General features: G+C 42.3%; 101 protein-coding genes, 1 tRNA gene and 3 pseudogenes (1 of these 105 running past the window's edge). 67 read left to right on the top strand and 38 right to left on the bottom strand.

Annotated features, from left to right (window positions below; all coding sequences use genetic code 11):
• Window positions 1–182: 182 nt before the first annotated feature.
• Genes FTU82_RS01070 through FTU82_RS01050 form a run of 5 tightly spaced genes read left to right on the top strand, consistent with a single transcriptional unit; the run spans window position 183 to window position 3,680 of the window.
• Window positions 183–632 carry a type IV pilin protein gene (locus FTU82_RS01070; RefSeq protein ID WP_180100953.1) on the top strand — a complete coding sequence of 150 codons (450 nt, stop codon included), beginning with the start codon at window positions 183–185 and terminating at the stop codon, window positions 630–632.
• Window positions 626–1,102, top strand: a complete 477-nt coding sequence (locus FTU82_RS01065; protein WP_180100950.1) for a Tfp pilus assembly protein FimT/FimU — start codon at window positions 626–628, stop codon at window positions 1,100–1,102. Before FTU82_RS01070 ends, FTU82_RS01065 begins: the two co-directional genes overlap by 7 nt.
• Entirely contained in the window at window positions 1,077–1,505 is a 429-nt protein-coding gene (locus FTU82_RS01060; RefSeq protein WP_180100949.1) for a type II secretion system protein J, read from the top strand. Before FTU82_RS01065 ends, FTU82_RS01060 begins: the two co-directional genes overlap by 26 nt.
• Window positions 1,506–1,516: 11 nt before the next feature.
• Window positions 1,517–2,230: a PilW family protein gene (locus tag FTU82_RS01055; RefSeq protein ID WP_180100948.1), complete on the top strand. Its 714-nt coding sequence runs from the start codon at window positions 1,517–1,519 to the stop codon at window positions 2,228–2,230.
• A gap of 13 nt (window positions 2,231–2,243) precedes the next feature.
• On the top strand, window positions 2,244–3,680 hold the full coding sequence (locus tag FTU82_RS01050) for a hypothetical protein (RefSeq protein WP_180100947.1): 1,437 nt from the start codon (window positions 2,244–2,246) through the stop codon (window positions 3,678–3,680).
• Between the two features lie 209 nt (window positions 3,681–3,889).
• On the opposite strand, the gene FTU82_RS01045 is transcribed toward FTU82_RS01050, so the two are convergent.
• Window positions 3,890–4,537, bottom strand: coding sequence for an HAD-IB family hydrolase (locus tag FTU82_RS01045; RefSeq protein ID WP_180100946.1), 648 nt, complete (start codon window positions 4,535–4,537; stop codon window positions 3,890–3,892).
• Entirely contained in the window at window positions 4,504–5,712 is a 1,209-nt protein-coding gene (locus FTU82_RS01040; protein ID WP_180100945.1) for a DUF1615 family protein, read from the bottom strand. The genes FTU82_RS01045 and FTU82_RS01040 overlap by 34 nt, the downstream gene beginning before the upstream one ends.
• Before the next feature lie 80 nt (window positions 5,713–5,792).
• Between FTU82_RS01040 and FTU82_RS16360 the strand changes: the two are divergent.
• Window positions 5,793–5,858 (top strand): annotated as a pseudogene (locus FTU82_RS16360) (hypothetical protein); the annotation flags it as partial.
• A gap of 113 nt (window positions 5,859–5,971) precedes the next feature.
• Here FTU82_RS16360 and FTU82_RS01035 read toward each other — a convergent pair.
• The 16 genes from FTU82_RS01035 to FTU82_RS00960 all read right to left on the bottom strand — a co-directional run bounded on the left by FTU82_RS01035 (window position 5,972) and on the right by FTU82_RS00960 (window position 14,610).
• Window positions 5,972–6,244 (bottom strand): pyocin activator PrtN family protein, encoded by a 273-nt coding sequence (locus tag FTU82_RS01035; protein WP_227523934.1) that lies wholly within the window; start codon window positions 6,242–6,244, stop codon window positions 5,972–5,974.
• 11 nt (window positions 6,245–6,255) lie between these two features.
• Window positions 6,256–6,609, bottom strand: a complete 354-nt coding sequence (locus tag FTU82_RS01030; protein ID WP_180072550.1) for a hypothetical protein — start codon at window positions 6,607–6,609, stop codon at window positions 6,256–6,258.
• Window positions 6,602–6,925 carry a hypothetical protein gene (locus tag FTU82_RS01025; protein ID WP_180100861.1) on the bottom strand — a complete coding sequence of 108 codons (324 nt, stop codon included), beginning with the start codon at window positions 6,923–6,925 and terminating at the stop codon, window positions 6,602–6,604. The genes FTU82_RS01030 and FTU82_RS01025 overlap by 8 nt, the downstream gene beginning before the upstream one ends.
• The gene (locus tag FTU82_RS01020; RefSeq protein WP_180100944.1) at window positions 6,925–7,167 is read right to left on the bottom strand and encodes a hypothetical protein; all 243 of its coding nucleotides are present in this window, start codon (window positions 7,165–7,167) and stop codon (window positions 6,925–6,927) included. Before FTU82_RS01020 ends, FTU82_RS01025 begins: the two co-directional genes overlap by 1 nt.
• 130 nt (window positions 7,168–7,297) lie before the next feature.
• Window positions 7,298–8,416, bottom strand: coding sequence for a hypothetical protein (locus tag FTU82_RS01015; RefSeq protein ID WP_180100943.1), 1,119 nt, complete (start codon window positions 8,414–8,416; stop codon window positions 7,298–7,300).
• Window positions 8,413–9,534, bottom strand: a complete 1,122-nt coding sequence (locus FTU82_RS01010; RefSeq protein WP_180100942.1) for an ATP-binding protein — start codon at window positions 9,532–9,534, stop codon at window positions 8,413–8,415. The genes FTU82_RS01015 and FTU82_RS01010 overlap by 4 nt, the downstream gene beginning before the upstream one ends.
• Window position 9,535: 1 nt before the next feature.
• Complete coding sequence (locus FTU82_RS01005) at window positions 9,536–10,090, bottom strand: hypothetical protein (RefSeq protein ID WP_180100941.1); 555 nt, start codon at window positions 10,088–10,090, stop codon at window positions 9,536–9,538.
• Window positions 10,087–10,521, bottom strand: a complete 435-nt coding sequence (locus FTU82_RS01000) for a hypothetical protein (protein ID WP_180100940.1) — start codon at window positions 10,519–10,521, stop codon at window positions 10,087–10,089. Before FTU82_RS01000 ends, FTU82_RS01005 begins: the two co-directional genes overlap by 4 nt.
• Window positions 10,522–10,728: 207 nt before the next feature.
• Window positions 10,729–11,082 (bottom strand): hypothetical protein, encoded by a 354-nt coding sequence (locus tag FTU82_RS00995; protein ID WP_180100939.1) that lies wholly within the window; start codon window positions 11,080–11,082, stop codon window positions 10,729–10,731.
• Between the two features lie 206 nt (window positions 11,083–11,288).
• The gene (locus tag FTU82_RS00990; RefSeq protein ID WP_180100938.1) at window positions 11,289–11,624 is read right to left on the bottom strand and encodes a hypothetical protein; all 336 of its coding nucleotides are present in this window, start codon (window positions 11,622–11,624) and stop codon (window positions 11,289–11,291) included.
• Between the two features lie 88 nt (window positions 11,625–11,712).
• Window positions 11,713–12,009 carry a hypothetical protein gene (locus FTU82_RS00985; protein WP_180100937.1) on the bottom strand — a complete coding sequence of 99 codons (297 nt, stop codon included), beginning with the start codon at window positions 12,007–12,009 and terminating at the stop codon, window positions 11,713–11,715.
• Window positions 11,999–12,595, bottom strand: coding sequence for a type II toxin-antitoxin system MqsA family antitoxin (locus tag FTU82_RS00980; protein WP_180100936.1), 597 nt, complete (start codon window positions 12,593–12,595; stop codon window positions 11,999–12,001). Before FTU82_RS00980 ends, FTU82_RS00985 begins: the two co-directional genes overlap by 11 nt.
• Window positions 12,596–12,605: 10 nt before the next feature.
• A complete protein-coding gene (locus tag FTU82_RS00975) occupies window positions 12,606–13,025 on the bottom strand; it encodes a hypothetical protein (RefSeq protein WP_180100935.1) in 420 nt (139 codons plus the stop codon).
• Window positions 13,026–13,219: 194 nt separating this feature from the next.
• A complete protein-coding gene (locus FTU82_RS00970) occupies window positions 13,220–13,435 on the bottom strand; it encodes a KTSC domain-containing protein (RefSeq protein WP_180100934.1) in 216 nt (71 codons plus the stop codon).
• A gap of 91 nt (window positions 13,436–13,526) precedes the next feature.
• Complete coding sequence (locus tag FTU82_RS00965) at window positions 13,527–13,829, bottom strand: hypothetical protein (protein WP_180100933.1); 303 nt, start codon at window positions 13,827–13,829, stop codon at window positions 13,527–13,529.
• A gap of 79 nt (window positions 13,830–13,908) precedes the next feature.
• Window positions 13,909–14,610: a LexA family transcriptional regulator gene (locus FTU82_RS00960; protein WP_180100932.1), complete on the bottom strand. Its 702-nt coding sequence runs from the start codon at window positions 14,608–14,610 to the stop codon at window positions 13,909–13,911.
• Between the two features lie 111 nt (window positions 14,611–14,721).
• Between FTU82_RS00960 and FTU82_RS00955 the strand changes: the two genes are divergently transcribed.
• The 38 genes and pseudogenes from FTU82_RS00955 (at window position 14,722) to FTU82_RS00770 (ending at window position 44,866) form a co-directional block, all read left to right on the top strand.
• A complete protein-coding gene (locus tag FTU82_RS00955; protein ID WP_180100931.1) occupies window positions 14,722–14,931 on the top strand; it encodes a Cro/CI family transcriptional regulator in 210 nt (69 codons plus the stop codon).
• 51 nt (window positions 14,932–14,982) lie between these two features.
• Window positions 14,983–15,447 (top strand): phage regulatory CII family protein, encoded by a 465-nt coding sequence (locus FTU82_RS00950; protein ID WP_180100930.1) that lies wholly within the window; start codon window positions 14,983–14,985, stop codon window positions 15,445–15,447.
• 47 nt (window positions 15,448–15,494) lie between these two features.
• A complete protein-coding gene (locus FTU82_RS00945; protein WP_180100929.1) occupies window positions 15,495–16,394 on the top strand; it encodes a replication protein in 900 nt (299 codons plus the stop codon).
• On the top strand, window positions 16,391–17,134 hold the full coding sequence (locus FTU82_RS00940) for an ATP-binding protein (protein WP_180100928.1): 744 nt from the start codon (window positions 16,391–16,393) through the stop codon (window positions 17,132–17,134). The genes FTU82_RS00945 and FTU82_RS00940 overlap by 4 nt, the downstream gene beginning before the upstream one ends.
• Window positions 17,131–17,361, top strand: coding sequence for a hypothetical protein (locus FTU82_RS00935; protein WP_180100927.1), 231 nt, complete (start codon window positions 17,131–17,133; stop codon window positions 17,359–17,361). Before FTU82_RS00940 ends, FTU82_RS00935 begins: the two co-directional genes overlap by 4 nt.
• Entirely contained in the window at window positions 17,358–17,675 is a 318-nt protein-coding gene (locus FTU82_RS00930) for a hypothetical protein (RefSeq protein ID WP_180100926.1), read from the top strand. Before FTU82_RS00935 ends, FTU82_RS00930 begins: the two co-directional genes overlap by 4 nt.
• A 70-nt stretch (window positions 17,676–17,745) precedes the next feature.
• Window positions 17,746–18,156 carry a DUF559 domain-containing protein gene (locus tag FTU82_RS00925; protein ID WP_180100925.1) on the top strand — a complete coding sequence of 137 codons (411 nt, stop codon included), beginning with the start codon at window positions 17,746–17,748 and terminating at the stop codon, window positions 18,154–18,156.
• Entirely contained in the window at window positions 18,153–18,593 is a 441-nt protein-coding gene (locus FTU82_RS00920) for a hypothetical protein (RefSeq protein WP_159137893.1), read from the top strand. The genes FTU82_RS00925 and FTU82_RS00920 overlap by 4 nt, the downstream gene beginning before the upstream one ends.
• Before the next feature lie 116 nt (window positions 18,594–18,709).
• Window positions 18,710–19,246 (top strand): hypothetical protein, encoded by a 537-nt coding sequence (locus tag FTU82_RS00915; RefSeq protein ID WP_180100924.1) that lies wholly within the window; start codon window positions 18,710–18,712, stop codon window positions 19,244–19,246.
• 267 nt (window positions 19,247–19,513) lie between these two features.
• Window positions 19,514–20,401, top strand: coding sequence for a hypothetical protein (locus tag FTU82_RS00910; protein ID WP_180100923.1), 888 nt, complete (start codon window positions 19,514–19,516; stop codon window positions 20,399–20,401).
• Window positions 20,402–20,822: 421 nt separating this feature from the next.
• On the top strand, window positions 20,823–21,260 hold the full coding sequence (locus FTU82_RS00905) for a hypothetical protein (protein WP_180100922.1): 438 nt from the start codon (window positions 20,823–20,825) through the stop codon (window positions 21,258–21,260).
• Entirely contained in the window at window positions 21,220–21,861 is a 642-nt protein-coding gene (locus tag FTU82_RS00900; RefSeq protein WP_180100921.1) for a putative metallopeptidase, read from the top strand. Before FTU82_RS00905 ends, FTU82_RS00900 begins: the two co-directional genes overlap by 41 nt.
• A gap of 46 nt (window positions 21,862–21,907) precedes the next feature.
• The gene (locus tag FTU82_RS00895) at window positions 21,908–22,384 is read left to right on the top strand and encodes a DUF2280 domain-containing protein (RefSeq protein WP_180100920.1); all 477 of its coding nucleotides are present in this window, start codon (window positions 21,908–21,910) and stop codon (window positions 22,382–22,384) included.
• Entirely contained in the window at window positions 22,362–23,888 is a 1,527-nt protein-coding gene (gene terL, locus FTU82_RS00890; protein ID WP_180100919.1) for a phage terminase large subunit, read from the top strand. The genes FTU82_RS00895 and terL overlap by 23 nt, the downstream gene beginning before the upstream one ends.
• An 80-nt stretch (window positions 23,889–23,968) precedes the next feature.
• On the top strand, window positions 23,969–25,255 hold the full coding sequence (locus FTU82_RS00885; protein ID WP_180100952.1) for a DUF1073 domain-containing protein: 1,287 nt from the start codon (window positions 23,969–23,971) through the stop codon (window positions 25,253–25,255).
• Window positions 25,230–26,039: a phage minor head protein gene (locus FTU82_RS00880; protein ID WP_180100918.1), complete on the top strand. Its 810-nt coding sequence runs from the start codon at window positions 25,230–25,232 to the stop codon at window positions 26,037–26,039. Before FTU82_RS00885 ends, FTU82_RS00880 begins: the two co-directional genes overlap by 26 nt.
• 41 nt (window positions 26,040–26,080) lie before the next feature.
• Entirely contained in the window at window positions 26,081–26,314 is a 234-nt protein-coding gene (locus FTU82_RS00875) for a hypothetical protein (protein WP_180100917.1), read from the top strand.
• A 212-nt stretch (window positions 26,315–26,526) separates the two neighbouring features.
• Window positions 26,527–27,711 (top strand): DUF2213 domain-containing protein, encoded by a 1,185-nt coding sequence (locus FTU82_RS00870; protein ID WP_180100916.1) that lies wholly within the window; start codon window positions 26,527–26,529, stop codon window positions 27,709–27,711.
• A gap of 14 nt (window positions 27,712–27,725) precedes the next feature.
• Entirely contained in the window at window positions 27,726–28,196 is a 471-nt protein-coding gene (locus FTU82_RS00865; protein WP_180100915.1) for a hypothetical protein, read from the top strand.
• Window positions 28,197–28,202: 6 nt separating this feature from the next.
• Complete coding sequence (locus tag FTU82_RS00860; RefSeq protein ID WP_077670451.1) at window positions 28,203–29,198, top strand: DUF2184 domain-containing protein; 996 nt, start codon at window positions 28,203–28,205, stop codon at window positions 29,196–29,198.
• 13 nt (window positions 29,199–29,211) lie between these two features.
• Complete coding sequence (locus tag FTU82_RS00855; protein ID WP_180100914.1) at window positions 29,212–29,592, top strand: hypothetical protein; 381 nt, start codon at window positions 29,212–29,214, stop codon at window positions 29,590–29,592.
• 8 nt (window positions 29,593–29,600) lie between these two features.
• Window positions 29,601–29,984: a DUF4054 domain-containing protein gene (locus FTU82_RS00850; RefSeq protein WP_180100913.1), complete on the top strand. Its 384-nt coding sequence runs from the start codon at window positions 29,601–29,603 to the stop codon at window positions 29,982–29,984.
• 9 nt (window positions 29,985–29,993) lie between these two features.
• Complete coding sequence (locus tag FTU82_RS00845; RefSeq protein ID WP_180100912.1) at window positions 29,994–30,188, top strand: hypothetical protein; 195 nt, start codon at window positions 29,994–29,996, stop codon at window positions 30,186–30,188.
• Window positions 30,189–30,195: 7 nt separating this feature from the next.
• On the top strand, window positions 30,196–30,681 hold the full coding sequence (locus FTU82_RS00840; RefSeq protein WP_180100911.1) for a hypothetical protein: 486 nt from the start codon (window positions 30,196–30,198) through the stop codon (window positions 30,679–30,681).
• Window positions 30,671–31,111 (top strand): hypothetical protein, encoded by a 441-nt coding sequence (locus tag FTU82_RS00835; RefSeq protein ID WP_180100910.1) that lies wholly within the window; start codon window positions 30,671–30,673, stop codon window positions 31,109–31,111. Before FTU82_RS00840 ends, FTU82_RS00835 begins: the two co-directional genes overlap by 11 nt.
• Before the next feature lie 60 nt (window positions 31,112–31,171).
• Window positions 31,172–31,933, top strand: a complete 762-nt coding sequence (locus FTU82_RS00830; protein ID WP_180100909.1) for a hypothetical protein — start codon at window positions 31,172–31,174, stop codon at window positions 31,931–31,933.
• A gap of 6 nt (window positions 31,934–31,939) precedes the next feature.
• Entirely contained in the window at window positions 31,940–32,260 is a 321-nt protein-coding gene (locus tag FTU82_RS00825) for a hypothetical protein (protein WP_180100908.1), read from the top strand.
• Window positions 32,261–32,286: 26 nt separating this feature from the next.
• Window positions 32,287–32,523, top strand: a complete 237-nt coding sequence (locus FTU82_RS00820; RefSeq protein ID WP_180100951.1) for a hypothetical protein — start codon at window positions 32,287–32,289, stop codon at window positions 32,521–32,523.
• 73 nt (window positions 32,524–32,596) lie between these two features.
• Complete coding sequence (locus FTU82_RS00815) at window positions 32,597–33,295, top strand: hypothetical protein (protein WP_057063841.1); 699 nt, start codon at window positions 32,597–32,599, stop codon at window positions 33,293–33,295.
• Between the two features lie 61 nt (window positions 33,296–33,356).
• The gene (locus FTU82_RS00810; RefSeq protein WP_180100907.1) at window positions 33,357–36,338 is read left to right on the top strand and encodes a phage tail protein; all 2,982 of its coding nucleotides are present in this window, start codon (window positions 33,357–33,359) and stop codon (window positions 36,336–36,338) included.
• 11 nt (window positions 36,339–36,349) lie between these two features.
• Window positions 36,350–36,991 carry a DUF2460 domain-containing protein gene (locus FTU82_RS00805; RefSeq protein WP_180100906.1) on the top strand — a complete coding sequence of 214 codons (642 nt, stop codon included), beginning with the start codon at window positions 36,350–36,352 and terminating at the stop codon, window positions 36,989–36,991.
• Window positions 36,988–37,845, top strand: a pseudogene (locus FTU82_RS00800) (DUF2163 domain-containing protein). The gene FTU82_RS00805 and the pseudogene FTU82_RS00800 overlap by 4 nt, the downstream one beginning before the upstream one ends.
• 59 nt (window positions 37,846–37,904) lie before the next feature.
• Complete coding sequence (locus tag FTU82_RS00795; RefSeq protein WP_180100905.1) at window positions 37,905–40,454, top strand: hypothetical protein; 2,550 nt, start codon at window positions 37,905–37,907, stop codon at window positions 40,452–40,454.
• A gap of 135 nt (window positions 40,455–40,589) precedes the next feature.
• Window positions 40,590–41,006: an NlpC/P60 family protein gene (locus FTU82_RS00790; RefSeq protein WP_180100904.1), complete on the top strand. Its 417-nt coding sequence runs from the start codon at window positions 40,590–40,592 to the stop codon at window positions 41,004–41,006.
• A gap of 1 nt (window position 41,007) precedes the next feature.
• Window positions 41,008–43,497: a phage tail protein gene (locus tag FTU82_RS00785; RefSeq protein ID WP_180100903.1), complete on the top strand. Its 2,490-nt coding sequence runs from the start codon at window positions 41,008–41,010 to the stop codon at window positions 43,495–43,497.
• A gap of 60 nt (window positions 43,498–43,557) precedes the next feature.
• On the top strand, window positions 43,558–43,839 hold the full coding sequence (locus tag FTU82_RS00780) for a phage holin family protein (RefSeq protein ID WP_180100902.1): 282 nt from the start codon (window positions 43,558–43,560) through the stop codon (window positions 43,837–43,839).
• Window positions 43,836–44,591: a TIGR02594 family protein gene (locus tag FTU82_RS00775; RefSeq protein ID WP_180100901.1), complete on the top strand. Its 756-nt coding sequence runs from the start codon at window positions 43,836–43,838 to the stop codon at window positions 44,589–44,591. Before FTU82_RS00780 ends, FTU82_RS00775 begins: the two co-directional genes overlap by 4 nt.
• On the top strand, window positions 44,588–44,866 hold the full coding sequence (locus FTU82_RS00770; RefSeq protein ID WP_180100900.1) for a hypothetical protein: 279 nt from the start codon (window positions 44,588–44,590) through the stop codon (window positions 44,864–44,866). The genes FTU82_RS00775 and FTU82_RS00770 overlap by 4 nt, the downstream gene beginning before the upstream one ends.
• Before the next feature lie 46 nt (window positions 44,867–44,912).
• On the opposite strand, the gene FTU82_RS00765 is transcribed toward FTU82_RS00770, so the two are convergent.
• A complete protein-coding gene (locus tag FTU82_RS00765; protein ID WP_180100899.1) occupies window positions 44,913–45,929 on the bottom strand; it encodes an exodeoxyribonuclease VII large subunit in 1,017 nt (338 codons plus the stop codon).
• A 135-nt stretch (window positions 45,930–46,064) separates the two neighbouring features.
• Window positions 46,065–47,660, bottom strand: coding sequence for a tyrosine-type recombinase/integrase (locus FTU82_RS00760; RefSeq protein WP_180100898.1), 1,596 nt, complete (start codon window positions 47,658–47,660; stop codon window positions 46,065–46,067).
• Window positions 47,661–47,789: 129 nt separating this feature from the next.
• On the opposite strand from FTU82_RS00760, the gene dusB reads away from it, so the two are divergent.
• Complete coding sequence (dusB, locus tag FTU82_RS00755; protein WP_034609040.1) at window positions 47,790–48,809, top strand: tRNA dihydrouridine synthase DusB; 1,020 nt, start codon at window positions 47,790–47,792, stop codon at window positions 48,807–48,809.
• 248 nt (window positions 48,810–49,057) lie between these two features.
• The gene (locus FTU82_RS00750) at window positions 49,058–49,735 is read left to right on the top strand and encodes a hypothetical protein (protein ID WP_180000873.1); all 678 of its coding nucleotides are present in this window, start codon (window positions 49,058–49,060) and stop codon (window positions 49,733–49,735) included.
• A 55-nt stretch (window positions 49,736–49,790) separates the two neighbouring features.
• Here the strand turns inward: FTU82_RS00750 and FTU82_RS00745 are convergent, their stop codons facing one another.
• Window positions 49,791–50,834 (bottom strand): nitronate monooxygenase family protein, encoded by a 1,044-nt coding sequence (locus tag FTU82_RS00745; protein ID WP_159515886.1) that lies wholly within the window; start codon window positions 50,832–50,834, stop codon window positions 49,791–49,793.
• A 206-nt stretch (window positions 50,835–51,040) separates the two neighbouring features.
• On the opposite strand from FTU82_RS00745, the gene FTU82_RS00740 reads away from it, so the two are divergent.
• From FTU82_RS00740 to FTU82_RS00730, 3 genes are all read left to right on the top strand, one after another.
• Entirely contained in the window at window positions 51,041–52,300 is a 1,260-nt protein-coding gene (locus tag FTU82_RS00740; RefSeq protein WP_180100897.1) for a putative DNA modification/repair radical SAM protein, read from the top strand.
• On the top strand, window positions 52,300–53,079 hold the full coding sequence (locus FTU82_RS00735; protein WP_005096637.1) for a TIGR03915 family putative DNA repair protein: 780 nt from the start codon (window positions 52,300–52,302) through the stop codon (window positions 53,077–53,079). Before FTU82_RS00740 ends, FTU82_RS00735 begins: the two co-directional genes overlap by 1 nt.
• A gap of 61 nt (window positions 53,080–53,140) precedes the next feature.
• Entirely contained in the window at window positions 53,141–53,650 is a 510-nt protein-coding gene (locus FTU82_RS00730) for a hypothetical protein (RefSeq protein ID WP_005096639.1), read from the top strand.
• Window positions 53,651–53,702: 52 nt separating this feature from the next.
• Here the strand turns inward: FTU82_RS00730 and FTU82_RS00725 are convergent, their stop codons facing one another.
• The 3 genes from FTU82_RS00725 to metK all read right to left on the bottom strand — a co-directional run bounded on the left by FTU82_RS00725 (window position 53,703) and on the right by metK (window position 57,126).
• Entirely contained in the window at window positions 53,703–54,914 is a 1,212-nt protein-coding gene (locus FTU82_RS00725; protein WP_005171315.1) for a YeeE/YedE family protein, read from the bottom strand.
• Between the two features lie 347 nt (window positions 54,915–55,261).
• A complete protein-coding gene (locus FTU82_RS00720; protein WP_159515885.1) occupies window positions 55,262–55,606 on the bottom strand; it encodes a hypothetical protein in 345 nt (114 codons plus the stop codon).
• A gap of 353 nt (window positions 55,607–55,959) precedes the next feature.
• Window positions 55,960–57,126: a methionine adenosyltransferase gene (metK, locus tag FTU82_RS00715; RefSeq protein WP_005096646.1), complete on the bottom strand. Its 1,167-nt coding sequence runs from the start codon at window positions 57,124–57,126 to the stop codon at window positions 55,960–55,962.
• A gap of 473 nt (window positions 57,127–57,599) precedes the next feature.
• On the opposite strand from metK, the gene FTU82_RS00710 reads away from it, so the two are divergent.
• The 5 genes from FTU82_RS00710 (at window position 57,600) to FTU82_RS00690 (ending at window position 62,124) form a co-directional block, all read left to right on the top strand.
• Window positions 57,600–57,983, top strand: a complete 384-nt coding sequence (locus tag FTU82_RS00710; RefSeq protein ID WP_074382886.1) for a prepilin-type N-terminal cleavage/methylation domain-containing protein — start codon at window positions 57,600–57,602, stop codon at window positions 57,981–57,983.
• Between the two features lie 452 nt (window positions 57,984–58,435).
• Window positions 58,436–60,424 (top strand): transketolase, encoded by a 1,989-nt coding sequence (tkt, locus tag FTU82_RS00705; protein WP_074382885.1) that lies wholly within the window; start codon window positions 58,436–58,438, stop codon window positions 60,422–60,424.
• A gap of 135 nt (window positions 60,425–60,559) precedes the next feature.
• Window positions 60,560–60,775, top strand: coding sequence for a hypothetical protein (locus FTU82_RS00700; RefSeq protein WP_005096650.1), 216 nt, complete (start codon window positions 60,560–60,562; stop codon window positions 60,773–60,775).
• Window positions 60,776–60,949: 174 nt separating this feature from the next.
• A complete protein-coding gene (locus FTU82_RS00695) occupies window positions 60,950–61,405 on the top strand; it encodes a GNAT family N-acetyltransferase (protein WP_005171309.1) in 456 nt (151 codons plus the stop codon).
• A gap of 128 nt (window positions 61,406–61,533) precedes the next feature.
• Window positions 61,534–62,124: a YceI family protein gene (locus tag FTU82_RS00690; RefSeq protein ID WP_005171307.1), complete on the top strand. Its 591-nt coding sequence runs from the start codon at window positions 61,534–61,536 to the stop codon at window positions 62,122–62,124.
• A 71-nt stretch (window positions 62,125–62,195) separates the two neighbouring features.
• On the opposite strand, the gene FTU82_RS00685 is transcribed toward FTU82_RS00690, so the two are convergent.
• From FTU82_RS00685 to FTU82_RS00675, 3 genes are all read right to left on the bottom strand, one after another.
• Window positions 62,196–62,828, bottom strand: coding sequence for a LysE family transporter (locus FTU82_RS00685; RefSeq protein ID WP_100357102.1), 633 nt, complete (start codon window positions 62,826–62,828; stop codon window positions 62,196–62,198).
• A gap of 62 nt (window positions 62,829–62,890) precedes the next feature.
• Window positions 62,891–63,642 (bottom strand): IS5 family transposase gene (locus FTU82_RS00680; RefSeq protein ID WP_373685564.1). Its coding sequence is split into 2 segments (ribosomal slippage): window positions 62,891–63,408 and window positions 63,408–63,642, totalling 753 coding nucleotides; the frame shifts between segments, so codons are not numbered across the junction.
• A gap of 78 nt (window positions 63,643–63,720) precedes the next feature.
• Window positions 63,721–64,440, bottom strand: a complete 720-nt coding sequence (locus FTU82_RS00675; RefSeq protein WP_180100896.1) for a glutamine amidotransferase — start codon at window positions 64,438–64,440, stop codon at window positions 63,721–63,723.
• 239 nt (window positions 64,441–64,679) lie between these two features.
• Here FTU82_RS00675 and yfcF point away from each other — a divergent pair, with 239 nt between their 5' ends.
• Together yfcF and FTU82_RS00665 are read left to right on the top strand one after the other, a co-directional pair.
• Complete coding sequence (gene yfcF, locus FTU82_RS00670; protein WP_180077384.1) at window positions 64,680–65,321, top strand: glutathione transferase; 642 nt, start codon at window positions 64,680–64,682, stop codon at window positions 65,319–65,321.
• A 132-nt stretch (window positions 65,322–65,453) separates the two neighbouring features.
• Complete coding sequence (locus tag FTU82_RS00665) at window positions 65,454–66,371, top strand: cation diffusion facilitator family transporter (protein WP_180100895.1); 918 nt, start codon at window positions 65,454–65,456, stop codon at window positions 66,369–66,371.
• 27 nt (window positions 66,372–66,398) lie between these two features.
• Here FTU82_RS00665 and FTU82_RS00660 read toward each other — a convergent pair whose 3' ends face one another.
• The 4 genes from FTU82_RS00660 to cysS all read right to left on the bottom strand — a co-directional run bounded on the left by FTU82_RS00660 (window position 66,399) and on the right by cysS (window position 70,010).
• Window positions 66,399–67,379 (bottom strand): fatty acid desaturase family protein, encoded by a 981-nt coding sequence (locus FTU82_RS00660; protein ID WP_180085259.1) that lies wholly within the window; start codon window positions 67,377–67,379, stop codon window positions 66,399–66,401.
• Window positions 67,380–67,472: 93 nt separating this feature from the next.
• Window positions 67,473–68,261: a hypothetical protein gene (locus tag FTU82_RS00655; RefSeq protein ID WP_180085261.1), complete on the bottom strand. Its 789-nt coding sequence runs from the start codon at window positions 68,259–68,261 to the stop codon at window positions 67,473–67,475.
• 189 nt (window positions 68,262–68,450) lie between these two features.
• A tRNA-Gly gene (locus FTU82_RS00650) sits at window positions 68,451–68,526 on the bottom strand.
• 62 nt (window positions 68,527–68,588) lie between these two features.
• Window positions 68,589–70,010, bottom strand: coding sequence for a cysteine--tRNA ligase (cysS, locus tag FTU82_RS00645; RefSeq protein ID WP_005096664.1), 1,422 nt, complete (start codon window positions 70,008–70,010; stop codon window positions 68,589–68,591).
• Window positions 70,011–70,494: 484 nt separating this feature from the next.
• Between cysS and FTU82_RS00640 the strand changes: the two genes are divergently transcribed.
• The 11 genes and pseudogenes from FTU82_RS00640 to FTU82_RS00590 all read left to right on the top strand — a co-directional run bounded on the left by FTU82_RS00640 (window position 70,495) and on the right by FTU82_RS00590 (window position 81,254).
• On the top strand, window positions 70,495–71,487 hold the full coding sequence (locus FTU82_RS00640) for a KpsF/GutQ family sugar-phosphate isomerase (protein WP_074382880.1): 993 nt from the start codon (window positions 70,495–70,497) through the stop codon (window positions 71,485–71,487).
• Between the two features lie 3 nt (window positions 71,488–71,490).
• On the top strand, window positions 71,491–72,030 hold the full coding sequence (locus tag FTU82_RS00635) for an HAD family hydrolase (RefSeq protein ID WP_005096667.1): 540 nt from the start codon (window positions 71,491–71,493) through the stop codon (window positions 72,028–72,030).
• A gap of 33 nt (window positions 72,031–72,063) precedes the next feature.
• Window positions 72,064–72,612, top strand: a complete 549-nt coding sequence (lptC, locus tag FTU82_RS00630; protein ID WP_180100894.1) for an LPS export ABC transporter periplasmic protein LptC — start codon at window positions 72,064–72,066, stop codon at window positions 72,610–72,612.
• Window positions 72,596–73,162 (top strand): lipopolysaccharide transport periplasmic protein LptA, encoded by a 567-nt coding sequence (lptA, locus tag FTU82_RS00625; protein WP_005171293.1) that lies wholly within the window; start codon window positions 72,596–72,598, stop codon window positions 73,160–73,162. Before lptC ends, lptA begins: the two co-directional genes overlap by 17 nt.
• Window positions 73,162–73,905 (top strand): LPS export ABC transporter ATP-binding protein, encoded by a 744-nt coding sequence (lptB, locus tag FTU82_RS00620; RefSeq protein WP_005096670.1) that lies wholly within the window; start codon window positions 73,162–73,164, stop codon window positions 73,903–73,905. Before lptA ends, lptB begins: the two co-directional genes overlap by 1 nt.
• Window positions 73,906–74,113: 208 nt before the next feature.
• Window positions 74,114–75,354, top strand: a pseudogene (locus FTU82_RS00615) (TolC family protein).
• Window positions 75,351–77,489: a type I secretion system permease/ATPase gene (locus FTU82_RS00610; RefSeq protein WP_180100893.1), complete on the top strand. Its 2,139-nt coding sequence runs from the start codon at window positions 75,351–75,353 to the stop codon at window positions 77,487–77,489. The pseudogene FTU82_RS00615 and the gene FTU82_RS00610 overlap by 4 nt, the downstream one beginning before the upstream one ends.
• Window positions 77,486–78,673 carry an HlyD family efflux transporter periplasmic adaptor subunit gene (locus tag FTU82_RS00605; RefSeq protein WP_005096673.1) on the top strand — a complete coding sequence of 396 codons (1,188 nt, stop codon included), beginning with the start codon at window positions 77,486–77,488 and terminating at the stop codon, window positions 78,671–78,673. Before FTU82_RS00610 ends, FTU82_RS00605 begins: the two co-directional genes overlap by 4 nt.
• A 118-nt stretch (window positions 78,674–78,791) precedes the next feature.
• On the top strand, window positions 78,792–79,391 hold the full coding sequence (locus FTU82_RS00600) for a YigZ family protein (RefSeq protein ID WP_005171279.1): 600 nt from the start codon (window positions 78,792–78,794) through the stop codon (window positions 79,389–79,391).
• Window positions 79,384–80,001, top strand: a complete 618-nt coding sequence (locus FTU82_RS00595) for an acyltransferase (protein WP_180100892.1) — start codon at window positions 79,384–79,386, stop codon at window positions 79,999–80,001. The genes FTU82_RS00600 and FTU82_RS00595 overlap by 8 nt, the downstream gene beginning before the upstream one ends.
• A gap of 410 nt (window positions 80,002–80,411) precedes the next feature.
• Window positions 80,412–81,254: a universal stress protein gene (locus tag FTU82_RS00590; protein ID WP_180039822.1), complete on the top strand. Its 843-nt coding sequence runs from the start codon at window positions 80,412–80,414 to the stop codon at window positions 81,252–81,254.
• Window positions 81,255–81,424: 170 nt separating this feature from the next.
• On the opposite strand, the gene FTU82_RS00585 is transcribed toward FTU82_RS00590, so the two are convergent.
• The 7 genes from FTU82_RS00585 to cysE all read right to left on the bottom strand — a co-directional run.
• Entirely contained in the window at window positions 81,425–82,090 is a 666-nt protein-coding gene (locus FTU82_RS00585; RefSeq protein WP_005096677.1) for an O-methyltransferase, read from the bottom strand.
• A gap of 133 nt (window positions 82,091–82,223) precedes the next feature.
• A complete protein-coding gene (locus FTU82_RS00580; RefSeq protein ID WP_180000883.1) occupies window positions 82,224–82,940 on the bottom strand; it encodes a D-Ala-D-Ala carboxypeptidase family metallohydrolase in 717 nt (238 codons plus the stop codon).
• 136 nt (window positions 82,941–83,076) lie between these two features.
• Window positions 83,077–83,400: a ferredoxin FdxA gene (fdxA, locus tag FTU82_RS00575; protein WP_004279936.1), complete on the bottom strand. Its 324-nt coding sequence runs from the start codon at window positions 83,398–83,400 to the stop codon at window positions 83,077–83,079.
• A gap of 196 nt (window positions 83,401–83,596) precedes the next feature.
• Window positions 83,597–86,239 carry a DNA mismatch repair protein MutS gene (gene mutS, locus FTU82_RS00570; RefSeq protein ID WP_180100891.1) on the bottom strand — a complete coding sequence of 881 codons (2,643 nt, stop codon included), beginning with the start codon at window positions 86,237–86,239 and terminating at the stop codon, window positions 83,597–83,599.
• Between the two features lie 336 nt (window positions 86,240–86,575).
• Window positions 86,576–88,582 (bottom strand): triacylglycerol lipase, encoded by a 2,007-nt coding sequence (locus tag FTU82_RS00565; RefSeq protein ID WP_100328711.1) that lies wholly within the window; start codon window positions 88,580–88,582, stop codon window positions 86,576–86,578.
• 123 nt (window positions 88,583–88,705) lie between these two features.
• A complete protein-coding gene (locus FTU82_RS00560) occupies window positions 88,706–89,647 on the bottom strand; it encodes an ABUW_2363 family tetratricopeptide repeat lipoprotein (protein ID WP_005171266.1) in 942 nt (313 codons plus the stop codon).
• A gap of 120 nt (window positions 89,648–89,767) precedes the next feature.
• Window positions 89,768–90,033 carry the final stretch of a serine O-acetyltransferase gene (cysE, locus tag FTU82_RS00555; protein WP_005096684.1) on the bottom strand. It continues 544 nt past the right edge of the window, so 266 of the gene's 810 nt are visible here — the last part of the coding sequence; its start codon lies off the right edge, out of view; it ends in the stop codon at window positions 89,768–89,770.

Here is a 90,033-nt window from a genome sequence, read left to right as displayed (position 1 = left end):
AGTCATTTGAATGATTTCTTCTTGGTCTACGTGTCATAAAATACTCCATATATTGATGTTTATAACATCATTTGGGGAGCAAAATATCACTTATAAGTGTTGTTCAAATTTCCTGATCCACCTCTGTAGATGGTGAAGAGAGTAACAAAATGTATAGAAATAGAGATGGTAGTCGTCGATCTATGCAGGCGGGTTTCACTCTAATTGAATTAATGATCACTGTTGCGATTATTGCAATTCTGGCAGCAATTGCTTTGCCGGCTTATGGGAAATATGTCAAAAAAGCAAGAGCTAATAATGCTGGGTCTGATTTAGTCACATTAAGCCTGATGATGGAAAATGCTTATCAGAAAGCATTAAAGTATCCAATGAATCCTGTTACAGCTACGACTACCGCTACGACTACGACTGCTGATACTAAAACTTATATCAGTAATCAGACTGGTATCACCTGGACACCTGCAGAAGCTGCTAATTTTAATTATACAATGAGTATAACACCCACTACTTATACACTTACTGCTACGGGTATAAGTGGTACACAGAGTAACGGCTGTACCTTAACGCTTACTAATACCAATACAAGAGGTATGCCAAGTACGACGGGCTGTGGTGGTTTAACCTCATGGTAAGGGCTTGCAAAGGGGTAACCCTAATTGAACTGGTTGTTGTGATTGCTATTTTGGGAATTTCAGCAGCTTCATTAATTCCCTTGGGAGCGTCATGGGTAGCCAAAACCCAGGTTGAGAAAACCCAAAAATTGCTGGTTGAGGCTTATAATAAAGCCACCACAGAGGCAATAAAAAATCCAAATGGTAAACTGCAAACAGATACTAATCCAATGGTTGCAAAACTTACGGTAACGAATGGTAGTAGTGGTGCAGAAGGTGTCATTAACGTTAAAGCATCCGATGACAGTACTGTTTTATGGAGTACAAAATATCCTGCGGCTGTCTCGATAACGTTAAATGCTCCTTCTGGTTCTTCTTGTACAGCTATTCAGTTAAATAACAATGCTGCACTCATAGATACAACTTGTACTGGTGGCTATACAATATCTCGCTCAGGAATTTCTAATGTTACAGTTACAGCACAGTTCTAAATATCAGCATCAGGCCGGTATTACACTGATCGAAGTGCTGATTTCTTTACTATTAATGGCGATTATTGGTTTAGGTGGTGCTTACATTGCTGCACGTACGGCTGTGGTGCAGAGAGATGGTAATATTCAGGTTCAGGCGATTAACAAAATGCGCCAGATTGCAGTGAAGGCAGATACTTCAAGCTGTGTTAATACGAGTAGCATTACAATTAATGGTACAAGTGTCACAACACCATGCACTTTGATTTCAACTAACTATACAGTAAATGCATCTGTTACTAGTAATCCACCAAGCCCAGGCGCAGGCACAGCCTATTCAGCAAGCGTAACTGTCCAGTCTCCTTCTATACAAGTTGACAGTGCGAATACATTTATCCCTGTTAAATCGGTTATTTCACCCTGAAGGTACTTAAAATGAACGGTACATTAAAAAAACAGCAGGGCATGTCACTGATTGAGATTATGATTGCGCTAACTATCTCTTTGGTTATTATATTAGCAATATTAAGGGCTTATGTATCTTTAGGTTATGTTTCTGCTGAAACGACACGAGGGGCAAGCATTGATGCCAACATTACCACGGGTTTGATTGTTGCTGACCGTATTTTGCAGGGAGTGGGTTATAACATGACTTCACCTACAGATTCTTATGGAAATAGCAGTGATAAGTTAATTCAAGCCTACGCAGGTGCGACAGCAATAACGGCTTCTAATATTGAAACTACTGAAGCTGATGCACTTGTATGGAAATTATCAAGTGGCAATTGCCAAGCATTAAAATCCGCAGGTAAGAGTTTAATTTATTATCTTGGTACAGATGGTGCAGGATATAGCTGTACGACTTTAGCACTTCCTACCTCTCCAACCACCACACCTTCACAAACGTTAATTTCTGCTGCTCCTGATATGCCGAGTACTGTGAATTCAGGTGTGGGAAACATATCGCTGAAAGTGACTAAATTAACAGGTTCTAATATTTGCACGCCTTTTGGTGTGACGAATACGACGGCAACGGCATCTGGCGGTAAGTATTATGTAGAAGTAAAAGCCAATATTTATGCAACCAGTACCAGTACTACGTTACCTACTCTAAGCAATTCAACCTGTTTATTTAATGTGACTACCTAAGGGAGCGTTTAATATGTGTAATCATCAAGTTTTTCGAACTATGCGTTTCCCTGTAAATAGTAGACAAATGCATAAACAGGCTGGGTTTGCTTCTATTTTACTTATTCTATTGATTGGTCTTGCCTTAACCACTTTGGTTATCGGTATGGTCACTTCTGTACGGAGTTTGCAGGATAGTTCACTGACAACTCATGCACAAACGCAGGCGCAGATTAAGTCGGCGATTGGCTATCAAGCTTTAACCGGTTTGTTAAAACCGTTGTCCGCTACGCAGATTGCTCAAATTAATAATGGCGTGATCAAAGATAATGGCTCCCCAGCAGCGACGATCGCAACGTATAAGGTCGTGACTACAACAGAAGGTTGCCCTGCCAGTACAGGTGGTAAGAATTATTTTTGTTATGACATAACCGCAAAAAGCGGCGGTGCTTCTTCCGTGGTTCGGGCAATTTATACAGAGATAACGACAGGAGGAGGGGCTTTTGATGGTTCAATCTTTGCTGGGGGGTTACAAGTAGGCCACGAGATAAATCTACAGGGTAATCAGACGATACAGGTAGGAGATGCTGGAAAAGGTAGCGGTATCGTTAAGGGTAATGGTAATAATTATTATACAGTAGAAGATTTTTTGGATGGAACAGGTTTTACAGTGAAGCCTTACCAGCCAACAACTTTTTTAACCGCTGAGGAGTTGCGTCCATCTTCAAATTATATTTTTTATGCAAATGGCAAGTGCGCTAAAAATAATTTGTATGGCCCTAGTATTTATAATACTGAAACAGCACCAGTAACTTGCAGTAGTATTTCTGGTATTACGGTTAGCGGTAGTGGGGCTAGTAAAAAATGGACAATTGATGCTGCCAGTTCAGCAATTCCAGCAGGCGTACTGTGGTTTGAGGGAGAGGTTGATATTAATCTAAAGTCCTCTCGTGATTTAGTGAACACAATCATTGCAACTGGAGATATGCAAGTTATTACTACTAACCAAGGGGGGGCTGGTAAGGCTTATGCACCTTATCCTTATTATTTGGAATCTAGTACAGATTTGACTACAAAAAAAGCTAGAATATGTGGCTCGAGTGCAACTGGTATACCGACACAATATTGCGATACGACGGGAACACTTAAAACAATAGATACAGAACGAACTAAAATTTCAAATATTTTGTTCTTCAGTGATAAAACCATAACTTTTGAGGTTAAAAATAACAGTCCTATGAGCCTTTATGGGAATATTATGGGTTCAGGTGGCGCTGGTGGTACAGGCGCATCTTCTGGTAAATTTAATGGTACTGGGAACATCGATATTAAAGGTAATTTAACTTTTACAGGAAAGGGTATAACTACAACAAATGGTAGTGTTAACGTAAAACTAAATAATGGGAGCAGTGGTGGGAGTGCTACGCCTGCTCAAAAGGTTATGACATTATCTGGTTTGCGTTATATGTGAGATTTTATTGGTAGAACTTGGCGGATTCAAGCAGCAAGTATAGCAGTATAAAAATCAGCCTAAATTCACTGGGTGCATCCCAGCCCAGTGACTTTCTAGGGCAATTTTTAGAGCGGATTCTATCTGGTAGAGATAATCGCCTTAGCTTTAGAGGTGTTCTTTCAGCTAATCGAGTTACTTTTCCCCCATATTTTTTGTGTGACTTTAATCTAAGCCAATTTTCTACAATCAATAATTTTAGGTAATACCTGATCAGTACCCACCATATAAGAATAAGTTGCCAAACTCAGCATTTCCTCATCTTCATCACTATTACCATAAGCATAAATTTCAGCATAATCCTTCAGATTATATTTTTCTAAAATCCTGATTTTCTTTTGCTCCTTGCTACAGTCCGCAGTCTGATAAAACCCCGTCATTTTTCCGGCTTTGATTTCCACTTCGCTACAGATTAAATCGATATTTAAATAGTTGCAGACCGGTTTTAAATATAAATCCAGAGAGGCTGAAACAAGAACTACATCATGGCCAAGTTGTTGATGCTTTCTGAGCTGATTAAATAAGGCTGGATCAAGTTTATCTACCAGTATTGCAGCATACTCTTGAGCCAATTGCAGAATTTCCTCTGCATTACTATCTTTAAACATGCTGGTATATAGTTTGGGGCGCATGCGATGAGCAGGATAGAGCTTTAAATAATATGCCTGAATCCACGGCAAAATTTGCAGGCCACGTTTCACAATATGCCGTTTTCTCAAGGCATAAAAAATAAACCCGGTAAAACTATCATGTGGATACAGGGTGCCATCAAAATCAAATAAGGCTAGAGTTTTAGGTTCTTGATTTTGCGCATACATGTTTGATATCGCCCATCGACACGGGTGGCAAACCAGTTGGTATTATAATCACGGCTCAATTTTGGCCCGGAAATGACTACTTCAGGCATGATCGCATAAATAGGATCTTTGCCTGTCGTTTCCTGATAAAGCTTACTGACGCCACGATAAGTCATCGTGTCTTCAAAGTCTTTGTCTTTTTCTTTCTTTAAATCCACACGGATTTGACGTTCGGTAATAATAAAATTATTTTTGGCAAAAACACTGATCAGTTCACGCTCGGATTGGCTTTTCTGCGAACGGACTGCGCCATCTTTGGTATATAGCAATAGATCGCCATCCAGATCGAGTTCGGCCTCAGTTAAATCATTCAGCATACTCTGAAAAGCGGCATTTCGGCTGGAATACATGCCCGAGTTATAGTCTGCAAAACGGTAGATCGGTTTGTCATAATCTGCAGGATACATCATCAGACGATGAATCCCGTAATATAGGCCGCCATATTGCGTATAGACATCGGAGCGTAAGGCTGCGATGTTGCCACCTTGACGTTTATATTCCTTGACATAACTAATATGCACTTGCATTGAACCCAAAGTGGTAATCGGATTCATTTTCTCGCCAATGTTCTGGCCGACCAGTTTTGCAGCACCGGTCAGTGCGCTGACATGGTAATGCTTCGACATATAGTCAAATATTTCACGATATAATTCGTCGAGTTCACGTTCCGTTTTGACCCGGCGCATCTGGCTCAGGTAATTGTCTTCAGGACTCGGATGGTTCTTGAGAACTTCCTGGAAATATCCAGCAACTGTGCCACCAATTGCTTGACCAAGCTTATCTTTGAATTTTTCTTCAAGACGATCCTGAACTTCTTTAACCGCTTTTTCTCCCAGACCTGGTACTGTAGGGTCTGCCACAAAATTGGATTCCTGATCGACCACGGCCACAATCGTGCAGACATTTTCCTTGGTTTGAGGAATACCCAACTGTTCGGTGATGTCGTAAATATCTTGTGCCCAGGACTCACGCTGATTTACCCGACTCGGAATTGCTTTACGAATATGTTCAACTTCAAGTGTCGGTTCATCATCTTTTGACCACCATGAGCCATTGCCACAGCCGGCAAGACCCAGAGAAAGTGCAAGTACAGACAATGACTTAACAGAAAAACAATCAGCAAAAGTTTTATTCATGGTGTGGTAAATTAATTGAAAAGATGAGCGAATAAGGCAGATGCAGTATACTATGCCCATCAAAAAAGTGATGAATTTATATGTATATTGGTCCATATCAACTGTCAAACAATTTGATTGTCGCCCCGATGGCAGGTGGGATAGATTAATCATAAATACATTATAAAAATTATTATTTATCAGTATTTTATTAAATAACCGCATGGTGCAAGGTGCAAAATAGGTGCAACCATGCGGCAATTAATCAATAATTTAGCAATCAATGGTTCATTGCTACCCAGTCTTTCTTAGACTCTTTTTGTATTGCTTCAAGCCAAGATGCCACATCACTTAGATGAACATAAAAAGGGGAGTTTCTTCCATCCGATTTAAATGCAGGAAATGGAAGAGTACATTTATTTGCGCGTTTATTTGCCTGTTCAATTGTAAGATGAGGCAAGTAATCCGGCAAGAGCTCTTCAAGTTTGATCACAGGTTTACGATACTTCATGAGTAACATAAAACTGATATCAACTGGATCATCAATTTTCATAGCTGCTCCCATTATGAAATCTCCTTTAAACTTTGCTTTACTGATTCCGACAACCCAAACACATCTTTAAAATCCCGATCAAACTGCCCGCTCTTGATAAGTGTATTGATGCACGGCACTGGCTGCACATACATCTCAACATGGCGCGCAAGCATGTCGTAAATCGCGCTGACATTACCACTGTTTACTTGAACTGCTATTAGGCCGTTCTTGTGAGTGATTGGCAGGCCAATATCACCTTTGTATTCATCCACGAACGCAAAGAATATTTCAGCTTCGGCGTTGTTAAACAGTAAGTCGAAAGGCAGTTCTTTATGCAGCTCACCGATAGCGAAGTTTGCAACGGCTGTTTTTGTTTCAGTCATTAGCTAGCTCCTGTGCTTCGATTACTGCTAAAAGCTCATTTGCAGAACAAACAGCTTCATCATAATCATTGGGATTGAGTGCTTTATTCAGCGTATCCTTTGACACCAAAACAAACCCTTCCGGCACTGCTTGGGCTTCCTTACCATCCAAGTGCAACATTCCAATGCACGCGCACCAAGTCGTCCACTGGCAGTTAATGCTCTCAACACCATCTCCGGTGTATAGCTTTTTATCTTCATCAAAGCCAAACAGTTTTGCTTTTGGGTGCATCCCTTCAAAATCACCGCGTCTTAAATCAATATTCTGAATATCCATCACGCCACCTTCACATCTAAATAATCAGGGTTATCCAGGTGCTCTTCATATTCACCAAATAGCGCCTGACATGCTGCATTACCTGTTAAATCTTTCTTTAAGAGCACATAACTCAACGTCTTGCGTGTGCCTTTGCCTGAAAACGTAGAACTACCATCTGCAAGCTCTTTTTTGATGTAGCCCAATTTTTCCAACCACAACTTGAAACCAACTTCATGCTTCTTTTTAATTCTGAAGATCATCTGTACCCCCAGGTGTTCGCAAAATTTCGAAGGCAATCATCAATACCGAATAGGTTGATATTGCGGTAAGTCCTAACCCGACCCTTGTACTGCACAAGCAGCACTCGGGTCATAGAAGAGTAGGAATAACTCATGAAGCCTCCCCAGTTTCAGCAGCTTGGATCAAGGCATCTTTGCGCTGAGCATAAATACTGAGTAGCTCCTGATGATCAGCTGGAAGTAATTTAGCTGCAGGTATTGCTGGTGCTAATCGTTCCAGAGTTTCCACTGAATCCATGTCATAGATGCGGTTGATCAGAACCTGTTTCTTCTTTTTGTAGAATAGATCGATAGAGGCGCTACCATGTTCAGCACTTTCCACTGCTGCTTGTTTACGTGCAGCATTTTCAATTTGATCAATCAAGCTTGGTTGTATGACTTCAATAACTTCATCTACAACTGGTTCCACCTTGGGTGTGTATTGCTCAGGATCTAGTTCAAGCAATTTGTCTTCAGTAAGCTTGCACAAGTGCTGTTGATCTTTTTGATCCAGGTGTCCATTGGCCAGAAATACGTGACGGAATGAAAGAACGTCATCCTCCTTAGTAAACTGATCAATTTGTGCAGTGAACTTTTCAACAAGCTTTACCCGGTCGGTTTCAACTGAATCCGCTTCAATTTCTGTAACTGGAGTTTCAGTATTAATAGTGGCTTCTTGCTCTATGGCTTCAATAGGCTGAATCACCTCTGGCTCAGGCTGTTTTTCAATATCTGGTACAGCATCACCTGGGCCAGCTGGTATACCAGCCTGTTCAGTCTCATTCTTAGCTTTGGTTGAGCGTCTCTTTTTGGGTTTGCCTGTATTGTCTATAGTTGGGGGATAGACAATAATTCGACCAAATAGCCCACCCATTGCCACTAATTGTAATTCGGCATTTTCTTTATCCGCCTGAGCAAAACCATTGTCGACAGCTTTGAAATACTCCATGCACTGTTTGCTGTATTTAATCTGTGAGATATGCTCAGGATGAATAATAAAGATTTCCTGATCTTCCACGACATCATCAAGAGTCAAAGACTTGGTAAATGTAATACCAGCCAGTTCCATGGTTTCAATCTTGATGCAGAACTCATAGCCTGGCATAGCGAAAATCGTAGCAGGGAACTGAGACAGATCATCAAAATCCATTAACTCGCCAGCAGCGCGGCACATGATATTTCGGCCAGCCATCATTGCTTCAAAAGCTTCTTTGCTATTTAGAATTTTCATGCTGTCATTGCTCCCTTCGCTACTTGTTCTATTTCATTTTTTACAGCTTCAAATTTAGAAGCTTCTATCTGGTTGAGAGCATCAAGCCCTAAGTGTTCACATACTGTTTTTGCATCAAGGCCACAGGTATCGATGAAATCCTGCAGATCGGCCAGCTGCTCATCAGAAATGCCATTGAACTCTGGTGGATCTACCCAGGCATTACGTTGTTTATCAAACGTGCACTTCATTTCTAGAGCACGGCGAACTAATTCAGCACGCATATTCTTGTAATACAGATGAGCGTCTTCAAGAGACTGAGTGAGCTGATTTAGATCACTCGCATACTGGGCCTCACCACAGCTTTGTACCCAGTTTTCTAGATCTTCTTGAGCCTTGATTGCGGCCAATTGATCAGGTGTCAGGGTATTGATATGGTCCTTGGCTTGCTTGATGAGGTCGGCCAGAAATGTAGGACTGGTCTTTAGATCTGGCACCCACACTTCACCAGTATCACCACCTAAACCACCCGCATTTTTAGCGTGATGGGTAGGGCAAGGCTTAAAGCTAATCACCCGGGCATTCTTACCTTCACCAGTAGTGACTGTGGTCAAATAACCCATGATGTCAGCAATTCGATATAGCTCATTACGGTTTTTACCACCCAGATCAGGGCGATAAATTACCTGGTCACCGCTTTGATCTTCAGAAGCGTGGGCGATAAACACCACATCCTTTCCAGATGCGATCAGAGTATTCACGTATTGCTTAAAGATGTTGTTGGCCAAGCCCTGGGCTTTAAGCTTTAACGATCCATCTTTCTGTTTATTGGTCGCATTCAGCATTAAATGAGTTTTGATGCTTTCAAGCATTGCACCAACGGTATCAATCACAATGGTGTTATACGGCTCAAGATCGGCCATTGTTAGGTTTGCAACATCAGACCACTGGTGAGCCTGAACTACAGCACCGCGACGAAGTTCACCAGTACGGTGGGAACCTTTGTCAAAGTCGAATGAAATAGCTTTATCACCCGTAAAGCCGATAGAGGTTTTACCCAAGCCCGGATCGGCATACAGATAAACAATAATTGCCTGAACTAGCAGCGCTTGATTCGCCGGAATAATATTAATCGCCATCTCAACGTACTCCTGCAGGACGGTTTTTACGCTTATAGTCTTGATATGCTTGAGTAGCAAAATGACCGGTGCTTTCTAATACCTGGTTGTATTGAGCCTTGCGTTTAACAGATCGAGCACGCTCTATGCCATTTTTAATCGAAGCATGTAGCGTCGATTTATCTACACTTTGCAAAACACCACTGGTATTGCCAATACGGAAAACATCCAGATTGACAAAGTAGTCACGTGTAGAAGGACGGTTGCCATTAACCCGGACAGCGTAGTAGCTGAATCGATTTTCCTTGCCAACGCGATACACTTCAAAACCATGCAGGTTATGCACGAACTCAACAAAGTATTTCGCTTGAGCTGCATATACAGCAGACTCGATTGGCAGTCTGAATATCGGCAATTCTTCAGTCTTGAATTGCAGGAAGCCGGTATACAAATCAGAAAAGCTAATCTGTGTCTGGCTGTTTAAAGTAGTCCAATCTTGACTGCCTTCCTCACACCACATCACTGGCTGGCCTTTGCTAAGTGCTGCAAAGATTTGTTCAGGGGAATTTAAGATCATGACTGCACCTCCACCAGACGATGTTTCATGATGTGACCAGCGATCATTGAATTGATTTCGCGGTGATCCTGATGATCAGTGAAGTCTTTATACGGATTGCCATTGGCATCGAATATTTTGATTTCACCTAGTTCTACTACTTCTACATTCGTGAACTCAGAACCTGGTACACCGTAATCATCCGAGTATGCTTCAACTTCAAATGAAGTGATTTCCAAACGGAAACCATCCAGATTTACGACTGCTTCACCGCGCATATCGTCGAGCATCTTTAAAGAAACGATTCCATATTCAGATTGAATATTTTGAGCTGGTGCTACTTGGTCAGTGCCAAAGTCAGCAAGATGAGCAAACGCCAAGGCGCTTACAGTTAAGGCAGCAGTAAACAGAGTTACCTTGAAGCTATTGTGTGGAGTTAATTTTGTGTTCATAATTACTTTACTCACAGAGAGAGTGTGGGTCACGCCTCAAGTAGTTACCGCTACGTTGGGGCTTCTTTTTACTTGATGATTAAAGCATACTTTAATAAATAGATCATGTAAAGCACACTTTAATAATATTTATAAACTTTGCTTTAATTTATGGTTTAATAGACAAAAGAAAACCCACACAAGGTGGGTTCTCTTAAAGCGTAAATCTTATTTTTTGTATTCAGTAATACTGATAGGTTTGTCTCTCATAAACTCTACAATACCTTCACCAGCTTTGAAGTGAATTGAAACACCATCATTATTGGCTAAACGCATACCACTTCCTGAAATAGCTCGCTTAAGGTGATAAACCTTGCCAGAATTATCTGTCATTTCTGCAGTTTCAAAATTATCCGAAGATTTCAATTCAACTGTAAGATCCATTGGACCAGTAAAGTTAATTACCTGAGTTTCAGCCGGAGTATTGCTCACAACTTTTTCTTGTACCACTTCATTTTTTGGATTTGAAGTACAGCCAGTAATTGCTAATCCTAACAATGCTGCACCTAACAAATATTTCATTGATACTTACCTTTCTATTTATGAATCATAGGTATCATTATACTAATTGTTATAATGTAACATTTAAAGACAAGGTTACACTTACCTTACATAAAGAAAAACCCGCGGATAGCGGGTTAGTGATGCTTTACTTTGTTATTACAGACCCGGTCATGAGAGGTCTTAAGTCCAATATAAAGATTTAATATTTCAGAAGTAAGAAAGCTTTAGCACTGAATAGCATCTTTCTCTTTGTAGTGATCCAAAACTAAATCCATATCAGCCAGAAGTGCGACTTCAGAGTATTCACCGGGTGATAGCTTCAACAAGTTGGGCATATAGTTCTTTTCATACTCACGTGGGTAGTCTCTGCATAAGATTTTTACCCGCGCATCTTGAGTGGTGAACTCTGAATCCAACTTTTCCAGATATTTGCTAAGAATATTGTCTGAGTTCTCAAAAGCTGTAGCGGTGGCAATTGGATCTACATCTTCATCTGGTTGCTTCTGGCAGCCGGACAAAGTCAAAGATAAGAGTAGGGTAGCTAAGGTTATTGTTCTCATAGTCTAGTTTTATTGTTTTTGGACTTTGAATTATATAGAGAATTTTATAAAAGAAAACCCACACAGGGTGGGTTGGATTAGTTTACATTTATAATTTGGCTTTATATTTTTCAATCTCTTGAATCAGGTTATCTTTAAGATCCTGATTTGCGAGCGATTGAGTGAGCACTTCTATCATTTCAATTAAAGATGTTGTGGGAATAATTATAGTGTATTTCTCATTTACTTTCTTTTTGTGGGGTTCTTCAATACCAAAACCTAAGCGAGACACACTAACCCCCATTGCTAAGCTACTCAACTTATCAACATAAATAGTTTCATGGGTGTCATCTTTATATGTTTGTACTTCATTTACTTTTTCAATTTTTATATTCTTATTGGACATGATCAAATACCTCTAAAAAATTATTTATTACTGGAAAATTTATGATATTTACGGGAATTGTTTTTGGTTCACTTTCATAACTAAAAGCATCTGCACTAAATGAATAATCATCATGGAGAGGAATGATCCATGGTGAAGATACAAGGGTAGGAAGTTTTTTGGGTAAAACAACTCTCCTAACTTTAGCTAAATCTAATATTGAATGTGGATTGCTTTGTGCTAAACGTAGAGCTGAATCCATGGGAAGACTCTGAATTAAGTCATCATTTTCATATTTTGAAAATGCCACAGGGCCACCACCAAAAAGTTCACCAGCTATTTTTACAGTAAGATTCAATGACTTTCGAATGCTCTTAATTTCACTAGAACTTAAAAGCCCATCAACTTCTTTTTGGAATTTAATCATTTCGCGCTTATTGGAGCGAATTTGATAAGATGTTGCTGTTTCTGAACCACAACAATCACATTCAGAGTAGTGAAAATTTAAATTACGCGTAATATTCTTATATACTTGTAGTTCAGTGCCAATTTTAGGAGTGAGGATCCCTTCTTCACAGATTAAGCATGTAACTTTTTTGTGTCTCATATAAACAACCCTAATTACTAAAGTGACAGGAAAAAGTGCAGATTATGTTTCCAGATTTGTGAATGCAAAACTTTAGGAAATAACAAACATCTAAATATTTATTTGCATTTTCAATGTACTCTCTGCGTTTAACTTCATAACTATCACATGCAAACCAAGGACTTTTATCTGAAAATTCACACCATTCAGAGTCACGATAATGACCATAATTGGCTGCATAAATAATTAATTCCCTTAACTCATCTTCATCAAATCGCATGCGCTGTAAATCCGCAATACTTTTACGTGTCATAGTCTTGGGAAGGCTATTATTCAATATACTAAGAACTTCATCCACTGGATTTAGAGGTTCTTTAGTTTGAATTTTTCTAGTTGTTGAACCATCTACAGGAGGTGATTCACCATATTTACTTAAAACTTTTCTTACCATAATGGTAACTCACCAACATGTTATCATCTTTTTTCACTATTTGAATATTCATAATGTATAAATATTTTAATCATTTCAGATTATGTTTCTGATCAAATCATAAAACATCTTTATGAAATAAAATTACCTTGATACATCTAAGCCAGTAACTTACCAACCAGTTTACAACTAATCGGGTTCGTAACTTGTTTCAGTTAAATAAATAGCTGAATACGCTTAAACTTTTTCTTCGCTTCAATTTCGGTTTTAAAGAATTTATCTCTATCAGCGGCTTCAATAAACTGAGTAAACGTACTTGATTCAAGTAGTCGGTAAAGAAACCTTTCACCCGTCTGAAGTACCACAGTCAGCAAGTGGTTCTGATAAAGCACATGGCTAATCTTATGGGAATTGATTTCAATTGTTTGCATATCACATTTCCCGTAATTATTATTTGGACAAATCCCAAGCCGCATATAGCGGCTTTTTTATTTATCCAGCCAACAAAAAATGATTTAAGGTTTATAGCGCAGAATACTTTTCTAAAAACTCATCTATCCATCCTTGTGCCACTTCAAGATTGGTTATGTCAGTCAGCTTTAGATTGGTCTCTTCTGCTTCGTTAAAGCCTTCAATAATAGCTTCAAAGATATTTTCCTCACTAATGACCTCACGTGCTATTTCAGCAGCGTCATAGCTTTGTTTGGCTTTTTTAAGCGAGGCTATTTGTTTATCAATCCCTTCACCGATTTTACCTAATGCCAATTTAAATTCTTGACGATTAATTGTTAGCGCAGTTTTGGATTTATTAAGTGTTGCGATCATTGTGCTTTCCTTCTTTTTTGGGGGCTACCATATTCAACATCTTGATAAAATCTAAGCCGCATATAGCGGCTTTTATTTCTTAAAATTTTCTATGTAGACCAACAACCTTGCCAACCAAGCGACAATCTTCTGTCAGCTTGATAATTTGCTCGGGCCAGTTCGGATTAAGTGGCTGCAAATATTTATCACCACCCTCAATGATTAATTTTTTAAATGTCGCTTCCGTGTCTCCGCTACAAGCAATAATCACCAGATCATCGGTTTTTAAATCAAAAGTCTGTATGTCGGGATTTACATAGATTCGGTCGCCTGGCTTAAACTCAGGCTTCATAGAATTCCCAACAACAATAAGGCCATAACCGTTCTTACCACACTCTTTGAGTGGAGGAAGATGTTCATCAACTTTCGTGTCTTTCAGGATGGTTTCGATTGAATCAAAAGATCCAGCAGCTACCCATGAAATAACAGGAACAGGACGACCCTCAAGGCTTATTTTCTGAGATAAGTCCACATTATTATCAAGTTTCTGATCACCTGATTCCTCCAGCATTCCATACTTGGAATCACCAGCCAACCAATACGGGTTTACCCCCAGATACTGCGCAGCTTTAGCATTCTTTAAGCTATCAAGTGAGCCTGTTTTTCCGTTTATCCACTGACCAACAGCGGCCACAGATGCTCCGCAGTACTTGGCCATAGCCGATCTATCTAACTTCTTAAGTTTATTCCTGGATAGAAAATGAGATATGGCCTGATTGATCCGATTCTCAAGAGTACTCATATTAAAATTCACTTTAAATTTAAAGTCAGCTTACAACAATATTAATAAAGCTTGCTTGCAAAAATATATTAAAGTACACTTTAATAATAAAGCATACTTTTGAGATTAAGCATGAGAGTACTCATCAAAACCAGCGATGCTCTTGATCATTTTAAAAATGCATCACGCTTAGCTGAAGAAATTGGCATTACCCCCCAAGCGATTAATCAATGGGGTGAGTACATTCCAGATCCTTCTGTTGGAAAAATCATGGCTGTTATACCGGGGATTTCCTACAAGATTGTTCGAGAAGTACCCACACCGCCGCTCTTAACTGCTTAAACCAATTATTAAGCATTTGATTTTAAATAAATACGTTCGAAGGAAGGACAAATGAACATAACAGATGCAGCGTACAACACAGTTCGCGATTATCCAGGTGGCTCAGTCTCACTGGCTCCACGTATGGGAATTAAAAGCTCGGCTGTACTCAACAGCAAGATCAATCCAAATACTGAGACTCATCACTTAACACTCGCTGAGGCTTCCAAATTGATGGCTTTGACTGGTGATTTTCGTATTTTGCAAGCCCTAGCTGCTGAGCATGAAAAGGTTGCAATTGACCTTCCTGAAATCCCTGAATGCCGTGATATGGCACTTACCGATAAGGTTTTGTGTGTTGGAATGCGTGGTGGGGATGTGATGAGCACGTTCCGCGAAATTATGGCTGACGGTCGTATTACCGCGGGCGAAGTGCGTGATATGTCAAAAGTAATTCATCAAATGCATATTGTTTTGGCTGAGCTAGATAAACAAGTCCAGGCTTGTATCAATAACCCAGAAACAGAAAAAGCCTGATTTACGAGATCAGGCTTTTTAATTCAAAACTTTGGAATGCATTGAACATGAAATCAAATTTAGCACATGAACCACCAATACCTCAAGGGCAAGTAGTTCATTTTCCAAAAAATGAGCGCAAAGCTATGTCGAATAAAGAAGAGCGCTACACCAAGATGCCAAATGGCTTAATTGACGGTCAGATCATGGCCCAGTTAAACGATAAGGCGTTTAAGTGTTTAATGTTTGTCATGCGTCAAACCATTGGATTTGACCGCGTATCTCACCCAATCGCCATCACTCAATTTCAAAAATATTGCGGTATCAAAAAACGCGATACGGTTATGTCATGTATTCGTGATCTGGAAGAACTCGGCTTGATCAAAGTTGAGAGAACAACAGGTTGTCTAAGTGAATATCAATTTACTCCTGACCAGTACCGCGAAAAGGGACTAGTACCAAATGAAGGTAGTACCCTTAAAGGTGACGGGACTAGTACCACCAAACGGGACGGGACTAGTACCGCGAAAGGTGACGGGACTAGTACCGTTGAACGGGACCCTATTAAAGAAACACTTAAAGAAACATTTAAAGAAAACTTTAAAGAGAAAAACGCGCAGGAAAATTCAGTTGATCAGGTATTGAATCTCTGGACACCAGATTTACATTCTCTGAATTCTTGGTTACAGCGATCAGGTGAAACCCCGATGACCCAAGAACTGGTGAATCAGATTTTACTTGAAGTGAATGCTCACTACGAACCACGTTTGAACGCAGGCTTGATCACAGACACCCAAATGTATTCAAACTTCGTGAAGTGGATCAAGCGTAAATACACTCAAAAAACGTATCAACCTTCTGAAAAACAAAATTCTAATCTGGATGTGAATACAGCTTGGGCAGACCAAGCATCGCAACATCACGCACCAGTAAATTCACCAGTCCATATCCCGGAGGACTTTGTATGAACGCAATGTCGATGCTGACTCAGGGATTAAAACAAACACAAGCGATCTGCTCGAAACACAAAATAGCGATGGTTCAAGCCGGTCCATATCACAAATGCCCACAATGCGCCGTAGAGTTTCTGGAAGAGCAAAAGCGCAATGCACAAGCTGAAATTGATCGTACCGTACGTGAAAAACACTTTGCAGGGGCAATGCTTCCAGAGCGCCATGCAACATCAGGTTTTAAGAATTACAACGTTCAACACGCTGGACACCAGAACGCACTGAATCAGGTTGTTTCCTTTGCCAAGAACATGATCAGCGGCCACAGAAACAATTTTGTGATGGTTGGACCTACTGGTACAGGAAAAACTCATCTCAGCTGCGCTACGGCTCGAACATTGCTCAACAAAGGCAAGTATGCACGGTACATCACCAGCGAAGATCTGGCACAGCGAATCATGAACGCATGGGAGCAGCCGGACGCTACAGAAAAATCTGTGATTTATGATTTCAGCCAGTACGACCTGTTGATCCTGGATGAATATGGATTGCATGACCGTGATAAACGTCGGGAGTTGGTGCACAAAGTTTTATATGCACGCTATGACCGTATGAAGCCAACCATGTTGATTTCGAATCTCACATTGGCTGAGCTTCAAAAAGATTTAGGTGATCGTCTTTGGTCTCGTTTCCAGCAGGGCGGACTAACCTTGGTGGAATGCAACTGGGCCGATCAGCGTGTAGGGGGTGGGGTGTGAGTGATTACCTAGAAATGAATCTTGAGCAGCTTCAAAAAGAACATGCCGAGCTGCTTGCCTTTAATGAAAATTTAGATCGTGAGCGTAATGAATATCGCAAAGATGCTCGCAAGTACGCCAAGAAAGTTCAAATGATTGCAAGCCTATTCGTTGTGCCGAGTGATGACCATGAATTAACACTCAAAGCTATTAAAACGATTGTGGAACAAGTAGGGGGTGGGGTGTGAATACAACAATTGAAGAATTTTTGAAAAATGGTGGCGAGATTAAGCAAATTGATTCTGATGATCATTCAAAAATCCATAGGAAAGTTAGCTTTGAAGATCAGATAAGTTTGATGCTTTTTGCTTGTTATGCCACTACGCCATTTTCAGTGAAGGACGTGCAAGAAGCTGTTTTTGATTTCCATAGAACCACTATTTACAGCCTGCTTCAGGAGCATGTCAAAGGTGGTTATTTGGAGCGTGTATCAGAGAGTCATTACCGTGCAACTGCATATGCCAAAGACATTATGAATGTAAAGGGTGAAATTGCCGTATGAAGGATCTAAACAAAGCGCTGATGTTTATTTTCATGGCTATTGCCGCTGTTGTATTGAGGGTTTGGGGTGAATGACTAGCTACTCAATCGCTGAATACAAAAAGATGGTGAAAGCCACCAAACCTAAAGGGAGATCCATACGCCCCAAAGTTAAAGGCGAAAAAGTACCGAATGAGTTTGAAACAAAGCTGGCCAGAGAACTTAAAGCTCTAAAAATTAACTTTGAGCAGGAATTTGAGTTTCACCCAAAGCGGAAGTGGAGAGCAGATTTTCATTTAGTGGGTAAAAAAATATTGGTTGAGGTTGAAGGTGGGATCTGGAGTGGTGGCAGGCACACAAGGGGCAAAGGGTACTTAGGTGATTTAGAAAAATATAACGCAGCAACAATGATGGGTTTTCAGGTAATACGGTTTAGCACAGAGCAAGTGAAATCAGGTTTAGCGATACAGCAGATAGAGAAGATGGTAGGGGATTTGAGATGAATGCAGCGGCGAAAATTGAAGTGATGGATTGGACGAAATTTACAATTGAAGAGTGGCTGAAGCAATATGGGGCTTATGTTCAGACCTGCCGTATGAAGTCAGGGAATGAACCAGATTCGCTTGGGGTGAATCAGATCTATTGGCTGATCTGTGAAAATAACAAAGGGTTGGCACCGCGTAAGGATCAGTTGGTTTGTAAGATTAATGATTTTGAGGCTGAACAGGTCCGGAAGTTGATTGTATCTGTCAACAAATCAGAAGCGATTTGTTCTTCAGCAAAAGTAGCTGTGAGCATTTTTATTGATAAATGTGTTCGTGGGATGTCATTGCGTCAACTCGCTGATGAGCGCCGTCTTGGGAAATCCTCTATCGACAGTATGGTGTATTGCGGAAAGTTTTATTTAGCAGGACATGATAAACGCTTGCGTATTGATTAATCACTTGCTTGTCCGGACAGGATATGGCATATTTCTGTTATAGTGCGCTTGAGTAGTCAGGTCACTAACTATATTTCAAACCTCGCATTTGCGGGGTTTTTTTGTGGGGAACTAATATGGCTACTAATGATGGTAATGAGTTTGATGTAGATCAGTATAAGGCTGTGTATGAATTTCAGCAGAAGCAATTTGAACAAGCGAAAAATCAATCTGTACGGCTAGATGATAAAGCTTCAAAGTATCTTACATTCACAGCCATAATAATTACTGCGATAAGCATATTTGCTAAAGAGTATTTTTTTGGATCTAGTGATGACGGGCATTCATTACTATTTTATCCAATTCTTTTCACTATAATGCTTAGTGTTATTAGCCTGATAGTCATATCAAGGTTCTTATTCATCTGTTTGAAGGTGAATGAGGTTGAGAAGCTATCAAGTAAAATATCAATGGTTGAATATTGGTTGGATAATCCGAAATCAACTATTTATTATGAGCTTTCAAAGCAACTGAGTGGAATTATTGATAAATATGACTCAGCCAATTCAGCGAAAGTTAAAAATTTAATTAAAGCTTTCAATGAGATAAAATTCTGTGGATTACTTTTGTTGGTGTCGGTATTATTGATCGTAATTGAAGTTATTTTGAAATAAGTGATGTCTAGTCAGAATCAACCACCAAGTCCAAGACCTCCATCATCACCACCGCCTCAAACAGATAAAGAATGGATTGTAGTGATTGATCCATCAAAGGGTGGTGATAAGAAGTGAGTACTCAAAGACCTATTCCTGCACCACCACCACCGACAATTAAGATAGGTGATACGATTCCTAAGAAAAAAGTAAATAAGGTTTTTTGAGGATGATTGTATTTAGTTTTTATAAGTTTTTTGGGGATTAGAAATCAATACTTTTGATGAGTTGCCATTAGTTCTTCAATTACAGCATTTGGCGCAGAGAGCTGATTCAGATATCGAAGAATTATTGAGGAGAAGTATACTTGTAGCGACCAAACTTAATTTAGATGAGTTTGAGCAATGGTGCCGTAACGAACTGTTTGGATATAGTGAGAATTATGAGAGCCTGCCAAGTTACAGGAAAAAAAGAGGGAAACTGTATATTCGCAATCCTTATCATGGTTTACAGCCATTCTATATAACAGATGAAGACACCAATGAATTAATAACAAGAGCTGATTTTTCTCAATCAGTTGGAGAGTTGCTGAATTTAATTCAAATGGAAAGTTCATGGCTTGAAAAGCAACTATCAAGTGTGGTGGTCGATTTTCTTCTTAAGGCGCAAGGGGATTATCCATGTGAGCCTGTATTAACAGTTGATAAGTCTATTGCTCGTAGTGTGCTAACACACGTTAGAAATCGAATATATGATTGGTCTTTGACTTTAGAAAAAAATGGTATTTTGGGTGAGGGGATGCAATTTACTCGCGAAGAAAAAGAAAAGGCTATAACTAGTACAACTTATAATATTGGAAATATGCAGGGTATCGCTGGACAAGTTCAGGATAGTAAAGTTACTCAAACCAATCAGATGATTGTAAATCAGATGGATCTTTCAACACTGTTAACTACACTTAAGAGTGTGGGAGTTAACGAAAATGATCTTCAAGAGTTGCAAGTTGCTTTGGCGGAAGACGGGAAGCCTTCTATAAAGGATAATTTTGGTATAAAAGTTTCTAAATGGTATGGGAAAATGATTTCAAAAGCGGCGGATGGTAGTTGGGAAATTGCAATTGGTACCGCAGCTAATCTACTCACGCAGTCTTTGAATAGTTTTTATGGCCTTAGTTAATATTTTTCTAAAAAATACAAAAAACCTGCTTTCAGCGGGTTTTTTATTGTCAGGAGAAAATCATGCTCCAATTCCTACAAAGATTATTCTGCTTCCACCACTACGATTATGAGTCCGATATTTTTATCCAAGTGGAATGTCGTAAGTGTGGAAAGCATCGAGACAATTACACGAATTAGCCGATCGTATTACGGCAATCAAAACCCCTCGCATTCTAGATGTTGAGGGGTTTTTATTTTCTTATTGGTGGTATCCATGACAGACAAAGTACAAGCTAAACAAGACTTAGAATTTTGCAGTACTGAGCTGTCTAAGTATCAGAATCTCAGCAGATCTGGATTGACGCGTCATCAAATGATAGTAATCGATGAAATTATAATTAAGCTGAAAGAACGCATTAATAATTTACGGTTCACTTTGTATGGATGAAAAGGCTTATAAACTTTTCACCCAAAAAATCCCGCCAAAAAAGAAATCGCGTGTCAGACCCCTACCTAAAGCTGGTGAAAAATACTTAGAAGCATTCGATCGATTAAAAGAAATCTTGGATCGGATGGAAATCAAATACGAAGAATATTTTCACTTTAAAAGTACGAAGCACTGGCGTTTTGATTTACACCTGGTTGGCTATCTCACATTAATTGAAATTGCTGGTGGGCCTTGGTCTGGTGGTCGAAAAGGTAAGTTGGCCACAAAAGCTTGGAGTATGGATCGCTATGACCATGCTGAAGAAATGGGTTATCGATATCACCGCTTTGAAGTTAATGACATCAACATGGGTCGTGCAACTACCTGGCTTAGAAATTTAAAGGCATCTTATGGAACAGTTCAGACCATTCCCGCCGACGGAGCTGATTGATCAGGCTGAGGAAGAGGAAGTCATTCGTTTGGCACCAGCACCAGAGCTTAAAGAATGGGTCGTGAATAACTGGCTTACTCTCGGTGGTGAACTACATAACCCCGATCATGATCATATTGCTGAATTACTGCATGACAATGAAGAGTTCCTTGCATTCGCCTGGGCCTCATCTGCCGCCGTAGCGAAAAAACGTATGGTGCTGGGCCAATGTGAAAAGGTCATGTTTAACCAAGGTGGTTGGAAGAAAGCACGCCAGGAACAGCAAATGCGGGACTGGTTTGGTTTTGTGCCTCAATATCTCATTACCGTAGATGCTACTTATTGCGAACAGGCTACAGATCGTGAGTTCTGCCGCTTGATTGAACATGAGCTGTATCACATCGGTGTTGAACGGGATGAAGACGGCGAAATCATTTATAGCGATATGACTGGCCTACCTAAGCATTACCTGGCTGGCCATGATGTGGAGGTGTTCTTTGGTGAAGTTAAGCGTTGGGGTGCAGACGAGTCGGTAAAACGACTTTTGGAAATTGCCAAGAATGCGCCGTTTGTATCTGAAACAAGTATTGCTGCGTGTTGTGGGAACTGTGTCATAGGTTAAATTTTTTTGCCTATCTTCCTTGACGTACCTTGACGGATAGAGAGAAATGGCAACATTAAATAAGAAGCAAAAAATCTTTATAGTTCGTTCACTTGCAGTTTTTAACACACCACAAGAAACTGTAGTGCTCGTCAAGGAAGAATTTGACTTGGAGGTCTCCAGACAACAAGTTGAAACCTATGACCCAACCAAGCGAGCTGGCAAGGATTTAAGCGCCGAATTAAAAGATGAATTCGAATTAACGCGTAAAGACTTCTTGGACACACCACAAAATATTCCAATTGCTAATTTGTCAGTGCGTTTGCAACGCTTGGAAAACCAATATCAGAAGCATGGTAAGAACCGTGTAGCCGCTTTAAGCATTCTTAAGCAGGCTGCTGAAGATGTAGGTGGCAAATACACCAATAAAACAGAATTGACTGGTGCAGGTGGTGGACCACTACAAAGCGAAAATATTACCTATGTGACTGCTACTGATGAGCAAGTAAGGCAGGCAATAGATGAACTCGAAAACGAATATTGATCCTGTCAAAATCAAAGCAAAACGTGTGAAATGTGAAAAGGAACACTTATTTTTTACACGTGCATTTTTCCTGCCTCGTATGGGCTTTAAGTTCTCGGTCAATTGGCACCATGAATACATAGCCTGGGCAATTGATGAAGTCATTGCTGGTCGCATTGAAAACTTAGTCATTAACGTTCCACCGGGTTCGGGTAAGACTGAATTACTGACTAATCTGATTGCACGTGGTATCGCACGGAATCAGCGTTCAAGATTCTTATATTTATCATTCTCACAATCACTTGTAGAGGATGTGTCATCCACGGCGCGAAACATCGTGAAATCGGTCGATTTTCAGGGCTTATGGCCAGTTAAGATCTCGACCAGTACCGATGCTAAGGCAAGCTGGAAAACGACTGTAGACGGCTATGAGGCAGGGCACGTTTATTCTGCTTCAATGGGTGGTCAGGTTACGGGCCGCCGTGCAGGTACATTGGCTGATAATGGATTTACCGGTGCGATTATCCTGGACGATCCGCTCAAGCCTGAGGATGCATTCAGTAAGACGGCACGTAACAAAGCAAATCGTAAGATTCTGAACACGGTCAACTCACGTAAGGCTAAGTCCTCCACACCAATTATTCTGATCATGCAGCGTTTACACGTTGAGGATCCGACTAACTTTGTGATGACGGGTAACGTCCCGGGCAATTGGCATCAGATTTCGATACCGGCCCTGATTGATGATGAATACATCAATGCGTTGCCAGAGCATATTCGAAAGAAAGTGCCGCGAGATGTCGAACGTGATGAAAAAGGCCGTCAAAGCTACTGGCTTTTGAAAGAGTCATTACTATCGTTGTTACAGCTGGAGAAAGGTGGCCAAGACAAAGACGGCGCTACAGTGTCTCGTTATACATTCAGCAGTCAGTACCAGCAGGCACCGAAAAAGCTTGGTGGCGATCTGGTTAAGGCTGAGTGGTTTGATCGATACCTTGAGCTACCAGTTCTGAAGTGGCGTGCGATCTGGGCAGATACGGCGCAGAAGATCAAAGAGCACAATGACTTCTCAGTGTTCTTATGTGCGGGCCTTGGGTATGACAATCGCCTATATATCATCGACGTGCGCCGTGGTAAATGGGAAGCACCTGAGCTGATTAAGGAAGCTAAGGCTTTTATCAATAAGCACAAGGAAAGCAATACCAAGATTGGCAAGCTTCGGTACATGGCCATCGAGGACAAAGCGTCTGGAACGATGCTGATCCAGAACATCTCTCGTGAAACGACATTACCAATTAAGGCGATCCAACGTGATACAGACAAACTGACCCGGACCATGGATGTAGTGTTCTATGTCGAGGATCGTCGTGTTGTTCTGCCTGTAAGTGCGCCATGGTTACTGAACTACGTAGAAGAAATTGAGGGTTTAAAAGCTGATTTCACCCATGAACATGATGACCAATGGGACCCAACGATTGACGCGATTAATGATTCACTTGCGAAAAAGCCGACTGTATTTGATTAGAGGTATTTATGGCTAAAGATAAAAAGTCGGATACAGGCGGTAAAATTAAAACGCTTGTAGCTGATGCAGTAAAACAGGCAATGAATGCCATTGGTGATGCTGGCGCATATACAAACTTGGTATCGAATATTGGTACCGAGCGTGACAAGGCTTCGCATGGTAAGTTCGTACGGAAAGACATTGACGATGATCAGCTTGAAGCGGTGTACCAGAACTGGCTCGCACGCCGTATTGTCAATCGTCCTGCTTCAGACATGCTTCGTGCTGGTTGGTTCTATGAAGGCATTCAAGGCGATGATTTAAAACGCCTTGAAGAAGCGTGTAAGGCATTTCATTTAAATCAGGTGCTTTTATCTGGCTTGATCCTTTCGCGCCTCTACGGCGTTGTATATATCCTGCTTGGAACGGCTGATGGTGCTGCATTAGATCAACCTTTAGATATTTCGAAACTTGGCCAAGGTCGTTTGGAATTCTTTACGGTGGTTAAGAAGAAATATATCAAACCGGACAAAAACACATATTTGCCACCGTCGGCATGTTGTGGATTGCTCAAACAGCCTGAATTTTACGACATGAAGATGGGAAATGAGGCGAAGAAGCGCATTCACTATTCTCGCTTAATCCATATTGCCCATGCGGATGTGGTGAATGAAGAACCTCAAAGTATTTTGCAGGAAGTCTATGAGGATCTGCTTGACCATGCCAGTGTGAAGCGCGGATCTGCCAGCCTGATTCATGAATCGAAGATTGATGTGATTCAAACACCCAATCTGGTCGATAAGATCAAAGAGGATATGAAAGGGGTTATGGAGCGCTTTATGTCCGTAGGCTTAATGAAAAGTCTGAACGGTATGCTGGTCCTTGATGCTGAGGAAGAGTACAGCTCGAAAACGTATAACTTCGCTGGCTTGCCTGACATGATGCGTGAATTCTCAGTACAGACGGCAGGTGCGGCAGATATCCCTTATACGATTCTGTTTGGTCAATCACCTGCAGGTATGAATGCAACCGGTGAGCATGACACTCGGAATTATTACGACTCAATTGCCACTAAGCAGGAATGGAACCTTAAGCCGATCTTGATGAAATTTCTCGCTGTAATCTGTCAGTCTACGTTTGGGCGTCAATTTCCTGAGCTGAATGTGGTGTTCAATCCACTCTGGCAATTAGATGCGAAAGTCCGTTCAGAGGTGGAAAAAGCCAATGCTGAGCGTGATGAGAAGTATCTCAATATGGGCATCATTACTGAGCCTCAGATCGCACGTCAGCTGAATATCGACGGCGTTTACTCTGTGATTAGTGAAGATCACATCAAATTGCTGGAAACTATGGTGACAGCCAATGACGACGATCATACAGATCCTTAAGCCTCAGCTTCAGCAGATCAAGAAACGCAAAAAAGGTCGTAAGGCTAAGCCTAAGGCTGTTAAGGTCAATCGCCGTGTTGAGTTGTTCTATACACGTCAGCTTTTAGAAATATCCAAATATTGCCAGGAACAAACCAAGGATTTTGTTTTACCTACGATAGGTCAAAACATTGGTGATAGCTGGGTGACGGATATATTCACGGCGTTACGTGAAAAGATGGTGAAGTACACCATTGAAGTGTCGGTATCTTTAGCCACTAAGGTGGTTATGGATACCAGTAAGGAAGTGGACAAGCAGATTGCCAGTCATACCAAGACCATTCTTGGTGTGGACCTTACGCCGTTTTTCCGTGGTGCCGATATTCAGGATGAGATTGATACTCAGATTGCTGCAAACATTTCTCTGATTAAGTCTATTCCAACTCAATACACCGATAAGCTTGAAGCCTTGGTGATGAATGCCTTGCAAACAGGGCAGACCAACGAGGAACTGGCACAGGAAATTAAAAAGCTCGGCCATAGTACTGACTTTCGTGCACGACTGATTGCAGCCGACCAGATGGGCAAGATCAACGGCGCTATCAACAAGAAGCGTCAGGAATCAATGGGTGTAGAAACTTATGTATGGCAGTCAGCTCAAGATGAGCGTGTACGAACAGATCACAGGCATAAAAATGGCAAGACTTTTAGATGGGATGATCCACCTTCAGGCGGTCATCCAGGTCAACCGGTTCGATGCCGATGCACGGCGTTGCCGAATTATGAGGATATCTTGATTGATTGATTTGTCTTATAATTGTTCAAAATTTAGGAAGGAAAATAAAAATGAATGATTATGAACACCTTGAGGATCAATCTGTAATAAACATAGACACCAATGAAACGGATATAGTGTCTGTATATCGTAAACAGGAATTTAAGAATACAGATGGTATTAACCTGACGATTAACAATATGTTATACGTGAATTCCGAGGGGGAGGTATTAGCCTATATCGGAGATAAGCAATACCAATTGAGACGAGAGCCGTATTCTATTTTTGAAGCTTCAATTTCATAAAGTAAGCCCACTTCGGTGGGTTTTTTATTGCCCACAGAAAGTTGATTTATGTGCTGTAAAAACTGCTGTATCTGCTCTTGTATAAAAGGTTCTGGCTATCAACCTAAACCAAGACCAATTCCATCTGATATAGAGACACCGCCACTTGTCATTTATCCACCAAAGAAACCATAGCAGACCACCGTAGGGTGGTTTTTTATTGAGCTCAATTTATGAAACTCATTTACCAACTCAAAATTGGTGACTTTGCTCCAAGCGAAAGTACGCGCTCATTTACTCAAGAAGGGTATTTGAAATGCGTCAACGTGCGCTTGGCTAAAGCACCTCAAGTCCGTCAGTACTACGCTTATGAATTTCCAAATTTGGAGGGCTATTCAGAGGATCAGGTCATCAATGTCTATGTGGCAGCGGAAGATCTATTCAAGCCTGAAGTGATGAAAGGATTCGACGGCGTAGATGCAACGGACTATCACCCACCTAAAAATGAAATCAATGCTTCCAACTGGAAGGACTACCACATTGGCAATTGTGAGAATGTGCGCCAAGAGGGTGAATTCATGCTGGGTGATCTGATCATCAAAGATCAGAACAGTATCAATTCCATTCAAAACAATGAGCGTGTCGAAATTTCATTGGGCTATGGAGCTGATCTTGTGCTTGAACAAGGTACAGCACCAGACGGTACGCCGTATCAAGCCCGGTTTATTAATTTTAAAGGCAATCACGTGGCGCTGGTGAAATACGGTCGCTGTGGCGGTGATTGTCGCGTCGGTGACCATAAACCAAACCCAAAGGGGAAAAAGATGGAAGTTAAAGTAAACGGTATTCGCTTTGAGATTGGTGACAACCAAGCGCTAGCTGATGCTGTAAAGCAACAAGAAGACCAACTCGAAAACTTGAAAGCAGCAAAACTTAAAGTCGGTGACAAACAATTTGCCATCGGTGATGAATTGCCAGCTGTTCAGGCAGTGGTTGATACCTTGCAGACTGAAAATGCTCAGTTGAAGCAGAAAGTTGGTGATCTGGAGCAAAACCAGATGACACCTGAAAAACTTGATCAAGTCGTAGCAGAACGCGCGTCAGTGGTTGCGGATGCCGTTGCATTGGTACCTGGTATCAAAACTGAAGGCTGTTCATGTGAACAAATCAAACGTGACGTGATTGCTGCCAAGGCTGGTGACACGTTGGTGACCGCTGTACTCGGTGGTGTCGCCGTCGGTGATGCTAAGCCTGAACAGATCGACACGGTATTCCGTGCACTGTCAGCAGTGAAGTCGACCACACCAGGCAATGCAGTCGGTGATGCATTACATCAACAGCAACAACAGCAAAACCAAGGTCAAGACCCTAAAGAAAATAAGGGTTATGACAAGTCTGCTGCATACAAAACAATTTAAGGGGAACTTGAATCATGGTTCAGCAATTAAATGCGGTGGTCGGTCAGCGTGGCCGTTTAACTGCCAAAGAAGTTGTACTGTCATTACCGCTTTCAGGTCTGACTTTAGTCGATGACGGTGATGTGGTTGTCCGCACGACTGATGGCAAATCTGTAACGGCTGTGGCAGGTGCTACACCTACACGTTTTGGTGTGGTGGTACGCCACGGCGTTGGTAAGACAGGCAAAACGGCGGCTGGTAAAGAAGCCTATAAAGCGGCTGATATGTTGCCTGTGATGTTTGAAGGTGCAATTTGGGTCAAGCCTACAGCGCCAATCACTGACATTACTGCTGCGGTATACGTAAAAACTGCAAACGGTACCACAGCAGTGCCGTTGGGTTCTTTGTCGAGCTCAGCAACTGACGGAACAGTATTACCAGGTGCAGCATGGGAAACCGTGACAGGTGCCGATGGTTTAGCCCTTCTTAATCTTCGTGGAGCTTAATAACACATGAGCAAATTAGCAAAAATGAAAGCGCGTTTAACGCCGATTTCACATGCCATTCAGGCACAAGTTGGCGATGCGTTCAACATGGATGCATTGGCACAGCTCTTCGTAAAGATCGAAGAACAAAACGAAATTACACCACAGCTTGCACAGGTCCTTGACTACGCCAAGTTCATCCCAGTGACCAATGTAAATGCGGTTTATGGTGGTGGTGAAATCCTGTCTCGTAAAAAAGGTGTGGGTATTGGTGAAGACTATGCTGGTACCGGTGATGATATTCCACTTGCAGAAGTTGAATACGACACCGTGAGCCTGCCGGTGAAAGTGGGTGTGATTGGCTACCAATATTCAGTCGTTGAATTGGCGACTGCACAGCAAATGAACCTCACGCTTGAAGCGGATAAAGTTCAGGCTGCAAACTTGGCTGCTGAAAAGCACATGTCGAATGTGGCTTGGTACGGTTACACCAAAGCCAATGCCAGTGGACAGCTTGAACAGGTGAATGGCTTCTTGAACCAAACAGGCGTGACCATCGTGACAGGTCAGCATGATTGGGCTACGGCGACCATTGAAGAGGTTTTATCCGACTTCAATAACTCATTGGCTGATTCGTCAGATTTGTTTGATGGTGATTCTTCAATTGAGCCTGACACTTACTTAATGGCATCAGCGCAGTACACTCACTTATCGACACGTGTCGTGCCAGATTCAGGCGGTAAAACATTCCTGAAGTACATTGAAGAAAACAATATCTTCTCAACTCAAGGCAAACCATTAGCCATCCGTGGATCTGGCCGTGGTAATGGTAAGGGTACCGCAAGTGCTGACCGTTCGATCATCTACCGCCGTGATCCATCATGTATCCAGTTCAAAGGTAATAGCGTTGAGTTCTTGACAGCGCAACCGAAAGGCTTGGATGTGCTTGTACCTGGTCACTACAAATACCAGGGCGTTTGGCTGAAGCGTGTTGATTCGCTTCGTTACCTTGACCATGCATAAGGATTAAAACCTCATGGCTAAATATTCATATAAATACAGCGGCTCTAATGCCGCTTTTGTTTTTGCTGGGGTAGCAACTTTACCAACAGGCATCGCCGTATTACTTGAAGCTGACCAACACAAGGCACTTCAAAAAAATAAGTTCGCTAAGCATTTGATTGATGTGGGTGAGCTGAATATTGAAGAAATTGCTGAACCAAAGTCTGCTTCAAGTGGTCGTGGAAAGCCAAATCAAAACAAAATTGACGATGGCAAAGGCAAGGGTGATGAATCCAAAGGTGGTGAGCTCACGATTGATGAGGTACGTAAAGCACTGACTGATCTTGAAATTACTTTCTCTGAAGATGAAACCCTTGAGCAGCTGCAAGCCAAACTTACTCAAGCTACTGAATAAGGTGATCTATGGACCCACAAGCTTTTAAGTTGAAGTTTAAGTACGACACAGCGCTGATGAATCTACAAGATGCAGAAATTGCAGATGCGTTAGAGGAAGCGGATCTTGTTGTGAAAGTACTTGAATTTGGTGATCTGAAAGAACGTGCTGTGGGTCTATATGCAGCACATATTCTCAAGGTTGCACTCAAATCCAAGTCAGGTAACAGCTTTTCAGATGCGTCGAGTATGACCATTGCAGGGCAGAGTGTGAGTTTTTCACGTACTGGTACCGATGCATTTTATAACCAAAGCATTTATGGCCAGCGTTACCAGGCATTAAAAAATTCAATTCCAATCGGCAATGATGGTACCAATCCCAATCGTTTAGGCGTTGGTGCTTTCGTTGTTTAGGAGCAAAGCATGTCATTTAAGTATAAAGCGCCTGAAAATTTCAAAGCGACTTCGCTTGAAATTGCAGGCACCACATACAAGATTGAAAAAGGTGTGATCGAGTCGGATATCGACATTGCTCACATCTTGGCACCGCATGGTTTTAAACGTGCGTTACCTGAAGCCAAAGCAGAACCTAAAAAGGAAACTGCTACTGCAAAGTAGGTGATGTATGAGTGATTACCGTGTTGATGCTGATGTTGATTTTAACGAGGTCAATGAACGTGTACGTGCTGAAATACGGCGCACGGTAAATGCACTCACACTTAAACTTCAGCGCACCATTCAAGAAGACATGCTGACAGGTCAGCGTTTGAATGTGCAGTCTGGACGTTTAAGAGGATCCGTTTCATCCAAGGTGGAAGAGGATAAGGACTGGATCGAGGGTACAGTCGGTGCGGGTGGTGCTTTGGTACCTTATGCCTTTGCTCATGAATTTGGGCTGAAAGGTGCGATGGCGATTAAGGCACATTTGCGAACGATCAAGAAAGTCTTTGGTCAGCCAATCACACCACGTCAAATCATGATCAAAGCCCATTCTCGTAAAGTCGACATGAAAGAGCGCCGTTTTATGCGTGATTCATTGGATGAAGTGGCGAAGATCGTGCCGAAGAATATTGATGCTGCAATTGAAAGAGGATTAAGCAGTGAACAGTGAAGCCATTTACCAGGCATTGTTTAGTCGTTTGTCAGGCATCGAGGGGATTAAAACCACAAGTCGGCGCTTAAAACATTTCAATCACGTTGCACCTGATGACCGTCCTGCCTTATTTGTGACGCAAGGCAATCAAACCGAAGCACCAATGAAAGGCTTGGATGCCAAGGTTGAACTTGAAGCGGAAGTGTACGTTTACATTCATGAATCAGATCCATCAATACCGCCGTCGGTACAGTTGAATCAGATGATTGATCAAGTACGTGCCAAACTTGTACCGGACAATCCTGATATATGTGAATACCAAACCTTAGGGGGATTGGTCGAGCATTGCTGGATCGAGGGTACGATCGAAGTTTTTGAAGCAGTTGAAAACATGCTCGATGACCAAGGGATTGCCATTATTCCGATTCGAATCCTCACCACCACCTAAAGCAATTCATAAACTCCATGACCGCCAATACGGCGGTTTTCTCATTTTTAAGAGGTCGATATGGCTCAATATTTATTTGGTGCCGGTAAAATCTTTGCCACACCATTACAGGATGTGCACGGTAATCCAATCACCAATGGCACACCCGTTGAAGTGGGCGTACTGCAGTCAACGTCAGTTGATATCAGCTATGACTTAAAAGAACTCTATGGCCGTGGTCAGTTCGCCGTAGATGCCGCACGCGGTAAAGGTTCGATTAAGTGTAAAGCAACCATGGGTCGCATCAACGGCGCATTGCTGAATTCCATTTTCTTTGGTGGCGTGGTCAGTGAAGGTGGTATTACTGCAGTCGCACAAACCATCAATGGTGAAGTCGTTGCAGCCTCAGTAACACCTGTCGTTCCGAATAGCGGTACATTCGTGAAAGATTTAGGCGTGACTGATGCTAAAGCTATTCCATTAAAGCGTGTGGCGAGTGCACCGGTTGCAGGTCAATACAGTGTGGATGAAGCGACAGGTGTTTATACCTTTGCAACTGCTGATGTGGGTAAAACGGTATTTATCAGCTTTAAGTACTCAGCAACTGTTGCAGGTGCCAAGTCGGGTGTCGTAAGCAACTTGGATATGGGTTATACGCCTGAATTCAGTGTTGATTTATTCCGTGACTACAAAGGTAAATTCTTTGGTATGGAATTCTTCCGCTGTGTCAGCAATAAGCTTGCGTTCAGTTCAAAACAGGATGATTACGATCTACCTGAGTTTGAATTCCAGCCAATGGCCGATGATTTAGGCCGTGTCTTCAAATGGACTACTTCGGAGTAATACCAGATGCAATTTAACCAGGTCGAAAACCCACGTGGTAACCCGCTTAAAATTAATGGCCAGATTTGGATTTTTGCGCCGTTGTCCTTAGGTGCTGCTGAAAAGCTGATGCCAAAGCTTAAAAACTTTGATCCAAGTGACTTTGCTTTAGTGGCAGATGTTGCACATAGCTCATTGAAGCGTAACTATCCTGAAATTACCCGTGAATACATTGCTGATGAACTGCTTGATATTGGCCACGTGAACGCCGTATTTGAGACGGTCATGGGGGCTTCTGGTCTGGTTTATACAGGTGAAGACGAGCAGGCAACTGATTCGGGGGAATAGACTGGGAGGAGCTGTACACGCATTTGGTGCTGACCTTAGGCAAGGATTACGACTATGTGCGTAATGAATTGGATTTCCCAAGAGTCAAAGCATTGAATGCGTATCACAAGCAGTGTCCTCCCAGCCATGTTGGTATTCAACGTCTGTGTCGGATCCTTGAAGCATTTATGGGAATCGAAGACAGTAGTGGTTCAGATGATACGCAAAGCGATGATGAAGATGATCTATTTGCGGATCTGCAGAACTTTCCTCAGGGTGGCTAAGGTTACCCTGATTGTTTTTTAATTCACATTTGGTTAAAGTTTGTGTGAATTTTATAAAAACTTGGATATAACCATGAAAAAAGTATTAGGGGTAAGTTTGTTGGCGGTGGCTTTAGTGGCATGCGCTACACCATCATATAACTATAAGCCGCAAGTCACTCATATTAGTACACCACCCTTAAATCAGGTAGCAACAGCTTATATTGGAGAGTCACTACTTGAGCAAGGGAAAGTAATTCAAGCTGATGGAATAAAACTTAACGATCGGCAGATGCTAGATAAAGCAAAGATGGCTCTTTCTGCTGGCACATATATAAAAATTGGCGAAAATGAAAAACAAGAATTTTATATGCCACATAGCGGCAGTGACTCAGGAAAGGTAGAGAAAGTTTCAATGATGTCATTTGACCCAAGTGGTTTACAGTCTATCGTTGTTGAAAAAAATACCAACAAAGTTTCTCTAATATCTGCAAATGTAAAAAGTTACGATGGCGATCTTATTGATTTTACAAAAACAAAAATAACAACTAAGGATACAAACTCATTTCAGCAAACTTTAATTTACAACGGCAAAGTTGGAAATAAAATCAATATTGGGTATCGTGAATTTTCAGGCGACCTAGCACGTCCGGCTTTTGCAAATAGTGTAGAGTATGACCTGAATGATTCAAAAATTATTGGATATAAGGGGGCTAGGTTGGAAGTAATTTCTGCCGATAATCAAAGTATAAAATATAAAGTCCTACAAAACTTCAACCAAGCTATTCAGTAAGTAGTCTAGTTAAACAATGACCGCCTCACGGCGGTTTTTTTATGCCTGTAAGAGAGGAATTATGAGCAACAATCGAGTGGAAGTGCACGTTGGTGCGAAGACTTCTGAACTTAAAAAGGGCATGAATGATGCTGAGAAAATCGTTAGTGATGGCGCTAAACGAATTGAGAATACTGGGAGTAAGGTTAAATTTAAGCTGGATTTCTCAAGCATTAAAACTGGTTTGGATGACATAACCAAGAATATCAACAATAGATTTGAGGATATTGGCAAATCAATTTCAGGAAATCTGACTAAAAGTTTTGCCGCGATCGGTGTTGGTATAGCGGCTTCTGTTGGGACAGCAGTTATTGGATTGGCGTCATTAACGTCTGAAGTTGGTCGAGCATCTAAAGAATTGGAAATTCAAGCACGCTTGGCTAATACAACCACAAAAGAATTCCAAGAGTGGGCATTTGCTTCTAAATCAGTCATGGTTGAACAGGACAAACTATCTGACATCATGAAAGATGTGAATGATAAGTTTGGTGACTTCATGCAAACTGGTGGTGGAGAAATGGCTGATTTCTTCGAAAAAATTGCACCAAAAGTGGGGGTGACTGCCAAAGAGTTCCAAGGTCTTACTGGTCCACAAATTCTTGAAAAGTATTATCAAACGTTAGAGAAAGCGAACGTATCCCAAGCTGAGATGACTTTTTACATGGAGTCAATCGCTAATGATGCAACACTATTGGCACCATTGCTTGAGAATAACGCTGAGAAGTTGAAACAATATTCAAATCAAGCGCATGAGCTTGGCTTGATTATGGATCAGGATGCAATTGCGAAGACTAAGGAATTCAATACTGCGTTAAGTACAATTCAGCAAACTATAGACGGCGTATTCACAAGACTGGCTGCTCAAGCAGCACCAGCACTAACAAATCTAGCAAATGATTTCCTTGGTTTTGCATCAAGATCCAGAGAGGGTATTGATAGTGCAGTCACGGCGATAATCACAACATTCGAAAGCCTTCTCGATATTGTTCAAAGTCTATTTAGTACGATCAGTGGGATTTGGAGTGATTTAACAGCCGATATTGGTGATGGAGCGATTCAACAAGTAGGGTTTATGGATCTAGTCGCTGGTGCGATGAATGGATTCGCAGCTGTGGCAGTTGGTCTGAAAGTTAGTATTGAAATTGCTTTTGCTGCTATTCGTGCGGTCGTTGCTACAGTGTGCCAAGCAATTAATATTTCAATGAACACTGCAATGAATGTATTTGGAGGATTCCGGGATACGATTCAATATGGTCTTGATGTCTTGTCTATTAAGTTTCAGACCTTTGGCAATGTTGTTAGCAATGTTTTGAACTTTAACTTCTCGGCTGCCAAAGCATCATGGGAAAGTGGTCTATCACAATTAGGTTCAATTACTGATCGCTATACAGGTCAGATGCAGTCGCGTCTAACCAATTTAAAAACAAGTTGGAATACCGGTGTAAGTAATACAGCTAATGCTTGGGGTACAGCAGGTTCAGCTATTGTGAACTCCGCAACAACGGGTGGGCAAAGACTTCAAAATCTGTTCTTAAAAAATCCTACTGTGGTCGGAACTGCACCACCACCTACACCATCACCAACATTTAACCCAAATAAGGGTATTGGCACAGGGGTCAAAGACTCTAAAGGAAGTTCGGCCAAATCAAAAGCTGATGCTGATGCAAAAGCAAGAGAGAGGGCAGCAGAGCAAGCAGCTAAAGCACTTGCCGATATCCGATACAAGTTTGCGACAGAGGAAGAAAAGATTGCTCTGGATCTTAAGAAAGCTTTGTCTGATATCGAGAAATCAAAAGTCACAGATGTTGAGAAAGTAAAATTTAGAATCGTCGCTGAAAAAGAGGCAAGCGATAAAACAATTGCTTTGCGTGTTAAGGAATTTGAGGATATTAAAAAACTCAAAGAGCAACTCATTGAAAATGATCTACTCATTGCCCAGCGTTCCTATGAAATAGATAAAGCTAATATCCAAGCTGAATTTGATGCTAAAAAGATTTCAAATGTTCAAAAAGCACGGCTTGAAAAAGAGTTAGAAGACAAATTGCGTGAAATTAAACGCAGAGGGCTTGAGGATCGACTTGCACTTGAAAACCAAATGTCTGGTATCTCAGGGAAACAAGGCAATCAGAATCAGATTATGAACAATATTTCTGATTTGGATACTGATCAAAAGGTTTCCGATACCAAGCAAGTAGGAGTTCTTTCAGATGCCCAAATGAAAGACTTTGAAGATAAGTTTGGTGGTTTAACGTCACGTATGTCTGGTCTATGGGAGAAAGGTATTCAATCCATGATGAATGGAACACTCACATGGAAAAATGCCATGAATGCCATATTCACAGAACTTGCTGGTGAATTCATTCAAAATATGATCACCGAACCAACCAAAAAACTAGCTAAAGAACTCGCTGTTCGTTTGGCTACGAAGCTTGGATTCATCAAAACTGAAACCGCTGCTGAGGTCACAGGTCAAGCTGCACAGACTGGCGCCGTAGTTGCAGGTGAAACCACCAAAACAATGGCAACTAGTACAGGTGCTTTGGCGCGTTTGGCCATCAAAGCGGGTGAAGCGATTAAGTCCATCATGATGTATGCCTGGGAAGCGATGGCGGGTGCATTTAAAGCTATGGTATCCATTCCTTACATTGGTCCAGTGCTTGCTGTGGCGGCTGGTGCTTCTGCATTGGCATTGGTCGGTGGTCTTGCTGGCAAAATCAAATCTGCTCGAGGCGGTTACGATATTCCTGCAGGTGTGAATCCAGTAACTCAATTGCATGAAGAGGAAATGGTCTTGCCTAAACAACATGCCAATACGATCCGTGCCTTGGGTAAAAACTTAACCTCAGATGGAGGAATAGGTGGAGGCGGTGGAAGTTCAGCGCAGACCTTTAACAATTTCACGATTCAAGCTTGGGATTCAAAAGACGTTCGCCGTTTTATGGAGAAGCATGGTCGTGAATTGGCAGGTGGTCTGAAAGGCTATAACCGTAATTTTGGTCGATAAGGGGGAAAATCGTGTCTGATGTATTGTTTCCTGAATTGCCAGGACTGGAATGGGATCTCAGCAAGAAACCCATTTTCAATACAAAGATCATGGAGTCGGTGAACGGTCGGGAACTTCGAGCAAGTTACCAGGCCGTGCCCAAGTATGAAATATCTTTGTCATTTGGCTTTCTACGTGAATCAAAAGGACGCAATGAACTACAACAGCTGGAAAGTTTCTTTATCGAGCGCCGTGGTGCATTCGATTCCTTTTTATTCAAAATGCCTGAGGATTGCGAGTACACGTGTTCTTACAGTGGTGATGGAAATACGACAAGTTTCCAACTGTATAAGCAGATGCATACATCTGTGATTCCATTAGCTCATACACAAGAATTTGAGTCAGAAGATCCACTGATGTGGGCAGATGATTTAGATCAACCTATGTGGACTGATTTGGATGAGCGAATGTGGGAAACCCAATACAGCATCAGTAAAAATGGATTTATAAGCTTGCCAGTGCCACTGGCAGAAGGCGATACACTGACGGTATCAGGCACGTATTACTATCGTTGTCGTTTCGCTGACGATGAACAGCAATACACCAACTTTATGAGCAAGTTATGGAAAGCCAATAAAGTTGAAATGATCGGTTCATTAGGAAATAAAGTATGAGATCAGCTTCTCCACAATTAATTGCATTGCTTGATGCTGATCAGTTTGTGATGGCAGATCTCTACACCATTACAACAGTGCAGGGCGATGTTTTTCGATATACGAATTATGATTTTGACCTGGTGGTTGCGGGTCAGGTTTATAACTCAGATGGCCCAATTATCAGCCGTGATGGAATTAGCCTCTCACTCGGTATTGAAGTCGATAATTTATCGATCAATATTGATTGTATTGACGATAACAAATGGAACGGCATCAACGTTGTTCAAGCATTTCATAATGGCCAGTTAGATGGTGCTCGATTTAAGCTGGAACGTATTTTTATGGACATGAATACACCAACGGACACCAGTGCCGGTGCTATCAAGCTTTTTGAAGGTCGAATCATTGAGCCTGACTTAGATCGAAATTCAATTCAAGCCAGTGTTGCATCAGATCTGGATGAACTGAACGTACAAATGCCACGAAACCTGTATCAGCCAAGTTGCACGAATACACTGTTTGACAGTGCATGCGGTCTATTGCGTCAAAACTTTATGGTGCAAACGACGATTGAAGCAGGCAGTACTGCAGCACGAATTTTATGCCAGGTGAATCAGCCGTAAGGTTGGTTCACGCAAGGCGTAATCGAGTTCTTGGACGGTGGCAATGCTGGTCTAAAACGGACGATTCGCATGCATGAATCAGGTGCTTTGTTGCTGACTTTGCCATTGCTGGAAGCACCGCAGGCAGGGCAACGAATTAAGGTTTATCCAGGATGTGATAAACGTTTAGAAACTTGCCAAAATCGTTTTAATAATTTCGCTCGTTTCCGTGGTGCGCCATTTATTCCGGTACCAGAAACTGCAGTTTAATCAATTTTAATCTTCAATCCATACCCGCCAAGTGCGGGTTTTTTTTATGGGGTAGAAAAATGCCTTTACCAAATATTCTTGAATTCATTGGTACTAATATTACTCAGCGTAAGTTTCAGGAAGCGCAAGAAAAATTATTAAATTATTTGGGTATTGAAGTTCCAACAAAGACAGAGCTTAACTCAGAGATTTCAAAATTAAATAATGCTATTACCCCAAAAGCCGACAAGATATATGTAGATGCTAATTTAACTGCAATCTCTGGCGGCCATAAAGCCTATCAAACCCTTTCTGCTGCTCAAGCTGCTCAAGCATCCCTTCCAGCAAACACAGTTGTTGAAGTCACCAACGATCCTACTGCATCAAACAACGGCACATACCAATGGAACGGCTCAACCCTAACAAAGAGTGCTTATGATCCTATTAATTTAGCTAAATCCCACACCGACAGCTATTTATCTACTGTTTTGAATAAAACATCGAGCACTGTTGTTAATATAGACGACCCCAGTTTAACTGTGGTTAATAAAGCTGCCTTAGTTTCTGGTAGTGGTTATATTTGGCGGGGTGCAGCAAACCATGAATCAATTATAGTACCTATCACCCCTAAAAGCTCTTTTGTGGTTACGCCAAGACGGTTTGATACCTATGTTGTTTTTTATAACTCGCAGGAAACACTATTAACAAATGGTGCAACTTTAACCGATAGAGAGGTAGTGTATATTATTCCAGCTAATACCAAGAAATTAGTATCAGCCCCATCTTTTGCAGACACTATGTTAGTAGGGAAAATACTATATGGTCTATTAGTAAAGCCAGATACTGTTTCAGAGGTTAGCGATGTATTGCTATCAACAGGTAATGTGGTTGATGATTATAGTGTCAACTCTCCTAGTCTACCTTTATCTTCAAGCAGGGGTAGCGATTTAGATAACAGATTAAAAACACTATCTGATAGCGTCACCTTAACGCAGTCAAGTGTAATTTCTATTGATGAAACATTAAGTTATATAAACGACTTATATGTAGCAAACTCAGCTAACTCCCCGAGTTTATACGCTTGGGCTACTAAGGCTGGGGATAGAATCGCTGTCATACCTTTAAACAATGCTATTAGCGTTAAAATTAAAGCGAGAACCGCACTTCAGGTGGTGATAACTTTTAAAGAGGACACTGTAACTCCTATTTCTGGTACTGCACTAAGTAAAGATAGCGGGACGGTTGTAGTGCCAAAGGGTACTGAAATGGAAATTGCTGTACCAACAAGTAGTTTTTACCTGTTGGTATCTACAATAGCAGTTGGATATTTAACTCAACCTGATAGGGTTGAGTTAATTTACAAAAAAGCATTAACGTCAGATGACGTACTAAACACTTTACCTGCAATCGGCTCAAGGCTACCTGTATCAGCCGATGTTGCCTTAGATTTGCAGCGTCAAATCAACGCTGTCAGCTCTAAGGACGTACCAAAAGTAATCCCTATTGGCGAGAAAACCTCTGTATTCGCCACACACAAGAATTTTATTCTAAAAGATGAGTTAGTTGATGGTGTTAGTCATATCCTAATATCTACCGATTTGGGTAAAACATGGATTAGTAATCCAAACACAATAGGCAAGATAACAAACTTCCATATCTTTGTTGACGGCACAATCATGCTGTGTGGCACTAACAAAATATATTGGCTAAATGGTGATTACAAGACTTTTAATGAAGCTATTATTTTAGACCATGACGGTAGTGTTTTTAGTGGTGCTGCGTCAACACACCATTTTTTCTCACTTATCGTTGGAAACCAGACGCAGTACGTTGGTAGCACTGAAATCTTTATGTGGGGTCAGTACAACTTTGGTGGTACTAGTCGCGTATGGTACACAGCGGATAGAGGCAGAACTATTAAATGTGCGATTAAGTTTGGCACAACATCTATTGATGGGGTAGTGCGTCAAGCAAGACATGCTCACATGATTACTCAGCGCAAGCAAGATGAAAAGTTTTACATAACGACTGGTGATGCAGGCACTAAAAACATGGTGTTCACAGGCTCTTATGATGTAGCTACGGACACATGGACTTGGGACTTTATTGCAGCAGGTGATTTGTATAAATTTGGTGATATATTTTTTGACGAGCATTACGCTTACTTAGTGACAGATTATACAACAGCAGAGACAAGACCGTTATCGGGCTTATATAGAGTGGCTGTAGAAAACTTGGGAGATTTTAGTAAGTACCACGCTATTTTTAAACCTAAATTCAGTGACTTAGGCAATGGAACATTATCTCGATATGTTGAAGATAACAATGGTATTAAGATAGTAATGCCTGATAATGCTGGGATTGGCAGACTATGGATAGCAAATGGTGACATGGAGTTTAAATTCCATACCACCGACCCGTTCGTGCATTTTTATATACGCTTAGGTATTAACGACAATGGAGACATGTACTGCAATGATGTTTTTAATAACCCAGACTTGACTGGTACTATTTCAGAAAAACTCTACATCAATCACGGCTCTTATAATCTAACTAAGATATTAAGAGATGCGGGGTATTCTAATTTTATGAAAGGGCGCACGTTGATTAGCGACACTTGGATTAAGTAGCTGCTAGAAATTCTTTGAGCTTTATGAAGATGCGCAAGTGTTTAATAGAGTTCAAGGTTAAGATTGAATAATAACCCAACAAACTACCACCAACCCTGATCTTTAATGAGATCGGGGTTTTTTATTGGACTAAATATGAAAAATCATGAAGCAGTAAAAGAGGCCATGACTTTGCTCGGCACACCATATCATCACCAGGGGCGTGTCAAAGGGGTTGGTGTGGATTGTGCAACACTGCTTTGTGAGGTTTATGAAGCAGTAGGGCTAATTGAGCATTACGATCCAGGTCCATACCCACCTGACTGGCATATGCATCAGATGGGTCAGCGTTATCTTGAGCACATCAAGAAATTTTGTGATCAGGTCGATGATCCGCAGCCTGGTGACATTGTTCTCTATCATTTTGGCAAGTGCATCAGTCATGCTGCAATTGTCGTCGAGTGGCCAACGATCATCCACTCATATATCCATCAGGGGGTCATCCTCCAGGATGGAACCAAAGGAAGTTTAGCCCGGCGAATTGCCGGGTTTTATCGTTTAAGAGGGCTATAAAATGGGTGGTGTTTTTGGGGGTGGTACAGTCAGCACATCTGACAAGCGGATCAATTCAATGCGGATTCAACAGTCCGCTTATGGTCTTTGTCAGCCTCTTGTTTACGGTAAAAACCGTGTTGCTGCCAATATGTTTTGGTATGGCGATTTTACGGCCACAGCCCATACAACAACGAAAAAGCAAGGTGGTAAGGGTGGTGGTGTAAAAACCAAGAACACAACTTATACCTATAGCGCGTCCTTCATGCTTGGTCTCTGTGAAAATAAGATTAAGGACATTGGTATTATCTGGCGTGATAAAGAACAGATTGTTCCTAAAACGGAAGGCGGTATTCAGCTTAAACCCATTGATCAGCTAGGGTTTGAATTATTTGATGGTGATCATAATCCTGTTTGGGGCTATCTCCCATCAAAGCATCCTGACCAGGCATTGCACTATCCATTTCTCGGTTATGTCGCATGTGCCAACTACGATCTGGGGGGGAGTGCCAGCTTATCGAATCACAATTTTGAAGTGATTAGCGATATTACATTCTCAGAAACGATTCATGATGCGAATCCCGCTGACGTGATTGAAGACTTCATCACAAATCCACGGTACGGTGCAGCACCTAGTTTGAATATGGCAGATTTATCTGAATTTCGGACCTACTGTACAGCAACCAATTTGTTGATCAGTCCTGCTTTGACAGAACAGCGTGAAGCATTCGAAATCATCAATGAAATTGTTGAAGCGGTGAATTGTGCCGTGGTACCTAGTCCAGACGGTTTGAAGATCCGATCTTATGGTGACAGTGTCGTCAGTGGAAATGGGGTAACGTTCGTACCTGATCTGGAGCCGGTTTATCACCTTACTGATGACGATTTTCTAGGTGAAGATCAGCCAGTTCGGGTACGTCGAAGTCGTGATACTGATGCCTATAATCATTGCCAGATTGAATATGTAAACCGCTTCAATCAGTACAATACTGAAACCGTTGAAGCTAAAGACCAGGCAAATATTGAAATGTTTGGTTTGCGTACGCAAGATCCAGTCAAGCATGATTTCTTCTGTGAACCTAAAATTGCCCGTCATGCAGTGCAGTTGCTATTGCAGCGCAAACTGTATGTCCGTAATGAATACGATTTTGAATTAGGCTGGAAGCACTGCCGGTTAGAACCGATGGATATTGTGACAATCACGGATAAGTCACTAGGTTTAAATCGCTTTCCTGTACGACTCAAACGGGTAGAAGAAGATGAAGACGGAATGTTGTCTATCACGGCCGAAGAGCTGGCTGTTGGATCTCGTTCTGCAGTTGAATATGATCTTCAATCATCTAATGGGTACCAAGGTGGAAATGAAGAACCAGGAAACGTGAATGCACCGAATATTTTTGAGCCACCATTAGATTTGACAGGGGGTAAGAATCAGATTTGGGTAGCTGTATCAGGTGGAATTAATTGGGGCGGCTGTAATGTCTGGGTCAGCCTGGATAATACAACTTATGAAATGGTTGGTACGATCTATGGGTCTGCTCGATATGGGGCCCTGGTTTCAGCGATTGATGCAGATGATACCGAGATGCAGATTCAGTTGAATACATCCAGCCAGATGTTCAGTGGTACGGTTGAAGATGCTGAAGTTGATGCAACTCTATGTAGAGTCGGTGACGAATATATTAACTATATTGAGGCCACATTGAATGGATCGGGGCTGTATACATTGAGCGATGTGATCCGTGGACGTTTCGATGATGCAGGGCCACATAATGCAGGCGAATCATTTGTTCGTATTGATCGTGCCATTTTTAGCCATGATTACAATGAAAATATGGTTGGAAAACAGATTTATCTGAAGTTCACCAGCTTCAATGGATTGCAGCAAAAAGAACAGACTCTGGATGAGGTGGCGGCTTATAGTCACACCATTACTGGCAGCCGTCCATCTGGCGTAAAAGGTCTATCCCTTCAGTCAGCCTTTGAAGGTACAAGCTTTAAGGTCCAATGGCAAAGTGCAGCTGGTGCCACAGGGTATATCGTTCAAATCATGTCAGGTGGTGTATTGCTACGTGAAGTTGAAACGACAAATACTGATTATAGTTACAGTATGGATGAAGCCAAGATTGACGGTGTTCAGCGTGCTTATACAGTTCGGGTCGCAAGTACAAATGGCTCGATTGTCAGTACCTTTGCGGAGCTGAATATCAGTAATCCAGTGCCACCACAATTGTTGAACGTGTACACCTCTGCCACTGCAGATTCGGTCACAGTGACTTGGATTCCAAGTGAAGTACCGGATCTGAAAGATTACCAGGTGTGGATCAGTACCAGTGCGAATTTTGATCCTGATTCAACAGAAGCACGTTGGGCCGGTACCGAAAATGCTTGCACGATTACTGGCTTGCAATCGACGACCACATATTATGTGCGTGTTGCTGCACGAGATGTTTGGAAACCGACATCATGGAATTACTCAGCACGGATCACACAAGCAACAGCTGAAGCATAATCTATAGACCACTAACAGCACCTTCGGGTGCTTTTTTAATGTCAAAAAATAGGGGGGATCATGCAAGAGCATGAAAAAACATTTTGGATGCTTGTCGTGATCGGGGCTGTCATCGGCCTGTCTAAACTTCTTGTATCTGAGGAAAGACTAACTGTTCGACTTGTTTTGGGTCGGACTATTTTGGGATCAGCTTCATCCGTTTTGGCTGGTGGGGTCTTATTACAAATTCCAGATATTCACCCCCTGGCTTTGATTGCAATTGCATCAGCTCTGGGAATTCTTGGAAGTACATTTATTGAAAACTGGCTTAAAAATAAAGCCGCAACTTGGAGCGCCAAATGAAATTAATTGAGCAAAGTGCCTGGAAGTATCTTTCTGTAAAGCTCCCAATTTTGGGGGCTTTTTTATTGCTTGTCGTTATTCCGGCATTGCAATGGGCGATGGACTTTAAGCTAATTCCGGTTGAATATCATGCAGTCATCACGGGTGTAGTCATGGTTGGCTTATCGTGGATTGGTAAAAAGATCTATCAACCAAGCCTGCATCAACCACAGCTCATGGGGATTAATAGCCTTTTATCCAGCCCTCAAAAAACCAATGATTTAGCGTGGATGGTTGAGGCTAAAAAGCATATCGGGTTGCGTGAGAACACAAGTAAGACCAAACACAATCCAACTATTTTAAAGTGGCTGAAATCACTTGGAGCTTGGTGGTCTGAAGATGAGACTGCATGGTGTGGAACTTTTATTGCCCACTGTTTAAAAACGGCAGGTGTGAAATATCCAAAACATTGGTATCGGGCGCTGGATTATGTGAATTACGGATCAAAATTGTTTAGGCCCGCTTATGGCTGTGTGGCGATCAAGTCACGTAAAGGTGGTGGCCATGTCTGCTTTGTTGTGGGGCGTGACAGTAAAACTGGCAAGTTGGTCTGCCTGGGTGGCAATCAGTCCAATATGGTTTCTTATGCCCTATACGCTGAATCGGAGTTTCAGGAATTCCGTTGGTATGGCATGACTAATCGCCCAGCAGATCACCGCTACAACCTTCCGATTATGTCTGGTGTAACCGCAACAGGAGTATCCGAATCATGACTTCACTAACAATTGAACAGGTATCCAAATCCACACTGGAGGTTGCTGAATCTGGCGGCCCAATCTTAAGCCAGATTGCAAGGTATATGGATGCAGCCGAAAAGCTAAAAAATAGTACTTTGTCTGGTGAGGAAAAACACGACTGGGTCATTGAGTATGCCAAGAAGGAAATCAGGGATGTGTTTAATAATCTTAATTACTGGCTGCCTTTAATTATCCGCTTTATCAATGCGGTTAAGACAGCATTTAATTTGCTCAAGAAAGCTATTTTTTAATTAAAAGGCCCTCTAAGAGAGGGCTTTTTCTTCACTCATTCTCAAACTATTTAGCGATGATAATTAAACTTAGAACAACAATAATAACAATAAGCATATTATTAATGTTAGTTGATTTAGTTGGTGTTTTTGGGGTGATAATCCTATTTTGTAGTTCACTATTTTGATTCTGGAGATTTAATGTCTGCTCCTCCAAGCTTTTAAAGTTCTGCTTTAAGTTTGAAATTTCCCACATATCACGTTTATTTTGTGTCAATTGATCTTTAAGATGATTTCCCGCGTCAGTAGGGGTTGTTGCGGAATAATCGACCACAGCATTGACTAAATTATTATCCGCACTGTGTCCAATACCTGCAATTCGATAAGATTTAAGATTAGCAATTTTTTGCAATATTTTATTATCATCAAAAATCATTAAATCATTGCTGTCACCACCACCACGTATAATGGCTATTACATTTCCTTTTGCCATATCAATGGTCGTCAATAATTCACTAATATTATTAAACCGTGTCTTAAGTTCTTCAATTTGGATTTCGTGCTTAAGATCGCCCAATGCTCCCAGAAAATCCCGATGCACTTGAGCTGAACTAGAAGATGAATAAATTAAACTTAAAGTTATTTTATTATTATCTCTAGGAAAGCGATTAGGCTTTAAATTAAGACTTTTTAATATAGTGGTGTCATGGTTAATATCAGAGGGTATTTCTTCTGTGCTCAGTGTGCGGACTGAAATAATATTGGCAGACATTTCTAATGATTCGTTTTTATAGTCTTTTGTGGGCTGGCAGAAGCAGATTACCTCAACAAAATCATCATCTTTTATGTTTTCAATAATATGAAAGTCAGATTGAGCACGAATTTCAATCTTCCCATCCGTTAAAATGATATTGTAGACCTTGTTTTTATAGTTTTTTCTTTTGGCGTATTCTAAGTTTTTTATCTGAGTTTTAATTTTAACCATCTGAAATGACTGCAAGTTACTAATAGCATCCAAATATTCAATTTGCTGTCTACAAAGGTGCTGAAATTCTGCTAACGATAAATCTACATCAGTTGTCATTACTAAGCCTTGTTACGAAAGTATCTATATTTGATTAAAAAGTTTTTGTGAGCATTTTGACTCACTATATTTTCTGCTTGGACATTTTTCACCATTTCTATCTATCTACAATATCAACCCAGTCCTGCAGCATCTTTATCTCCCGATATGCTTATCATCAATCAAATACTGTCCAAAACTATCTATCCAACCTTGAATAGATACCTCCCAAACATAAGTACGGGTTTTAAGTTTCTTTACTATAGTAAGATCCCTAATTCCAAAATGCGTACCTCCTTCCGGTAATTCATCCCAGTCTACCTTTCCATTCTCAGTAAACCAGTCTTCCCAAGCTAATTGGATATCATGAGCTACAAATCGATTATTGGAATTATCCCAGGCGAATGGATTATTACTATTCAACTTATTCACATGCAGACGTTTAAAATATTTATTGTTCTGGTGAATCTCAATAAATACATCCAAATGCTTTTTAATGAAATCAAAATTAACATTAATTACGCCGTCATCTTCAAAAGCATCATTCTTATCAACCAATGCCATGTAGCGTTGTTTCTTGCTCCATTCCTTGTAATAGCTATTATAGTTTTCCTCAGCAACACGGATTGCTTCCTCAAACTCCAATCGGACACCACGTTTTTTTAAGTTCACGTACCGTTTTAGGGTATTCCATGATTCATGCAGGGTAATGGTCTGCAATTGAGGAATGGTAAATCCATCCTCAGCGTATCGTGTGGCAGCTTCATGGCGTAGATCATGGAATCTTAAGTCAGTGATACCACATGCATTACATGCCCGGGTAAAGTATGTAGACACGGTACGGGTATTCACTGGAATTAAAATATTCTTATCATATCCGAGGGCAAGCATTCGATCTCGGACTTCTGGCTTCATAAACTCATCAATCATATTGATGGCCCTTGGTTCCATGTGAGCATACTTATGATTACCCAAGGAACCATTCGGATTTTTAGCATCTCTGACTAACCACTGACTATTTAAATCATCGTAATCATCCAGGCGCAATGAACACAGCTCATCTTCACGGCGGGCAGTGTAGAGTGCAAACCACATAATCAGATGCATCGGTGTTGAATTCTTGACCCGTTTCCAGCTTTTATAGAAATAGTTGGTCAGCATTTGAAGTTCTTCGGCTGTTGGTAAGCGATCACGCTGCTTGGATCTGGTCACGATGCGAGACTTCTGTAAACCAATCATGGCTTTTTCAAATTCGATTAGCACGGTCTCTAAGGGTTCGCCCCATACAAACTCTGCATGAACGATGACAGCCTTGATATGGCTTAAGTCCTTTAAGATGGTGGCAGGTGCAACACCATCAGTTCCTTTAACTGGATCGCCTTTTCTTCGCATAATTGCATAATCAGAAAAGTCTTGTCGTGTTAAAGAATAGATATTCTTCTCAGAAATATCTAAACTAGCGATGTGCTGTAGTGCTCCTGTTTTTGTCCTGGCAAAGCTGTCTGCTTCTTCCAAATACTGAAAAATGAACTCCCTGAGCGTTTTGTGCTTTATTTGCACCGCCGGATTCAACATTTTTTCAGGGTGCAATTCGATTTCTGCTTCCGTGCGTTTGATCCAGTCCTCAGCTAATGACTTTTTGCTGAAGGTCTTGGATTGTTTGAATTCAGGGTAGCCTTGACGTTGTACACGGACTTGAGCTCTATACCGGGTTGTGCCGTCTTTTGTTTGTCGCTTAGTGACTGTTCCCATGAATTTGCACCATTAAAATATTGGGGTGCAAGTAGGGTGCAATCAAAGGACACTAAAAGTCAATACGAAGCGACTAAACGAAGTTAAACGAGGTTAAAGATTTTGAGCAAAAACAATGTAATTGAAGAATTGTTTGGAAGATCAATAGATAGGAAGCTTTGGGTGGCCCCCATGGCAGGTGTGACTGACCGTCCGTTTAGAACCTTGTGCAAGTATTTTGGTGCAGGTCATGCGGTCAGTGAAATGATGACCTCAGACAAAACTTTGCGTATGAGCAAAAAAAGTCTTTACCGTGCCAATTTTGATGGGGAGCTGGCACCAATCTCAGCCCAGATTGCCGGTTCAGATCCACAAGATCTGGCTGAGGCTGCGCGTTATCAGGTGGCCAATGGTGCACAAATTGTTGATATTAATATGGGCTGTCCAGCCAAAAAGGTCTGCAATCGATTAGCCGGTTCAGCCTTGCTACAGGATGAAGATTTAGTTGCCCGTATCTTGGATACTGTCGTGGCTGCAGTCGATGTGCCGGTAACTTTAAAAACCCGTCTGGGGTATTTAAATGGTCATGAAAATATCATGCGGGTGGCAAAACGTGCGGAAGATGCCGGAATTGCGGCGCTGGCTTTACATGGCCGTACCCGTGAAGATATGTATTTAAATACCGCACGCTATTCCCTCATTAAAGATGTAAAAGATATGTTGAATATTCCCGTGATTGCTAACGGAGATATCGACAGTCCTGAAAAAGCCAAATATGTGCTGGATTATACCGGTGCAGATGCCATCATGATCGGACGTGCAGCACAAGGTCGTCCCTGGATTTTTCGTGAAATTGCCCATTATTTAAAAACTGGCCAATATCTGGATGCGCCGAGTATTACAGAAGTTAAGGATGTTCTATTGGGACATTTGGCTGAGCTATATGAGTTTTATGGCGAGTATTCCGGTTGCCGAATTTCCCGGAAACATATTGCCTGGTATACCAAAGGTCTGCGTTCAAGCAACGAGTTTCGTCAGGGCATGTATCAGGTAGAAAATACAGCTGATCAATATCGTGTAGTAGAAGATTATTTTAATACTTTACTTGAACATGGCTCAACCATGAGTGATGTTCAGGTCGAACAGGTCAATTTATTAGAGACCAAATGATGGCAGGCTAGTAGGAGGTAATCAAGAAATATGTTTTGTGTAGAAATACTACCTTTTTTATCTTGAGCGCGTCGATTTTAGCACGCTGTTTACACTTAAGCCGGTCAAATACATAGCACAACATTTTGTTGACTTAAACCGGACAGGACTTGGACATTGCTTACTTAAACTTGTTCTATGATGGATTCATCTAATATGAACAGGAGGTGATCCTTCTTGTTTGTAGTCATCACCAAGGGAGATCTGTAATGACAAATACCAATCGTCCAGTCACAGAATTTAGCCATAAAACGTCAACGGAATTGCCACAAGAACGCAGCGAAGGCTTAAATATAGATCCTACTGATGCCAATGCACGTCCGGATTTAAATACTCCTGAAAAAGATAATCCGAATGTGCCAGATATGAATGAAGGCAAAGATAATCTGGCCGCGACCGGTGCGGGTACAGTAGGTGGTGCTGCTGTAGGGGCCGTTGCAGGTCTGGTCGGTGGTCCTCCAGGTGCAGTGGTAGGCGGCATTATCGGTGGTGTGGTTGGTGGCATTGCCGGTAATGATATTGCAACATCAGATCGCCAAAAACAGGCAGATAACTACCAGCATCCAGAAATTCGAAGTGAGGCAGATAATTATCAGCATCCCGACCATTTGATTGCCGAAGATAATTACTGGCGCGATGAGTATCATAATCGCCCGTATTTTAATGAAACGCGGAATACCTACAGCGATCTAGACTATGATCGTGACTATCGCGGCGCTTATCGCGTAGGTTATGAAAACCGTGCCATGTATGATCGTGATACAGATTTTGATCATGCGGAACCTGAACTACGGACCAAGTGGGAACAGGTGAAAGGTGAATCCCGCTTAAATTGGGAAGAAGCCAAGTTTGCAGTCAAAGATGCCTGGCATCGACTTACCCGCTAAGTCCGACTGAATAAAAAACCTCTCTAATTAGAGAGGTTTTTAATGTTGATAAATTTTAGAGATGTTTCATTTCCAGCACCAGCTGATTGATCAGATCGGATGCTTCCATTTCACGAATTTGTGCCACATTTGAGCCTGCCCAGAACGCGCCATAACCCTGATCACCATGCTCGGCTGCAGCAGCATGTAATTGCTTGGCCAGATCATAGGTATAAGGATAAGCCGGCACATCCAGACGATCGGGTGTGTCGACGTCCATATGCCAGTGGTTGATGATTCCACGAGCAGGGCGACCGGAAATACTGGCACTGACTTGAGTGAGTGGCTTGGAAAGCAGGGCTTTACGATAAGCCTCATTGGCATTGGACGATTTGCACTGTACAAATGCAGTGCCAAGTTGCACGGCATCGGCACCGAAATCCAGCATTTGTCTTGCCTGTTGGCCGTCCATAATCCCGCCTGCTGCCACAATCGGCAGGGAACAATGCTGTTTGATTAGCTTGACCAGATTGGAGGTTTTAACTGAGGCATCAAATTTGGTACTAAAAATCCCGCGATGACCACCGGCCTCAATACCTTGTGCAATAATAATATCGATTCCGGCAGCTTCAATGGCTTTGGCTTCGGCAAAATTGGTCGCAGAAACCATGGTTAAAATTCTCGCCTGTTTTAAGGCTTGAATCTGATGTGGATGCGGAATGCCAAAATGAAAACTGACCGCCCGTGGTTTGGTTTCCAGCACCAGATTCAGGAAGTCATCATTGTCTTTAAAGCTCGGGTAAATACAGTTTAAATGCTCGGGTGGCTGCGCCCCATATTCAATAAATTTATTTTTAAACTGTGCGATCCATGCCTGCGCGACAGCTTCATCTAGGGGCACACTGTCATGACAGAAAAAATTCACCTGAAAAGGGCAGTCTGTCAATTCCTGAGTTTTTAAAATCTGTTGTCGTGCTGCCTCGATACTGCTGGCTCCCAAACCGAGTGAACCCAAGCCGCCTTGATTGGACACTTCAGCTGCAAGTTCAGCTGTAGAGACACCTGCCATCGGCGCCAAGAAAATAGGATGTTTAATTCCGAGATTTTCTAATAAAGACATAGATTTGCTCCTTGTTATGTTTTTACTTTGCCCTTGAGTTCAAAATTAAGCAAATCATATTGGTTATTTTATTTTGAAATACTTAAACTTTGCTTAGCTGTCATTTACATTTCTCACGACACGCTATGTCGCTAGCCAGACAGATCAACTATAGCGCTGCAATTGAAGACTTTATAATAGCATTTTGGTCAAATCTTTCTGAGCTCATGTCTGATCGTATCCGTGAAAAACTGCAAATTTTAGCCGATGCTGCCAAGTATGATGTGTCCTGTTCATCCAGTGGAAGCAATCGTAAAAATAAAGACAAAGGGGTAGGAAATACCGGCAATGGTATTTGTCATAGCTATACCGAAGATGGCCGCTGCGTTTCCTTGCTGAAAATTCTATTTTCCAATGTCTGTATTTTTGATTGCTCTTATTGTGTTTCGCGCCGTTCCAATGACGTCAAGCGAGCAGCATTTACCGTGCAGGAAGTGGTGGATTTGACCATGAACTTTTACCGCCGTAATTATATTGAAGGTCTGTTTTTAAGCTCGGGTATTTTCAAATCGGCGGATCACACCATGGAGCGGATGCTACAGGTGGTGAAAAAACTTAGACTCGAAGAAAACTTTAATGGCTATATTCATTTGAAAACCATTCCGGGTGCATCTCAGGAAATCATTACCGAAGCCGGACTATACGTAGACCGGATGAGTATTAATCTGGAAATGCCGACTGAAGCCGGATTACAGAAGTTTGCTCCTGAAAAAAACTATGCCGAAGTACAAAAAGATTTGGGGATTGTGCGGGATCGACTGATCCAGCTCAAAGATGAACGCAAATTGATTAAATCGGTGCCAAAATTTGTACCTGCCGGACAAACCACACAGATGGTGGTGGGCGCACACAGTGAAACTGACCAAGACATTATTTTAATGGCCGATCGGCATTACAAGGAATTTAAGCTGAAACGGGTGTATTTTTCCGGCTATATTCCGATTAATCCTGAAGAAAAAGCCTTACCGGTTGTCGGTTCAGCGCCGCCATTATTAAGAGAAAACCGTCTATATCAATCCGACTGGTTAATGCGTTTTTATGAATTTTCTGCCGATGAAATTGTCGATGACCAGCATCCGAATCTGGATCTGGATATTGATCCCAAACTCAGCTGGGCCTTGCGACATCCTGAAGCTTTTCCAGTTGATATTAACCATGCCGACTATAAAATAATTTTGCGTGTACCGGGTATTGGGGTACGTTCGGCCAAAAAAATTGTACAGGCACGCCGTTTTGGTCAGATTCATATCGATCAGCTAAAACGCATGGGTGTGGCATATAACCGCGCACAGCATTTTATCCGCTGTGCTGATACGCCAAAATTTAAGAAAGATCAGCAATCGCATCAGATCCGTCAGCAAATTTTACAGTCTGGCCAATCTAAATATCAGCAGCAGCTTTCACCACAGCTTGGACTGGCATTCTGATGGCCTGTTACTGTTTTGATGGCAGCATGACCGGCTTGCTCAGTTGTGTATTTCGGGCTTTTGAGTTTAAGGAACTGAATGCCCGCATCACTGCCAATCCACAAGCACAAAATGGCCTGTTTGATGAATTTATTTATGTTAGCTCTAATGATGAGCATGGACAGCGGGTCTGGCAGGGGCTCAAGCAAAAAGTCTCCTCCAGCAGCTTGCGTACTTTTTACTATACTTTTCTGTCGGAACAAGAAGCAGCGTTTCAGATTCTATTTGATTTCGCGGTTTATGTATTTAAAAACCAGCGACCTGTCGATAAAGATTATGGTCATCATGCAGTTATCGGTATGTCGCAATGGGCCAAGCAAGTCGGACGGGAAAAGCACCGTATGGAGGCTTTTGTACGCTTTAAAAAGGCCAAGGATGGACTATTCCTGAGTCTGGTTAAGCCGGACTTTAATGTTCTACCGATTATTTCCCGACATTTTCAGGAGCGCTATCAGGATCAATCCTGGCTGATTTATGATGAGCTGCGCAATTACGGGATTTATTATGATTTAGAGCAGGTACATCAGGTCGAGATGAATGCTGAAGCAATCGATCCGCAAATCCAGATTGGGCACAGTCAGTCATTCAGTATCGAACTGGATGATGATGAATGGTTGTATGATCAGCTCTGGAAAGATTATTTTAATAGTGTGAATATTCAGACACGTAACAATATGAAACTGCATATTCAATATGTACCGAAACGCTACTGGCGTTATATGAATGAGAAAACACTTTAAACAGTACATCTGGCATCTTTCAGGCATAATAAGCGTTTATATTTAGATTGAGTGCATAGATATGAAGGTATGGCTAACGTCATTGGCGCTGCTCATTGGATTAACCGCATGCTCGAAAGAGCCACAAAAACCGGTCGTCGATCCAGTCAAATATCAGGTTCAGACAGCGCAGGAATTGCAGCAACGTTTTGATGCACTCAATAGCCAATTGGCTCAGGATTTTCAGAAATTTAAAAAACTAGAAAGTATTGCTTTCTCACACCAGTTTCCTTTAGATGTGAACAATCTGCAAACTTTAAACCGTCATTTGGTCAGCAGTACGGCATTAAAACCAAGTAAAATTGCCTATTGCGATATGATGAATGCTTATTTTGCCGATATGTATCGTTTGGGGCATTATAATCTGGAACTGGTCGATGACATCCAATTGCCGAATGCTGCCAATGAAAATCTAAAAGACAATTTTTCGAATGCCGATCACTTCTATACTTTTATTCTGGATCGCTATACCACTTATCGTCAGGTTCAGCAGACCATGGGTTATGGTTGTAATTTAAAAGCCGCGCTTTAAATCTTAAAGATAAAAAAGCCCATCATTAAGATGGGCTTTTTAGTTTAAATAATTAACAACCTGTAATTTTTTCAGCTTGTGGTTTTTCTTCCGGGAAGAAAATTGGACGAAGTTTGACCCCAATACCATTACCGATAAAGGCAAACACCAGCCATAACCAGCCATGTAAACTGCCTGAGGCGATGCCACTGAAATACGCACCAATATTACAGCCATAAGCCAGGCGTGCACCATAGCCGAGCATGATGCCACCGACAACAGCAGCAATGAGCGAGCGTTTCGGAATGTTGAAATTCGGGGCAAACTTACCTGCCAGACTGGCTGCCAGCAAAGCACCGAGCATGATGCCAAAGTTCATCATCGAGGTAATATCAAACCACAACGACTCTGCAAGTGCTTTGGCATTGCCAGCTTTCTGCCAATAATCCCATGCAGTTACATCAACACCCACTAAAGTGGCGCCTTTTGCACCCCAAACTGCCAGGGCAGAAGTCACGCCCCAAGGACGACCTGCAAGTGCCAACGTCGCAAAGTTGAGCAGGGTCAGAATAATCCCGCCCCAAATCAGAGGCCATGGACCACGAATAAAGCGTTTCCAGCCTTGATGCTCACTGCTTGGTTCTACTTCCAGACGACCATGACGTTTCTTTTCGAAATAAACAGTCGCCGCAGCAATCAGTGCAAAAATAACAAAGCTCAGCAGCAATCCAGGCATCACGCCTAAACTCTGTACCAGAGAAATGGGTTCCAGATGAGGCAGGGCAAACCACCAGTCTAAGTGTGAGGTTGCAATCACAGAGCCGATACAGAAGAACAAGAGTGTTACCAGCATACGTGCACTACCACCACCAACGGTATACAGCGTACCCGATGCACAACCGCCACCGAGCTGCATGCCGATGCCGAAAATAAAGGCACCAATCATGACTGACATGGAAACAGGATTGACGTTACCTGTGACCGGGTTGCCAAACAATTCACCCGCACCTAAAGCCGGGAAGAATAACAATACTGCTAGAGCGAGCATAATCATTTGTGCACGCAGACCACGACCGCGACGTTCCTTGATAAAGACGCGCCAACTCGAGGTAAAACCAAATGAGGCATGGTACAGGGTCATGCCTAGCGCACCACCGATTAAAAATAACAAGGCCTGATTTAAGCCAACGATCTGATAGGCACCGATTGTACCGATCACAAGTAAAATAAAAGCCACCCAGACCGAAATATTCGACCGTTGGGAAGCAGCAGCAATGACTGACATGGGAGATTAAATTTTAAAAATAAAGGCTGGTATTCTACTGAATTTCAGCTTAAATGCAGCCCATTTTGGCCAATGAGTGATTATTAAGTCATTCTTATAGTTGATAAGTTTTATCACTTTATCTGATTTGTGGGAGTGAATTATAAAAATAAATCTAATGGAACATCTCATTATTCTGTAATTATCTACACTTAAGCAGCTTAAATAAATTGCAGATTTAATCGTATGGTTTTATGCTGATAGATCAGTATCGAGCATTTTTGAGTTTCTGGGCTTTCAAATGAAGTACATAAAAAAGCCTGCAAATTGAATCGCAGGCTTTTTAAGCATTAAACTGAGAGCTAAAATCAGTTTTCAGCTTTTTCTCGAACATTGCCAGCACCTTCTTCAACCGCAGCTGCAGTGGCCGCAGTGGCTTTTCGTGCTGCTTCAGCAGTAGCATCTGCTGCTCGAGACGTTGCAGCAGCAGCTTCGTCAGCTGCCTGAGCTGTATTTTCCGCTGCATTATCCAAGGCTCTTTCAGTGTCTACTGCAGCTTCACGGCTGGCATCCTGCATATCATGACCGGCTTGATCTGCTGCATTTTCTAAATGCTCACCTGTCGTTGCCCCGGTTTCAGGTGCTTTATCTTTGTTACAGCCGACCAAGGCAACAGTTGCCGCTAAACCTAAAGCAATCATTAATTTATTCATCGAGTAATATCCCTTGTTGTTGTATAGCTGCCAACTAATTTAACAGTCATTTCTTAAAGTTTATGCTAGAAAATAGATCAAAATTTGTTGATTAACTGTAATTTTTTTCAATACTTATGCTGCTTTAACTCGCTCATAACTTATTTAATAAGTTGTTTTAAGTGTATTAGATGAGTCAGATCCAGAAACTAAGAAATTTCTAATTTAATAAGCATTCAAGGATGATGGAGGTGAACAGGGTATATTATTAATCTTGCGATTTAAGTTGTCAGTCGTATAAAAAAGATGATTTTAAGCAATAAAATCCCAGTCATAAAAAAAGCCCGCAGGGTGCGGGCTTTTTAAAGAGAAAATTAGAGACCAGCAGAGGCTTTAAGCGCTTCCACTTTGTCGGTTTTTTCCCAAGTAAAGGCCGTATCAGAGCCTTCACGGCCAAAATGACCATAAGCCGCAGTCTGCTTATACATTGGCTGAATCAGATCCAGCATGCGGGTAATGCCATATGGGCGTAGGTCAAAGTGCTCACGAACCAAGGCAATAATCAATTCTTCAGATACTTTTGCAGTATTAAAAGTGTTGATTGAAATTGAAGTGGGTTCAGCAACACCAATTGCATAAGACACCTGGATTTCACACTTGTCTGCAAGACCAGCCGCAACGATATTTTTTGCTACATAACGCCCTGCATAGGCAGCAGAACGGTCAACCTTAGATGGATCTTTGCCAGAGAAAGCACCACCGCCATGACGCGCCATACCACCGTAGGTATCTACGATAATTTTACGACCTGTCAAACCACAGTCACCGACAGGGCCGCCAATCACGAACATACCCGTTGGGTTGATGTGGAATTTGGTCTCTGCATGGAACATATCGGCAGGAATGATTTTCTTCACGATTTCTTCAATCACAGCTTCTTTAAGATTGGCTTGTGAAATTTCAGGATCGTGTTGAGTCGACAAAACCACAGCATCTAAACGAACAGGTTTGCCATTTTCATAAGCAAAGGTCACTTGGCTTTTCGCATCTGGGCGTAACCAAGGCAAAGTTCCATTACGACGAAGCTCTGCTTGTTTTTCCATTAAGCGATGTGCATAGGTAATTGGCGCAGGCATTAAAACGTCAGTTTCACGGCTGGCATAACCAAACATCAAACCTTGGTCGCCGGCACCTTGATCTTCAGGTTTCTGACGGTCTACACCCTGAGCAATTTCAGGTGACTGTTTGCCAATCATGTTGATTACGGCACAGGTCGAACCATCAAAACCCAGATCAGAATGGTGATAACCAATACCGTTCACGGTATGGCGTACTACCGCTTCAAAATCGATATTGGCCGTCGTTGTGATTTCACCGGCAAGTACAACCGCACCTGTTTTTACAAGCGTTTCACAAGCAACCCGTGCATAAGGGTCTTCTTTTAAGATTGCATCCAAAATAGCGTCACTGATTTGGTCAGCCATTTTATCTGGATGGCCTTCGCTTACAGATTCCGAAGTAAATACAGCGTACTCGCGCATAGTCCTATCACAGTTAATTTTAAAGACCCGATATGTTACATCGAGTTGCGCTCTAGGACTAGCTTAACACGACAAAATTGGTCGAAATTGTTTCAAATTATTGTGTTTTTAATTGATTAATAGAATTAAAAAAATTGATATGTCGATTTAACCGTCATTGCTGATTTGGCAAGGAGCGACAAATTAATCCGGATTTTCCCAGATGTAGCAAAATTAAACAGTTATATTCTCGAATAAATTTTAAAAGATCGCTGATTGGAAAAATATAAAGCTAAAATCTGAGCAATTTTCAGGAAAATGATTATTACATTAATACGCTCGCATGTGATTCAACATGATTCGACTAGCTGTATTGTTGTTGCATCGGCTTCTCTGCATATTAGGCCTAAGGTTTCACTACTGGCCGGTTAAGCATGGCCAAGATTCTTTTTGTATGGGCTTCTTGAAGTAAGACTGTACGGAGATAAGTCATGATGTATCAAAAGGCATTTACCTTAATTGAGGTGATGATTGTACTGACGATGATGGCGATTTTAGCCACCATGGCGTTTATGAGCTATCAGGGCTATGTGGTACGCGCTCAACTGGCTGAAGTGTTTGAGCAGGCTGGCACATATCGAACTCAGTTCATTGCCTCAGGTCAGCATTGTGATGCTGGACGCGAGATTGGAGGGAATACACGATATATCGAAAAAGTGGTGATTAATGCAACATGCCGAATTGAGTTTAAGCTGCGACAGCAAGGCCTAGATGCAGCGATTCGGGGTAAATCAATTGCATTTGATGTCTATACGGGAAAATGCTTCTCGACTGATATTTATCAGCGCTATTTACCTAAAAGCTGCCAGGGGCGCTAAGCACGCTTGCTGCTTATGATTGAGCCTAAATAGATGTAAGCTTTTCATCTAAAAAATAAATACGTTGATCCATCTATTGATAAGAATGAATCATCAATGCTTTCCATCATCAACGAGAAAATTATATGACACATCTCGCTTTGAACGGATGGAGCCGACTTTAGATTAAAAACGAATTAACAGCCAATTCTAAAAAATCCAGAGTTGAAAAGCTCAATCAGACAACAATATGCTAACTATCATGTCTAATAAATCCATCGCAAAAGTGACCAGAGAAAACAGAACTAGAGAGAAAAATGTGGAATAATTACCCGATAAGGAAATACAAGACTAATAAACTGATAAATGTTGTTGCTTAGTCTTTACCCCTCGCTGTTTTTTTAAGACAATAGACCATAGTTTTGAAAGTCTTTTCATCATTTCCTATTTCTGAATATTTTGGACTCTGATTTATGACAACCCCGCTTAATGAACGTCGTATTGCAAACGCAATTCGTGTATTGGCAATGGATGCTGTGCAAAAAGCAAACTCAGGGCATCCAGGTGCTCCAATGGGGATGGCAGATATCGCTGATGTGGTTTGGCGTGAATTCCTGAACCACAACCCGACCAACCCGAATTGGGCTAACCGTGACCGTTTTGTATTGTCAAATGGCCATGGCTCTATGCTTCAATATGCACTGCTTCATTTAACGGGCTACGATCTTTCGATTGAAGATCTAAAAGCATTCCGTCAACTTCATTCTAAAACACCTGGTCACCCGGAATTGGGTTATGCACCCGGGATTGAAACGACGACTGGTCCTCTAGGTCAAGGGATCGCCAATGCTGTTGGTTTTGCGCTGGCTGAAAAAACCTTAGCCGCACAATTTAATAAAGATGACCTTCAGGTTGTGGATCACTTTACTTACTGCTTCCTGGGCGATGGCTGCCTGATGGAAGGTATTTCACATGAAGTGTGTTCATTGGCAGGTACCTTAGGTCTTGGTAAGTTAATTGCCTATTATGACGACAATGGCATCTCGATTGATGGTGAAGTAGAAGGCTGGTTCTCTGACGATACCGAACAACGCTTCTTGGCTTACGGCTGGCAAGTACTTAAAGTAGATGGTCATGATAGCGAAGCGCTTCGTGCTGCAACTTTAGCAGCTAAAGCTGAAACTGCTAAGCCAACCATCATTATCTGTAAAACAGTGATTGGTTTGGGTTCACCAAACAAGCAAGGTAAAGAAGACAGCCATGGTGCGCCACTCGGGCATGATGAAATTGTCTTGACGCGTGCAGCATTAGGCTGGACTGACGAAGCATTTGTTATTCCTGAAGATGTGTATGCAGCTTGGGATGCCAAAGACAAGGGCGCTAAAACTGAAGCAGCGTGGAATGAAACATTTGCTGCCTATGCTGCAAAATATCCGACTGAAGCGGCAGAGCTAAAACGCCGTATGTCAGGTGATTTGCCAGCGGACTTCGTTGCAAAAGCAGATGCTTATATCGCTGAAGTGAATGCTAAAGCTGAAACCATCGCGACACGTAAAGCAAGCCAAAATGCATTGCAAGCACTGGTTCCATTATTGCCAGAAGTTCTAGGCGGTTCTGCTGACTTGGCTGGTTCTAACCTGACGCTGTGGAAAGGTGCGCAAGGTGTACAAGACAATGCAGCGGGTAACTACGTACATTATGGCGTGCGTGAATTCGGTATGACTGCAATCGCCAATGGTGTTGCGCTGCATGGCGGTTTCATTCCTTATGTGGCTACATTCCTGATGTTTATGGAATATGCACGTAATGCGGTACGTATGTCTGCCTTGATGAAGCAACGTGTGATTCATGTGTACACACATGACTCTATTGGTCTCGGTGAAGATGGTCCTACGCATCAGCCAATCGAGCAAATTGCATCTTTACGTGGTACACCAAACCTGAATACCTGGCGTCCATGTGATACCGTTGAAGCCGCAATTTCTTGGAAGTCTGCATTGACTCGTTCTGAGGGTCCGACAGCGTTAATCTTCTCTCGTCAAAACTTAGCTTTCCAAACCCGTACTCAAACACAAATTGAGAACGCTGCGAAAGGTGGTTATGTATTGGCTGAAGAAAAAGGCGAATTAAAAGCGATTATTATTGCAACAGGTTCAGAGGTTGCTTTGGCAATGGAAGCTTATGCACAGCTTGAGGGCGTGCGTGTCGTGTCTATGCCATGTGCTGAAGAATTCATGAAGCAAGATGCAGCGTACCGTGAAGCGGTTCTTCCATCCAATATTCGTGCGCGTGTTGCGGTTGAAGCAGCACATGTAGATTACTGGTGGAAATTCGTTGGTCTAGATGGTCGCGTAATTGGTATGAGTACTTATGGTGAATCTGCACCTGCAAAAGACTTGTTCCAGCACTTTGGTATTACCACTGAAGCCGTTGTTGCAGCAGTAAAAGAAATTACTGCTTAATCAGCCCCTTAAAAGTTTAAAATGGCGTCCCAGTTTTGGGGCGTCTTTTTGTTTTTTGGTCTTTTTAGCTCTGTTTTCATGTGACAAGAGTTGAAGAGTTCTCTTGATAATTGAATGCAAAAAAGTGAGATGAACATGAGCTTGTACGAGCAAATTAGCGAAGAAATTACTCTGATGGATGCAGGCGAACAGAAATGGATCGGACAGGATCTACCTCTTGAGGCCATGATGGCGGTTGAGTTAATGCTGCAAGAACTCGCGGAAGAAAAAGTCATCAAAGTCCGTCGTAAAAACCATGAAAAGACGACTGGCCTAAAACAGGTTGATCGTATTCTGGTTGAAAAACTGTAAAGCTAAAATACTAAAAAGTCCCTGATTGGGGCTTTTTTTATGCCAGATGATTTTTGTCTGGAAGTTGCTTATCAAAACCAGATGAGATAAAGATAAGTTTATAACCCGCTATAGAACTCAGCACCCTATCGAAACGGTTTATTTTGATGAAATAGGCAAAAGAAGTTGGTAAACATGAAAATAAATTCCCAGATTCAGATCAAATCTTTAGAGCAAATATCACAGTACCAATGGCTGCCTTTATGGCAAGAATATCAGGCTTTTTATCATGCGAAGATCTGTGACGAGGTCAGTGAAAATACCTGGGCGAAATTACACAGTACTGAGCTAGATTCGATGTATGGATTTGCTGCATTGCTTGATGAAAAAGTGGTGGGCATTGTACATGTGGTCGAGCATGACAGCAGTTGGACGCTACGACCTTATGCTTATTTGCAGGATTTATTTGTGCCTTCGCAGTATCGAGGTCAAGGTATCGCTTGCAAGTTGATTGAACAGGTTTATCAGGTGGCAGAACAGCGTAATTGTGACCGCGTTTACTGGCTCACGCATGAATCAAATCGTCAGGCACAAATGCTCTATGATAAAGTGGCCAAAAAGACCGGATTTATCCAGTACCGTATGGATTAATAATAGAAATTTAAAAAATAACTTACAAATTTATCGTTTCATCGCTGCAACAAAACGTTTTATCTTTAGAGCTGTAAATATTTCTTAATTCTATACACTGAATAACATCCAAAACGAGAGATAAAAACATGAATTTCAAAACATTAGCATTAGGCTTAGCGGTTTCATCTGTAGCAACATTTTCTATTGCAAAACCAGTAACCTATACAATTGACCCGACCCATACTGCAGCCGTATTTAGCTGGGATCATTTCGGTTTTTCTACGCCATCTGGTAATTTCTCTGATATTCAGGGCAAAATCGTGGTGGACAATGAACAACCGGCAAAGTCAGCTGTGCATGTGACAATTCCAGTATCCAGTATTAATACCAACGTGACAGCTTTAGATGATCACTTAAAGAAAGCCGATTTCTTTGATGCAGCAAAATATCCAAACATCAGCTTTAAAAGTACCAAAGTAGAAACGCAGAACAAAAAGAACTTCAAAATTACTGGTGACTTAACTATTAAAGGCGTGACCAAACCTGTGGTATTGGATGCTGTTTTAAACAAACAGGCTGAACATCCAATGATGAAAGTTCCAGCAATTGGTTTCAATGCAACCACTTCATTTGACCGCTCTGCATTTGGTTTAGGAGCAAACGTACCGAGTGTGGGTGATAAAATTACTGTTCAGATTACCACTGAAGCCACTGTACCTGCGCCTACAAAGAAATAAGATTCTCTGTATGGGTAGTATGAAAAAGCACCTGATTCAGGTGCTTTTTTATCAAATAAAATGACTTAGATCTAATCACGATTCAGAATCAGCAGACAGCCAAAACTGATAAAGATCCCGCCTGTAACTCCATCAATCCATTTGGCAAATTTTTGATAATAAGTCGTCATCTTCGGCATTGAAAAAATAATGGCTACAACCGTAAACCAGAGCAAACTTTCGATAAAGACCAGAGCTAAAAGAGAAGATTGTTCTGATAGTTTTGCATTAGGGCTAATCGCCAATGCAAATACACTGCTAAAGTAAATCAGGGCTTTGGGGTTGGCCATGTTGGTGAAAAAACCTTGCAGCAATAATTTAAGATACGACGGCTGAACGATAGAAAGAGCTTCTGCTTTCGAATTTGTTAAAGGTAGAGGTGTCTTAAAGCTTGACTTCAACATCAAACTGCCCAGATAGAGCAGATATAATCCACCCAATAGCATTAAGATCTGCTGTAACCAGACCATTTTCTGAAATAAAAAATGCAGGCCGCCAAGTGCACAAATTGACCAGACCAGAATGCTCAATGAAATACCGAGGGCTGCACATAAAGCATGCTTTCTGGACTGCCGGATGGCACTTTGTGTGACAAAGAAAAAGTCCGGTCCTGGACTAATCAGGGCAAAAAAATGAATCACGGCAATGCCGAATAATGCGCTCATAATATTTCTACAGTCGAGAGGAAGAGTTTAGCCTAGAATTTATCTGAGACTAGGGTGTGTCCTCATTTGGCTTTGCACCAAATAAATATACAGGCTATACGAATCATAGATTTATAATTGCGTGCCAGTTTATCAAATCGAGTTGCAATAGCACGGAAATGTTTTAATCTCGCAAAAGCATTTTCAACTAAATGTCTTAATTTATATAGATATTTATCAAATTCCTTATTCGATCTCTTACTGTTTGATCTCAATGGAATAATGGGAATCATATTCTTGTTCTTGGCATATATTCTAATGTGCTCAGCATCATACCCCTTATCAGCAATGAGATAAGTTGCCTCGTCTACCGTATCAATCAGTTGTTTTGCAACTTGACTGTCGTGGACGTCACCCTCAGTGATTTTAAAATCAATCGGTAATCCATTCGCGTCGGTTGCAAGATGTATTTTTGTTGTTCGTCCACCGCGTGATTGTCCAATTGCTCTTTCGAAACCATGCCGAGCTCCACTTGCATGTTGATGCACGCGTATGTAGCTTCCGTCAATGAATACCCATTCTTGATCCAAGATGCCTCGTAATCTAAAAAAAATTTATCCCACAATCCCTTGCTTGCCCAACGATTAAAGCGATTGTAAGCAGTTTGCCAAGGACAAAATTCTTGGGGAATATCACGCCATGTGGCGCCTGTACGCAGTTTCCATAAGATCGCTTCCATGATATTTCTACTATTCTTTGAACAGTAACAACCGTGTAATCGCATAGTATCTTGAATTTGCTGCCAGATATCATCGGTGAGAAGAGTACGTGCCATTGAAAAAATATAGAAATCAAAAGAGCTTAAAGGAGGATTTTAAGTATTTAAAACCAATTTTTCAAATGAGGACACGCCCTAGGATACGATATTTAATTGCGTCAGATATTGCTCTAGTACAGTTTGCGAGGTAGTTTCCAGTACAGGCGCAAACTGAAGATTGGCAGCGCGTAGTGCAGGAATATCAATTTTAGCCTGACTCAATTCACAGCTATGTCCAATCAGCCATTTCTCTAAACTTTCACTGGCCACTTCAGCATGGAATTGTAGTGCTAGAATATTCTGTCCTACCCGAAAGGCCTGATTTGGATAAAGATCAGAGCTGGCCAGTAATTCTACCTGTTCAGGTAGGTCAAAGGTATCACCATGCCAATGCAGGACGTCAATATCCTCCAGAGCTTTTAGTGGATTGTTTTCAATAGAAGCAAGACTGAGTTTAGACCAGCCAATTTCCTTCACATCTCCGGGGTAGACTTTAGCATTCAATGCAGCAGCAATTAACTGCGCACCTAAACAGATGCCTAAAGTCGGTAAATTCTTTTCCAGTCGAACTTTAAGTAAGTCTATTTCTTGTTGTAAGAAAGGGTAATCCTCAGTTTCATAGACTGCAATCGGGCCACCGAGAATAATTGTTAATCCAGGATGTTTAAAAGCCTTGGTAAGATCATCGATGCCAGCTTCGAAATAACGCACACGTAAGCCGAGCTGATAAAAAATATCTTCCCAAGCGCCTAAGTCTTCAAAAGCCAGATGTTGAATGGCATACACGGTATCGGAGAGGTGGGCTAAGTTCAGCATAGTTTTTTGATATCAAGAGAATGATTTAATTTAACGTGAATCAAAAGCAAAATAAAAGGTTTATCTACCGATCCTGTGCAAAATAGAAAGCAATGAACATCGCTGCGCTATCAGAAAGTTTCTAAACATTTTCGGGTGATCGCTACATGAAGCAGTTCATTTTTTCTTTTGTATAGGAAAGAGAGTAGAGTAAGACTGCCGTACTGAATAAAAACAACAAGTCTATCAGGAACAAGGATATGCAAAATATACGTTTATATGTCGATAAAAATAGAATCAGCCCTTATGCCATGTCGGTTTATGTTGCCTTAAAAGAAAAGGGTTTAGATTTTCAGGAAATTGTGATTGATTTAGATCAGCAGCAACAGAAATCTGCGACTTATCAAGCCATTTGTCCAAGTGCTAAAGTTCCGTGTTTAATAGTAGATAACTTTAGCCTGTTTGAATCATGGGTAATCACTGAATACTTGGAAGATGCCTTTCCAGCTCCAAGTTATCCGGCCTTATATCCAAAGGAAATTCAGGCCAGAGCCAAATGTCGCGCCATACAAGCCTTGGTCAAAAGCGATTTTATGCAAATCCGTCAGCAAATGCCTTCCGATTCGGTATTTCATCCACCAAAAATATCTACACCTCTTACAGCTTCGATCACTGAAGAAATTCAGCGATTGTTAAATGTGGCAGAACATATGCTAGAGGACATATGGTTGGCTGAACACTGGTCAATTGCAGACTTTGATCTGGCCTTTATGTTGCATCGTTTGCTGAGCCATCAGGTGAAACTTCCTGTGAAAATAATAGAATATATCGAGCGTAATTTTAGGCGGGCTTCGGTACAGGCCTGGCTGGCAGAACACGAAAAAGCTAAAACTTTAATTTAATGCCGACTGATAAAACAGTTCATAAAAAAATCTACTTAAATAGATAAAACTCAAGCGTAATATGAATCAGAACAAAACTTGAAAAGATGCTGAGGATACAGTCCTCGTTGAATAAGAAGGAGGTAGTGGCCGGTGGGGAATTCACATCATCATGAACATAGTCATGTCACTGTGACTGCAAAAAATGCCAAAAAATTATCAATAGCGTTGGCATTAACCACGACTTTTTTAATTGTGGAAGTTATTGCCGGCTTTTTGACGCAGAGTCTGGCCTTGCTTTCTGATGCCGCACATATGTTTACTGATGCTGCGGCACTGGCGATTGCACTGGTGGCCATCAAGATTGGGCAAAAACCGGCAGATAACAAACGCACGTTTGGCTATCAACGCTTTGAAATTCTGGCTGCCTTATTTAATGCCTTGATGCTCTTTGTGGTGGCGATTTATATTTTATTTGAAGCCTATCAACGTTTAAGCAATCCTCCAGAAATCCAGAGTCTGGGGATGATGGTTGTGGCGAGCTTAGGACTCATCATTAACCTGATTTCGATGAAAATTCTGGTGTCGAGTAGTCAGGAAAGTCTAAATATCAAAGGGGCTTATCTGGAGGTGCTGAGTGATGCATTGGGGTCAGTCGGCGTGATGATCGGGGCGCTGCTGATTTATTTTACTGGCTGGATGTGGGTAGATACACTGATTGCCGTATTGATCAGATTTTGGGTTTTGCCACGCACCTGGATTTTGCTCAAACAAAGTATCAATATTCTGCTAGAAGGAGTGCCAGATGAAATTGATATTGAAAAACTGCGTCATGATCTTTTAGCACTCGAAGGCGTACAAGATATTCATCAGCTTAAAGTCTGGGCGATTACTTCCAAAAAAGTCATGTTGACGGTACATCTGGTTGCACCGAATGTAGATTATCAGAAACTGCGTCATCAGGCTTTTGAAATGTTGAGCCATCAGCATCATATTACTGAAATGACTTTACAGATTGAGGCAGAAAATTGTCCACCGGAACAACGAGGGCATTCGACCCATCAGCACTGAAATATAATCATCTGAGCATCGCAGGGCTTAATTGTTTTTTAGAAGTGAACGGATGACATCCAAATAACTTGGTGGAGCATCGACATACTGACGCTCTCTTAACATTTGATGCATTTTCGCCAGCTTTTGATGCGGAACAGCGGCCATTAAATGATGTTCAATATGATAGTTCACATGAATTGGTGCAACAAAAGCACGTGCCAGCCAGCCTGCACGAGTGGTTCGGGTATTGTTAAGGGCAGAATGACTGGTTTCCAGACCCGCATGTTCAGCCATTGCGCGAATACGGATAAATAAAGGGAATGGTGTGATATAAGCCAAAGGCCATAGCAAATACAGCTTAGGATGGCCACTGGCCCAAAGCACAGAGAAAATCGTGGCATTCGCGAGCAGCATACCTGAACTGTTTTTCAGCAGATTTTTGGCCAAATCTACCTTGCTACGATCACCACGTGGAATAGGCTTGGGATCGTTGGATACACTCCATTCCAGAAGCTCCAAATCCATCAATACCCGACCTGCCAGAAATTTAAGTCCAGATTGCCCATTCAGATCACGAAAGAATTTCCTGAATAGTGAACTTTGAGTAATGGGAAAATTTTTTACCAACCCCAAGTCAGGATCATCTGACTGCGAGGTTTTAGCATGATGTTTCAGATGATAAGGACGATACTTGCTGACATCATTCCAGATCGGGCGTGCACAGAGCCAGTCAGTAAAATGAGTGTTCAACCATTTGGTTTTAAAAAGACTATGGTGCGAAGCATCATGCATCAAGATGGCCAGTGCAAGCTGGCGTCCAGCAAGAATGGCCAGTGCCAGCGCACACATCAGTACTTTTCCCCACGTAGGTAAATACTCCCAACTATAGGCTACCGTGCCAAAGGTCATGACAATTACAGTCCATGTCGAACCTACTGCCCAGGCACCGTGCAAGTCTGAGGTCGTGGTGAGTTCTTTAATTTCATCACGACTAAAAAGTTCTGTGACACTGACCTTGCTGTTCATTCTTCTGCCTATATTTAGTTCTTATTGCTCTATTCAATATATTTGTCCTAAATATTACAGTCAATTTATTTTTGTGAATAAATATGAAATAAATTATACACCCTGATTGTTAAAATATTGTTGCCATAAAAATTGCCCCTGTTTTTCTATTTTACGAACCGCCAGCTCAAATTGTTGCCGAGCTTCGGCATCTATCCATTCTGTAGGAAGTAGGGGATCGGCACGTAAACTAAATAAGGCAGATTTACCGAGATAGAAGGCAGTTTTTGCTGCATCAGGTAAAGGCAAGCTTTGAGAGTAATCAAACCATTGATGAATGTCTTGATTCACCTCCAGATAAGTTTGATGTAAGGCTTGAACATCCCAAAGTGCACTGACATCTATTTCCTGATCTATCTCACTGACTTGAAAAAAACGTGCATCTGGATCTAATCCAAACTGGATTGCAGCCGTTTTTAATTCGGTTAAGCTCAGTATTAAGTTGTCTGGACGAATAAAAACATTCTGCTCCATTTCCTGAAAGCCATAATAACCTAGTGCTTTTTCCCGTTTGGATAATGCAGTGCGATCTACACGTCCCAAAGCACCGGTATAAACCAGTACATATTTTCCATTCCACGCGGTCGCCATTTGCATATTGGGATGCTTGTTTAAACTGATAAAAGAAGTATCAAATTTTTTTTCTAGCAATTGATACACCCCGCGCTCTACAGCTTGAATGATATTTTCCTGATTCAATCGGGCTACAGCAACCCGGAGACTATTGTGAGAAATGCTTAATAGATCTGCTGCACATAGCATCTGTTTAATGCTGGCGGTGGAATTTTGAGACGCATATAACAAGTCTAAAACCAGATGACGGGCATTCAATTTATAAGTCATGAAACGATATCGTAATTAAAGGAATTGAAAGTTTTGAAGTTTATTTACAATAGCACTTTGTTGTGAATAACCCAAAAAATGTCAGGGTGAAAGAGGATGAATAAGTGATTTGAGATATGCTTTTTATCAATGAAATTTTTTAAACACAATAAAAAAACCCTTATCTTTCGATAAGGGTTCTTCGTATTCTGGAGCGGGAAAGGAGACTCGAACTCCCGACCCCAACCTTGGCAAGGTTATGCTCTACCAACTGAGCTATTCCCGCAATGAGATGAATTATAGAGAATTCCACAGCAGTGTCAACTCTCTATAAATCTGTTTGATTAATTAATCAGCACGGCGCCAAACCGTACCTTGACGGGTATCTTCAAGAACAACACCTTGATCAAGTAAAGATTGGCGAATTTCATCCGCACGCGAAAATTCTTTGGCTTTTTTGGCATCTTGACGCTGTTGAATTAAACCTTCAATTTGTTCAGGTGATAACCCTAGGGCTTCCTGACCAATATCAGATTTGAGAAACTCATCTGCATCTTGTTGTACCAGACCGAGAATATTGGTCAAATGGCGTAAAGTTGCGTAGTAGATTGCTGCCTGTTCCGCATTTTCTTCTTTCACGGCACGATTCAGTTCTTTGTTAATTTCAAATAGCACTGCAATCGCTTCAGGTGTATTGAAATCATCACGCATGGCGGCATTAAAACGTTCAACCAAAGCATCATCCAAGGTTTCCACCAGATGGTCGCCATAAACCGCCTGATAGGTTTTAAATGAATGGTAGAAACGAGACAAAGTATTTTTCGCTTCTTTTAAGGCAACATCCGAATAGTTCACCGGGCTGCGATAGTGTGAAGACACAATAAAGTAACGCACCACTTCCGGATGGAACTTTTCGATCACGTCGCGAATGGTGAAGAAATTGCCTAAAGACTTCGACATTTTCTCGCCATCGACATTAATGAATCCGGCATGCATCCAGTAATTCACATATTGTTCACCGGTTGCTGCTTCAGATTGTGCAATCTCATTTTCATGATGCGGGAAGGTCAAATCGGCACCGCCGCCATGAATGTCGAAATGATTGCCCAGGCAGCAGGTCGACATCGCTGAACATTCAATATGCCAACCCGGGCGGCCATTACCCCAAGGTGAAGGCCATGCAGGTTCATTTTCTTTGGCGTGTTTCCAGAGGACAAAGTCAAATGGATGTTTCTTTTGAACTTCGACATCAACACGTTCAGAAGCTCCAGCTTGCATATCTTCTAACTTGCGACCAGAAAGACGGCCATATTTGGCAAATTTCTCGACTTCAAAATAGACATCGCCATTATTAGATGGATATGCCGTGCCTTTGTCGACCAGATTGCCAATCATATCTTGCATTTGGTCAATATAGTCTGTGGCTTTAGGCGCAGCATCAGGCGGGAGACAGCCTAGTTTGGCAAAGTCTTCATTCATCGCATCAATAAAGCGGCCGGTCAACTCCGAGATATTTTCGCCATTTTCATTGGCACGTTTAATAATTTTGTCATCAATATCGGTAATATTGCGCACGTATTTGACTTTCCAGCCTTGGCTGCGCAGGAAACGGATAATATAGTCAAATGCAACCACTGTACGTGCGTGTCCAATATGACAGTAGTCATAGACGGTCATACCACAGACATACAAATCAATTTGACCTTCAACACGAGGTACGAATTCTACTTTTTTGCGTTGCTCTGAGTTATATAGAACAAATGGTTGCATAGCTGTTCAAAAGACTTCAAATAAAAGGATGAATCATCTTAACCTAAGCATAATTATTCATAAAGACAAAAGCGTAAAAAGCCTCAGATATTTAGCATAGTTAGGCAGAGATACTGATTGATAAAAAGGTGATTCTTGGACGGAAGTCAGAATATTGAGCTCAGCTTTACAGAACTAGTGTTTGCCAGGGAGATTAGGTGATATTGGGATGAGTATGATCTTATTCGAATCCAGCTTATTGAGGAGAGAGTAGGCGTGTGTCGATAGAAAATAAAAAACAAGCATATTTTACAGCGTCAAAAATGGAGTAAATGTAGAGATGGAGATACCAGACTGCGTAAGTCACATACAATCAAGATATATTAAAAATCTGTCGAATCTTCTACATTTAGAAAGCTTGCAATTGCATAGCTATGCTAAAATTGCGAAAATTGTGCCCATCAAATGAGAGTTTTTCTCTGTCCTTAACGTAGGTAAACAGGCTTTGAATTCACAAAAAACAGCGAATCAACTCGATTTTCAGAAAGTCGCACTTGAAACACTGCGCATCGAAGAAAATGCATTACAGATTTTAGCCACACAGATTGATGGCCGTTTTAGCCGGGCCTGTGAAGTTATTCTACAGTGTACTGGCCGTCTGGTAATTACCGGAATGGGCAAATCAGGTCATATTGGCCGTAAAATGGCGGCGACCTTTGCTTCGACCGGAACACCCTCATTCTTTATGCATCCGGGTGAAGCCGGTCATGGCGACTTGGGCATGCTGGTCGCGGGTGATGTGCTGATTGCGATTTCAAACTCAGGCAAGAGTGATGAGATCATGATGCTGATGCCACTCATCAAACATCTTGAAATTCCTTTAATTACCATTAGCGGCGATGAGCGTGGCCCAATGCCACAAAATGCCGATGTGGCTTTGACCCTGGGTAATATTCAGGAAGCCTGTCCGCTCGGGTTGGCACCCACCTCATCAACGACTGCCACCTTGGCCTTAGGCGATGCTTTGGCGGTGGCGTTACTGGATGCGCGTGGTTTTACTTCAGATGATTTCGCCCGCTCGCATCCCGCCGGAGCTTTGGGTAAGCGCCTGTTATTACATGTAAAACATCTGATGCGTACGGGTGATGATTTACCTAAAGTTTCACCAGATACCGCCATGAACAAAGTATTGTATGAAATTTCCAACAAACGTCTGGGATTGACCACGGTCGTAGATGCAAATGATGTCTTGCTGGGAATTTTTACCGATGGTGACTTGCGTCGTTTAATTGATAAACAGCAAGGTTTTGATGTCAATCTGGCAATTCAGGACGTGATGACCAAGAATCCGCTTACGATTTCTCAGGAAGCACGTGCAGTCGTGGCGCTGGAACGTATGAATGAACGTAAAATTAACCAGTTTGTAGTGGTTGATGAGGCCAATAAAGTGATTGGTGTGATTAGTATGCATGACCTGATTCAGGCTGGGGTAAATTAATAAATGGCATCTTATGTATTATTAGAGCAGGCACGTCATATTGCAGCATTAGTGCTTGATGTAGATGGTATTTTAAGTGACGGCTTTGTAACGCTGACCAATACTGGTGATGAAATCAAATCATTCGATATCCGCGATGGTCTGGGTATGAAACTGGTTCAGCAGGCTGGAATCAAGGTGATTATTATCACTGGCCGTAAAAGTAATATTGTCGAAAAACGGATGTCTGACCTGGGTGTGGATCTGGTCTATCAGGGCCGTGAAGATAAAGGCACAGCACTACGTGAAGCATGTGCACAGCTCAATATCGACCCTGAAGATTGCTTATATATGGGCGATGACTGGCCTGACTTATCTGCTTTTGCCATTGCTGGCATGAAAGTGACCGTACCGAATGGTCATGTCGAAGTTCGTCGCCGTGCAGATCTGGTGACTCAGGCGCTGGGTGGCCGTGGTGCAGTACGTGAAATCTGCGATATGCTGCTGATGTCCAAAGGCGTATACCAAGAGTTACTTGAAAAATATACTCGTGCGCCTTATTAATAAGTCATATCTTTTGGATTAAGTACACCGCTTATGGATACTAAAGTTTTATATATTACGGCTGTGATGATTGCCGCAATAAGTGGTGGTTATTATTATTACAGTGGCAAGGGCAATAAGCTGCAGACGGACTCCGCGCGCAGCATGACCTATTCCGCTCAAGATATTAACTTAACCCAGACAGATGAATCAGGCATGTTATCGGTTCGCGCCCAAGTGGATCGACTTGAGCAGAACTTGCAGCAACAGACCTCCAAGCTGGAAAATCTGCAAGCTTCGACCTATGACAATGCTCAAGTCGATGCGACTTTCTCTGCCAAAATGGCGCATGGCTATGATGACAATACAAAAGTTGTACTCTCTCAAGAAGTGCTTGCCACCAAAATCATGCAAAATGGGAAAATGCAGTTTCGTACTGAAGAACTGACCGCTTTTCCGAAAACACGTGAAATTGAAACTGATAAAACGGTGATCGTGGAGTCTCCACAGGCTGAATTTATCAGCCAGGGTCTTAAAGCCAATCTTAATGATGGTCAATACGAATTCTTTAATATTCGAGGAAAGTATGAACCAAATTCCTAAAGTCAAAATGATGCACACTTTCCTGAAGCGCACTGCGCTGGCGACTGTGATTGGACTTGCTTCAATCGCGGCCTTTGCCTTGCCATCTGACCGTAACCAGCCGATCACTTTACTGGCGGATCGCGCGACTTTTAATGAGCGTACTGGGGTGACGACCTATTCTGGCAATGTCATCATTGAACAGGGCACCATGAAGCTACAAGCCAATTCAATTGTGGCCAATCTGAACAATAAGCGCCAGATTAGCCTGATCACGGCTACCGGTAGCCCGACACAGTTCCAGCAAAAAGTAGATGCCTCCAAAGGTCTGACCAAAGGTCAGGCTCAGAAAATTGTCTACAATGCTGAAACCGGAATTATTACCCTGTCTGGTAATGCCTTATTGCAGCAGGATGGGGCCAGTATTCGTGGTGCGACTTTAAAATATAGTATGAATAAAGGTGATGTTGAAGCGATTGGTACACCGAATAAAACCGGTTCAGCTGAAGGTCGCGTAAAAATTGTGATTCCACCATCAGCTTCACAATCCTTTCCAGGAGCACGTGATTAATGGAACAATCGCAGCAAGTTCAAACCTTGACCATCAAACATCTGGCGAAAAATTATAATAAGCGCTGGGTGGTGAAAGATGTGTCTTTTAGTATGGAAAGTGGCCAGATTGTCGGATTGCTCGGACCTAATGGTGCAGGTAAAACCACCAGCTTCTATATGGTCGTCGGTCTGGTACGTATGGATAAAGGTGAAATCTATCTGGATGATCTGGATCTTTCTGATCTGGCCATGCATGAACGGGCACGCAAGGGAATTGGCTATTTGCCGCAAGAAGCATCGATTTTCCGCAAGCTGACAATTTCACAAAATATTATGGCGATTCTGGAAACCCGCAAGGATTTGACCAAGGCTCAGCGTCAGCAACGTCTGGCGGAACTTTTGGCCGACTTTAAAATCACTCATATCAAAGATTCTTTAGGAATGAGTGTTTCCGGTGGTGAGCGACGCCGTGCCGAGATTGCTCGTGCATTGGCGGCAGATCCAAAATTTATGTTACTCGATGAACCTTTTGCTGGTGTCGACCCGATCTCGGTTGGTGATATTAAAGATATCATCACCACTTTGAAAGATCGTGGGATTGGGGTATTGATTACCGATCATAATGTGCGTGAAACGCTGGCGATTTGTGAACATGCTTATATTGTGAGTGAGGGGGCATTGCTTGCTGAAGGTACGCCAGCTGAAATTCTGGCCAATGAAACAGTAAGAAAAGTTTATTTAGGTGATGATTTTACCGTATAAACAGCTTTTATGTCTGTAAGATACCCACATCACGGCACCAATTGTCGGATGAGGGTTTTTTTTCATCAAATCAACGTTAAAAAAGTATCTTTTACAATGATTTGATATATTGTTAGGCTAAAACACGAAACATTAATTATTATGCGATTTAGGGTACAGCACATAAAAAATGTTCAGGGGGAAAACCGATAAAAAAAGGGGGATCTTCATGAGTCTTCTTTTGCCTTTATCTATTTCCTTGGCACATGCAGAAACTTCGCAAAACCATTTTGCAAATATTAAAAACGGTTTAAGTAAACTGATTGCACCAGAGCCAACACGGTCAGCGCATTCAGTTGATATTACGTCACTCAGTCGCTACTCATTAGACACTTCTCAGGTAGCTGAACTGCCACAGATTACCCGGCCACAACAGGGACAGTCTGCTACCGGCCCTATCGTGGCTCCTATTCCACAAAAGATGAATGTGGTGGAAGCGATCCATACCGCAGTTCAGCGACGTCCTGAAATTAGCCAGAGTATTTCTACCCTGTCTGCACAGGCCGCGAATATTGATATAGTGAGATCGGGTTATTATCCGTAGTTATCCGGTAGGATCGGAACGGGTGACCTCACTTCCGGTGAACGTAGACGACAAATGGTTTCTTTGAATGCCACCCAGATGCTGTATGACTTTGGCAAAATTAAAACCAATGTCAGTGTAGAAGAGGCCCGCTTGGCAGCAGATTCAGGGTATTGGATGGATTGTAGAAATTGCCAATTTACGTGCCCGTGCCGGGATCAGCAGTCAGGCTGACCCGATTCAGGCGCAGTCCAATCTGGAAGCAGCGCAATCGAATCTGACTGTACAGCGGACTCAATTAAGACAATATCCACAACGCTTGTGTACCTTGCTAGGATTTGATGTATCCACTGTTGAATGGGATTCCTTATCCGACCATCAGTCTCAAAGGCAGTCTAAGTCGGGCGATGAATGGGCGGAATCCAAATAATAATGAAGATGATGGCTTCTGTAATTCAGTCATGACTGAAGTGAGCAGTAATTTGTATCGGGGTGGTGCAACACGTTCACAGACCCGTGCCGTAAGCTATGCTGAAGAAGCTGCACGCGCACAGGTTAATACGGTCTATCTGGATGTGCTGGATCAGGTGCGCTTGATCCGCGAGCAAATTGAAAATAAACAAAAACAAATGGGAAGTTTATCCCAACGTCGAGCAACCACGGTACGCACCAAAGAGCTGTATCAAGAACAATATAAATTGGGTACCCGAACTGTAGTGGATTTGCTGAACGCCGAGCAAGCCATTCATACTGCCGCGCAGGAAATTGAATTGGCGCACTATGACATTTATTCGGCGATCGTACAGTACATTCAGGTTACCGGCCGTACACGGGATATTTACGCGCTTAACCGTATTTCTATTCAGGGGTTTGAAGTTCAGCCATGAGTACTACAATAAATTATCAACCGTGGCTTAAAGCGGTTTTGAATATTGCCAGACATTACCGGATTGAACCTTCTGAGGAGCGGATTCGTCTGCAACTGGACTGGAACCAGCATCATGACATCGACGAGATGCTCAAAATTGTCAGCCGGCAGATTGGTTTAAATGTCCGTAAAAATAAATTTGACAGCAGCTTGCTGAATCCGTGGCGTTTGCCTTTGCTGGTGGAGTTTGAGAGTGGGGATGTGGGTGTGATTGAACGCATCGACACCCAAGCTAACGTTAGTATACAGCTCAGTGGCGATGAAGGCTTGTCTCAAAGTTTCACGGTTGAACAGTTAGAGACGGGCGTAAAGCATCTGTATGTTCTGCGTCCCGAATCTTCTGTGCCGGATGCGCGGGTGGATGAATATATCAAGCCGTTCGAGAAAAACTGGTTCTGGTCAATTGTCTTGAATGACTGGAAACGTTATATCGATGTCATGTTCGCCTCTTTAATCGCGAATATTCTGGCACTGGCCACGATTGTTTTCTCGATGAACGTGTATGACCGCGTGATTCCATCACAATCGATTCCTACCTTATGGGTTTTGGCTGGCGGTGTGCTGATTGCGGCAATTTTCGAGTTTGTTTTACGCGTCTCCCGAATCTATCTATCAGACATTATTGGTAAACGTGCTGATCTGAAAATTTCGGATCGGGTATTTGGCCATTCTTTGCGCATCAAAAATAGTGAACGTTCCAAATCGACTGGTACCTTTATCTCGCAGATTCGGGAACTGGAAGGGGTACGCGAACTGGTCACTTCAACCACAGTGACTGCGATTGCCGACCTGCCATTTTTCTTCCTGTTCTTAGGGATTTTCTGGGTGATTGGCGGCAACCTGTTCTGGGTGATGCTGCTGGTGGTGCCACTGATGATCCTGCCTGGCATTCTGGCGCAGAAAAAACTGGCAGAACTGGCTCAGCTGGGCATGCGTGAATCTGCCATCCGCAATGCTTTGCTGGTAGAAGCCGTGCAAGGGATTGAAGACATCAAGCTGCTCAGAGCTGAAACACGCTTCCAGAATCAGTGGAACCATATGAATGAAGTTTCAGCCGATGTCAGCATGCAGCAACGTAAGATTGTGGGTTTGATGACGGCCTGGACGCAAAAAATCCAAGGCTTGACCTTTGCCATTGTGGTATTGGTCGGTGTTTTTGCGGTGATGGACGGCGAGATGACCACAGGTGCATTGGTGGCCTGTTCGATTCTGTCTTCACGAATGCTGGCACCCATTTCACAAATTACTGGCGTGTTGGGTCGTCTGCAACAGGCCAAAGTGGCCAAAGCCGGTCTGGATGAGTTGATGAAAAAATCGGTCGATCAGCCGGATTATTCTCATCTGATTCATCGCCCAGCTCTGGATGGTCATTATGAACTCAGTGGTGTGGTATTCAAGTACGGCGAAGATGATCCAAAACCAAGCCTGATGATTCCAAAACTGGAAATCAAACCCGGTGAAAAAATTGCGATTCTGGGGCGTAATGGTGCCGGTAAATCGACCTTGTTGCAGCTCTTGTCCGGGATGCAGACGCCATTACAGGGCAAGGTCAAGCTGGATGGTATTGACCTGACCCTGATCGATCCTTCAGATGTACGTCGTGATATGGGCTTGCTGAACCAGAATTCGCAGCTATTTTATGGTTCGATTCGTGAAAATCTCAGCTTGGGTGCGCCCTTGGCCACCGATCAGCAAATTCTGGAAGCGCTGCAAATCACGGGTGCATTCGCTTTTGTGCAGGAGAAAAAAGAAGGTCTGGATCATATCATTCTGGAAGGTGGTGTTGGTTTTTCTGGCGGTCAGCGTCAGGCGCTGTTGTTAACACGGTTATTGATCCGTCAACCGAAAATTCTACTGCTAGATGAACCTACTGCTGCGATTGATGATGTGTCAGAAAAGCAGTTGATTGATCATCTTAAAAGTTATTTGAGCCATCGTACCATGGTGGTTGCGACGCATCGCCGTGCGGTACTGGAGCTGGTGGATCGTATTATTGTGGTGAATGATGGAAAAATTGTCATGGATGGTCCACGAGATCAGATCCTGAATCAGTCACAGGGTGGTAATAAGCGGGTTATTGGAGCAAGTGCATGAGTGAACTCAAAGAACTAAAACGTTCAAGCAAAGTCAGCTTTCAGGAACCACCTTTACCTAAATCGAGTGTCATTATCTGGATTGTCGGCATTGGTTTATTGGTATTGCTGATCTGGGCCTGGTTATTTAGCTTGGAAGAAGTCTCTACCGGTACGGGTAAAGTGATTCCATCTTCTAAAGAGCAGGTGGTTCAGTCTTTAGAAGGCGGTATTTTGACCACACTCAATGTTAGAGAAGGTGAAATTGTAGAGCGCGGCCAAGTGTTGGCTCAGCTTGACCCGACCCGTTTTGAATCCAATGTCGGTGAATCTGAATCCTTACTGATTTCATCACGTGCGACCTCAGCTCGCTTACGCGCGGAAGTGAGCGGTACGCCATTGGTATTTCCCGAAGAAGTCTTGAAATACCCAAAACTGGTGAAAGAAGAAACGGCACTGTATCAGTCACGTCGTGCCAATCTGGAGGAATCCGTGGCCGGTCTAGAACAGGCCTTGGTACTGGTACAGCAAGAGCTGGAAATGACAGCACCACTGGTGGCTAAAGGGGCAGCCAGTGAGGTTGAAGTGCTGCGCTTAAAACGTGAAGCCAACGACCTGCGTAATCAAATGAATGATATTCGTAATCAATATTATGTGAGTGCGCGGGAAGAGCTGTCCAAAGCCAATACCGATGTGGAAACTCAGCAGCAGGTGGTACGCGGCAAGTCAGATACCTTGAGCCGGACTATTTTTAAATCACCGGTACGCGGTATCGTAAAAGAAATTGATGTGATGACCTTGGGCGGCGTGATTCCACAAAATGGCAAGTTGATGACCATCGTGCCACTCGACGAAAAACTACTGGTTGAAGCGCGGATTTCACCACGTGATATTGCCTTTATTCGTCCAGATCAGGAGGCACTGGTTAAAATTACAGCATATGATTATTCAATCTATGGTGGGTTGAATGGTAAAGTTGCGATGATTTCACCAGACACCATCCGTGATGAAGTCAAGCAGGATCAGTTCTATTACCGGGTCTATATTCGCACGGAGAGTGACAAACTGAATAATAATGCGGGTCAGGAGTTTAATATCACCCCAGGTATGGTGGCCACGGTAGACATTCGCACCGGTTCAAAAACTGTCATGGATTATCTGATCAAGCCATTCAACAAGGCCAAAGAAGCCTTGCGGGAACGCTAATCTTTTCAGGCCATTGAGTCAAACAATCGAGTCAAATCGGGCCTCTCCATGGAGAGGCTTTTTATTTGTTGAAGTAAAGCAGGTATACTGCCAGGGTTCGATTTTAAAGCCTGAAGTTATGCCATATACGCTTGCCAGCCTGGTCAGTTTTGAGGAAGACATCAAAAAAAGCCGATTTCAGGCATTTGCGACCCCTGTAGAAAATGAACAGCAGGTCAAAGATTTTCTGGACGTTTATCGTGATCCAAGTACCACGCATCAATGCTGGGCCTGGAAAATTGGCCATCAGGTGCGCTTTAATGATGATGGTGAACCTTCAGGCACTGCGGGGCGCCCGATTCTCGCCACCATTGAAGGTAATGAACTGAGCAATGTACTGGTGCTGGTCAATCGCTGGTATGGCGGGATTAAACTCGGCACCGGAGGTTTGGTTCGTGCCTATGGCGGCTGCGCTGGACAATGCTTGCTGCTGGCAGACAAAATTGAACTGATTGAAAAGAAAAAAGTGCAATTTTTCTGTCAGTTTAATGAATGGGCCATTTTTCAGTATGAACTGAATCAGCAGCAAATCGATTATCAGGAAGACTATAGTGCCGAAGGCGTTCAGGTTCAGGCACAGTTGCAGAAGCATCAGATTGAAGCTTTTGCTTTAAAAATTCAGGATGTGACTCGTGGCCGTGAACAGCTCAAAATCATAGAAGAAGCGACAGATGACTGAAGCAGATCCATTACTGAAATATCGTGAGCAGCATAAACATCGCCTGAACTATATGCCTTGGCTATACTGGTCCTTAAAGCCGAAAAACCGTGGCTGGGCAGAAGCTTGGCAAAAAGAATATCAGGCTTATCTGATGGAAATGGAAACCGTCGAGATTGGTGAAAACTGTTTTATTTCACCACTGGCACATATTTTTGCGGAACCGGGACGCAAGATCGTCATTGGCGATAATACCTTTATCGCCGCAGATTGCACCCTGCATGGCCCACTGGACATTGGCAATGAAGTGGCGATCAATCATCACTGTATTCTGGATGGTGGCCGGCTGGGGATTAAACTGCATGATCAGGTGCGTATCGCAGCGTATTGTCATCTGTATGCATTTGATCACGGTATGCAGCTAGAACAGCCAATTTATCAGCAAGCGGTACGCTCACAAGGCATCGAAATTGGCCGGGATGTCTGGCTCGGCGCACATGTCGGTATTAAAGATGGCGTTAAAATCGCAGATCAGGCCATTGTCGGAATGGACAGTATGGTCACCAAAGATGTCGAAGCACGGGCTATCGTTGCTGGGAATCCTGCAAGCTTTATTCTATACCGCAAATAAAGCTTTACACTCAGTAGATCTCTTTCATCAATCAAAAAATGATGGTTCTATTGATATTTAAATCCACGAGATATTAAAAGCCCTTTCTTCCTTTCGGATGAGAAGCAGTGCTTCGCAAGGGCATGAGCGGATTTTATAAAGACCTCTTCCTTATGCAACAGTATTGCTGACTTCCTAACAGCAAGAGGGAATTTCGCTGGTATAAATTAGAAAATGATTTTAAACGCATTTTAATGATCTGAATTTAAGTGTTTGGCCTAATGGCTGAATTATTCTTCTAATTATCGGTCAATCATATAAAAGTTAACATATTTCAAGTCAAGCCTTACAGATTTCGCTGCACATTTTTGAATGCTTATGCTAAGTTAAAAATAACTAAGAAATTTTTATCATAACTAGAGAGGCTAAACATGAAACGTGTCATCGCCTGCATCGACTCATCACCATGTATAAACGCGCTGGCAGACGCGGCTGCATGGATTGCCAAACAGACTGGACGTGAACTGGTCTTGTTACAGGTTCTGGATTATTACCCAGCCAGTTATCATCTGGGGGAAATCAGTGGGGTGATTGGCTTTGAAAGTAATGCCATGTTACTGAAAGAACTGGCCGAGCTTGAACAAAAACAAAGTGAAATCGCACTGGATTATAGCAATAACCTGCTGCAACACATTTCCGAGCGGATTCTGGCAGAACATGGTCTTCACACCACACATATTCAGGAAAAGGGCGATTTTCTGGAGCAAAGTTTCCAGATTCTGCAGCCTGATGATATCGCCGTCATCGGATTGCTCGGTGAACGCTCAGCGGAAAAAAACAAACCGATCGGCACCAATGTCGAAAACTTTATTCGTGGCGCCAATTGTACCGTGATGACCGTTGGGGAGCAGTTTAAACCGCCAACACGATTTATTTTTGCCTATGAATATTCTCCGACCTGTATCAAAATGATGAGACGGATTGCGGAAAGTGATCTGCTGCGTTTATTACAATGTCACCTGTTATATATTGGCGATCATGCCGAAATTTTAACTGAGCCGCTGCAATATCTGACTCAAGCGGGTCTAGATGTAGTGCCGCAATATCGCTATGGCGATGTCGCCGAGAATATTTTGACCTATCAACAGGAGATGGGTATTCAACTGATTGTTCTGGGCGCATTTAGTCACAGCAAAATCCATCAGTTTTTCCTCGGTAGTATTGCCACCACAATTTTCCGTAATTCCAAGGTGCCTTTACTGGTCGCAAAGTGAGGATTGCCTAAAAAGCAAACAAAATTAAAATTTAAACGTAAATTGTTACAGCTTGATTTAAAAATGATCAGAGTTATCCTCATATATTGTGGATAACTCTGTGGTTAATGTTTTTAAGTTAATGTTATATATAATAAATATGGCGCTGGGTAATTTTTGTTCTTCTGATTTTATTTGACAATCGCAAGTGCAAAACCATCATGTCCTTTACTGCCTACAGTCTGTAAAGCGGTACAAGACAAGATACGTGGATGATTTTGCAGCGCTTTAAACATGGCACGGATGCCTTCAATACTTGGCTTGTGATTGTCCGGATTGATAATCTCGCCTGCACGGATTACATTGTCCAGAAAAATAAGTGTACCTGAATGCGACAGATTTAAACTGAGTTCCAGATATTCCGGATAACTCTGTTTGTCTGCATCAATGAAGATAAAATCAAAAGCCTCGGTCTCTGCGGGTAGAGCTTTGAGTACATCTGCTGCACGACCACATTTCAGTTCAACAGTTTGCTTGAGCTGGGCACGGTCAATATTTTCCTGACCCATTGCCGCGTGGGTATCACGTCCTTCAATTGTGAGGATATAGCCATCATCGGGCAAAGCACGTGCCAACCACATGGTGCTGTATGCGGCAAATGTTCCGAGTTCCAGTACACGTTTACATTGATTCATCTGGATCAGCATCTGCAACAACATGCCTTGATTTGCTGCTACAGCCAGATGGTCTGGCAGACCGTGCGCAGCAGTATTTTCCAGCGTCTGGTTCAGGATGGGATCTTCAGGAATTAAATGTGACTCAATGTAGTTGTCAATGTCTGTCCACATGTGTTGCATAGTTTTAGCACCATCAATTGCGATGGGTGCATTTTAAACTTTTCGCGGCATAGCGCAATTTATTGTGCTATAGCTGCTGTTTTTTTAGGCTACATAAAGTCCTAAATGAACTTTGTATAGCCGTTGTCATGACTTAGTAATTACACATTGAAGAATTTCGCCCCAGACTTGGCCCCCAGGTACGGTAACCTTGGGTATCGATGTGGATCTGACCAGAAGCATACATGCCGAGTCCCATATTCAGACTTTGACCATGTTGCGCCCAGAACTGGCACAGTTTGAACTTGGTATTTTCAATATAACTATAGTCTTGCGCTTGTGGATATTCTGGGCCAATACGAAAATCGATGGCAGAATTATACAGATGGCGTGAAGAATTGGCGCCACCGGCACACTGGTTTAAAGGCAGGTCACGATAGACGGAAGTGACTTCAAAATCAGTCAGGACATTGGCGGCTACTAAATATTTAAATACACGCAAGGTTGGAACCTGATTGGCCCATAATTCACGGCTTGGAATCATGTACTGTGAACGACCACATTTGGCCCAGTCCCGCGCGGTGCGCATTAATTCAAAACTGGGAATAATATTACCTACGCCATTGCGTTCCAGAAACACTTCGTACTCACGTACACGTGATAAATTATCCAGCGCAGAGACCCAGTGGGTATACAGATAAGGTACATTTTTGGGTTGGACTTTGCGGTCGTATTGAACACGTTCTTGGGGAATATAAATCCGCTTTCCATCGGGCACGGTCTGTCCCGGTGGTTTTGTGGTCGTGGTACAACCCACAAAAACGAGAGGGATTACACACAGACTCAATAATCCCTTTGCAAAATTCTTCATTTATAGAAATCAGATATTTATAAATAGCGCCATTTTAGACTAAATATACGGAGAAATTTGGAGAATATTGCAATAAAATGTGTGGATTGAGTATAAAAAAGATCAGCATGTGCTGATCTTTTTTAACTGAAATTAATTACTTTTCAAGATATTGTAATTTGTCAGCTTTACCATTCCATTCTTCACGATCTGCTGGCTGGTCACCAATTTGTGTGATATTTGGCCATTTTTGCGACAGGTCAGCATTCAGTTCAATGAATACTTCTTGGCCTTCTGGTAATTCATCTTCAGAGAAAATTGCATTCGCCGGACATTCAGGTTCGCATAAGGCACAATCGATGCACTCGTCCGGGTTAATCACCAGGAAGTTAGGACCTTCATAGAAACAGTCTACAGGGCAAACTTCAACACAGTCTTGATATTTACATTTAATACAATTTTCAGTGACAACGAAGGTCATGGCGACAGCTACCTAAAAAATATGGTTCTATTTACGAATACTGTATTTTAGGCAAAAACAGGGGGAACTAACAATTCCTTTTATTGATATTTGTTATATATAGGGCTGTTAAATTTGAAAAAAGCCGGAATAGGGCTAAATTCAAGTATAAATCAGTGCTAGACCCCATACGGGATGAGGTCTATGGCTCAGAGAATTACCCCGGCTGTTTGAGTAAATCTTTTAGTGCATATAATTGTGCTAAGGCTTCGCGTGGACTCAGGTTGTCTACATCGATGTCCTCAAGTAATTCGAGAGCTGGAGATTCTTTCTCAATTTCGATAATACGTTCCACTGGCTCTACAATTTCCGGCAGTGCAAATAGATCATGTTGTAGACTCTTTGGTTTGACCAGTTGTTGCTTTTCCAGAATCTTTAAGCGGTTTTGTGCTTCTTTAATGACTGATGCCGGAATACCGGCAAGTTTCGCCACCTGTAAGCCATGACTCTGGCTGGCAGGGCCATGTTGTACCTTATGTAACAAAATCAGATTGCCATTCAGTTCTTTAGCCGTGACATGGTAGTTATCAATGCCGCTTTCTTTATCGAGTTCGGTCAGCTCAAAATAATGGGTTGCGAATAGACACAGGCATTGAATGCGTTTGCTCAGATCCAGCACACAGGCCCAGGCCAGAGACAGGCCATCATAGGTACTGGTGCCACGACCGACTTCATCCATCAGTACCAGCGACTGACTGGTGGCATGATGCAGAATTTGCGAAGTCTCGGTCATTTCCACCATAAAGGTCGATTTGCCAGTTGATAAATCATCGGCAGAACCAATACGGGTGAAAACCCGGTCAATAGGCCCTAAAGTCGCAGCTTGTGCAGGAACATAAGCCCCGCAATACGCCAGCAAGACGATCAATGCGGTCTGGCGCATAAAGGTCGATTTACCGCCCATATTGGGTCCGGTAATAATCGCCATGCGATGGGAAAAGTCCAGTCGCGTATCGTTCGGTGTAAAAGCAGTTTTGCTTAAAGCTTCCACCACCGGATGACGGCCAGCAGTGATACTTACACCGACTTCAGGGCTGAATTTTGGCCGTGACCAGTTGCGTAAACGTGCCTGATGGGCAAAGTTTGCCACCAGATCAATCTGGGCAATGGCACTGCTCATCATTTGTAAATTGCCGATATCCTGACGTAATTCATCCAGCAGCATTTCAAACAGCATTTTTTCACGCGCCAGAGCACGGGATTCACTGGATAAAACCTTATCTTCAAAGGCTTTCAGTTCAGGTGTGATATAGCGTTCAGCATTTTTCAGAGTCTGACGGCGGATATAGTGCTCGGGTGCCTGTTCGGCCTGAGCACGTGAGAGTTCAATATAATAACCACTCACTCGGTTATAACCAATTTTCAGTCCCGGAATTCCGCTGGCTTCACGTTCTTTAATTTCCAGATCAATCAGGAACTGGCTGGCGTGATCACGAATCTGACGTAATTCATCCAGTTCACTATCAAAGCCTTCGGCAATCACATTCCCATCACGCAGCAATACCGGCGGATTTTCTACGATGGCAGACATCAAGCGTTGATGCAGGCCATGGAAATCTCCGAGTTCTTCATTTAGCTGGATTAATAGCTCAGACTGTTGTTGACTGACAATCGGCTGTAGGGCATGGCGTAAAAATGGAATTTGCGCACAGGCCTGACGTAGTTGTACCAGATCCCGCGGTCGGGCACTGCCCAAAGCAATTCGGCTCAGGACACGTTCAATATCGCTAATTTCCTTAAGTACCAAACGTACAGGTGCTTCATGGAAACCTTGTAGCAGGGCCTGGATGGCATCTAAACGTTCATCCAGCAAGGCAGTGTCACGCAAAGGCTGCATCAGGGTGCGACTCAGCAAGCGTCCACCCATAGCCGTCTGGCAATCATTAATTAACTGAAACAGTGAAGTACCATGCTCAAATAAAGGCTCAATCAGTTCCAGATTGCGACGTGTCACTGGATCTAGGGCGATAAAGTCGGAACTCTGTTCTAGCTGAATCGAACGAATATGTGGTAAAGCGGTTTTCTGGGTTTCTTTGGCATAGTGAATCAGTGCCGCAGCGGCAGCTTTTGCCAACGGTAAATGATCAATCCCGAAACCGGAAAGTGTGCTGACGGCAAACTGGTCGCACAAGGTTTTTTGTGCATTGTTCAGGCTAAAGTCCACATTGGGACGCTTCGTCACGGAAATATCAAGTTGCTGCTTGAGTTGCTCGGTCAGCATCGGATCAGCGGTATTTTCATCCAGCAAAATTTCGCTTGGCATTAAGCGCGCCAGTTCAATCATGAGCTGGTTAAGATCATAATCCTGCTGCTGTACTTTAAATAAGCCGGCACTGAGATCGAGCAGTGCAATCCCGATCTGATTTTGCTGAATACATAAAGCCACCAGATTAGAGCTTTGATGTGCACCGAGCATGGCATCATCGGTCAGGGTGCCCGGGGTGATAATCCTTACCACGCCGCGCTCCATGGGAGCCTTACCGCGAGTGCTCTCGCCCTCACCAATCTGCTCACAGATCACCACCGTTTCGCCTTTTTTGACCAGACGGGCCAGATAGCCTTCGGCTGCATGGTAAGGCACACCTGCCATCGGGATCGGCTGACCATTGGCTTTACCGCGATGGGTCAGGGTAATGCCTAAAATTTTGGCTGCCTTGTGTGCATCTTCAAAGAACAGTTCATAAAAATCACCCATACGATAAAACATCAATGAGTGTGGATGCTGCACTTTCACCGACATGTATTGCTGCATCATGGGCGTTAAGGTAGAAAGATCAGCCATAATTTCCGAACTGGTCATTAAAAATAAATCCTTTCAACAAGAGAGAAATGCAAATACTGATAAGCAGCGTATGCACAAAAAATTAAAGCACATCTAAACAGATCTATAAAAATATTTTATCGAGGATCTGCTCAGGAGCATAGTGAATGAGGTCGCTTATCTTAGGGTGCTTTAAATCAAGATTGAAACAAGTCTATCAAATTTAATTTTTAGAAAGAAATGAAATTCCAGATGAATGTTTAAGTCATGCGACAGATCTGTCGGTCTGAGTTTTTATTCAGCATGATTTCCAATTTTAAAAAACAAACCACTGGATGTGAACATGCAGTGGTTGATTTAAATTAAGGGAATTGTTTATTCGGGATCATAAAGACCAAGGTCAGACAGGTGTAATCTGAGAATCCGGCGCAATTCCAGTACAGCCTCAGGGGTTTCCTGAATGGAATGGCCACCCTTGATCACTTTACTGGATACCGCACCTTGCAAATAAGCACTTTCGTAGGAAACAATCCCATCACTCATCAGTTGAGGTTCTGTAGTATCTACGGTATTACCGATGATGGAGTGAAATTTGAAGCCGGTATAGGGCTGAATGTTTTTAGTCAGCACATTGAATTTCGAATTTTCACTCAAATCACTCGGGCCATTTTGAATCAGGTCATGTCCCAGTTCTTTGACAAATTCTTTTAATCCGATTTCGCCTTGTAAAGTATCAGCAAAGGCACCTAAAAATGCACCTGGAACCCGAATAATTTTACGCGCCAGTTTGGTATGCCAGCGATTGGCATATTCTGTGCCACGATGCGGTGTGGCCAAGAAAATCGCCCGACTAAAATTTGGAATCGGCTGCATTTGCAGGCGTGCTTGAAACAGCGGTTTATCCTTAAACTGTTCAATACGGGTATTTTGTACCAGTTTAAAAGCATCTTGGCTGATATCGGCATTGCTGACCATCAAACGGGCAATCACGCCGCCCATACTATGTCCGACCAGTACTGCATCTTTTTTAGCTGCGGCATTGTTCGCGACCTGGGCAAATCCTTGCTGAACCAGTGCATTGATTTGAAAACGGCTTTCCAGAATCGGCATGTTGGTAGAATAAAACACCTGCCAGACCTGAAAGTTTTCTCTTAGAACCGGATCACCCATAATATCGTTGGTCATACGAATCCAGGCTTCGGGGCTGCTGGCCAGACCATGGACCAATACCAGGATCTTCTTGTTCGGATTATAAGGTTCCAGCATATACAGGTGGGGCATGCTCAGACTATCATCCCGATCAATCAGGGTCAGATAGGCCAGACGCCCCAGATTGTTCTCGGCCAGCCATAAACCATAAGGTGCTGAAAAATTGGCTGCCAGAGCATATTCCTTAGAAGCGACCTTAATTTTTTCATATTTATAGGGATCATAGAGTTTCAGATGAAATTCGGAGGTCGATAAAATCTGTTCAGTACTATTGGCTGATTTAGGTACAGCGGTGATCGTGGTGGCCAGATATCGTGCTGCGTGGATATTGGGATTGATACCATTCGGATATTTGTGATTGAGTGGGTCAGTAATATATTTTTTATCTTTTTCGGATGGTTGCTGCTCCGGTAGAACCACTAAAAACTCTGAACCAAAACCGTCACGACGGGTAATTGAACGAAGCCCAGAGAAGTTCATGTTGTAGGTGGATAATAGTTGCTCAATGGGCTGGTTTTTCAGCTGCGGAAAATTTTCCAGATCAATGCTATACACACTGTTACCCACCTGAATCCGTTGGCCGGAACGCTTGGTTTCATAACGTTCAGCATAGCGTTGAATCAGATGAGCAATCGCCAGGTTATAAAAATCACGAATCTGAACCTGACGGTTGTCGAAAATACGGTCTTGCGGGGCACGCTCGGTTTTAAACAGGTAGGCATAACTATAACGAATGCTTTTATCCAGCATGCTGAGCTGCTGATCCAGACATTTCTGGATATTCTGTTTTTGCAGCTGTTGCTTTTCCTGAGATTGGGTCTTGCTCAAAACACTGGTGTTGCACTCGGCTGACTTGGCATTCTGTAAAGAATTGGCGAGATACAACTCACTTGCTGTAGAAAGTAATTGTTCATCTAAAATCTGGGGAATCTTTTTAAGATCCTTTACACATTCTTCGGGCTGGTCAATACAGATCTGGGCTTCACGCCCCGTCATGGACAACACATTTAGACTGGCTTCGCTCAGTTTGTCGCGCGTCAAAATACTGTCACGCTCATTGCTGAGTGTGACATTAAGTGCCTGTTCCTTAACACTGACCACCTGACAGCCGCTCAGCACGCTGGTGATGACTAAAGTGCACAGTATTAATCTTTTATTTATTTTTTCGTGCATAAAACCTTTCACTGAATTTAAGTTGTAAGTTTGGATAATGGTTTGTATTTTACTAATTTTTTCTCATAAAAATAGACCGCCGTAGCAGTCTATTTGTAATCAGAGAAAGAAGATAAATTTTGATTATGGCGTTTTAGGCGTTGCAGCAGCTGGAGCTTGATTTGCGGTTTGCAGAACTTGCCAAACATTCCAGCGACCTTGTTTCTCAATTTCCTGAATCAGACGGTCTGCCACTTCAGCTTCTTGCGGGTATTTCACTTTATAGTTTGCCAAGGTTTGAGCCGCATTTTTTTTCTGTTCCAGCGCAATATAATTATTGGCTGCAGCAAGATAGGCTTCCTGAACGCCAGCTTTCATGGCTTTGTCCAGATAAGGGATCGCTTCACGTTGACCGCCACCTTCGGACAGGCCAAAGCCGAACCAGAAGTTCACTTCAGGATCATCTTGGTTGATCTTAAGAATTCGTTGTGCATAGGTCAGGGATTTGGTGGTATAGACTGAACCCAGATCCAGATTACGTGCCATGACACTGGCTTTAAATGCACGTACCAGAACATCGAAAGAGGCATTTTCACGTGCAGCTAAAGTATCCAGCTGTTGAGTGACTTCACGCAGTTTGGCTTCAAAGCCACGACGTTCCTGACGATCGCTAAAACGTGGTGGATAATGACGTGCTTTACCTTCCACCATTTGCAGGAAATCATCAATCTCGGTGATGTCGATTTCATTGGTATTTGCCAGAGCCGCATAACGCATTGAACGTGTATTGCTGTCTACAATGGGAATAATCAGTTTATTGACATCCAAGGTTAATTGCTTGGATGGATCATTTGGATGAGTCACGACCATTTTGGTCACGGGTTGAGCCGCAGCTTTTTGCAAATGCACCTCAAACGGAGGTGGTTCATTATAATTGAATGGATTTAATGCATAAAATGGCGGACTTAATTCAGGTTCTACAAAAACCACTTGATCCACAGGTTTCTCAGCAGACTTCTGAGAGACGGTCGAACATGCAGTCATTGTGAATGCTAAACAAGCAAGTGCCAAGGGCTTAAAGGTCATAATATTCATCCATTCGTGTTATTTTTTAAAACAGCTAGTACAAAAATTACATGACCGTCAGTCTATGAAAACTCTAACGATCATGCAAGTAAATGCATGTTACAGAATTGAACGCTCTATTCAGGCTTTAGACTGACTGGTTTGAGCTTCACATTCACGGCGCGCTTCTTCCAGAATCTGTAATTCTTTTTTGCTTAAAGGCTGACCATCTTGTTGCTGTTTATTAAAGGTCGGATCCAGCAAAGAAAGACGGTTGCACAAGTTGTTCATGCGTTTTTCATTTTGCTGAATACGGTCCAGCAGAATGCGCATACCCTCCAGAATTGGATCAGACTGGTCTTCAGTTGCAGCATAGGGCTGGAAGCCGATACTTTCTGCATAATCAC

The organism is Acinetobacter sp. YH12151 (assembly GCF_013418355.1).
GTDB classification, from domain to species: Bacteria; Pseudomonadota; Gammaproteobacteria; order Pseudomonadales; family Moraxellaceae; genus Acinetobacter; species Acinetobacter pseudolwoffii.
The sequence above is the reverse complement of the archived record's forward strand: the minus strand, read 5'-3'. Positions and strand labels throughout refer to the sequence as shown.

Bases quoted from the DNA above. Each gene is read 5' to 3' on its own strand.
- FTU82_RS01070 (WP_180100953.1), top strand. From the start codon at position 183: ATGCAGGCGGGTTTCACTCTAATTGAATTAATGATCACTGTTGCGATT.
- FTU82_RS01065 (WP_180100950.1), top strand. From the start codon at position 626: ATGGTAAGGGCTTGCAAAGGGGTAACCCTAATTGAACTGGTTGTTGTG.
- FTU82_RS01060 (WP_180100949.1), top strand. From the start codon at position 1,077: ATGTTACAGTTACAGCACAGTTCTAAATATCAGCATCAGGCCGGTATT.
- FTU82_RS01055 (WP_180100948.1), top strand. From the start codon at position 1,517: ATGAACGGTACATTAAAAAAACAGCAGGGCATGTCACTGATTGAGATT.
- FTU82_RS01050 (WP_180100947.1), top strand. From the start codon at position 2,244: ATGTGTAATCATCAAGTTTTTCGAACTATGCGTTTCCCTGTAAATAGT.
- FTU82_RS01045 (WP_180100946.1), bottom strand. From the start codon at position 4,537: ATGTATGCGCAAAATCAAGAACCTAAAACTCTAGCCTTATTTGATTTT.
- FTU82_RS01040 (WP_180100945.1), bottom strand. From the start codon at position 5,712: ATGAATAAAACTTTTGCTGATTGTTTTTCTGTTAAGTCATTGTCTGTA.
- FTU82_RS01035 (WP_227523934.1), bottom strand. From the start codon at position 6,244: ATGAAAATTGATGATCCAGTTGATATCAGTTTTATGTTACTCATGAAG.
- FTU82_RS01030 (WP_180072550.1), bottom strand. From the start codon at position 6,609: ATGACTGAAACAAAAACAGCCGTTGCAAACTTCGCTATCGGTGAGCTG.
- FTU82_RS01025 (WP_180100861.1), bottom strand. From the start codon at position 6,925: ATGGATATTCAGAATATTGATTTAAGACGCGGTGATTTTGAAGGGATG.
- FTU82_RS01020 (WP_180100944.1), bottom strand. From the start codon at position 7,167: ATGATCTTCAGAATTAAAAAGAAGCATGAAGTTGGTTTCAAGTTGTGG.
- FTU82_RS01015 (WP_180100943.1), bottom strand. From the start codon at position 8,416: ATGAAAATTCTAAATAGCAAAGAAGCTTTTGAAGCAATGATGGCTGGC.
- FTU82_RS01010 (WP_180100942.1), bottom strand. From the start codon at position 9,534: ATGGCGATTAATATTATTCCGGCGAATCAAGCGCTGCTAGTTCAGGCA.
- FTU82_RS01005 (WP_180100941.1), bottom strand. From the start codon at position 10,090: ATGATCTTAAATTCCCCTGAACAAATCTTTGCAGCACTTAGCAAAGGC.
- FTU82_RS01000 (WP_180100940.1), bottom strand. From the start codon at position 10,521: ATGAACACAAAATTAACTCCACACAATAGCTTCAAGGTAACTCTGTTT.
- FTU82_RS00995 (WP_180100939.1), bottom strand. From the start codon at position 11,082: ATGAAATATTTGTTAGGTGCAGCATTGTTAGGATTAGCAATTACTGGC.
- FTU82_RS00990 (WP_180100938.1), bottom strand. From the start codon at position 11,624: ATGAGAACAATAACCTTAGCTACCCTACTCTTATCTTTGACTTTGTCC.
- FTU82_RS00985 (WP_180100937.1), bottom strand. From the start codon at position 12,009: ATGTCCAATAAGAATATAAAAATTGAAAAAGTAAATGAAGTACAAACA.
- FTU82_RS00980 (WP_180100936.1), bottom strand. From the start codon at position 12,595: ATGAGACACAAAAAAGTTACATGCTTAATCTGTGAAGAAGGGATCCTC.
- FTU82_RS00975 (WP_180100935.1), bottom strand. From the start codon at position 13,025: ATGGTAAGAAAAGTTTTAAGTAAATATGGTGAATCACCTCCTGTAGAT.
- FTU82_RS00970 (WP_180100934.1), bottom strand. From the start codon at position 13,435: ATGCAAACAATTGAAATCAATTCCCATAAGATTAGCCATGTGCTTTAT.
- FTU82_RS00965 (WP_180100933.1), bottom strand. From the start codon at position 13,829: ATGATCGCAACACTTAATAAATCCAAAACTGCGCTAACAATTAATCGT.
- FTU82_RS00960 (WP_180100932.1), bottom strand. From the start codon at position 14,610: ATGAGTACTCTTGAGAATCGGATCAATCAGGCCATATCTCATTTTCTA.
- FTU82_RS00955 (WP_180100931.1), top strand. From the start codon at position 14,722: ATGAGAGTACTCATCAAAACCAGCGATGCTCTTGATCATTTTAAAAAT.
- FTU82_RS00950 (WP_180100930.1), top strand. From the start codon at position 14,983: ATGAACATAACAGATGCAGCGTACAACACAGTTCGCGATTATCCAGGT.
- FTU82_RS00945 (WP_180100929.1), top strand. From the start codon at position 15,495: ATGAAATCAAATTTAGCACATGAACCACCAATACCTCAAGGGCAAGTA.
- FTU82_RS00940 (WP_180100928.1), top strand. From the start codon at position 16,391: ATGAACGCAATGTCGATGCTGACTCAGGGATTAAAACAAACACAAGCG.
- FTU82_RS00925 (WP_180100925.1), top strand. From the start codon at position 17,746: ATGACTAGCTACTCAATCGCTGAATACAAAAAGATGGTGAAAGCCACC.
- FTU82_RS00920 (WP_159137893.1), top strand. From the start codon at position 18,153: ATGAATGCAGCGGCGAAAATTGAAGTGATGGATTGGACGAAATTTACA.
- FTU82_RS00915 (WP_180100924.1), top strand. From the start codon at position 18,710: ATGGCTACTAATGATGGTAATGAGTTTGATGTAGATCAGTATAAGGCT.
- FTU82_RS00905 (WP_180100922.1), top strand. From the start codon at position 20,823: ATGGATGAAAAGGCTTATAAACTTTTCACCCAAAAAATCCCGCCAAAA.
- FTU82_RS00900 (WP_180100921.1), top strand. From the start codon at position 21,220: ATGGAACAGTTCAGACCATTCCCGCCGACGGAGCTGATTGATCAGGCT.
- FTU82_RS00895 (WP_180100920.1), top strand. From the start codon at position 21,908: ATGGCAACATTAAATAAGAAGCAAAAAATCTTTATAGTTCGTTCACTT.
- terL (WP_180100919.1), top strand. From the start codon at position 22,362: ATGAACTCGAAAACGAATATTGATCCTGTCAAAATCAAAGCAAAACGT.
- FTU82_RS00885 (WP_180100952.1), top strand. From the start codon at position 23,969: ATGAATGCCATTGGTGATGCTGGCGCATATACAAACTTGGTATCGAAT.
- FTU82_RS00880 (WP_180100918.1), top strand. From the start codon at position 25,230: ATGACGACGATCATACAGATCCTTAAGCCTCAGCTTCAGCAGATCAAG.
- FTU82_RS00875 (WP_180100917.1), top strand. From the start codon at position 26,081: ATGAATGATTATGAACACCTTGAGGATCAATCTGTAATAAACATAGAC.
- FTU82_RS00870 (WP_180100916.1), top strand. From the start codon at position 26,527: ATGAAACTCATTTACCAACTCAAAATTGGTGACTTTGCTCCAAGCGAA.
- FTU82_RS00865 (WP_180100915.1), top strand. From the start codon at position 27,726: ATGGTTCAGCAATTAAATGCGGTGGTCGGTCAGCGTGGCCGTTTAACT.
- FTU82_RS00860 (WP_077670451.1), top strand. From the start codon at position 28,203: ATGAGCAAATTAGCAAAAATGAAAGCGCGTTTAACGCCGATTTCACAT.
- FTU82_RS00855 (WP_180100914.1), top strand. From the start codon at position 29,212: ATGGCTAAATATTCATATAAATACAGCGGCTCTAATGCCGCTTTTGTT.
- FTU82_RS00850 (WP_180100913.1), top strand. From the start codon at position 29,601: ATGGACCCACAAGCTTTTAAGTTGAAGTTTAAGTACGACACAGCGCTG.
- FTU82_RS00845 (WP_180100912.1), top strand. From the start codon at position 29,994: ATGTCATTTAAGTATAAAGCGCCTGAAAATTTCAAAGCGACTTCGCTT.
- FTU82_RS00840 (WP_180100911.1), top strand. From the start codon at position 30,196: ATGAGTGATTACCGTGTTGATGCTGATGTTGATTTTAACGAGGTCAAT.
- FTU82_RS00830 (WP_180100909.1), top strand. From the start codon at position 31,172: ATGGCTCAATATTTATTTGGTGCCGGTAAAATCTTTGCCACACCATTA.
- FTU82_RS00825 (WP_180100908.1), top strand. From the start codon at position 31,940: ATGCAATTTAACCAGGTCGAAAACCCACGTGGTAACCCGCTTAAAATT.
- FTU82_RS00815 (WP_057063841.1), top strand. From the start codon at position 32,597: ATGAAAAAAGTATTAGGGGTAAGTTTGTTGGCGGTGGCTTTAGTGGCA.
- FTU82_RS00810 (WP_180100907.1), top strand. From the start codon at position 33,357: ATGAGCAACAATCGAGTGGAAGTGCACGTTGGTGCGAAGACTTCTGAA.
- FTU82_RS00795 (WP_180100905.1), top strand. From the start codon at position 37,905: ATGCCTTTACCAAATATTCTTGAATTCATTGGTACTAATATTACTCAG.
- FTU82_RS00790 (WP_180100904.1), top strand. From the start codon at position 40,590: ATGAAAAATCATGAAGCAGTAAAAGAGGCCATGACTTTGCTCGGCACA.
- FTU82_RS00785 (WP_180100903.1), top strand. From the start codon at position 41,008: ATGGGTGGTGTTTTTGGGGGTGGTACAGTCAGCACATCTGACAAGCGG.
- FTU82_RS00780 (WP_180100902.1), top strand. From the start codon at position 43,558: ATGCAAGAGCATGAAAAAACATTTTGGATGCTTGTCGTGATCGGGGCT.
- FTU82_RS00775 (WP_180100901.1), top strand. From the start codon at position 43,836: ATGAAATTAATTGAGCAAAGTGCCTGGAAGTATCTTTCTGTAAAGCTC.
- FTU82_RS00770 (WP_180100900.1), top strand. From the start codon at position 44,588: ATGACTTCACTAACAATTGAACAGGTATCCAAATCCACACTGGAGGTT.
- FTU82_RS00765 (WP_180100899.1), bottom strand. From the start codon at position 45,929: ATGACAACTGATGTAGATTTATCGTTAGCAGAATTTCAGCACCTTTGT.
- FTU82_RS00760 (WP_180100898.1), bottom strand. From the start codon at position 47,660: ATGGGAACAGTCACTAAGCGACAAACAAAAGACGGCACAACCCGGTAT.
- FTU82_RS00750 (WP_180000873.1), top strand. From the start codon at position 49,058: ATGACAAATACCAATCGTCCAGTCACAGAATTTAGCCATAAAACGTCA.
- FTU82_RS00745 (WP_159515886.1), bottom strand. From the start codon at position 50,834: ATGTCTTTATTAGAAAATCTCGGAATTAAACATCCTATTTTCTTGGCG.
- FTU82_RS00740 (WP_180100897.1), top strand. From the start codon at position 51,041: ATGTCTGATCGTATCCGTGAAAAACTGCAAATTTTAGCCGATGCTGCC.
- FTU82_RS00735 (WP_005096637.1), top strand. From the start codon at position 52,300: ATGGCCTGTTACTGTTTTGATGGCAGCATGACCGGCTTGCTCAGTTGT.
- FTU82_RS00730 (WP_005096639.1), top strand. From the start codon at position 53,141: ATGAAGGTATGGCTAACGTCATTGGCGCTGCTCATTGGATTAACCGCA.
- FTU82_RS00725 (WP_005171315.1), bottom strand. From the start codon at position 54,914: ATGTCAGTCATTGCTGCTGCTTCCCAACGGTCGAATATTTCGGTCTGG.
- FTU82_RS00720 (WP_159515885.1), bottom strand. From the start codon at position 55,606: ATGAATAAATTAATGATTGCTTTAGGTTTAGCGGCAACTGTTGCCTTG.
- metK (WP_005096646.1), bottom strand. From the start codon at position 57,126: ATGCGCGAGTACGCTGTATTTACTTCGGAATCTGTAAGCGAAGGCCAT.
- FTU82_RS00710 (WP_074382886.1), top strand. From the start codon at position 57,600: ATGTATCAAAAGGCATTTACCTTAATTGAGGTGATGATTGTACTGACG.
- tkt (WP_074382885.1), top strand. From the start codon at position 58,436: ATGACAACCCCGCTTAATGAACGTCGTATTGCAAACGCAATTCGTGTA.
- FTU82_RS00700 (WP_005096650.1), top strand. From the start codon at position 60,560: ATGAGCTTGTACGAGCAAATTAGCGAAGAAATTACTCTGATGGATGCA.
- FTU82_RS00695 (WP_005171309.1), top strand. From the start codon at position 60,950: ATGAAAATAAATTCCCAGATTCAGATCAAATCTTTAGAGCAAATATCA.
- FTU82_RS00690 (WP_005171307.1), top strand. From the start codon at position 61,534: ATGAATTTCAAAACATTAGCATTAGGCTTAGCGGTTTCATCTGTAGCA.
- FTU82_RS00685 (WP_100357102.1), bottom strand. From the start codon at position 62,828: ATGAGCGCATTATTCGGCATTGCCGTGATTCATTTTTTTGCCCTGATT.
- FTU82_RS00675 (WP_180100896.1), bottom strand. From the start codon at position 64,440: ATGCTGAACTTAGCCCACCTCTCCGATACCGTGTATGCCATTCAACAT.
- yfcF (WP_180077384.1), top strand. From the start codon at position 64,680: ATGCAAAATATACGTTTATATGTCGATAAAAATAGAATCAGCCCTTAT.
- FTU82_RS00660 (WP_180085259.1), bottom strand. From the start codon at position 67,379: ATGAACAGCAAGGTCAGTGTCACAGAACTTTTTAGTCGTGATGAAATT.
- FTU82_RS00655 (WP_180085261.1), bottom strand. From the start codon at position 68,261: ATGACTTATAAATTGAATGCCCGTCATCTGGTTTTAGACTTGTTATAT.
- cysS (WP_005096664.1), bottom strand. From the start codon at position 70,010: ATGCAACCATTTGTTCTATATAACTCAGAGCAACGCAAAAAAGTAGAA.
- FTU82_RS00635 (WP_005096667.1), top strand. From the start codon at position 71,491: ATGGCATCTTATGTATTATTAGAGCAGGCACGTCATATTGCAGCATTA.
- lptC (WP_180100894.1), top strand. From the start codon at position 72,064: ATGGATACTAAAGTTTTATATATTACGGCTGTGATGATTGCCGCAATA.
- lptA (WP_005171293.1), top strand. From the start codon at position 72,596: ATGAACCAAATTCCTAAAGTCAAAATGATGCACACTTTCCTGAAGCGC.
- lptB (WP_005096670.1), top strand. From the start codon at position 73,162: ATGGAACAATCGCAGCAAGTTCAAACCTTGACCATCAAACATCTGGCG.
- FTU82_RS00610 (WP_180100893.1), top strand. From the start codon at position 75,351: ATGAGTACTACAATAAATTATCAACCGTGGCTTAAAGCGGTTTTGAAT.
- FTU82_RS00605 (WP_005096673.1), top strand. From the start codon at position 77,486: ATGAGTGAACTCAAAGAACTAAAACGTTCAAGCAAAGTCAGCTTTCAG.
- FTU82_RS00600 (WP_005171279.1), top strand. From the start codon at position 78,792: ATGCCATATACGCTTGCCAGCCTGGTCAGTTTTGAGGAAGACATCAAA.
- FTU82_RS00595 (WP_180100892.1), top strand. From the start codon at position 79,384: ATGACTGAAGCAGATCCATTACTGAAATATCGTGAGCAGCATAAACAT.
- FTU82_RS00590 (WP_180039822.1), top strand. From the start codon at position 80,412: ATGAAACGTGTCATCGCCTGCATCGACTCATCACCATGTATAAACGCG.
- FTU82_RS00585 (WP_005096677.1), bottom strand. From the start codon at position 82,090: ATGCAACACATGTGGACAGACATTGACAACTACATTGAGTCACATTTA.
- FTU82_RS00580 (WP_180000883.1), bottom strand. From the start codon at position 82,940: ATGAAGAATTTTGCAAAGGGATTATTGAGTCTGTGTGTAATCCCTCTC.
- fdxA (WP_004279936.1), bottom strand. From the start codon at position 83,400: ATGACCTTCGTTGTCACTGAAAATTGTATTAAATGTAAATATCAAGAC.
- mutS (WP_180100891.1), bottom strand. From the start codon at position 86,239: ATGACCAGTTCGGAAATTATGGCTGATCTTTCTACCTTAACGCCCATG.
- FTU82_RS00565 (WP_100328711.1), bottom strand. From the start codon at position 88,582: ATGCACGAAAAAATAAATAAAAGATTAATACTGTGCACTTTAGTCATC.
- FTU82_RS00560 (WP_005171266.1), bottom strand. From the start codon at position 89,647: ATGACCTTTAAGCCCTTGGCACTTGCTTGTTTAGCATTCACAATGACT.